Raw genomic sequence first — 115,343 nt, forward strand, 5'->3', positions numbered from 1 at the left:
CCTGCGATGACAACCCCGATTGCCCACCGTACAAATGTGTCTTTTCCGATGTAGCGTCCTGCATAACCAATTGCTAAACATAAAAGTATAACGGCAGCAGCGATAGGTATAATCACTTTTAAGTCTGCCTGTAACTCTGTTAGAGCAGTCGATGCATTTTTTAAAACGGCTGCTTGTTGTGCATAAGCAGAACTATTCATAAAGAACGCAGCCATAGCTGCAGAAATTGTGATGATTTTGTTGTTACTTTTCGATTGAACACTAATTAACTTTTGCATATTTCACTCTTATTAAAATCTAGATAATATTTTTATATAAATAAACATATTGTATTTATAATTAATGCCATTATTACGTTGTTTTAAATAGCAGTGTAACAAGTTGGGTTGCAGAACCTGCGATGACAACCCCGATTGCCCACCGTACAAATGTGTCTTTTCCGATGTAGCGTCCTGCATAACCAATTGCTAAGCACAAGAGGATAACGGCAGCAGCAACAGGGATAATCACTTTTAAATCTGTCTGTAAATCCGTTAGAGCTTTCGATGCATTTGTTAAAGTGTTTGCTTGGGCTTGTGCATGAGCTGAACTACCCATAAAAAACACAGTTAAAGCTGCAGACAATGCAGCAATTTTATTACGAGCTGTTGTGTGAAGAATATTTAATTGTTTCATGTTCTTTATCCTGATTAAGATTAAAACTCCCACAAATGACCCCTCGTTCATGAAGAAACTTAAAGAGATATTTTGGATCAGCCCAAGTTCTTAGTTTTCCTCTTTGTGTAAGTAACGTATATTTATTTGGCTTTCCGGTGATTGGATCATCGGAAATAAACGTAAAATACCATTCTCTTTCTGAAAGCATCACGACTGTAATCTCACGTGCTGCTTTTTGATTAAATGCTATATCAACGCTGTTTTGTTCTATCATTTTCATTATCTTTGCCCTCAATTAGAAGAGATTTTGTCCAATCTTACTAATTAGAGCTTTAACATTTTCTTATCTACCTTTCATTATAATATCCTATCAAAATTCTAGGGTTTCGTGAAAATATCAGTTGTCACTCTAGCGAGCCTCTCGATGAAGAAGAATTTTCAGCCGAAAAAGCATCGCTGGTGCCACTTTCTTTATGTGTAAATGCATCTTCCTCTCCTCTTGAAGAGGGAGGAAGAGAATCTACGTTAGTTGTCTGTTCTGGTTCTTCTTTTTTAAGCTTTACAGGCTCCTGCAAATCTTCATTTCCTCGTACAGCAGCTTTTACTCCAATATATGAAGTAACTTTCTGTATAGAGGTGTGGTTTGAGTTTTCTGTGTTGTAAAAATTTAGCACAGATTGCAAAGTCGCTTTTTCAAAGATGCACTTTGATGTTGTTTGTTCATAGCAGTAAGTTAAAGCGCTTTGTACAGCTGTAAGATTTCTGCAAAAACCAAATGCATCAAAAAGAGAAAACAATTTCACATTTCCAACACCAATTTGCCCTAAAATTATGTTAAAATTATGTTTGCTCTGTCTAAACTGTTCAGTTGTTGCGATTGTTTCCTTAAGCTGAGATGATTGATAGAAGAAGTTATCTTTATCATCTGTTATATAGACATTGTCCCGCGCTTCTTGTTCGGCGATAACTGAAAATGTTATGGGAGGCGTATTGGATATGTATGCAGCAGCAAAAAATGTGAAATCTGGAACAATCATTAGCAATACACCTTATTATGAAAAATTTTATTAATACAAATGCTAATTCTTTGTGGTGCGTTTTTTCGTTGTCTTTTGATTTTATAAATTTGCAGAACGAAATTGTTTAGCGTAGAATATTCCCTGTGATTACTGTTTTGTTCTCTTCTAAGAATATTTCTAATATATGCGAATATCCAACCAACAAGATAAAAGTGTGGAATAAAATAGAGCACATTACGCCAACCAATATTATTGGAATCACGAAAAAATGCGCTGCTTTTAAAAAATAATAATCTTTGATACTGTATTGAAGCTGCTTGTTTTATATAATTTTCTAGTTGCAAAAATCTTTTCAAAAAAAATTTATACGAAGTAAAAATCCGTTGTGTATGAGGGGAGGTTTTATTGTCATAATGAACCACACTATCATTATACAGAGAGGGCTTGTTCTTTGTTGCGTATTGCCATAACTTATAGAGTGACGATTTATATTTACTTTTGGCTACTGATTCATGAGAGTCAGAGAGGTGTGATGGTGTTTGAGCACTGCATTTAGTAGTTCCAGCGATTGAACTGAAAAAAGATGCAGTGGTGGTAATTGATGTACCAATAAACAGTTCTTTGTGGTCCAAAGCACATCTCCGTCAAAGTGATATATGTATCGTAATTTTAATTTCGATAATAAATAGACGAAAATTGTCTATAATTGTGTTTAAAATATGGCAAGAAAAAATTCTTTTTTGCAAGGGGAGTAATTAAGGTGAATGATCTCAAAAATATGAATTTTGATGAACTACAAGAGATGCGTACACAAATCGATATGGAATTAAAAAAACGGCAAGCAAAGGAAAAGCAAAATGCGCGACGAAAAATTCTTGAAATTGCTAATGCCCATGGAATTGATATCGCTGATCTTGTGAGCAAAGAGCGCCATTATAGAAATCCCAATAACCAATGGGAATTATGGAATGGGCGTGGACGTAGGCCTAAGTGGATTAAAGAGTGGTTGGAGAATGGGTATACACTTGATGAACTTGAAGTAACATAACACGTGTGCGATATTTACAAGATAAGGGAATACCAAGGAATGTAAATGTAAGAAGTATGCTCTTTTGGGTAATTTGATTGTATAGATATACTGAACGAATATATTAAAGTATTGAGTGATCAAATAAAATGATAGGGGGCATGAATAAATGTATTTAAATGAAAAAGGTCTTGTTGTTATAATCTGGCAAGCATAATGATGATGCCAGATTATAATATTGTAATTGCTTTTGGCATTTGAGAGAGGGGGATATTTTACTTCTTTTTATAGTTTTATTGACTCTTTACAAAAGTGGTCGAAATGAGAATAATTTATTGCATGGGGATTTTCACTTAATATGTAAAATGATAATTTTATCAATTAATAAGTTAATAAATTAGCATAGTTATATTTTTGAAATATTGTTCTGTAGAACAAGTCTGATGTTATAGATTTTGTTTGGTCTTTTTTCTGTAAGATTATATATGAGGCATTTACTTTATTTATCGTTCGTTTTGTTGAGATGAGTGAGTGTGTAGGAAATGAAAAATTTTTATGGCTGTTATGGGGTTTATAGAATTTATGACATATTTCTGAGCGTTTGTGATTAAAATTCATTTATGAGCATTTATGAATAATGAATAAAGAGCTTATTTGAAAATAAAAGGATTGAGTCATTTCTATTGCGGTTTATCTTCTTTTATGGTGTGAAATAGGGGGGGGTGATATGCAAGTTTACAATTGTGTGTGATGGTATAGAGTACGGAACACTTTGTTATATATTAGAATATTTTTTCTAAAATCGTGTGGTATTCCACAATAAGTTAAAGGGTTAGTCTGAGGAACAGAATACCTCAAACAGAATACAGTTGTGTTACCAATTTACGTGCTTTTTTTAAAAGAAAAATTTTTCAATGCAACTAAGCTTATTTTATGGTGCTTCTCGTGAATAGTATAACGTAAAAGTCCCTATGATTACATAAAATCCATTTTGTACACCACCATTTTTATTTCAATAAAAAATATAAGCCGGCGCCATTATACACTTTACTCACCTCCAATGTTACTAAAGCCCTTAGTACTTGAGAGGGTAAGGATTCTTATTGCTGTTTTATTTATACGACACTCCTGCTTGTGATGTGCAAGTGAATGATTTTGATTGCTTCAACATGAGAGAGATTTGAATTAAGGGTATTTTATGATCGTTAGATTTATCACTCAATATGAGAACAATGAATTTATTATTATAAATAAAATGTTGTGTGCTAAAAGGTCTTGTTTATTTCGTTATGACGTGAAATGGCTTCTTTTAAGGTGTGGTGATATAAGGCAACCTCTTTGAGACATTAAATGTTTTTTTTCAGTGCGTGGTGAATATTCTTAGAATGTATCTCGCTTGTCGAGTCTTATATTAAGTGAAATATGGCAGGAGGAAGTCAAGAGAAAATTACTCGACAGGAATCTGGTTTGTAAACAGATTGGATGAGATAGGAATTTTTTGTTCTTTGAAGGAGGGAGGCAAAGGTTGTAAAAAAGTGAAATAGGATGAATTTTTGCTTAAAGTGGGAAGCCGTGTAGAAGGCGTGGGGCATTTGGAGTGAGTCCGGCAGCTTCTTGGATGAAGTATTTTTTTATTTTTGGCGCTTGATTAACAATACCAAGGCCGGTATCGCGGAGCATCCGTAAAAGAAGGCTATCATTAGAAAAGAGTTTATTAAGCCAATCATTGCTTAAAGCCATACGGACAACTTCAAAACGTCTCCAGCTTTGATAGCGCTCTAAAGCAGTGAGGGAGCCAATGTCAAGACCTAGTCGTGCTGTTTCAATAATCACTTCAGCGAGGGCAGCGCTATCGCGTAATCCTAAATTGAGTCCTTGTCCTGCAATGGGGTGGATGGTATGGGCGGCATCGCCAACGAGAGCAAAACGTGGTTTAACGCATTGACGTGTTAAAGAAAGACTCAAAGGAAAAGCTTGACGTTCGCCATTCCAAGAGAGTTTGCCTAATCGATGGCCAATGCGTCTTTCGAGTTCTGTTTCAAAAATAAGGGCATTAGCTTTGAGATAATATTGCGCAGTTTTATGATCTTCATTCCACACAATGGCAGATCGGTTGCCTTTGAGAGGGAGAAGAGCAAAAGGACCGGCAGGTAAAAAATGTTGAATTGCTTGACCATTATGGGGTTTTTCATGTTCAACTGTACAGATGATTGCTGTTTGTTTATAGGGATGAGAAAAGTTTTTAAGACCTGCTTTTTGGCGTAATTTCGAATGGGCTCCGTCGGCTGCAATAAGCAATTTTGTTTGCCAAACCTCTTCATTATTTAAAGTGACGGTTTTATGTTGGTCTTCTTGATGAAAATCAATGACACGCGTGTTTGCAATAACAGGGATATTGAGATCTTTGACACGTTTTTTTAAAGTGTTGATGAGTTCTCTCTGCTCTACCATAGCAGCAAAGGGCTCACCAGGGTTAATGTCGCCTTCAAAGGTTAAAAGAGTGGGTTTGACAGGGTCACTTGTGCTTGTATCTGTGATGATCATTGAATGAATGGGTTGCGCATAGGGTTTTATAGGTTCCCAACATTGTAATTGTTTTAACATACGAATAGAAGCAGCAGCAAGGGCAATGGTTCGTATGTTAGAAGCAGGAGTATCTTCTTGTGGAGCAGCATCAACGATTTTTATTTTCAGATTAGGGGCTGTTTGCTTGAGTGCTATCGCTAAGGTTAAACCGACAGCCGCTCCCCCTGCAATGAGAAGATCACATTGTTTTGTTTTATGAGATTTAATTTTTTTATTTGGTTTTACGTCTTTATTGCGATTAGAACACACAATATTTCTTCCATTGTTTACAGTTTGCTTTCTTTTAAAAAGAATATCTTTTTAAATTGCCTAAAATATCTTAACGTTTACTTTTCTTTCTGCTTTACAAAAACGAGGTTCTTTTTTGGCGCCAATCTGATGACAGATTGGTTTTTGAGAGTTCTTCTGCTTCATCATTTATGTGATTCATTTTACAGATTTATCGGATAAGCTGTTTTGAATGTCCTCTTCAATTCTTTTTACACTTGGTTGATAAAAAAGAAAACTAAAAATAAACAAAGATGATCGTATATTTTTTAAGTTGTATGAGTGTACTTTAGTATGCCTGTCCTGAAGGGGGATATTTAGTTAGTATGATAGATAAAAAATTGTGTTCATTCGTGATGGTTAAAACAGTATTAATATTTTGCCGTTATCATGATGTAGTGTAAAAAACATCATCTGTTTAGGAAGGTGCTATAGGACCCATGTAAAACTTTACACATGAGGTGTTTTTTGGTTGATCCTGTGATAAATATTCAGGGAGATCTTTTTGTGCGCCTTATGAAGGATAGTCTCTTAAGGTGGTGATATATGAAGTGGGTTAGAAGGTAGAACGCGCTAGATAAGAAGTCGGATTATTTACAGGCTATTTTGTTTACAGATCGGCACAGAGTTTAAGCTTCACCCTTTTGTAAGAGAGAGGGAGTTATAACTCTTTAAAATATGAAAGTTTTGTATTTGGAATTGATAGATGCACCGAAGTTCTTCTCCTTATGATTCATTAGAAGTGCGAAATTCTCAAGGTTCGCGTCTTATTGAGATGTTTTTACGTCAGATAGGGGTATTTATTGGGCTTGGGCTTTTGGGCTTTATTATTTTTTGTGTGTTTGCTTTGGCGACGTGGAATGTTGCGGACCCATCTTTAACCCATGCAAGTACAAATGAGGTTACAAACCTTATGGGGTGGATGGGGGCAATTTTTTCAGATTTTATTATGCAGTTTTTTGGCTTGGCAAGTCTTGCTGTTTTGTTGCCGCCATTATTTTGGTCTTTTCTCTTGTTGGCGCAAAAGAATATCTACAATTTGACTTTGCGCTTTTTTTTATGGGTGCTATCAACAATTTGTTTTTTAATTGCTTTTGCCCTTATGTCACCTGTTGCTTCTTTTACTTATTGGCCATTGCCAATGGGATTGGGAGGGGTTTTAGGAGATAAAGCTTTAAGTGTTGCTTCTTCAGTCTTTCCTCTCTTTCTTTCTCCTCTTTACACGGTGTTTTTTAGTGTTGTTTTTATTCTTTTAGGTTTTTTCACTGCTGCTTTTGCTGGCAATGTGATATGGCGGCGTCGAACAAAGAAAAGAAAAGAAAAAAGCATTCCAAAAGACGCAATTGTTAATCCAGTTTTTGAATTGGAAGAAGATACGGAATATGCTGCAGAGGATGATCGTGAAAATCATGGTTTTTTTGCGACAACTTTTGGCGCTCTTTTACATCTTTTTTATTTTTTACAAGCGCGTTTCTTTCGTTTGTTCTGTTTCAAAAGCCGTTTTCAGAGTAAGGGGCAAGGAAAGTCATTTGATCGGATTGAGCCAACTTTTTTGGGTGAAAAAGTAAAGTGTGAGGAAAATCAAAATAAAGCCTATGTTTCTCCTGTTAAAAATCGAAAGTCTTTAACAGCTTCTTCAAATGGTGGTTTTGTTCTTCCTCTTGTAGATTATCTTTCGGTTCCACCACCGTCTGTTAGGGATGCAAAACTTTCTCCTGCTGTTTTAAGAGCAAATTCTCAGGAACTTGAAGGGGTTTTGTTAGATTTTGGAGTCAAGGGGCAAATTATTGATGCTTGTCCTGGACCGGTGGTAACTTTGTATGAATTTGAACCGGCTGCCGGCATTAAGTCTTCCCGTATTATTGGTTTGGCAGATGATATTGCACGCTCGATGCGTGCGATTTCGGCGCGTGTTGCGGTGGTTCCAGGGCGTAATGTGATTGGAATAGAATTGCCCAATACAAAGCGTGAGATGGTTTATTTACGAGAAATGTTGCAGGCGCAAGAATTTATTGAAAGCAAAGCAAAATTAGGGCTTGCTTTGGGTAAGACAATCGGGGGGGAAGCTGTTATTGCAGATTTAGCAAAAATGCCCCATCTTTTGGTTGCTGGGACAACAGGATCGGGAAAGTCTGTTGCTATCAATACAATGATTTTATCATTGCTTTATCGGATGACACCTGAACAATGTCGTCTCATTATGGTGGACCCGAAAATGCTTGAGCTTTCGGTTTATGATGGCATTCCTCATTTATTAACGCCCGTGGTGACAGATCCTAAAAAAGCCGTGATTGCTTTAAAGTGGGCTGTTCGTGAAATGGAAGAGCGCTATAGTAAAATGTCAAAACTGGGCGTTCGTAATATTGATGGGTTTAATGCACGTCTTAGGGAAGCAGCAAGTCAGGGAGAGACAATGGCGCGGACAATTCAAGTGGGCTTTGATCATGAAACTGGTGAGCCTCTTTATGAAACGGAAACGCTTGATTTTAGTCCTATGCCCTATATTGTTGTTATTATTGATGAAATGGCTGATTTGATGATGGTTGCTGGTAAAGACATTGAAGGCGCGGTTCAACGCTTGGCACAAATGGCACGTGCTGCCGGTATCCATGTAATTATGGCGACACAGCGTCCTTCCGTCGATGTTATTACTGGAACGATTAAAGCCAATTTTCCTACACGTATTTCTTTTTCGGTGAGTTCAAAAATCGATAGCCGAACAATTTTAGGTGAACAGGGGGCTGAGCAATTATTGGGACAAGGAGATATGCTTTTTATGATGGGAGGAGGACGTGTTCAACGTGTGCATGGTCCTTTTGTTGCGGATGATGAAGTGGAGCAGGTTGTTGCGCATCTCAAAGCGCAAGCACGACCTGATTATTTGGAAACAATTACGCAAGAAGTTGAAGAGGATGGTGCTGATGTTTCTTTGGCTTCTCCTTCAGAAGATGATCCCTATAGTCAAGCTGTTGCTATTGTGCTTCGTGATCGTAAGGCTTCGACCTCTTATATTCAACGCCGTTTAGGCATTGGTTATAACCGTGCTGCGACATTGATTGAGAGGATGGAAGAAGAAGGTATCATTAGTCCAGCAAATCACGCAGGGAAACGAGAAATTTTAGTGCCTGCCGAAGAAGAACGCTTTTGAAAAATCTTTATAGTTGTTTTTATAATATCTTATAAAACAAGTGTTTATCCCACTTTATCGTAGAAATTCTGCATTTTCATACACCAGCTCTCGATTTGCGATAGCTCCTTGGCACTTGAGACTCTTTATAAGGGGATTCTTTATCTTATATAATTTTTATCCACACACCAACCTTGCTTGTAACGTGCAAGAAAATGATTTCAATTGATTCGATATGAGAAAGTATGTGATGAGAGAACCTTCCTGTATTTGGCGTTATGATTTAAGTTAAAAAGATAAATTATTATAAATCAATATCTTGGTATAAAATAATGTCATTGCGAATGTAGGGGTATAAAAGCATGTAAGGCTTGATATTTAAGTGTTTTTTTTAGTGCGCTCTAAATATTGAGGGCAAGGCTTATCTGTCGAGCCTTATATAAATGAATCATATGGGGTGGGAAGCCAAGTGAAATCTGCTAAACTCCAAACTGTTTACAGACTGGTTCGGGTGAAAATTTTTATTCTTTTGGATTGGAAGGAAGTCAAAAAAGCATTTTTGCCACTTAAAAGAGTTTTCAGGTGCGTGAGCAATATGTTTAGTACTTAATCCGTTATGTATTGACTATAATTTATGTTGCTTCACAGATTAGGGGTGGGAAAGAATATATTATGCGTTTAGAAAATCAGCAGAAAAACGGGAAATTTGGATGCTTTCGGAAACTTAAACGCAGACTAATTATTTGGAAACGATACCGCAAGAAATAAAGAAGGATGTTTCTTTAGCTTTTTCTTTAGAAGATGATTCCTATAGTCAAGCTGTGGCAGTTGTACTTCGTGAACAGTAAGGCTTCGACTTCTTATATTCAACGCCGTTTAGGTATTGGTTATAATTGTGCCGCAACATTGATTGAAAGGATGGAAGGAGAAGGCATTATTAGTCCAGCAAATGATATGGGTAAGCGGAAAGTTTTGGGGACGGTCGAAGAAGAATACTTTTAAAAATCTTTTGATAGTTTTTTCAAACAATATCGTTATCTTATAAAGAAGGGTATTTATTCATCGTTGATTACTTAAGTTATAAATTATAAAGTCAATTAAGTATTGCTTGGGAGCATTTTTTTATGAAAACGTCTTTTTTGTCGCAAAGAAGAGTCTTTGGGTTGGTGGGAATTATTATCTTTTGGTGTTTAACTTTTCCTGTTTTTTCGCAAGCGTCTAATAAAGTGATAAAGGCGCAAAATGTTGTAAATCACTTTGCGGCAATCAAAACAATGACAGGTGATTTTATTCAGTTTAGTCCAAAGGGGAAAATGTCTCAGGGGACATTTTACCTAGAGCGTCCAGGGAAAATTCGTTTCATTTACAAAAAAATGCCCTTACAGATTATTGCAGATGGTCAATTTGTAGGTATTAACAATCGGGCTTTGAATACTTGGAATTTTTCACAACTTTCGCAAACGCCAATGAAGTTTCTGTTGGGTGATAAAATTGATGTATCTTCTGGGCGCTTGTTGGCATTTCGCGAAGATCCAGGGGCTGTGACGATTGTTCTGCGTGATAAAACGATTGGGGCAGGGCAAATAAGGATGGTTTTTGATTCTAAAGGCTCTGCTTTGCGCCAGTGGACAATTGTTGACCAACAAAATTTGGAAACTACTGTGCAGATTATGAATGTGCGGACGGACGTCCGCTTCGCTAATGGAATGTTTACACTTCCTTCAAAGAAATAGTGCTGTGTTATTTCATTGGGATTGAAATGGATGTTCTTTCGTATTGCAACTTGGAATATTAATTCTATTCGTTTGCGTCTTGCACAGGTTTTTCAGTATTTGGAACTCTTTTCCGCAGATGTTTTGTGTCTACAGGAAACAAAATGTCCAGATGCTTTATTTCCAGTGGAGGCTTTTGAAGCGGCGGGTTATAAGCATATCGCATTGAGTGGACAAAAATCTTATAACGGGGTGGCTATTGTTTCTCGGTTGCCTTTTAAAAAGGTAGAAAAGCGTTTCTTTTGCCAAAACCAAGATTGTCGCTATATCTCAGTTATTGTGGAAGCCCATGGGAGAAGCTTGCGGATTCATAATTTTTATGTTCCTGCTGGGGGAGATATTCCTGATGCTGATGTGAATGAAAAATTTCGGCATAAGCTTGATTTTTTAGAAGAAATGTCCTCCGTATGTGCGGATCAAGGAGATGGTCTTTCTTCTCTTTTGGTGGGCGATTTAAATATTGCTCCTTTGGCAGAGGATGTTTGGTCTCATCAGAAATTGTTGAAGGTTGTAAGCCATACTCCCATTGAAACCGAGCGTTTAAAAGCTTTATGCTGTCAAGGTGGATGGGTTGATCTGATGCGGTTACATATCCCTGTTCCTACCAAGCTTTACACATGGTGGAGTTATCGTGCACGCGATTGGGCATTTACCGATTATGGGCGGCGGCTTGATCATGTTTGGTCTTCTCCTGATTTAACACCTTTTGTTGTAGATCTTTCGATTTTTCGTGATGCACGCGGATGGGAACGTCCTTCAGATCATATTCCTGTGCAAACTGTATTTGATTTTTCACGTTAAGTTTGAAATAAGAAGTAAATAAAGTATTAATATTAAATAATGATTCTGAAAGAATGCGGGAGACTAGATGTATATCAGAAATCTCAAAAGGGGCGCTTCTCGTGGATTACTTTCTAGTATCTTTTTGTGTTTGCTTTTGTCAGGATGTATGGTTGGTCCTAATTACCAGAAAACATCTTTTCGTGTTCCAGCAGTTTGGGGAGAAAAATCTGCACAGGCGTCTGGGCAGTCAGTTGCGCTTGCCGGATGGTGGCGGCGTTTGAATGACCCCGTTCTAGATGCGTTAATGGATTATGCGATTTCTGGAAATAATAATGTTGCTGTTGCCAAAGCTCGGGTACGTGAGGCGCGTGCGGGTTTAGGACAGGTTGTAGGAACTCTTTTGCCAAATGTGTCCAATTCAATTTCAGGAACCCGTAGTCATTCTGGACAGTCTGATGCATTGTTAAACCAATATCATAGTGGTTTTGATGCAAGCTGGGAGCTTGATTTTTTTGGTGGGCATAAACGAGCGGTTGAAGCAGCGCGTTATGGTCTTGATGCGGCTGTGGAAGATATGCGCGCTACCATGGTGATATTGTTAGGAGATGTGGCAACAAATTATGTACAAATGCGTGGTTGGCAACAGAAGTTGTTGATTGTGCGACAAATTGCTGTATCACAGCGTAAAACCTATGAATTGATGCGCGCTAGATTAACAGCTGGTGATGTTTCTGAGCTTGATGTTTCAAATGCGCAAGCGCAAATGGCAAATACAGAAGCGGATATATCACAGATGGAAGCGAATTTAGCAATGAGCGTTCATCGCCTTTCTGTCTTAACTGGTCGTGTGCCTACGGCATTGAAGGATCTTTTACAAAAAAATGCTAAACATGCAAAGATTCCACAACCACGCTGGCCGATACCAGCAGGAATTCCAGCCGATATTTTGTTAACACGTCCGGATTTGCGACGGGCAGAGCGTCAATACGCGCAAGCAACAGCGCGGATTGGTCAGCGTGAAGCAGATCGCTATCCATCACTTACTTTAACAGGTAATATTTCGACAGCCGCAACGGCGATTGATCAGTTATGGAAAAATTCAACGATTGGCTGGTCTTTTGGACCTGGTCTTCGTTTACCTCTTTTTAATGGAGGTCAGGTTGAGGCTTCTATTGCTGTTGCGCGTGCACAACGTGATCAAGCTTTTATTACTTATCGGGCTGCTGTGTTGGGAGCTTTAGAAGATGTAGAAAATGCGCTGGTAAGATTAACTAAAGAACATCAACGCTTAGAAAAGCTAATCGTTGCGAATAAAGCTTCTCTTCATTCCTTAAAACTTTCACGGAGCCTTTTTGAGAATGGAAATACCAGTTTTCTTGAATTGTTAAACGCTGATCGCTCTTATTATTCTGCACAAATGGCACTTAAAGATAGCCGTGTTTCTTTGGTTACGCAATATATCACGTTGATGAAAGCATTGGGGGGGGGCTGGGATGGCGTTGTTGATGTATCACGTCCGGAAGTCGTTGATGGTGCACCTCGTTCGCGTGCAAAGGTAGGGAAATGAAAAAAAGTCTACTCAAAAATTTCATTACAAAACACAAAAAACTTTCCTTCTTTTTAACTGCCATATTCCTTCTTCTCTTGTTTTTATGGTTGCGTTCTGTTGTTTTTGGAACATCTAGCCCAACTTATATAACAGCGGTGGTGAAGCGTGGGGATATTGAGGAAAGTGTTTTAGCTTCTGGTCTTGTACGTCCTTATCGGTTGGTGGCTGTTGGTGCGCGTGCAACAGGGCGTGTGGTATCAATGCGCGTTTCTCCTGGGAGTGTTGTGAAAGAAGGCGATCTCTTGGCAGAAATTGATCCTACAGATCAAGAAAATGATTTAAAAAGAAAAAAAGCAGCATTATCTCACTATTATGCGAGTTTGGTAGAACAAGAAGCCCATCTTTCTCTTGCGCAGAAAAATTTAGCACGTCAGAAAAAAATGATCGAGTCACGTGCGGTTTCACGGGCTAATCTCGATGATGCTGCGACACAAGTAAAAATACGTGAGGCGCAAATTGCTCAACTTCAACAGCAGATTGTGCAAGCACAAATTGATGTGGATAGTGCAGAGGTCAATTTAGGTTATACACGCATCATTGCCCCTTCAGCGGGAACGGTTTTGGCAACAGTTGTGGAAGAAGGACAGAACGTGAATGCGGTTCAGTCGGCGCCAACAATTGTTATTTTGGGCGATTTGTCAAAGATGACGATCAAGGCGCAAATCTCAGAAGCTGATGTTCTTAAAATTCAGGCTGGACAACCACTTTATTTTACAGTTTTAGGGAATTCGCAGCGTCGTTATGAGGGCGTTTTAGAAAAGATAGAGCCGGCTCCTGAAGCAATTCGTGCTGATGTGAGTATTAACCCTGGTATGGTAGGGGGGTCTAGTGCTTTAATCTCATCAGCTATTTATTATAACGGAATTCTACATGTTGATAATGCGGACAATTTTTTGCGAACCTATATGACTGCTCAAGTTCATATTATCTTAGGGCGTGCTCAAAATGTCTTGTTGGTTCCAAGCGATGCTTTACGCGATGAGACAAAAGAGCATAAGGCATGGGTTTCTGTTTTGGAGGGGGGAAACAAGGTGGTTACTAAACAGGTGAGCGTTGGATTGAATAATAAGGTGATGGCAGAGATTGTTTCAGGACTTAATGAGGGTGATGTCGTTATCACTGGCTCGCCTGATGGGGTGATGCCAGAACCTTCTGACGTGCATAGTGAAGACGAGATTTAAACCATGAACACAAACCAAGCAGATGCTGTCCTTGTGTTGGAAAATATTGTACGTAAATTTCCAGCGGGCGAAACATTTGTTACTGTTTTGAAGGACATCAATCTTACCATTAAGCGCGGTGAAATGGTAGCGATTGTGGGAGCTTCTGGTTCAGGAAAATCCACATTGATGAATATTTTAGGTTGTCTTGATCGGGCAACTTCTGGTCGTTATTGGATTGCAGGGAAAGAAACAGCTTCTCTTTCAGCTGATGAATTATCGGCTTTGCGGCGCAATCATTTTGGTTTTATTTTCCAGCGTTATCATTTGTTGAATGAGTTGACAGCTCTTGGGAATGTTGAAATTCCGGCTATTTATGCAGGATGTGCTGTGGAAGCAAGGAAAAAGCGTGCACAAGATCTTTTAACGCGCTTGGGCATGGGTGATCGGGTGAATCATCGTCCAAATCAACTCTCAGGTGGTCAGCAACAACGGGTGTCTATTGCTCGAGCGTTGATGAATAATGCGGAGGTTATTCTTGCCGATGAGCCAACTGGTGCACTGGATAAACAGAGTGGACAGGAAGTGTTGCGTATTTTGGATGAGCTTCATCAAGAAGGTCGTACTATTATCATTGTAACTCACGATATGCAGGTGGCCAAAAGAGCAGAGCGTATTATCGAAATCAGTGATGGAGAAATTATTGCTGACAGTATGACAAAGGTTGCAAAGAAAAGAGCAGCGGGGGCAAAAATAAAAACGGATAGTCAATCTTTTTATGAAAAACAGAAACTAAAAGTTAAACAACAGCTTGGCTCTTTTCGGTCTTTTGTTGAGCGGTTTCGTGAGGCATTTATTATGGCTTTGTTGGCAATGAATGCACATCGAATGCGAACTTTTTTAACAATGCTTGGGGTGATTATCGGTATTGGGGCGATTATTGCTATGGTGGCTTTGGGAAATGGTACACGAGAGAAAATTTTGGAAAATTTTAAAAGCTTGGGTGCTAATACATTAACAATTTTACCTGGCAAAAGTTTTTCTGATCCACAAGCAGAGAAAATAACAACTCTTGTTGAAGCTGATGCAGAAGCCTTGTCTGGGTTACCTTATGTTTCTGGTGTAACGCCTCAGATTTCAACAAGTTCGAAAGTGCGTTTTGGTGCAGTTGAAGTCAATGCCGTCATTGTGGGGGTGGGAGAACAATTCTTTCAGACACAGGGGCTTAAAGTTTTCAAAGGACAGTTTTTTGATCAAAAAAGTGTGCATGATCGGGCGGTTGATCTCGTGATTGAGAAAGAAGCATTGTCTGTTCTTTTTCCCCATAGCCATGAGAGCCCCCTTGGCAAAGTGGTGCTTGTGGGTAATGTTCCAGCGCGCATTATTGGTGTTGTTGATTCGCAAAATAACGCAAATGGAAATACATCAAATACATTACAGCTTTATTTGCCCTATACAACAGTGCAAACGCGTTTTCTTGGCACAACAGAAGTTCGTGCGATTACCGTTAGGATTGCTGATGATGTCGATTCACATTTAGCGGAAAACATGGTGAAACGTTTTCTCATTATGCGGCATGGTGGAGAAGATTTTTTCATTAGAAATTCAGAATTCTTTCGTGAACGTATCATGGAAAGTACACATATCTTAACACTTTTAATTTCTTCAATTGCAGCTATTTCCCTGATTGTGGGTGGTATTGGGGTGATGAATATTATGCTGGTCACCGTTTCTGAGCGGATCAATGAAATTGGTGTGCGTATGGCAGTTGGTGCACGCCAAAGTGATATTTTGCAGCAGTTTCTCATTGAAGCGGTGTTGGTTTGTGTCATTGGTGGTGGTTTGGGGATCTTGCTTGGGCTTTCTATCGGTGGTTTATTTCTTCTGTTTAAAGCGCCTATCCACTTGGTTTATACGATTGATTCGATCATTTTATCCCTTACTTTTTCAACCCTCATTGGAATCTGTTTTGGTTTTTCTCCAGCGCGGCAAGCTTCACGGCTTGACCCTGTTGTCGCTCTTTCACGCGATTAAGCTTTATCAATTGTAGGGCATGTTTGTTGTGATGTTTTCCACTTGGAAGAAGCGTTTATGAAGCGAAACATGGATGGGAAAAGTTTAGCATTATTTGCTGTTCTATTTTAGAAAACGCTTTATTCGTTAAGTGAAGCGTGCTTTATATAACGTTAAAGGATGAAGTTTTACGGCACAACGTATCATGAATAAATTTCCCTTGTATTTTTATAGCTATACAAAATACAAGGCGCGATAACTTTAGGATTTTAACCTAAAAGTAAGAGGGGAAAGGGGAGTGTATATCTGTTAATAAACAAGATAAAAAAGAAGCAAGTTTAAACGAAAAGCAGCTTATATCCCAAAAATGAACGGGTATACGAGGCGAGTTGGTCTTCTATAGTTTTTCTTTTCCTTTTGTTTATTCGTTACCCTGTTTTTTCTCACAAATTGTATGGCAAAGGGAGGGGCGTTGGTATTGGTAACGTTTGGTTTTAAGATTCTTTATGGCTTTATGCGACGGAGATATAGGTTTTTACGAAGCTCCAGTTTTGTAGGGAGAACGAGATGAATACACTTATGGGCTCATGTTGCTGGGAATGTTAATTGCTGTATTCATTATTATGTGTATTGGTATAGCTGATTATTGGTTTTATGATATACTTTTATTGCGTTTAGCACCTCCTGAATATGAGCTTAAACTATTTTCAATAGATAAATATCAAAAAAAGCTCACCAAAATAATGAAGCAAATCTCTACATTCTTGTGCGTGATTACATGATATTTATCAGGGATGTGGGAAGAGCAGATTCTATTCTTTTGTTGATAAGTAAAACTTTATTCATTTGTTTTGTTTAGTACATATTCCATTATAAATATTGGTTCATTCAGTAAATCGAGTTATCTAAAGTCTTTTGGGGGAAATAATAGGCATTGACCAATTTGGCTAGACTCGATAATTGAAAGTATTTTTCATTGGGGGGAAGCATGACGCTGCAATCGCTTTTACAGACATATCGTGACGAAGCGCGTACCGAACGGGACAAAGGTACATATTTTGAGCGTTTTGCTCTTGCTTATCTGACACATGATCCTCTTCAGTTTGGGTGTTATGAAAAGGTTCAAACCTTTAAAGATTGGGCTCGTGAAAATGATTGGGATGGTCATGATACTGGCATCGATCTTGTGGCAAAGATTCGTAATGAAGAGGGTTTTGCAGCAATCCAATGTAAATTTTATGATGCATCATATCGGATTAGAAAAGCAGATATTGATAGTTTTATTTCGGCATCAGGGAAAGCTCCATTTAAGCGGCGTGTTATTATAGATAGCACTGAAAGTGCTTGGAGTGATAACGCTGAAACAATGATACGGGGGCAGGATATTCCTGTTATACGGATTAATCTTTCCGATATACAACAAAGTCCGATCCGTTGGGAAACTTTTGCAGCCCAGGGCAAAGTTGTGTTGGAGGATAAAAAGAAAATCCGTCCACATCAGCAGGATGCGTTGCGTGATGTGCGTGCTGGGCTTGCTCAAGCAGATCGGGGTAAGCTTATTATGGCTTGTGGTACTGGTAAGACATTTACCAGTCTTAAAATTGCTGAGGATTTAGCGGGTGAAGGCAAGTTTGTTCTGTTTCTTGTTCCTTCCTTGGCACTGATGTCACAGACGGTCCGTGAATGGACAACGGATGCAGAAATCGGATTGAGATCCTTTGCTGTCTGTTCAGATACACAAGTGGGAAAGCGTCGTAAAAATAGTGATGATGTTGCTGAAATTGATGTGTTTGATCTTGCTTTTCCGGCGACAACCGATGCTGCTAAACTTGCAGAACAGGCGGGTAAGAGTGTTGCAGATAGGATGACCGTTGTGTTTGCAACCTATCAATCCATTCAAGTGGTTGCGGATGCTCAGAAAAAGTATGGTTTGCCAACATTTGATCTTATTATTTGTGATGAAGCGCACCGTACAACAGGGGCAACGCTGGTTGGAGAGGATGAATCCAATTTTGTTAAGGTGCATTCTAATGATGTTATTCGTGCCAAGAAGCGCCTTTATATGACAGCGACACCACGTATTTTTGGTGATAACGCAAAAAGTCGCGCGAATGAAGCCAATGTTGTTCTTGCTTCGATGGATGATGAAAAGCTTTTTGGTAAAACACTTTTTTATCGGGGGTTTTCTTGGGCAGTACAAAATGATCTTTTAACGGATTATAAGGTTATTGTCTTAGCAATGGATGAAAAATTGGTCAGTTCCGCTGTTCAGAAGCGTCTTAGTGATGACCAGTCTTCACTTGTTCTTGATGATGCAACGAAGATTATTGGTTGTTATAAGGCGCTGACAAAACAAGATCTGAAGGCTGATGTTGGTGCGGATCCACACCCCATGCGTCGTGCTTTGGCGTTTTGCAAGACTATTGAAAGTTCTAAACTGGTGTGTGATGAATTTTCTGCGGTTGTTAGAGAATATCTTGATTATACGAAAGAGGATACGGAAAATGAGCACTTTCTGAAGTGTGAAATTGAGCATGTTGATGGCACTTTCAATGCGAAGGATCGTGGTGCATTACTTGATTGGCTGAAAGCTGATAGTGGTGAGGATGTTTGTCGTATTTTGACCAATGCACGGTGTTTGTCTGAGGGGGTGGATGTTCCGGCTCTGGATGCGATCATGTTTTTAAATCCACGTAAGAGCCAGATTGATGTTGTGCAAGCGGTTGGGCGGGTGATGCGTCGGTCTGAGGGCAAAAAGATGGGGTATGTCATTTTGCCAATTGGTATTCCCTCTGGGATTCCAGTGGAACAGGCTTTGAACAACAATGATAAATATCGGGTTGTTTGGCAAATTTTAAATGCTTTGCGTGCGCATGATGATCGTTTTGATGCGACGATTAATAAGGCATCGCTGAGCCAAGATATTAGCAATGTGATTGAGATTATTGGTGTCACACAGAGCACTGAGTTACAGGCTGTTACAGCTGTTGTAGACAATCTTCCACTACGCTCACAGCCTGCACGAGCGGGAATTGGAGCACCGGAATATGATTTAACTCGTACAAATCAGCTAAACAAGGAGTTTTCTTTCCCGGTGGATGAAATTTCTCGTGCGATTTTGGCAAAGATCGTCAAGAAATGTGGGACACGTGATTATTGGGAAGATTGGGCGAGCAACATTGCTGAAATTGCTAAGAATCATATCACGCGTTTAACAGGTATTCTGGCAGAGCCAAATACTGAGGCGCGTCAAGCCTTTGACAGGTTTGTAGCAGAACTGCGTGATGATTTAAATGATGCTGTTACAGAGGCTGATGCGATTGAGATGTTGGCACAGCATATTATCACGCGTCCTGTCTTTCAGGTGTTGTTTGAAGGGTATCAGTTCACACGTGAGAATCCTGTCTCGCGTGCTATGCAGCGTATGCTTGATGTGCTTGATGAGGCAAACCTTGATAAGGAATCTAAAGATCTTGAGAAATTTTATGCAAGTGTAAAATTACGCGCCAGTGGCATTACGGATCCAAAAGCAAAACAGAGGTTGATTGTAGAGCTTTATGATAAGTTTTTTCGTTATGCTTTTCCACGTACTGTAGAAAAACTAGGCATTGTTTATACCCCCGTTGAGGTTGTGGATTTTATTTTGCACTCTGTCAATGATGTCTTAGAGCAAGAATTTGGGCAAACACTTGGCTCATCTGGTGTGCATATCATGGATCCCTTTACAGGAACGGGGACTTTTATCACGCGGCTTTTACAATCGGGTCTGATAAAGCCAGAGGAGATGAAGCATAAATTTTGTCATGAAATTCATGCCAATGAAATTGTGCTTTTAGCCTATTATATTGCAGCCATTAATATTGAGACGACCTATCATGGTCTGATGGGGGGCGATTATGTTCCGTTTGAGGGAATTTGTTTAACCGATACATTCCAGCTTTATGAGCAAGAAAAGGACCTGATCAGTGATTTGCTGGTGGATAACAGCACACGTCGATCACGCCAGAAGGAACTGGATATTCGTGTTATTGTTGGCAATCCCCCTTATTCTTTTGGACAAAAAAGTGAAAACGACAATGCACAAAATATTGGCTATCCTAAATTGGATTGTCGTATCCGTGAAACTTATGCTGCTCAATCCAGTGCAAGCCTTATGCAAATGCTTTATGATAGTTATATTCGTGCCATTCGCTGGGCAAGTGATCGCATAAAAGACTGTGGTGTTATTGGTTTTGTAACTGGTTCTGGTTATGTTGAAAAATTAGCAATGGATGGACTCAGAAAAAAATTGAGTGAAGAATTTTCGAGCATTTATGTTCTCAATTTGCGGGGTGATATTCGCAAAAATATGATGAGCAAAGGGCGTGCTCAAGAAGGGCAAAATGTTTTCGGCAGTGGAAGCATGACAGGTATTGCTGTGACATTATTTGTTAAAAATCCAAATGTTACGGAGCATTGTAAAATTCACTATTACGATATTGGTGATAATCTCACGACAAAAGAGAAATTATCTAAACTTCAGCGGTTAGGTAGTGTTGGCGGTATCAAGCGTGAACAAGGCTGGCAGATGATTACACCAGATGAGCACGGTGATTGGCTGGATCAACGCAACAGTGATTTTGAAAAATTTTTAGCCTTAGGTGATAAGAAGGGCAGTGATAAAAAGCTTTTTGAAAATTTTTCTCTTGGTATTGCGACTAATCGTGATGCATGGGCATATAATTCAAGCCGTGAAGCTTTAGCAAAAAATATGAGCAATATGATTACTTTCTATAATAATGAAGTGGAACGTTTTAATAATGCTTATTCACATACTGATCGTAAGGTGCGTGTGAATGCTGTAAACGATTTTGTAAATTCAGATGTCAGAAAGATTAGTTGGAGTCATAATATTAAACAAGAACTGATAAGAGGAAAAGCTTTTAAATTTGAGGAAACATGTTTTATTAAAAGTCTTTATCGTCCTTTCATGCAACAATGGCTTTATTATAACCGTACTTTCAATGAAAGAGTGTACCAAATGCCGCGTATCTTTCCGATGGGGAAAGCGGTTGAAAATAGGGTCGTACAAATTACAGGGTTGGGAGCAAGGAGTGGTTTTTCTGCTCTGATGACTAAAGATTTACCGGATTTAAATATGATGGATGGTGGTAGTCAATGTTTTCCACGATATGTTTATGAAGATGCTGCATCCTTAGGAGGTAAAGAGGAAGATCAGGTTTATTTGTTTGCAAATTTTGCAGAGGAAAGCAAAGAAATTGGTTTGCAGCGGCGTGATGCACTCACAGATGAAGGGTTGGTATATTTTAAGGCAGCATATCCTGGTGAAATGATAACAAAGGATGATTTGTTTTATTATGTTTATGGGATTTTGCATTCTGAGGATTATCGTGCACGTTATGCGCATAATTTGTCTAAACAATTGCCACGTATCCCAACAGTTAAAAAAGTAGAGGATTTTTGGGCTTTTGTAACAGCGGGGCGAAATCTTGGTGATTTGCATATGAATTATGAAGAGGTTGAGCCCTATCCTGTTACCTATAAACAGGGTGATCCAAGAACTTGGATGATTTCTGATGAGAAGAGTTTCTATCGTGTTGAAGCGATGAAATTTGCTGGTAAGCGTGGCGCTATTGATAAAAGCACAGTGATTTATAATGCGCATATCACGATGCAGAATATTCCTCTTGAAGCTTATGATTATGTAGTCAATGGCAGGTCTGCTCTTGAATGGGTTATGGAGCGCCAGATTGTCAAAACGGATAAAGCGAGTGGGATTGTGAATGATGCTAATCGCTATGCTGTTGAAACGGTGGGTAATCCGGCCTATCCTCTGGAATTGTTTCAGCGGGTTATTACGGTAAGCTTGGAAACAATGAAAATTGTGCGCAGTCTTCCAAAATTGGAAGTGAGAGAAACTGAAAATGTTCAGTTATCCATTGTGACGTAAAACAGCGCTGTGTCGTAACAAACTGGCACTATCATACACTTTGCCAGCTCGTGGGTATTGCGACAGTTTTTGGCACTTGAGACAAGTCCATAAGAGGCATGTCTTTTTTGTACAGTTTTACGCCACGCAAGCTCTCTTCCCTTGTGATGTGCAAGAAAATGGTTTTGATTGATTCAACAGAGAATAGATTTAAAATGAGAGAATCTGATGATATTGAGAGATCTCATTCAAGTTGTAGCGTATAAACTTTCCTTATAAATCAATATGTTGTATGTGATAAAACATCTTAGGTAGTAGACGGATAAAATGATGACGCATGCGCTTTAGCGACAGTGATGAATAGCTTTAAGCAGAGCTTGTTCGTTGAGCCTTATGTGAGTAAACCATATAAATGGGGAAGCTGAGAGGAACTTTCCCAGAGAAGTAGGATTGTTTACAAACCGTTGCTGATGGGAATCATCGTCCTTTGAGCGGGGGTGATTGGAAGTGAACAGGGAGAACGCATTAGACAAGAAGCTGGATTGTTATTGTTTACAGATCGCTAGAGTTTAAAAATTTTCGTTCTTTTTTGGGGAGGCAGCCAAACAAAAAGTGTTTTTAGTGGGAAATGATTTCAAAAAAGATTGCGATAAAAAGTGTGGGATGTTCGTGGTGGTGTGCGTTTTGAGCTTATTCCTATCTGTGATCTAAAATGCTCTTATGAAGATGCTTTGTTGAATGAAGAGATTGTTACTAATATATTGGTTTATAATGATAGTTTAACCTTCTCTCTGTTGAATGAGAAATCTAAGTATCATAAATTTTCTTATTTTAAATCTATTAAAATTACTTCTTTTCATGTCATACGAGGTTGGTATGCTCGTGTTTAAAAAAGGCGAAAGCATGTCTCTTACCAATCATCCCAAGTGGTGTAAGAGCTATCGTAATATTGGGGGCGGTAAAATATAGGATGGGGTGGTTTGCATTTTTTATGAAGCGTAAAGAGGGTGGTATAAATAGATCTCTATAACAAGTCGGGAGATCTTATAGTTGTCTGGGCGCTCTATTTACAAGAGCTTATATATTGAGATGGCATGTACAGATCCCGTGCTGTGAGATATGTTTGGGATGTGAGAGATGTCTTGGGTGAATGTGCAATACAGTGATACGTGTATTGGGGTATTCTGTGTTATATGAGGGTAGCTCTGTCGAGCTTTTATAGAAGCAACCTCGTGTGGAAGGCTATGGAAAGAACGGTATGAAGCGGTCAGAAGATGGCAAGGTTTTTAAAAAAGTCAGAAGGATAAAGATTAGAATGCGGTTCTGATATAGACTTGGAGCGTTTTAATATATTGGAATATGAGAATGCGGATTTGATTGATCTGTTGTATTGCGCTTTCAGCATTGCTCTTTTTAACAGGATAAGCAATGAAATGGATATCAGGCATTAAATACTTAAGTTCTCGCATTGAGCGCCACATATGGTAATCATGGGTGACGATATAAAGGGTTTTATAGTGGTGTTTTTTGATCCAAGCAGCACTTTCTTTGGCGTTCCCTTGGGTGTTAATCGCTTGATGCCCAATGTCAATACAACATGAGACAAGCCGTGGGGTAATATGCCTGTTATGCATGAAACCTTTCAGATTGGTTGTGGTGTTTACGCCACTGATAAGGAGTCGTGAACCAAGCCCCTTTTGTAAGAGATGGATTCCTGTCTCTATTCGGTTTTCTCCGCCTGTAAGCACAATGATGGCATCAGCTTTGGGGAGAGGCTTTGGGGGAGAAAGTCGTTCAGTTTTTTCAGAAAAAACAATAAAACCGCCCCAGAAAATGAAAACAATGATTGCAAGAGTAAGTGTTGTCGGTGGAAAATAGCGAAATAAAAAGCACACAGACCAACGATAGTGGGGTGGTTTTGGAAGAGGACGTTCTAAATTGTTTTGCCTCAACGAGTTGGAATGGTAGGAGTGGTAAGTCATAAAATTAAAATAAACCATTTTCACATTGATCGATTTTTTTCAGTTGCGCTAAAATAGTCATGCGGTTTGTAAGAGTGGTAAGAAAAGAAACGAAAATAATAAGAAAAATGATTTTTCCGTAAGGAATGGAACTTATGGAAATATGTCCAAACAAAGCTGTTACTTGGCTAGCTTCCACTCTTCCCAAGTTATAATTCGTCCAGAGACAAAAGGCTAAAAACAGAAATATGCTTGTGAGACCACCATATAAAGCACCACGCAGCGCAGTTTTAAAAAAATGCCAGTCAAATTGGCGGGCAATGAAAAGAGTTTCAGTACCAAGGAAATATAAGACATTGATAATATGCGCATTTTCTGCCAATGCATTGCGGGTGGTAAAAATGATGGTAAGAATAAGAGAGCCTAGAACCAATGCTAAAATTGAAAAACCGATGAAAACAGTGGTGTGTGCCATGGTTGCAAAACGATGGACCCAAACACGGTGATCATCAAATTGACCTCCTGGAATTTGGGTTTTAATGGCGTGATTAATGGCTGCAAAATTGATTTTCTCATCCTCTTTCAGGGTCACAATGATAAGACGGGGAAGGGGCAGTTCATTGACATTAAAGCCTGTTCCAAGCCATGGTTCCAGTAATTTTTCTGTAGCTTTTTGGTCAACAATTTTTGCATCTTGTACACCAGAAAATGTTTTAACCAATTGTACGGCATCACGGAGTGCTTTATTGATATCAACATTGTCCATGGGGCGTATTTGTATTGTTGCTTCATAGCTAATCTGATTACTCCAATTTTGGGCGGCACGTTGGACTAAATCAACACCGATTAAGGTGAGGCTTGAAAGAAATGTCATAATAGCAATCACGGCAACCAGTGCTTTTCCAGAAATATTACCACTGGGAATAATCGCTGTTGTATTTTTTTTATTGCTTGTAAAAATGGGGAAAGACTTATTCATGAATCGTCATCCGTCCGTTATGGAGAAGCATACGCCGTGCTGCAACTTGTTCCATTAAGGCAATATCATGGGTAGCAATGATAACAGCTGTTCCAAAACGATTTAATTCAATAAACAAACGGAGTAGGCGTTTTGCCAAGGGCGGATCGACATTTCCGGTAGGTTCATCGGCAAGTAGAATTTCAGGTTGATCAATGAGCGCGCGTGCAATGGCTACCCTTTGTTTTTCTCCGCCGGAAAGAACTGGTGGTAAAACATGAATATGATCTCCAAGACCTACCCAACAGAGAAGATCTTCCACTTCACTGCGATAGGTTGCCTCTTCTTGTCCTTTAATGCGTAAAGGTAAGGAGACATTTTCATAAGTGGTCATGTGGTCGAGTAAACGAAAATCTTGAAAAACAACACCGATACGTTGTCGCAGCGCAGGGAGCTCTTGTCGTTTGAGTAACGCTGTGTCTGTTCCAAATAAATCAATATGACCGCGGGTGGGTTTGATTGCCAAAAACATAAGACGCATTAACGACGTCTTCCCTGCTCCAGAGGCGCCAGTGAGAAATTGAAATGATCCAGGAGGAATATGAAAGCTAATATCACGAAGGACCTCAGGTCCCATTCCATAGCGTAGACCGACATTTTCAAAATGAATCACTTTTTATTATTACTCCTGATTTTATATTGCATCATTTATTCTAAGAACTCTTACTTTCATTACTTTAGATTTTTGTTGTAAGCTTGGTTATTTTAGATTTCATGGTTTTCAATATTTTTTACACACCCTCGTTATAGATAAATATTTTTGCTCAAGAATATTATCACTTATACTTTCTCTTTTTAGCTTTATCTATGATTTTAGCAGGAATTTCAAAGTGATTCTAGCATAAACATCAGAACTATTTTTCCTTCTTTCTCAGAGGCTTTTTTGCATTGAGTGGGTACTGGGTGATTTTAAAAAGCTATGTTGCTCTTTTTATCTCACTTTCTTATTCCTATTCGCATTTATATTCCAATCTTAGCATCTTCCAACCGTGAAGTTTTTTCTTCTATTGTTTCTTATTTGTTATGAAGAAAGGCGTTTGTTGTTAGAGTTGTTGAGCTTCCCATGAATTGTTTTGTTTTTTTATTCTCATGGGTGGTTTTCGTAACAATGCTAGGATAATTTTAGCAGAAAAACAAAAACCACCGTATGTTGTGTTTCTTCGTGGTTTCTTTAATTTTGTCGGTTGGCAATAAGATCTTCAACAACTTGTGGTTCGGCAAGAGTTGAGATATCTCCGAGAGTATCAAAATCGTTTTCGGCGATTTTTCGTAAAATACGTCTCATAATTTTTCCTGATCGCGTTTTGGGAAGCTGTGGGGAAAATTGAATTTTATCCAATATGGCAATGGATCCTATTTCCTTTCTCACATGTTTAATAAGCTCTTCTTGTAACTCTTCATTTGGAGCCGTCCCTTCCATTAAGGTGATAAAACTATAAATTCCTTGTCCTTTAATGGGATGCGGGTAACCCACAATGGCTGCTTCTGATACAGCGGGATGAGAAACGAGGGCTGATTCAATTTCAGCAGTTCCTAACCTGTGCCCCGAGACATTGAGAATGTCATCAACCCGCCCTGTAATCCAGTAATAGCCGTCACTATCACGCCTACAACCATCGCCTGTAAAATATCTTCCTTTATAGGAGGAAAAATAAGTTTGAATAAAGCGCTCATGATCTTTATAAAGCGTGCGCATTTGTCCTGGCCATGAATCACTGATACAAAGATTGCCTTCTGCTTCACCTTCTAAAATATTGCCTTGAGCATCAACAATTTGGGGTTGAACACCAAAAAAAGGACGTGTGGCTGATCCTGCTTTGAGGGGGGTTGCACCAGGCAAGGGCGTGATCATATGCCCTCCTGTTTCTGTTTGCCACCATGTATCGAGAATCGGACAACGGTCATTTCCAACTGTATGATAAAACCATTCCCATGCTTCTGGGTTAATCGGTTCTCCTACCGTGCCTAAAAGACGCAACGATGTCCTGTTTGAGTGTTCAACAAACGAATTTCCTGCTCCCATTAAGGTGCGGATAGCTGTTGGTGCGGTATAGAGTGTATTGACTTGATGCTTGTCGACAATTTCCCAAAATCTTCCTTTATCAGGAAAGGTTGGTGTGCCTTCAAACATTAAAGTGGTCGCACCATTGCATAAAGGTCCATAAACCAAGTAAGAATGACCGGTAATCCAACCAATATCAGCTGTACACCAGTAAATTTCATCAGGGTGATAATCAAAAACGTATTGATGTGTCATTGCGGCATAAACGAGATAGCCCGCTGTAGTATGCAAAACACCTTTGGGTTTGCCGGTGGAGCCTGAAGTATAAAGAATAAAAAGCGGATCTTCAGCGTTCATTGGTTCTGGTGGGCAGTCTGTTTTGGCATGAGCTATCTCTTCGTGGTACCAAAAATCACGTCCCTCTATCCATTGAATGGGTCCACAAGTCCGCCGTATAACCATGACTTGGTCCACATGCACGTTTTGGCGCGCTGCTATCTCAATAGCATGATCAACATTGTCTTTTAAGTTGATCCGTTTGCTGCCACGCAAGCCTTGATCAGCGGTAATGATGAAGGTTGATTCGCAGTCAACAAGGCGTCCTGCTATTGCCTCAGCAGAAAAGCCAGCAAAGATAACCGAATGAACGGCACCAATGCGGGCACACGCGAGCATAGCATAGGCTGCTTCGGGAATCATGGGGAGATAAATGGTTACTTTATCGTCTTTTTTAATACCACGACTTTTCAAAAGATTAGCAAAACGACAAACATGTTCATAAAGCTCGTTATAGGTTATTTTTTTATCATGATAAGGATTATCTCCTTCCCAAATAAGCGCGATTTTTTCTCCATGGGTTTTCAGGTGGCGATCAATGCAGTTATAGGCAACATTTGTTATTCCATCTTCGTACCATTTTATTGATACATCTCCATTAAAGGAAGTGTTTTTTACTTTTGTATAAGGTTTAAACCATTCAATGCATTTTCCATGTTTTGCCCAGAAGCTTTCTGGATCATTGACGCTTTCTTGATACCATTGTTGATAGGTCTCCTCATTGATAAGCGCATTTTTTTTGATTTCTTCTGATATTGGATAAATTTTTTCAGTCATGTGTCCCTCTTTTAATTTATTGTTTGGAAAAATTTGCCTCTATACTTTCGTATGTTTATATTTTTGGCAGAGTTTTCCAAAAGCTTTTCATTGCGAGGTTAGACTAAATGACAAAGATTAGAATAGTCAATTTTTAAAATCATCTGTGTTTGTCTTTACGTTTATATTTTAAGAGAGCTTTTTTATGCTGTTTTAGGGGGTAACGTGTGACAAAGTATATCGTCATAAAGAGCTGTAAATTGTATAGAAATACAAAAAGATCGTATTGTTGTAGAGAGAGCTCTTTATGTGCCGATAAGAAATTAAATTTTAAAAACAAATTCATATAAAAGTTAAAAGGAGATGGGGATTCGTAGATTATCGGCATTATTTATAAAGTCATTTTCGAAGGGCGAATATTGCCACACTACAGATTTATTACTTCCATAAATGTAAAATACTGACACTTAGTGTTTTGCGTTATGCCATTCACTGATTGTACTAGGAAATGGTATTGGGAGCAAGGACAAATGTTTCTTCAAGATCCACTTAAGGCTAGGAACGCATTGAAAATCTAAAATTAATTCTTGCTTGTTTTTTAGGGAAAGGAAAAAATCAAGTTAACTATCTTTAAAGCAGTGTTATAAACATGCTGGGTAATTTATCGATTTGACTGTTTTTTAATTAATATAAACACAAATATATAAATAAGTTATTAGAAATAAAGAACATAATAACTGACTATAATGCCGTTATGATATTTTCTAAATGTAACAAAATTTTTTCTAAAAAAAATAAATATAGTAATAGATATAATTAATACGGCGAATAATTTCGCAATCACCTATTGTATTTGTATAAAATACAATATAAAAAATTATTATGTATAAATAATAATTTTAGTGTAATGCTTTTAATATTATATCTTTTAAATTATCAACTTTATATTTACAAAATACACCAAACAGAAATGAAACCAAAAAAATAAATAAGAAGAATAGTATCACTAATAGTCATAAGATCCATAAGATCCATTATAAGTACCTTCATAAAAGTTGCGATTGTAACATACAGCGTTGAATGCTATCTTAAATATACATATTTGTAAATATGTATCTATATAATATTAATATTTAAAAATATACATTATAAAATATTACTTATAATTTGATATAAACCAATATAGTTAAATAAAAGACTAATAAGAAAGAATATACAGCTTATTAATAATGATTTTTTAGAGAATCTTTCCAACTATAAGAAATAAAATTATAATAAAAAAGATATATTAAACCAAAAAAATGTTGCTATAAGCGATTCAATAATTTTATGAGTAAAATCTGTCATTATAAATCATAATTTCTCATTAATAGCACCATCGCTACTTTATTCAGTGTACTTGGAACTCATCCGATAAAGATTAATATAAACCAAAATATCTACATAAACTATCAGAAATAATGAACAGAATTACTGTATATAATGTTGTTTTTATAGATACTTTCCAACTGTAACCACCAATTTTTTTAAAACCAATAGCATATATAGGGATGAATACAATGAGAATGCAAAACAGTCTTATGATTTCATAAAGAATATTCATTATAACAAAATCCTGATTATAAGATGTGATTCACAATAGATATCTCCGAAAACTATTTTATCCACAGATGTAGATATTTAATTTTGGTATATTCTTTCGAATATATTTACAGAATTATTTATCTTCAGAGATATCTTTGTAGCTATTCTCTATAAATTAGAACCAACACTCACGACCTTTTTCTATAAAGCCCCAAGCAGCATCTCCTATGTATCCCAATGACAAAGCTCCCATTCCACCTGTAAATGCACCCACTGGTCCCCCAGTTATACCACCTTGAATTGCACCAACTACTCCTGCCGGAACTCCTACTTCGCTGCCACGTGCATTCATGTGAGACATAAAAGCACCAGGACTAAATGCATTTCCATGAGTAGGTCTTGAATTGTGCGAATGACCAAAAGAATGCTTTGTCGCCATATGACCGAATGTGTTGAATGAACCAAACATATTAATTATTCTTAATTATCTACAGTAAAAGTAGCATCACAATGATACATTTCAAATGGCTATCACGTATTTTTAGAGAAATGTCAAAGATAAACTTTAAAAATAACAATAAAAATACTGTATAAATAATATATAAATTATGTATATATGAATTTTTTTCTTAAAAAGATAATAATATTAATTATAAGTTTTTAAAATATAAGAAATGACACCATATTTTTTCTTAATTAAAGTTTAAATTTAGAAAAATTGCGTATATTAAAAGTTGAAGTTTTTCTCTTTGTTTAAGAAATCCACAAAGGAATAATGATAAAGAAATATCGTTATTGGGATCGGTTTCATTGCCATTGTTTTGCATGCATGTATTATGCGCATATGCACGGGATTCGTTCTTTTATTTTTCAGGCGGATATTGACTGTATTTACGCTTTGTAGAGCATAGAAAGTCTCTATGCTATCGTTGTGATCTTATAGGATTGCTATTCATGTTGTTTAGCGCGGCTCTTGGTGCTCTATTGAGCATTTGAGATGTTTATTTTGCTCAAGTGACTTACATGAAAGAGTTTTGTTACTGTATTATGCAGCCATAAGCCTCTTTTTGCCTGCTTTACGCCATTGGCATGTGGGGAAATTGTTTACGCGTGTTGGAGAAGTTAAGAGAATTCGTGGTTTTTAATGGAAATCATTGCGATAATCGTATTGAATATTCTTTTGCAATTGGTGATTTTGCGACAGTTTTTTCATTCATGCGCAACGCCCCTCTTATCATTTTGCCTTTATATAAGGATTTATTTTTTACGTTGCTATCTTGAAGCTATTGTATGTGTTGTGGATGTGCCGGTGAGAAATTTGAGAAGACCAGCTTTTTGCTTATTTTGCTAACAGGATGAAAGAGGGACTGGAATCTTTTTTGCTAGAATTGCTCTTTTATTGATATTGAAGGAAATATTTTTTCTCATTTCTGCTGTTTTTGGCTTGTTCGTAGAATTTTCAATGGGAGTTTATATGAAGGGGGAATGAATTTATATGAGAGGAAATTGCTTTACACAGGGCGTTTTCCAAATAAAGTAGAGCCAATGCGAAGGACGTTAGAGCCAAACTGTAGAGCGGTTTTGAAGTCACTGGACATACCCATGGAAAGCTTTGGAAGACCTGCTTGTTTTGCTAATTTTGCTAACAGTGCGAAATAGGGGCCGGGGTTTTCATTGACAGGGGGGATGCCCATAAGACCGATGATATCAAGTCCATAGTTGTTTTTGCATTGGTTGACAAAAGATGTCGCTTCTTGTGGTGCAACACCACTTTTTTGCGGTTCTAAGCCAATGTTAACCTGAACATAGCAAGGAAGATGCCTTTTTTGTTTTTGCATTTCTTCGGATAAAATTTTGGCTATTTTTTCACGATCAACCGTTTGAATGACATCAAAAATTTTGATAGCTTCGGCGGCTTTATTTGATTGTAAGGGACCGATGAGATGAAGTTTAATATTTTCAAATTGTTGACGTAAAGCAGGCCATTTTTGTGCTGCTTCTTGTACGCGGTTTTCTGCAAACAAAGATTGGCCTGCTTGTAAAAGGGGACGTATATCAGTGGCAGGAACAGTTTTTGAAACAGCGATAAGTTCAATTTCTTCTACAGGGCGTTGTAACTCTTGACATGTTTCAGCAATGTCTTTTTGAAGGTTTTGCCATGCTTCAATGGAAGGGGCATCGAGGGGCGTTTGTGTATTCATATTTTTGTGTTTTACCTTTTTTGTTCAAGAGTTGGTCGTTTTTTTAAAAGTTTTATAAAATACTTAGGGAAATATTTCACGAAAATGTTGACGATGAGGTTAATCCATGGTCAAGCATAATAAAACAAGTTTTTGGTTCTGTTTTATTAAAAGAGTATAATGGGAATGACGATTGAACATTATAATATAGGCGAACGCTATAATCCACGTGCGAGAGAAAAAAAATGGCAAGAAATTTGGGATGAAAAGAAAATTTTTCAGACTGTTCAAGAAGATGCTCGTGAAAAATATTATGTTTTAGAAATGTTTCCTTATCCGTCAGGCCGCATTCACATGGGGCATGTGCGCAATTATGCCATGGGGGATGTGGTGGCACGCTATAAAAGGGCAAAGGGTTTTAATGTGCTTCATCCTATGGGCTGGGATGCTTTTGGTATGCCGGCTGAAAATGCTGCTCTGCAAAGTAAAGTGCATCCTAAAACTTGGACCTATCAGAATATTGCTGTGATGCGCGGGCAATTAAAGCAATTAGGGCTCTCACTAGATTGGACGCGTGAATTTGCGACTTGTGATGTGGAATATTACCATCGTCAACAAATGTTGTTCCTTGATTTCTATCAAAAGGGGTTGGTTGCGCGTAAAGTGGCTAAGGTGAATTGGGATCCTGTTGACCACACCGTTTTGGCAAATGAGCAGGTTGTTGATGGGCGGGGATGGCGTTCTGGTGCGTTGGTGGAACAGCGTGAATTGACACAGTGGTTTTTCAAAATTAGCGACTTTAGTGAAGAGCTCTTGGCTGGGCTTGAAGAGCTGGAGCAGTGGCCTGAAAAAGTTCGCACTATGCAAAAAAATTGGATTGGAAAATCGCAAGGTTTACTGATTCGTTGGGCTTTAAAGGCAACAAGTGGTGTTGATGATGCAAGTGGTGTTGATGATGTTTGTGAGATGTTTAATGAGGTTGTTTGTTATTCAACACGTCCTGATACACTTTTTGGCGCCTCTTTTTTAGCTCTGTCTGTTGACCATCCCATTGCACAAGCTTTGGCAAAGAAAGATAAAGCGTTGAGTGCTTTTATCGAAAACTGTCGGTGTGGTGGAACGACAACGGCAGCACTTGAAACAGCTGAAAAACAAGGATTTCTTACGCCCCTTTTGGCAGTTCATCCTTTTGATTCAACAGTACATATTCCTGTTTATATCGCGAATTTTGTGCTTATGGATTATGGAACAGGGGTTGTTTTTGGTTGTCCGGCTCATGATCAGAGAGATTTCGATTTTGCGCGTAAATATGATCTTCCAATAAAACCAGTGGTTTTGCCAAAAGGAGAGCAAGCAGAAGATCTTGTCATTGCTGAAACAGCTTATACGGGTGATGGTGTGATGATCAATTCCAGCTTTTTGGATGGTTTGACACCTAAACAAGCTTTTGAAGAAGCAGCCAAAAGGCTTGAGAAACAAATGCTCAATGGGCAACCGCAAGGGAAAAAAACAGTGCAATTTCGTCTGCGTGATTGGGGGATTTCGCGGCAGCGTTATTGGGGGTGCCCCATTCCGATGATCCATTGTACATCTTGTGGAGTGATTCCTGTGCCGCGCACCGATTTACCGGTTGTGTTACCTGATGATGTTACTTTTGATCAACCTGGAAATCCTCTTGCACGGCATGGAACCTGGCAGAATGTTACTTGTCCTTCCTGTGGTCAACCTGCCAAACGTGAAACCGATACCATGGATACATTTGTTGACTCTTCTTGGTATTATGCACGCTTTACGGCCCCTTTTGCGCAGGAACCTGTCGACAAACAAGCAATCTCTGAATGGTTGCCTGTGCAACAATATATTGGTGGAATTGAGCATGCCATTTTGCATCTTCTTTATGCACGCTTTTTTATGCGTGCCATGAAATTGATCGGTCATGTGACTGTTGATGAGCCTTTTAAGGGGCTTTTTACCCAAGGTATGGTGGTTCATGAAACCTATCGGGATGATCAAGGGTGGGTTTCTCCAGCAGAAATTTCCATTGTTGAAAAGGATGGAAAACGACAGGCTTATAAATTGACTGATCAAAGTGAAGTGATGATTGGTTCGATTGAAAAAATGTCGAAATCCAAAAAGAATGTCGTTGATCCTGATGATATTATCGCATCCTATGGCGCTGATACTGTGCGTTGGTTTGTGTTGTCAGATTCTCCCCCTGATCGGGATGTCATCTGGACAGAATCTGGTGTTGAAGGAGCTCATCGCTTTGTACAGCGTGTTTGGCGTTGTGTAGCTTTGAGTGCTTCTGTTTTAAAGGATGTGGCGCCTTGTGCAGGGCATCAGGGGGCGGCTTTGGAACTCTCAAAGGCTGCACATCGTACGCTTTGCGCTGTAGAAGATGATTTGGAAAAATTTGCTTTTAATCGGGCTATTGCACGCCTTTATGAATTCTTGAATATTATGGCACCGTTGCTCAACAAAATAGCAAGTGTTGACGATGAAATGAAAGCTTCTTTACGTCAAGCCATGGATTTTTTTCTTGCCATGATTGCACCGATGATGCCTCATTTAGCAGAAGAATGTCATGCTGCTTTAGGGGGGAAAACTTTAATGTCTGCGCTTGCTTGGCCTGTTTATGACAGTGCGTTAACCGTTGCGGAATGCTATACTTTGCCAGTACAAATTAATGGTAAAAAACGCGGTGAGGTGAGCGTTGCAGCAACAGCAAATGAAACGATGATTAAAGAAGCGGTTTTGGCTTTAGATTTTGTAAAGGCACAGCTGGTTGAAAAGCCTGTGAAAAAAATCATTATTGTTCCACAAAGGATTGTAAATGTCGTTTTTTAAAAGTTTGATTCTTGTCGTTTTAGCTGGTGTATTCACACTGTTGTGTGGATGCAAAGTTGAACCGCTTTATCGTCAAGAGTTGCAGAGTGCAATGACAATGAATTCTGCTTCCTATAGGAATCCTGTTTCTGGGCAAGCTTCTTTGGGGCTTGCGCAAAAGCTTGCCTCTATTGTTGTGGAAGAGCCTTCGGATCGTTTTGGTCAAATGGTGCGCAATCATCTGCTGTTTCTTTTGTATGGAAATGGTGGTAAACCTTCTCTACCTGCTTATCGATTGGCATTGCAGATATCCGTATCTACAAGAGAATCTATGCAGATAGAGGTTGATTTCGAGAAAAAACGAAAAGGACGACCTTCTGTTGGAACTGTTATGAGCAGAGCTTCTTACACTTTGCAGGATATGAAAAATACTCTTGTTGCAAAAGGAACAGCAATGATGAATGCATCTTTTGACCGACTTCGTCAAGAATATGCAACGATGCAAGCAGAAGAAGATGCAAAAAAACGTGTTGCTGAAGAGTTGGCTGAACAGATTTTTTTGTTACTTTCAAAAGATCTTTCCAATAAAAATTCTAGATATTAAGCAATATTTTGTCCTGTTTTTTTCCAGTCGTTGAGAAATATTTGCAACCCTTTATCAGTGAGAGGGTGTTTGACCAGTGCTTTTAAGATTGCTGGTGGAACTGTTGCAACGTCAGCACCACTGAGTGCTGCTTCTTTGACATGATTAACGGTGCGGATTGAAGCGGCTAGGATTTGTGTTTCAAAGTTATAGTTATCATAAATTGTGCGAATTTCATGAAGCAGTTCACTTCCATCATTTCCGCAATCATCAAGTCTACCAATAAAAGGCGAAACAAATGTCGCGCCTGCTTTGGCTGCAAGTAAGGCTTGATTGGCAGAAAAGCAAAGTGTGAGATTTGTTTTTAGTCCTTCTTTTGTGAGGGCTTTACAGGCTTTTAATCCATCGAGTGTTAAAGGAAGCTTGATACAAATATTGTCGGCAATCTTTGCTAAAACAGCCGCTTCTTTCATGATGTTTTCAAATTCCGTTGCTGCAACTTCAGCAGAAACAGGCCCGCTAATGAGAGCACAAATTTCTTTTGTAACATCAAGAATATTGCGTCCTGATTTTAGGATAAGAGAGGGATTGGTGGTGACACCATCAACAAGGCTTAAATTCTGTAACTCTTGGATTTCTTCGATATTGGCGCTATCCACAAAAAATTTCATATCTAACCTCTTCTTTTTAGCTTTTATCCTATTTTTTGTTATGCGCTATTGTTGACTGCAAAAGCAAGAGAAAGAATTAATCTCTGTGTAAAGAACAAGAATGCTATGATGTTAACCATGTACTCGTTTTCAGTAAAGAAATATTACTTATTGTTTCTATACCTATTTTATATCGTTGCTCGTGATAAGGCATAGAGTTCATTGCGTACCAACATTTTTGCGTATTGGAATCTTTGCGTAGCGGTATTTTTATACTTATGAAAATAAGCTAGCATTATCACACACTTTGCTCATTTCCTATTTGCGATTGCTCTTGATATTTGAGAGTGCATCATAAGATACCTCCCTTTTTCAGGGGGTAGGTTTAACCTCATTTTTAATAGAAGCGAATGGATTTATTTTATCGTAAAACACCATTGAAGAAGGCATGTAAAATTTTACACATGAAGTGTTTTTTATGGTCAATACATTGATTTATTCTGTGTTACCCATTCTTCAACAGTACGCTTTTGTGCTGCTTGTATTGTTGCTTGATTCTCAATCAAGCTGAAAGATGTACGCACGTGTTTCCACGTTTTGGCACAAAGCCAAGGTGAATATTGTAACGGTTCCATTTGCAATATTATTCTCCCTGTAATTAAAATCATGGGAGACTCTCTCATCAATAAGGATTTACAAATGTTCCTCGATGGGTTTGAAATGAGAAAAATTCATCGTATTGAGGGTTTTTATTACAATAGGTAAAATGATGATTATATCTTTATAAATCAGTTTGTTGAAGATAAATTGAGATATAAGGTGGTAAAAAAATAAACGTGTGTGTTGGGAAGAAGTTACACTATGGGATAGCTTTGTTGAAGAGCGCACTTACAATATCATGTTGAATGCTTATAGTGATGAGCTTTATTTGCACAGAAGAATGGCGCTGGTTTTTTTGCTATAGAGTTTTTTGTTATAGAGGATGAGATTGGTTCTTTTATTGGCACTTTGGTGATGAAATGAATATTAAAAAGAATTTTTGTGAGAAAAGTGTTGTGATAGGGGGAGAGATTGAATCCCGCAATGAATTTTATAAGAGTGTTTAAAGATAAGGTGTAGACCTGTTGGTGCTCAAGAGGTCGTAGATTGGTTTAAAAGATGCATTCAAATGTGATAGAGGAAGAGATTGTATCCGTATTGGTTCCTCTTCCTGTTGCTCACGCTTATAGTTATAAAGTTCCATCTTCTATGGAGGTGAACGTTGGTTCCTTTGTTCGGGTTCCGGTGATGGGGCGTGAGCTTTGCGGTTTTGTTGTGGATGTCGGAGAGAAGACAGCAGATGGGCAAAGGTCTGGTTTGGTGGCGTGTGAAAAATTACGCTCTCTGCTTCATGTTTTTGATTGTCCCCCATTAAAGGCAGAAATGATCACATTTTTGCGTTTTGTCAGTCGCTATACAATGGCGCCTTTCGGTCTTGTGGCGCGATTGGTTTTGTCTGTACCGGCTGCTTTAGAGCCGGAAGCACAGATGTTGGGTTTGCGATATTGTGGTGGAAATGTAGAACGTCTCACACCAGCGCGATTACGGGTTTTGGAATTGGTGCGTAATGAGAAGATATGGACACGTTCTGGTCTTGCGCATGCGGCTGGAACTTCGGTTTCTGTTGTTGAAGGTTTAAAAGCGTTAGGGGTTTTTGAAGATGTTATAGTTCCTGCTCCTGATCTTGTGGCAATGCCTGATCCTGACTTTTGTCCCCCTCAGTTGCAGGGAGCGCAAAATGAAGCAGCAACAATGTTGCGAGAAGGTGTTTTATCTTCTCAGTTTCAAGTTTTTTTGCTTGATGGTGTTACGGGATCAGGAAAGACAGAGGTTTATTTTGAAGCGGTTGCTCAAGCCTTCAAAGGGGGCAAGCAGGTTTTAATTTTATTGCCGGAAATTGCTTTAACACAGCAGTTTTTAGATCGTTTTTATGCACGCTTTGGAGCTGCGGCAGCGGAATGGCATTCTGATTTGACGCCACGTCGTAGAGAACGTGTCTGGCGGCAAGTTGCAGAAGGGCGGGTGCGTGTCGTTGCGGGGGCTCGTTCAGCGCTTTTTCTTCCCTTTCATGAGCTTGGCTTGATTGTTGTCGATGAAGAACATGATAGCGCTTATAAACAAGAAGAGCGCATTTTTTACCATGCGCGTGATATGGCTGTTGCACGGGGTTCTTTTGAGCATTTTCCTGTTATTTTATCTTCAGCTACACCGTCGATTGAAAGCCAAGCCAATGTTTTAAAAGGGCGTTATCAAAAGGTGCATTTACCTTCCCGTTTTAAAGAAGTAGCACTTCCACAGTTGCGGGTGGTTGATATGCGCCAAGGAGGGGTGCAAAAGGGGCGCTTTATTTCCTTTGCTCTTGAAAGGGCTTTAAAACAAACGCTTGATAAGGGCGAACAAGCTCTTCTTTTTCTTAATCGTCGTGGTTATGCACCTTTAACTTTATGCCGAATTTGCGGACATCGTTTTCATTGTACTGATTGTTCAAGTTGGTTGGTCGAACATCGTGCGCAAGGGCAATTGAAATGTCATCATTGTGGATATCATGAACCACTTCCTCAAGCCTGTCCTGAATGCGGGACATTAGATCATCTCGTGGCTTGTGGACCGGGTGTGGAAAGAATTGCAGAAGAAACACAAATGCTTTTTCCTCAAGCGCGATCATTGATTCTTTCAACAGATCTCAAAGGAGGGATTGGGCAATTGCGAAGCGAATTACAAGCCATTGCAAATGGCGATGTGGACATTATTATTGGAACACAGTTGGTCGCTAAAGGACATCATTTTCCCAAGCTCTCTTTGGTTGGCGTTATTGATGCTGATCTTGGTCTTGCCAATGGCGATTTACGCGCAAGTGAACGTACCTACCAGCTGCTTTCTCAAGTTACCGGAAGAGCAGGGCGTGTGGGATTGGAAAGTTTAGGATTATTGCAAACTTATCAACCAGATCATCCGGTCATCAAAGCCTTACTTTCATGCCAGCCAGAAGATTTTTACACACGTGAGATTGCAGCGCGTCAGCATTATCATTTGCCTCCCTATGGGCGGCTTGCCTCTTTGATTGTATCTGCACAACAGCGCCAAGCAGCAGAACATTATGCGCGCGCATTGCGCCAAGCAGCGCCACGGGAGAAAAATATCTCGGTTATGGGACCAGCAGAAGCGCCTTTGGCTCTGGTTCGGGGGCGTTATCGTTTTCGGCTTTTGCTGCAAGGACAGCGCTCTTTTGATATACAAGGGTTTATACGTGCAATGCTTAGCGGTATACCCAAAATGCCCAGTTCCGTTCGGGTTCAAATTGATATTGATCCGCAAAGTTTTTTCTAAAACCAGTCTCGCATAAAGTGAAGGTCCCTTTAGCTTAAGGTGCTTTACTTTAATACTATCTATTCAGAATAAGCATCCAAGCAGCAGAATATGATACATGTGCATTGCATTAAGCAGAGCCACGGGAAAAAATATCTTTGTTATGGAACCAGCAGAAGCGTCTCTTTTATTTGAGGGCGCTATCATTTTGGCTTTTACTCCTTTTTTGTTTTAGGGACAGTATCCTTTTGATAGGCGGATTTTTTTATAATGGCTGATTATAGGGGCTGAAAATGCTTGTAAATACACCAAAAATATCCAAATTTATACGGGTTCAAATTGATATTGATCTATGCTTTTTCTAAAATCAGTGCAATATAGTGCCATTATAAAGTGAAGCTATGTAGGCTTAATGAAGGTCGTGTTTTTGATGTTGTTTGACCTTAAAAACTTATGAAGCAGCATTCATAAGATGTATTAGTGCTATACGAGTCGTATCTGCTTTTGTATGCTAGATTAGGGCGAGAGTATTGCATATATCTATTTTATTTATCTTTGACGAGAACATAGACTCATTTGGGAGCGTAAAGGTTAAAATGAGCATTTATCGTTGTCGTCCTTATTTATGGCTCTAGAATTTTCAAAAGCGCCCATAATTATAATTTTATAAATAATAACATATTGATTTATAGTGATAATATGCCGTTATTCGCTTTAGAATTTCAACTATTGTAGGATTCTCTTATTTCAAATCTGTTTATATTGATCAATCAAAACCATTCGTTTGCATGTTACAGATGGGGGAGCTTGTGTCGGGTGAAACTATATAAGAAAGGACTGAAATACCTCATCATTTCAAGTGTTAAGGGCTGTCGTAAAATTGGGAGATGGCAAAGTATGTGATGGTGCCGGCTTGTTCTTTCATAAGTGTAAAGATGAGGCTGCTCAATGGAGTTATCATTATAGCATTTATGGACGCTGTCGTGAAATGGAGATTATCCATTGCTTCACGCTTTTGTTACTTTCGTTCTCTAATGGGGGCACATTCTTCATGTAAAGCTTCATGTAAAGCAGAACGCCCAAAACGGAATATTACAGAACATCTATTGTATTACTGTATTCATATGCTTGTTTAAGCAAATGTTTCTCAGCATGCTCGGATTCATTTTACGATGTTTTTCGAGTGTAGAATGTAAAAGCTTTCATGAATGAAAAAAACGCATTAAGGCTCCCTATCTTTATTTCATAAAGGTATAAAATGGCGCCATTTATTATTTAGCTTTTAGGATTACGAAAGCTCTTGGTACTTGAGAGCGTTTATACGAGGTGTTTTTTCTTTAATCATTTCCTCTTTTGTTTGTGATGGAGCAAGGGAGTGATTTTGATAGAAAGATTTGAAATAAGAGAATCTTTCGATGTTTGGGGCTCATCTGGTATGAAAAATGATACATTATCATTATAAATCAATGCATTGTATGCTTAAAGAGTGTGTTTACAAGAAAATATACTTGGTGAATTTTTTTAAAAGGTGTGGGTATTTGAAGAAAAAAGATCAATTTTTTCTTTAGTTTTTAGGAGGATATTCATTATTTTTTCTTTCTTATCAGTTTAAAAGAATAGACTTTTTTAGTCGCAGTCGCATCTTGTTGAAGGTCTTGAGGTGATAAAGGGAGTGATTTTTAGAGAAGAAGTGTTTTGTTATAGTGGCAAGAGCATTTGAAGCAAAATCAAAGAGAGTGAAAAAATCGCTCAGAGAATGTCAAAAAGAGGCATAAAAAAACTGTGATGCCATCCTGTATATCTAAAAAAAATTCTTTTCAAAAATATTTTGAATATTTTATTAAAATTTTTAAAAAGCAGCGATTTGTGGTGTTGCGAGTCGGCTATGTCTATGCTAGAAACCAAGAGGTTTTTGTTCTAGGTTTTAAGAAGAAGATTCTTAAGATTGAGAATGTCTGTTTCATTTCATCTGATAACTATCAGAGAGTCGCTCAAGGGAAAGAGGCGGTATTTCGTGTCGGATTCATTTTCTCTCATACCGCTGCCGTTGGTAGATCAACGCTATGCGCAAGCGCTTTTTGATTGCGTTCAAGAAGCTGGAAACGTTGAAAAGGTTGAAAAGGCAGTGGAAGATCTTTTGCTTGTTTTGGAGCAAAATAAAGATTTAAAACGCTTTGTGCTTAGTCCATTCTTTTCAGTTAAAGAGCAAATTAAGGTGATGCAATCTGTTTGTGCAAACATCCAATTTGCTGATAAAAACGCAGGTCAGATTATTGGTAATTTTTTACGCGTTATTGCAACAAACCGTAGGCTTAGTGCCGTATTTGGTATTTTACATGCTTTTCAGCGTTGTGTTGCGCGCGCTCGTAGGCAGGTGACTGCGCAAATTATTTCTGCGCGCCCCTTAAGTTCTCAACAAAGACAAGAGTTGTGTGAGGCTTTGGAAGGTGTCGTTGGAGGAAAAGTTTTGCTACACAGCATTGTGGATCCAACAATTCTTGGTGGATTAATCGTTCGTGTGGGGTCGTCTCAAATTGATACGTCTCTTCTCACAAAATTGTCTTCGCTTAAGCTTTCATTGAAAAAAGAGGTCAGCTGATGGATATTAGACCATCTGAAATTTCAAAAATTCTAAAAGAGCAAATCAAAAACTTTGACCAAAAGGCTGAGGTTTCAGAAATTGGTTGGGTTCTCTCTGTAGGGGATGGTATCGCTCGCGTTTATGGTTTGGATAATGTCCAAGCAGGGGAAATGGTTGCTTTTCCAAACGGTGTGCGTGGTATGGCCCTCAATTTGGAAGTTGATAATGTTGGTGTGGTCATTTTTGGCTCAGATCGCGATATTCGTGAAGGTGATTGTGTAAAGCGGTTAGGCGCTATCGTCGATGTTCCTGTGGGGCCCGCTTTGCTGGGGCGTGTGGTTGATGCGTTGGGAAACCCTATAGATGGTAAGGGGCCCATTAAAGCAACGGAGCGTCGTCGTGTCGATGTTAAGGCTCCTGGAATTATTCCGCGTCAGTCAGTGCATGAACCGATGTCGACCGGATTGAAAGCGATTGACGCACTTATTCCTATTGGACGGGGGCAGCGTGAATTGGTGATTGGTGATCGCCAAACAGGAAAAACAGCAATTTTGCTCGATACATTTTTAAACCAAAAACCTTTTCATGAAAAAGGGGCTGGACGAGAGCAAGACAAAGTTTATTGTATTTATGTGGCTATCGGTCAAAAACGTTCGACGGTGGCACAATTTGTTAAAGTTTTAGAAGAACGTGGAGCGTTGGAATATTCTATTATTGTTGCAGCGACCGCTTCTGATCCAGCACCACTGCAATTTATTGCACCTCTTGCTGGATGTGCTATGGGTGAGTATTTCCGTGATAATGGGCAACATGCTTTGATCGGTTATGATGACTTGTCAAAACAGGCGGTGGCGTATCGTCAGATGTCTCTTTTGTTGCGTCGTCCTCCAGGTCGTGAAGCTTATCCGGGAGACGTTTTCTATCTTCATTCGCGTCTTTTAGAGCGGGCTGCGAAGTTGAATGCGGAAAATGGATCTGGGTCACTGACAGCTTTGCCGGTTATTGAAACGCAAGCAAATGATGTTTCTGCCTATATTCCTACAAATGTGATTTCGATTACTGATGGGCAAATTTTTCTAGAGACTAATTTATTTTATCAAGGAATTCGTCCTGCTGTAAATGTTGGTCTTTCTGTGTCTCGTGTTGGTTCTGCCGCACAAATTAAGGCGATGAAGCAAGTTGCTGGCTCGATTAAAGGTGAATTGGCGCAATATCGTGAAATGGCAGCTTTTGCGCAGTTTGGCTCTGATTTGGATGCGTCAACCCAGCGTCTGTTGAATCGGGGTGCGCGCTTGACAGAGTTGTTGAAGCAGCCACAATTTTCTCCACTCAAAACAGAAGAACAAGTGGTGGTTATTTTCGCGGGTGTGAATGGCTATCTTGATGCTTTGGCGGTTTCTGATGTTGCGCGGTTTGAGCAGGGACTTTTGGTGCTTTTGCGTAGTGATTATCAAGATCTCTTAAAGGCAATTGCTGAGCAAAAGCAAATAACAGACGAGCTGAAAGACAAGTTGATAACTGTTCTTAATACTTATGCGAAAAATTTCTCGTGATGAATTGATGGAATGCTTGAATGGCCTCACTAAAAGATCTTAGAGACCGTATCGCTTCGGTTAAAGCAACACAAAAGATCACCAAAGCTATGCAGATGGTTGCAGCGGCAAGGTTGCATCGTGCTCAAGAGGCAGCGCAGTCTGCGCGTCCTTATGCGAAGAAGATGGCTGATATTTTGACCAGTGTTGCTGCTGATGTAGATGGTGTTGATGCGCCTGCTCTTATGCGTGGTACGGGGCGAGATGATGTGCATCTCTTGGTGGTGTGTACTGCTGAGCGCGGTTTGTGTGGTGCTTTTAATGTGCAAATCGCTCGTCGTGCACGTGAACAGATTAAGGCATTGTTGGCATCTGGTAAAATAGTGAAAATTATCACTGTGGGCAAAAAAGGTGCGGATATTTTATCGCGTGATTACAAAGGTTTGATAATTGATCATATCGATTTGCATGCTGTAAAGCGCATTGGTTTTGCAGAGGCGGTGATGATTAGTCAACGGATTGTTGATTTATTCAATGAAGGCGCTTTCGATGTTTGTACGCTGTTTTATTCTGAATTTATTTCTGTGATTAATCAGCGTCCAACAGCTTTTGGCTTGATTCCGATGATTGCTCCAAAAGCAGCTATTGAGGCAATAGATGTTGAGGAGCAAACCGATCATAGCAAAGGTTCACAATCAATTGTTTATGAGTATGAACCTGATGCGGCTTCTCTTTTAGAGGCGCTTGTGCCACGCAATCTTTCGGTGCAAATCTTTCGGGCTTTGCTAGAAAATGTTGCTGGTGAGATGGGTGCCAAGATGACAGCTATGGACAATGCATCGCGCAATGCGGGTGAAATGATTAATAAATTGACGGTAGCTTATAATCGTCAACGTCAGGCACAGATTACGACAGAACTGATCGAAATTATTGCGGGCGCTGAAGCGCTTTAAATGGAAAAGGTAAGGATTGATGGTAAAAGCAGTAACCTCAAGCAAAGGAATAGAAAAAGGTGAAAAAAAGAAATCAGCTGCTCGTTCCGGCGTGAAAAAAGCCGCTTCGAAGTCTCAAGTGGATGTAAAGGCTTCAGCGGATGTAAAGGCTTCCTCTGCGCCTGCGCGTAGTGCAGCTAAAGAGACACCTGTAAAAAAAGATGCATCCGCAAAAAAAGAAGAGCGTGCAAAAGGCGCTGTTGGTGAGATCAAGCAGGTTATTGGTGCTGTCGTTGATGTGCAATTTGAAGGTGAATTGCCAAATATTCTTAATGCATTAGAAACAGACAATTTAGGCAATCGCTTGGTATTAGAAGTTGCGCAGCATTTGGGTGAAAATACTGTGCGTACGATTGCTATGGATACAACCGATGGGTTGGCGCGTGGCCAAAAGGTTGTGGATACAGGCATGCAAATTAGCGTTCCTGTAGGAGAAGCAACATTGGGACGTATTATGAATGTGATTGGAGAGCCGGTGGATAATGTGGGACCAATTACTGCAACCAAAACGCGTTCGATTCACCAAGAGGCACCTGCATATGTTGAGCAATCAACCATTTCAGAAATTCTCGTCACCGGTATTAAAGTTGTGGATTTGTTAGCTCCTTATTCTAAAGGAGGTAAAATTGGCTTGTTTGGTGGTGCTGGTGTTGGAAAAACTGTTCTCATTATGGAGCTTATAAACAATATTGCAAAGGCACATGGTGGCTATTCTGTATTTGCTGGTGTGGGAGAACGTACACGTGAAGGAAATGATCTTTATTATGAAATGATCGAAAGCCGCGTGAATGTGAATCCAAAAGAGAATAATGGTTCAACGGAAGGGTCAAAGTGTGCCCTTGTTTACGGGCAAATGAATGAACCACCAGGAGCGCGTGCGCGTGTGGCTCTTTCAGGATTGACAATTGCAGAAAGTTTCCGTGATGAAGGACAAGACGTTCTTTTCTTCGTGGATAATATTTTCCGTTTCACGCAAGCTGGTGCTGAAGTGTCAGCGCTTTTAGGACGTATCCCTTCTGCTGTGGGCTATCAACCAACTTTGGCAACAGATATGGGGGCTTTGCAAGAGCGTATTACCAGTACGAAAACAGGCTCTATTACCTCTGTGCAGGCTATTTATGTTCCGGCTGATGACTTGACTGATCCGGCACCTGCGGCATCTTTTACCCATTTGGATGCAACAACTGTTCTTTCGCGCTCTATTGCGGAAAAGGGAATTTATCCGGCGGTTGATCCGCTTGACTCTTTCTCGCGTATGTTAGATCCATTGATTGTAGGGGAAGAGCATTACACTGTTGCTTGTCAAGTGCAAACCATTTTACAACGTTATAGAGCGCTTCAGGATATTATTGCTATTCTTGGAATGGATGAACTTTCTGAAGATGACAAATTGCTGGTGGGACGGGCGCGTAAAATTGAACGTTTTCTTTCGCAACCTTTCCATGTTGCGGAGGCCTTTACTGGTTCGCCAGGGAAACTCGTTCCTTTAGAAGAGACAATCAAAGGCTTTAAAGGTCTTTGTGCTGGCGATTATGATGATTTGCCAGAAGCTGCTTTTTATATGGTTGGTTCGATTGATGAAGCACTTGAAAAAGGAAAGCGTCTTATGGCGGAGGCGTCTTAGTGAGAAGCTTCTTGTTCAAGAGAAAACTGTCATGGATGTTTTTCGTTAAAAAGGATAAGTCGTTGAAGAAAACAGAGAGTCCTTATATCGGGTATTGTGGAGACTTTTGTGGAAAACAATAGAGAAGAGCATTTTTTATTTGAGCTTGTATCGCCTGAAAAAATTGTGTTTTCAGAGCAGGTAGTGTCTGTTGTTCTTCCTTCAGCCTCAGGTTCTTTGACAGTTATGGCGCATCATGCGCCATTGGTGGCAAGCATTGTGTTGGGTAGTGTGCGTGTTCGCACCTCTTTGGGTGAAAAATTATTTGCTGTATGCGGGGGCGTTGCAAATATTACCTTTTCGGGCTGCTCTTTATTGGTAGAGCACGTTGTGGCTGTAGAGCATCTTTCTTTTGATGTATTGGAACAGCGGATTTTGCAGGTCCAAGCGACATTAGAAGGGGGGACAAGAGATGAGGATAATCATAAAATAGAGGCTTTTTTCCAGCAATTGTCAGCTGATGGTGCTGTGTTGATAGAAGCGTAGCAGCGTATACAGGAAAAAGGTGACATGAGCGGAAAAAAGAGTACGGTTGTGTTTGCTAAAAGGGGTGGAAAACCTTTTCCTCGTCCTGGTCGTATTTTTGCAGGACCTTTGCCAAAATGTTTTGTTTATATTTTTGCTTCTCTTATTTTGCAATGGGCTTATGGTTTAGGGGCTAATATTGTTCAGTCTAACATTGTCCATCTTACGGGTGATTTTCACGCAACTTTAACCGAGACAACATGGTTGGTAGCGGCTTATATGGCGCCAAATGTGAGTGTAGCGATTATGTTGATCAAAATCCGCTATCAATTTGGGTTGCGTGCTTTTGCTGAATTATCAATCCTTGGCTTCGTTTTGGTTTGCGTGTTGCAACTCTTTGTTACGGATTTGCGTTCTGCATTGATTATTCGCTTTTTTGCTGGGATTGCTGCTGCGCCTTTGGCTTCGCTTGCGCTGCTTTATATGATGGAGGCTTTTGCTCCAGCAAAGAAGTTTACTATTGGTCTTAGTTTGAATTATATGAATGCGGCTTTAGCGGCGCCTTTATCACGTTTGATTTCTCCTGATTTGCTGGAAAATGGTGGCTTTTCCAGTCTTTCCGCTCTGGAAATGGGGTTGGTTCTCATCAGCTTGGTCTGTATCTATACTTTGCCTCTAACGCCTGTTGTCCGCAGTAAGGTTATTCAAAAGTTAGATTGGATAAGTTATGGTTTGATTGCTCTTGGTCTTGGATTAAATGCCGTGATTATGTCTGTTGGCATATTGTATTGGTGGTATGAAGCACCATGGATTGGTTGGGGGCTTGCACTTGCTATTTTCTCGTTGGCTATTGCTATTATTATTGAGCTTAATAGAGAAAAACCGTTGATTGATTTACGTTGGATTTTCAGTAAAGAAATGGTCCAATCTGTTTTTATTTTATTGATCTTTCATGTTTTTTTGTTAGAGCGGTCAAATTTGCCCGTAGGTTTTTTTAATCTTTTTGGTTTGCTTAATCGTGAGATGGCGCCCATGTATCTTGCGGTGACATTAGGGATTCTGTTAGGGGGGGCTGTTTGTGTCTTTTTTTTACGGGCAGGGCGTGAAGATTATTTTTATTTGTTGTCTTTGGGTTGTTTGGCGTTGGGAGCTTATTTAGATAGTCATGTAAACCATTTAACGCGCCCACAAGATATGATGTTGAGCCAAGGGTTGGTGAGTTTTAGTTATGCACTTTTTTTGCCTCCTGCTCTTTTCAAAGGGTTTGTGATCGCTGGTGAGCGAGGACCGCGTTACGTTTTAAGTTTTATTGCTGTTTTTTTGCTAACGCAAGTGACAGGGGGATTGATGGGATCGGCTTTTTTTGGCAGCCTTCAGTTTTATTTTGCCCATAAGAACTTTGAGTCCTTAACACAAAATATTATTATTACTGATCCGCTTATTTCTGGTGAGATGAATACTTTATTTTCGCCTTCTTATGGTGTTTCTGTTCCCAATGGCTTGAGAAGTGAGCAGGGTACTTCTATGTTGATAGAGAAATTTAAGTTAACAGCAAATATTTTTGCTTATGATGACGTTTTTCGGCTTTATTTTTATATTTCAATGGTTGTATTCGTTATTTTTCTTGCCACAATGATTGTTAAGTCATGCTCTTTGCGTGCATTAGAAAAGTAGAGTAATGTCATAGAAGAGGGGTGCAAAAAATGATAAAAACATTACGGTCAAAAGCTACGATTGTTGCATTCCTATCGGGTATTACGGGGGTTTTGCTGATTTTGTGGGCTTGGAGACTTCCTCCTTTTGTGAGTAACATTCAAATAACGGATAATGCTTCCATTAAGGGAAATGTTACTCTGGTTAGTTCACAGATCTCTGGGGTGATCGCACGGATTTATGTGCAAGATTATCAACGCGTTGAAAAAGGAATGCTGCTTTTTGAGCTTGATGATTCTCTTTTTCGTCAGCAGCTTGCACGGGCACAGGCTGTTCTCGATTCAAAAAATGCAAAACTGGCAAGTATTGAATTGCAAGCTCAGATTTTACAGGGAGAAGTTAATGCTGCAGAAGCGGAATTAGCGCGTTCACGAGCATTCTCTAATGTTGTTTCTGATAGTAAAAAGTTAGGCTTTGGTGATGCGGCAGTTTCTGTTTCTCGCCCTCTTTCACAACTCTTGGCAGCCCTAGAAACAAAACGACAATTGCAAAAACAATTAAATCTTGAAAAACAAAGTTTACAGTCAGAAGTTGCGGGAGCAAAGGTGAGTGTTGAGTTGGCAAAACTTAATCTCGATCACACAAAGATTTTATCTCCTAGAACAGGCTATATTGGATTGGTTGGCGCTAGGGTAGGGCAATATGTTATGCCGGGTACGCAATTGGTCTCTGTTATTTCTGATGACATTTGGATTATTGCTAATTATAAGGAAACGCAACTTTCTCAGATGCGTGTGGGACAACCGGTTGTTTTTTCTGTTGATGCATTGAACAACAAAAAGTTAACAGGGCGTGTGGTTCGTTTTGCACCTGCTACAGGTTCAGAATTTTCATTGTTAAAAACGGATACGACAATTGGTAATTTTATCAAAATTGCGCAACGTATTTCAGTACGGATTGCTTTAGATCCTGGGCAGGAAGGGATTGAAAAACTCATTCCTGGGATGTCTGTGGTTACGTATGTGGATACTTCGCAGCGGGTCGATTCTGGAGGATAAATTTTGGGTTTTTTCAGTTTAATTCTTGTGTCATTTACTTATAGCAAATGGGTATTCACATTGGAAGATTTCGTTTGGTTTTTTATAATACATCTTTTAAAGCTCTTAGGCTTCTTATACTTCTATATCATGATGTCAATTAATGTTCCTTAGAATATTAAAGCGCATGCATCTTTACTCACTTCCATTTCTTTTGAACTAACTCAGTAGCGGGATGGATGCAATGTTGAAAAATTTTCTTATAATTTCTCACAACACTGTCCTTTGAAGTGTGGTGTCACCGCGTGTTTTGAGGACAGGGGTAGGGGACTGCCAGATAGAAAATTGGATAATAGACTGGCGGGATGGATGAAAACTTATCTTTTGGAGGAAAGTGTAAAGTTAGGGGGAAAGACGTAAATTTTATATTTTGTAAACTATAAAAAATGCCCGCTTTGAGTCGGGCATTAAAAGGGAAGGTTGTTGGTTGTGTTGTTAATTTTTACGGATCAGCAAGAAGCTTACTAAAACGACTCCTGCTGCTAGTGCGAGGGTTTTTTTAGGATTTTCTTTCGCTTTTTTCTTTAATTCTGTAGCATGTTCGTTGAGGTGATAAAGCGCGTGACGGCCTTTTTGTTTCCATGTGTTAAACAGCTCAGAAATGTTTTCAAAGCTATCATTTTGAGAACTCCAATGATTTACGGGGACCAGCTCTCTTTTTAATTGTGCTATACGTTTTTTAATTTTAGCATTTTTGGCGTTGGGTGAAAATAGACACATTTATTGACTCCTTCATGTGTTAAATTGTTGCGTGACAGTTGGAATTGTGTTTGGGGTTTTGCTATAACGGCTTGAAAATTGAAAGGTTGCATTGATAATGCCGCGCGTGGGTGAGATGAGAATTAAGAGTTTGGGTTTAATGAGGAATTTCTTAATGTGCTCGAGTTCATTTCATGATGGTGTTTGTTAAGGATGTGAGGTAAAAAATTTTACAAAATGGTGTAGAATTCATTCTATCATCTTTATTTCATAAAGATGTAAGTCGGTATCTTCATTTTTTTGTTTGTTTAAAGTGTTGGGATAGCTTTTAGCACTTGAAATAGTTTATAAAGAATTTTTATCTACATGTTCTCTTGCGGCTTTAGGAGAAGTGGTATTGATTGATTCAATTAAGAAGATTTAAAATGAGAAAATCTTACGATATTTGGGTTTTCTATTCAAATTTGTAAAAAATAGATTATTATAAATCAATGTGTTGGATTAATTTGGCGGTGTCTTTCATGCAATTTTTAAAAATTGCGCTTTGATAGGCGTTATCTGTTGTGTTGTAAAACACGTTTTGCGATGACGTGGATGTACGGTATCGGCATGCAACTTAAAAATACAGTATTGTCTCTGTTTGGTTTCGGTTTCTTTTTGAATCACCCAAGTGTAGAAGTATAAACTTGAACAGAAGTAGTAAAACTTATCCGGTGCGTCTATAGGATGAATCGCACCTATGAGTTGAATTGCATCAGTGGTTAGTAGGTGGAACCTTTTGAGAGTAATCTGTTAAGATTGGGGGGCGGTGTAATTTTCGTCCTTTGAAGCGCGGAGGAAGTCAATGTAAATGATGATTGATAGCGCAGGTTTTAAAAATTTGAGGACTTGATGAGTACGACCTATTTTTTATCTAAACCACTTGAGCGTCGTCGGTCTATTGGTGTTGCTGTTGGTGATGTGATCGTTGGGGGGCAGAGCCCGATAGTTGTACAGTCAATGACCAATACGGATACGGCTGATGTTGATGCAACTGTTGCTCAAGTGGCTGCTCTTTGGCAAGCTGGTTCACAATTGGTTCGGATTACTGTTGATCGTGATGAAGCGGCGGCAGCTGTACCAAAAATACGGGAGCGATTGGAGAGGTTAGGATTTTTTGTACCATTGGTTGGGGATTTTCATTATATTGGACACAAGCTTTTATCTGAGCATCCTGCGTGTGCTGAGGCGCTTGCAAAATATCGCATCAATCCTGGAAATGTTGGTTTTGGCGCAAAAAAAGATCGTCAATTTGCAGAAATTATTGAGATTGCTTGTCGGTATCATAAACCTATTCGCATTGGCGTGAATTGGGGCTCTCTTGATAATGCGTTGTTAACACGGCTTATGAATGAAAATGCACAGCAAGAAAATCCTTTATCGGTTGCTGAAGTGATGCGGGAAACTGTTGTGCAGTCTGCTCTGCAATCGGCTCTTTGGGCTGAAGAGATGGGATTGGGACGTGATAAAATTATTCTTTCTGCTAAAGTGAGTGATGTTCAAGATCTTATTGCTGTCTATACCACCTTGGCGGCACGTTGTGATTATGCTCTTCATTTGGGATTAACGGAAGCTGGGATGGGAACAAAGGGCGTTGTTGCTTCTTCGGTGGCTTTGGGTATTTTATTACAGCAAGGTATTGGCGATACGATACGAATTTCCTTAACACCAAAACCTGGTGGTGATCGGACACGAGAAGTAAAGGTGGGGCAAGAACTTTTGCAAGTGATGGGTTTTCGGCAATTTTTGCCCGTGGTTGCGGCTTGTCCTGGTTGTGGGCGCACAACCTCAACGGTCTTTCAACAATTGGCGCAAAAAATTGAAGCAGATTTATACAAAAATATGCCTATTTGGCGTGAAAAATACCCTGGCGTTGAAAGTTTGAAGGTTGCCGTGATGGGATGTATCGTCAATGGACCGGGGGAGTCAAAACATGCGGATATTGGAATCTCTTTGCCTGGAGTGGGGGAAAGTCCTGCGGCACCTGTTTTTATTGAGGGACAAAAGGTAAAAACTTTGCGGGGTGATCACATTGCTGAAGAATTTGAAGCGCTTTTGAGTGATTATATTCATACACGCTTTGGACAGGGTTGAAATAAATTCTTGGAGTGCATTTTTTCTTCATTAAAGGCTGTGTTTTTGCTTGTAAATCAATATCAGTCTTCATTGTGGTTGCATGTTGAGAACAAGATGATTATTCATAAATTGAGGCGCTTCTTCATTGGTTTCAAGCATTTCTCCTTGATAATACTGTTTTCAAACAGATCCAATAGCAAACTAAACGTGACATTATTTCCAGAAATTTTCAGGATATCAAATTGATAGGATTGGAGATCCGCATAGCGGCTATTGCCATATTTGTCATAAAATTTAAGCTTTTATCTTTATATAAAAGGATGTATTGACACCTTTCGTGGCGTTATTGGGGAATAGATGACAAATATATTAGCGTTTGGATTTTTGTTTAACGGTATAAGAATTTTAACAGGTGCCTTTATTGTATTTTATATGCTTGAAAAAGGGCTAACTCTTATTGATATCGGGATCATTAAGTCGTTTCAGGCTTTTATTATGATGGTTACAGACATTCCTCTGGGATATTTTGCCGATAGAAAAAGTTATAAAATATCGATCGTTTTGGCAGCGGCTTTTGCTGCTACATGGCTATGTCTCATGGGATTTTCTACAAGCTTTTATGGTTTTCTTTTGGCAGAATCTTTTAATGCCTTATCGCTGACATTGATTGCTGGGGCTTATAATGCTTTACTTGTTCAATATGCAAAAGCAAAAGTGACATCGACTAAAAAAGTGCTGGGAGCGAGCTCTCAATATAATTACATCGGCATGTTTATATTCAGTTTAATTGGCGCATATTTTGCTGATTATTCTAGCCAATATATATGGTATATCGCGGCGTTTTTAATGTTGATGACAACACTATTTGGTTTGTTTTTTCTTGATGACCTGAAGGGAGAGAAAAAAACAAATAAAGCGAATTCTCTCATTTATGATGCTAAAGAGATGTTGTCTATTTTTATTAAAGTTCCTTATATCTCTTTATGCTTTTATTTTTCACTGATCTTTTTCAATATATTCTCGCAGTATTGGCAGTGGATATTTAAAGATCATAATATTAATGTCACTTATTTTGATCTTGGTGTGACATTTTCACTGATATTGCTCTCTCAGCTCTTGGCTAGTTTTCTCTTTACAAAACTAAGTGAAAGAGTGAATTTTATTTTATTGCTGTTTCTTTTGGGTTCACTGATTTTTACAGTGGTTTTCTTTGAGCCGAAAAAAGAAATTGCTGTTATTTTAGTCTGTATGATTTTTTACTTAATTAAGTATACATATCTGCGTGTAGAAGTTGTTTTGCACGATAGTATTAGTGATCATTTCAGGGCTACATATGAATCTTTCTTGTCAACTGTTGGGAGATTTAGCTTATTGGTATTTTTTTACATGAGTGCGTATATGGTCGATATATTTGGCTTTTTCTCACTCGTTTATATTTTGGGTATCTATTTATTGGTTTATCTGTTGGCAATGTTTTTTTTAGAAGGAGCCCTAAAGAAATCTCAGTGAAAATAGTAACGTATTTCACGTGTGTTTCATGGGGTTTATAGTGGATCAAGGCTTTTATTTATTAAGGCGCATCATTGTTTTTGCATGTTGAATGGGAAAGCAGAATGTTATCCGTTATTCTTATTTCAAATCTATGTATGTTGAAGCAATCAAAGTCATCTGCTTGTACGTTATAAATGGGCGTGGCATCACAATCATTAAAAAAATAAAAATGCTTCTCATGAATATTGCACCAAGAGTTGCTGACAAGATTGGACGCTGATAAAGAAAATGATTGTGCTGGATTATATGCTTATTAAGGAATGGTGATGGAGCAGTTTTCCCATTTTCATTGGTTACTTGCTGGTAACACTTTATCTCATTAGAGCTCATTAAGCAGTCGGACAATTTTAGCCTGTTCAAAAAGGCTTTCCTCATGACCGATTTTATTGTTGATATATCTAACGCGTTTTATTTCTGTTTCCTTTAAAATATGAATGATCTTGTTGAGATAACGGCATCTTTCATTCTCATTTTTGAGTATTTTCTCTTTGGTTGTGGTCTCTGTATTGGTATTGTTGGGATGTACTCGCGTGGATAGTCTAGAGCAGTACAATAAACTTTACGAAGAATAGATAAATGGAAAATAAGAGGCTTTTGAACATTTTCAAAAACAAGAGCAAGCAAGAAACTTCGTATATAGCCGTGGTTATCAGAATATAGCGCTCAAATTTGATATTATATGGCATCATCACAGACTTATTGTTTTATGTGGACGCTTTGTTAATTTATTGCGCGGTGAATTATAATGAGGAGATGTCATGGGCAATGTTTCCTAATGTCATAAGCAGTTTGCGTTATGACTATAATTGGAGAGAAAACAATTTTATTTGGGCATATAATATGTCTATGAACTCTACGGATCCCATGATTGATTATGCGAAAAAATTTCTTAATTCTTCAAGCGGAAATGGCATTAGCTCAATAACACAAGTTATTGACTTTGTGTCTAGTATGGAAGCTTGTCATAATGAAAACACTAAATAAATAGCGGGTTTTTGTATAGAGCTCAATACGATATATGACATGATGAAACCAAGAAAAACTTACAAATGACATTTAATGGGTAATGGGCAAAATTCTCTCGAAGGATATTAAATGGCTATGATACTCTATTGATCGTCACGATATTTTCTTAGCCATGTTGCATGTTTTTTGTTATGTCTTCAAAAGATGGACGCATTTTCCAGCTTTGGCAACAGGCATAGGTTCACTTACAATGATGCTCTTCATCTTAATAAGAAAATTTCACTTAAAGGAGGAAATTTACACTTAGCTTGAAAAAAGTACTTATTATAAATTAAATTGCGCTATTATATTAATAATAAGGCCTTTTTTATCTTTCTGTTTCAATGATCATTCTCTGTTTAATCTTATCAATTCTCTTTTTATGCGATGAATTGAATAAACGAGATAAAGAGCGTGACGAATTAAAGTTCTACAGTGATCGTGATTATTATTAAATTGAAATTATTCCATAGTTTTGTAAAAATGTTTCTACTTTTGAAGGAGCGCGCCGACACTATCATTCACTTTGCTGTCCCCTAATGTTGCTACAGCTCTTGGCTCTTGAGACGATTCATAAGAGGTATTTTTTAATCCGTTCTTTGATGTTTTTCCCCACGCGGCTTTCTCCGTTTGTGAGGTGCAAGCAAATGATTTTGATTGATTCAACATACACAGATTGAAATGAAAAAATCCTACGGTATTCAGAGTTCTAATTCAATATGAATAACGCTGAATTATCATTATAAATAAATTATTTGTAGCTTTTTTGCGAAGAAAAGAGAGATCAGTAATAATACTGCTTTGGTCTTTCGTTCTATTGAAATTGATGACTTTATTTAGCCTATTATGCCGTAATACACTGTCATTTGAGGGGTGGTGAAGGTCGCCTGTTTGACACATTAAATATTTTAAAAATTGCATGGTGAATATTCTTAAGTCTTGTTTATCGAGTCTTTAGTTTAAGTGAATCGCATGCGTGGAAAGCTAGAGGAACTTACTCGGTTAAGAATCTAGACTGTTTACAGAGCAGATTGGGTTAAAAAACTTTGTTCTTTGAGGGTGGCATAAAAATCAAAATAGCCATTGTGTTCATTTTTTTCTGATATTTTAAATACGGGCTTCAAAAAAATGATGCTTGAACTAAACAACGAGTACTTTTGTAAAAGTGTTTTTAGAGAGTAAGCAATACACGAGTGAATTTACAGAATGTAACCATATTTGATCTTCTATAACAAGATAGCGTGGAAAGGCATAAAAATTACGATTCTCTACTGAGGGCATTTACTTAGGGCATTGTACTTCTTTTATTGTTTTTTACGGGTTTATAAAATGCCTTGTTTGATACTTATCCTGTTTATTTTTTGCCTTATCGTTAGAAGATTAAAGACATGAAGGAGAAAACGAGTTTTCTTCTTTTTGATCGTTTTTATTCGGCTTTAAAGCATCCACGGTAATATCTTTTAAAGCATGGTGATTACGCATTGTTTCACATTTTTTTTCGTTCATTCTTTAAAGGAAGGTATTTTTCATGCAAAATGAAATGCCCAGAATGCACTTGTGTTATAAATTCACGCGGTTTGTTTTAATGAAATCCCTCTCAAGATTTGTCGCACCCATTTCATGATAAGGACTATAATGGAGATTAATGGTAACGTTTCTTTGAAAAGTCTATTATGCATTCAACAAAGGTGATGTTTTACACTATGTGCAATGGAGCAGATGAAGTTTAATTTTTGCGTATTGCACTAAAGTGTGCTGCTTGTTGGAGGGGGAGTGCTTTAGCGCCAAAAGGATGTAAGAATGCTTCTGCTTTACTGATGAGTGTATCTCGCTTTTTTTGGGTTTCTTCAATGCCATAAAGATGAACAAAAGTTGCTTTTTGTGCCGTTTCATCTTTCCCAGCAGTTTTTCCTAGGGTTTGCGTGTTGGCGGTGACATCAAGAAGGTCATCGGTTAATTGAAAGGCTAAACCAAGATAGGTACCAAAATCAGTAAGCTTTTCGGTTAATTCTTTAGATGCATTGCCAATGATGGCGCCTGCTTGGCAAGCAAAGCTTATCAAGGCTGCTGTTTTCATGTGTTGTAGAGTGATGATGTCACTACTTCCTTGCGGTTTTTTTTCAGCTGCAAGATCCAGCATTTGTCCACCTAACATACCGCCAAGTCCTGCCGATTGTGCAAGAGACGTGATCAGTTTGATTCTAATGTCTGTAGATAAAGTACTGGCTTTATGGGCAATGATTTCAAAGGCAAATGTTAAGAGAGCATTGCCTGCTAGAATTGCTGTTGCTTCGTCAAATGCTATATGGACGGTGGGTTTTCCACGCCGGAGTATATCGTTATCCATAGCGGGAAGATCATCATGAATGAGCGAATAACAATGGATACATTCTAAGGCACATGCAACATCAAGAGAATGTTCTACAGGGATATCAAAAAGTGCAGCGCTTTGAATCACAAGAAAAGGACGCAGGCGTTTTCCACCGTTCAGCACGCCATAGCGCATGGCTTTGATTAAGTTTTTAGGGCGTGAAATTTCACCATTTTGGATTTGATCACTTAACAGGGTATCAAGCCGCTTTTCAACGGTGTGTCCATGTTTTGCAAGAAGGGTAGTAAATTCGTGCATTCTTGCTTCCTTTGTTTTTACAAAAATGAAATTACGAAGTTTTAAAGAGAAATGTTGTCGCTTTTTCTTGTTTTCATAAATTGGCGTCGTTTTTTATTAAAAATCAATTTCTCTTTTTATCCGGATCTCTATTGTATGTGCAAATCCCTTTTTAAGCCAAATAAAAATTGAATGAAGGTCTTATGAGAATGCTTTCATTGGCGTATAAAATTTTCAAATTTTGCGGTGTTTTTGATATTCATTTGATCATTTTGACATCATTTTTGATAAAAAGAAGGTCATTTTTGGTAAGAGGAGGAGCATTTTGACATTGCTTCTTCTTGTTTATCAGTGTATAACATCTTAAAATTTTATGGTGTTTTTAAATGAAGCATTGTCATTTTTGACATTGCTTTTTCTGTTTTAATGGATTTGGAGTGTCTTTTTATGGCTGTACCTAAACGAAAAACCTCTCCAGCGAAGAGGGGCATGCGCCGTTCGGCTGATGCTCTGAAGGCGCCGACTTATATCGAAGATAAAAATTCTGGTGAATTACGTCGTCCTCATCACATTGATTTGAAAACGGGAATGTATCGCGGGCGTTCCGTTTTAGTGGTTAAAACTTTAGCGTTTTATCTCTTTTCCAGTAGTAAACTTCTTTTGATTCATGAGTGAATGCACGTTTGTGGCGTGCATTTTCGCTTTAAGGTGGATGTTGAGGTCTCCTTGTGTCGCCCTTATCACATTGATTTGAAAACGGGAATGTATCGCGGGCGTTCCGTTTTAGTGGTTAAAACTTTAGCGTTTTATCTCTTTTCCAGTAGTAAACTTCTTTTGATTCATGAGTGAATGCACGTTTGGAGCGTGTATTTTCGCTTTTTCTTGAGAACATGTGTAAGGCTTGGCCATAGAAAAATGATTCTATTGTGGGAGATGATTTTTTTGTTTTTTTGAGAGGCTATAAAGGATTGCTTGTGTCAGTGTCTTTTATGATGATTTCGTTAAGAGCTGGGGTATTGATATAAGTTAGGTCAGGAATGGAATCATTTTGTATCGCACTTAATTTTTATTGACTGTAGAGGGAATCCTATTAAACCGTAAAATATCGTCGTTTAAGGTGGTTGACCCATGTAAGGCTTTAAGCATACCGGTGTTTTTTATGAGAATATTTAAGGCAATGGTTTGTCTATAGGCTTATATTGTGACATGTGATTCCCCATAAAAAAATAGAGATTTACATCACATTGATTTATAAAGATCATTCGTTTTTTTTGCGTCTTGAATGAAAGATCTATCGTAGGATTTTCTCATTTCAAATTTCGCTCATGTTGAATCAATGGCAATCACTTGCTTTTCGGTCATAAGTGGGGCTGGTATGTGGGTAAAAACTCTATAAGAAAGGACAAAATGTCTATAATGAATACTTTCAAATGTAAGGATTTTTGTAATATTGGGGGTTAGTGTATGCTGATACCAGGGTGTTTTCTTATAAGCAGAAAAGAGAAAACCGTTACAAGACAGAAGGTGTACACATTCAATAATCTTTAGTGCTTTTGATGATAAAGGCACATGAGACTTTTCTATGAATATCACGCTTTCTTTTTATATTTTTGAACTAAGAATTGTCCATATATTTTTTCTTATTTTTGTGAATATAAGGGATTTGTTACGAACAGCTTGTAAAAATAAGTAAACTTAGAACCAGATGTTTTATGTATGGGGTTGAGCGAGGTATTTTATCAAAGCCGGTATGACTCTCCAGTTCATCGCTGGTTTATGAATGGTTTTATGGTGTTGCTTACCTAAGTTTGTGATTTTTTTGTTATCTGTTCATCAATATCTAATCTTTAGCGGTCTGTTTAAAACAGAGGTTAAGACTTTTAAGAGTTCTATGAATCGTTTTAGATTTTGTATGTCCGATTGGAGTAAGAATATTGCGTATATCTCGTAATCTCTGAAATGAGAATATAACCTCATTTTGGAAAAATATGAAGTTGCAAGGGGCAATATCAACGCTCATTTGTATTGTTATTTTTTTAAGTTAGCTTTACAAACTTTCAAAAGTATTTGGAATGCCTGTTACAGAATGGAGATAATGGTTTATTTCATGCTTTTGTTTATCGCGTTCTTTAATGGGGAATGCTTCTCATGCAAAATAGAGCGCCCAAGACAAAATATGCTTATGTTGTACTGTCACGCGTTTTTTTTAAAAGAAATATTTGTTGCATCCATTTTATGACGGCGTTTTTGAATGTTATAATGGTTTTGTAGAAGGGTAAATGGTAAAGTTTCGGTGCAGTGTATAAACGGCACTATGATCTTTACGCTTAATGAAAAAGCAAGCCCGCATCCTTACACATCTTGCCAGATTCCAATGTTGGTATATCCTTTGGTGCTTGAGACGGTTCTACTAGCTCTTTTTGTACAGTTTTTACTCACAGATCAGCTCCGCTTGCGACCGAAAAGCAAGTGATTTTGATTGATTCAACATGAGAGAAATTTGAAATGAGAAATCTTACGATACTCAAGATTCTAATTTAATATGAATAATGCTAGATTATGATGATTAATCAATTTGTTATCTATGAAGCAAGCAAATAGGGAGAAGGAATTTGTCGAAAAGTTAGATTGTTTATAGGTTGGCGCAGGTTAAGAAACTTTGTCCTTAAGGGCAGAGAGGATGTTAAAAAAATAAAACCAGCAAAAGCTGGTTTTATCAAAATATCTCATTATGATGAAAGAGTGTGTTATGCAGCGTAGACAGCTTTACTGCTTTCATCTGTTTCTTCTCTCTCAGTTTTAAATTCGCGTTTCGGTTTGTTGGAGAGATGCATCTCTATGAGATTGATAGCTTCTGTTTCAGAAAGACTATTAATAACCGCAATTTCGCGGGCCATTCTTTCAAGAGCAGCTGTATAAAGTTGGCGCTCAGAGTAAGATTGTTCAGGCTGTAGATTAGAGCGGAAAAGATCACGGACCACTTCGGCGATACAAATAAGATCTCCTGAGTTGATTTTAGCATCATATTCTTGCGCACGACGTGACCACATGGTTCGTTTAACGCGTGCTTTTCCACGTAAAACTTTTAAGGCGCGGTCGACAGAATCACTAGCAGATAATTTACGCATTCCAACGGAAAGGGCTTTTGCAATGGGGACTTTGACATCCATCTTATCTTTCGCGAAATGAATGACAAAAAGTTTTAATTTATGTCCTGCAACTTCTTGATCTTCAATCGCTATAATTTGTCCTACTCCATGCGTAGGGTAGACGATATATTCAGAGGTTGCAAATTCTTTGGTCTTGGAAGACGTTCCATGTTGGGATGCCATAATTTTAGTTTACTCCCTTATGATCAACAAATGTATCGGAAAACAGGTTATAAACCTGAGGGTTGAGTTTTCTTTAACCAAGTATATTGTACCAATTAAGCGAGCATAAAAGCCGAGTACTTTTAAATCCAAAAAAAATACATCGCTTTACTATAAAAAGCAAAGAAAAATACTTAGAAAGATGATCATGTTAAAATAACATTAACATCAAACTTCCAAAGAATCAATCATTTCGCTTAAGGATTTTTTTATTTTTACAAGAGAAGTCTTTCAATTGTTGGAGGAGGAGGGTGTACACTGTATCATTACTCTTTGCCGCTTCCTGGATTTTCTGAAAAATACTTTTCTAATTTATTTGGAACGCCATCCATTTCTTTTGCTTGAGGAAGAGGATCTTTTTGGGTGGTTAGATTAGGCCATTTGTCTGCATAATGAAGATTAAGTTCTAACCACTTTTCTAATCCTGGTTCTGTATCAGGTAAAATCGCTTCTGCTGGGCATTCTGGCACACAAACACCACAATCGATGCATTCGTCTGGGTGGATAACAAGCATGTTTTCCCCTTCATAAAAACAATCAACAGGGCAGACTTCAACGCAATCCGTATATTTGCAGTGAATGCAGTTGTCGGTTACTACGTGGGTCAAGATCAAACTCCATTTGTTATTTTAATTCTCTTTAGAGGAAAGTGTGTGCGTGTTTTTATGATTGGTGAGTTGATCGCGTAGTATAGCTAGTTTTGCAAAAGGTGAATCAGGATTAAGGCGCTTTTCTTTTTGAAAAGGCTTATGATTTGCATGTTTGCCTTGGGATTTGTGGAACTTATGAGAGCGTTTTGTTTGTGATAGCGCTTCTTGAGGGGAATTTTCATTTGTGTGTTCCCCTTTTTTTACAGCGCTCTTCGATTTATTTTGCCACTTATTTCCTAATTTATCACGTTTTTTTTGCGCGTGGTGATGAAATTGATGTCTATAATGCCATAGTAAAATAACTTTATCTTCTTCTGTAGGGAGAGGGGTTTTGGCAAAATTCCCAACAGGTTCAGCCGCCGGTAAACGATTGGTTTTATGGGGATGTTTTTCAATACCAGAGGATAAAGTATTTGGGTATGAGGTATTTTCTTCTTCTTGTGTTGTTTCTGAATCGCTTATTGTTTTCCATTGACTGCCAACGCATTCTGCTGCGGGAACATCTTGCATTGTCTCATTGATAGGGGAAGAGGCTTGGTGTGCAAGGAGATTTTGTTCAAAAACAGTATTGCTTATGCTGTACGATTGATAACCAAGTCCTTTGAGGATTTCTTCCATATCGTTTCCATTAGCCCCAAGAATGGACATCATGGCTGGTGTAACAAAAAAACTTTTGCCATCATAGGCGCCATCGGGTTTGGGATCACTTCCTTGTTTCCAATGAAGTGCGGGGCGGATGAGATTGGCGAGACGTTCTAAAATATCAATCCGTACAGCACGTTGTCCTAAGATTCGGTAGCCGGCTAATTGATAAAATTGGCGGTTATAGGTAGGGTCAACAATCAAAGAGGTTCGACCAGCAGATAATGCTGACAAAATTTCACCCAAACCAGTTTGATCTTGTCCCGCATTTTGAAGATTCCACAGGAGAGTAATGGCTTGAACCGGAGCAGGTTTAAGCATTCCGGCAACATAGATGTGAAAAGCGCCAAAACGCACACCTAGACGCCGAAGCACGGCACGTGATTCTTGCGCAAGTTCTTTGACAATGTCTAAGACTTCGCGGCGTGGTAAAATCCCTAAAGAGTTAAAAAGTTGTAAAGCAAGATTGTTTGTCGAAACCGTTAAATTATCAGCATTACGCAAATCAAATAGAGGTTTTAAAGTCGTTTCAAAATGAAAGGTGACAAAGCGTTCTAATCGTTTCACAACGTTATCGCGAGATTCTCCTGTGAGTTGTTCATCTGCTAAAACAATCAGTTTTGGTTTGAAAAAATCTTCTGTTGCTACAAGCTGTCCTACGGGCTGACCAATCCAGCGCACAATTCCATCAGAACCGAGGGTAAAATCTCCATTTGCACAAGCACAAAAACGTGTTGCACGTTTGGAAAAAGCAAGAATCAAATTTTCATTCTCTGTTGAAATTTGCTTCTCAGCTATTTGATCGGTACTGTTTTTGTTGGCATAAAAACGAAAACCTTCAAATTTACCCCTTCCGTGTTTTTCAATGAGAATATCATCTTGAAGAATTTCATCCTGTTGAACAATCTTGCTATCCATGATCATTTTCTTTCTCAGTGCGAAATTGGTCAAAAGCTTTTTGCGACAATTTCATAATGCTTCTTTTTCTTTAACATGTTTGTTGCGTTTTCTTCAATCACTCTTGTCGTTTTTTGCTGTTTCTTTTTGCGCCTTTAAAACTTGGATGATTCTTTTTTTATTCAGTTTTCATTCAGTTTGGATGCTTTATATTTGCAAATTACACTTATTAGTTGTATTGTAAAGATGAAAGCATAAATAAATTCTTCAATTTAAAAGGAAAAAGAACCGGTTATTAATAAACAGCTTTTGTTTTACATGATCATTTTATTTTTTTTGCTGTTTTGTCATGAAAAGTGAAGAGAAAGTTTTTTCAAATATTTCATAGGCTAAAAGGCATATTGTAAAGGCATTTTGCAGGTGAAATTGTGTCTTATGACAAGAAATTTTACCATGACAGTAAAAAAAAACAATTGCGATTATAAAAATACACGTTAAAGTAGTGGATACAGAAGTTAACAACTTTTGCGTTCTTTTTAAGCAAAGAACAATGATGTCGTTGCCAAATCAATTTTGATAATTTTAATCGCAAGGGGTTATTATGGGTAATCTTTCAAATGCTGTTTATAAAAGCAGCAAAAATTATAGCGATGCAGACAAAAGCTTAGGACGTAATATGATGCGTTCTGCTATGCAAGCGCCTTATCTTGAACGACAAAAAGAGCATGATTTGGCTCTGCGGTGGAAAGACAAACGTGATGATGATGCCATGCATCAAATTGCAGCAGCTCATATGCGTTTAGTGATTGCTATTGCTAACCGCTTTAAACGTTTCAAAATGCCATTGGGGGATTTGGTACAAGAAGGGTATGTGGGACTATTGGAAGCAGCTGCACGTTTTGAACCTGATCGGGAAGTGCGTTTTTCAACGTATGCAACGTGGTGGATACGCGCTTCTATTCAAGATTATATTTTGCGAAATTGGTCAATCGTTCGAGGGGGAACTAGTTCTTCGCAAAAAGCACTTTTCTTTAATCTTCGGCGTTTGCGTGCAAAGCTGATACAAGATGATAGTGCTTTGTCAAAACAGGATATTTTTCGCACAATCGCTGAAAAGCTTGGCGTTTCCGTGCGCGATGTTGAAACGATGGATTTTCGTTTTTCCAGTTCTGATAATTCCTTGAGTGTTTCTGTTTCTGAGAACAGTGATAATCCCATTGCTAAGATGGATGTTTTGGTGGATGATAGTCCTCTTCCTGATGCTTTAATTGAGCAAGTAATTGATGGTCAACGGCGTACACAATGGCTTTACGACGCGTTACAAATTCTCAATGAACGGGAGTTGGAAATTATTCGCTTTCGTCGCTTAAATGAAGAGGGTGCAACTCTCGAAGTTTTGGGTGAAAAGTTAGGAATATCAAAAGAGCGCGTGCGTCAAATTGAAGCTCGGGCTTTGCAGAAATTGCGTTCTGCTCTTCTTACGGTTCATTCAGAAGATGCTTACGATATATAAGCAGTGAAAGGCTTTGTGGGAGGAAGAGAGAGAACGTATAAGTAAGGGGGTATATGAGAGTATGATGAAGTTGGATTTAGAGGATTGCCAGATTTGTCTAGGGATATGCCTCCTTGGGGATGTGTTTGGTGCTATTGATGAACAGAGGAAGATTGGGGGTGATATTAGTTCGAGGAAGTATGTATCAAACGGAGTCGTATGAAGGTATGATGAAATTGGTTTTTGAAATGTCCCTCTTCATTTGTGAATATGCTTTAAGGGGGAGGGAGTCATACAGATAGAAAAGAATCAAAACTGTAGCAGATGAGAAAAAAGGCTTATTCTGTAATGATTTTCACTTTTGTACCTGCGGATAAAGTTTGTGTTGGTGAGAGGGCGTTGAGGATGCGAAAGAGTTTTTCTTTATCTGGTGTGTGTTGCATTTTATTGGCTAGGTTTGCAACGTTTTCTCCTTGTTTAACGCGGACAACACGGATTTTTAAGGGCTTCAGTTTTTTTAATTGTGAAGATGAAAGAGAATGAAAGCTTTGTAGCGTTTTTTGGGCAACCTCTACAAAATTTTGAGAATTATGTGGGGCGGCTGTCAGAAAACGAAAGATGTGGTTGTTGAATGGAATGACAACTACATCAAATTGCCATTGCTCATTGGTAGCATGGGCTCGTGCTCCAAGTAAACTTTGGCTTTGGAATCCTTGACGCGTAAATTCTTGATGGGGGAGTCCCTGAATTGTGATGGGGCGGATAGATGATTGGTCTAGCCCGATAATCCAGCCGCTTTTCAAATAATCACTCGCAGATATTCCAGCAGGATGCGGAATAGCATCAAAACGAATCGCAATTTTATCTGGTCCACTGGCCCAAACAGTGTGTGCTGAATGTTCTATTGTAAAATTGTTTGGAACAGAGAAAGCTATGCGCAACTGTGGGTGAATAAATTGGTTGCCTCGTACAAAACCTGTATAAAATCCTCCTCCAAAAATCATGCCATCAATGCTTTTGAGAAAAGAATCGCGATCGGTTGTTTTACTATTCCCTTTACTTATTTTACGCGCTTTTTCTATCGCAAGCCGAATGCGTTGAGGGGTGGTTGGGTGAGAGGCTAGAAAATCTAGAGAGGCATTTTGGGTGCCGGAGATATTACGCAAAGCACTATAGGCTTCCATTGTTTGAAGAAAGCGTGGTGAAGCAAATGGATCATATCCTGCTTGTTGGAGCATTTCAAGTGCAAGGGAATCAGCTTCTAGCTCTTGATTGCGGGAAAATTGTGCGAGTTGTTGCTTGTTTTGCGTAGGGTTATGAAGTTTTTTGCCAATAGAAGAAAGAAGATGTGAAGATATGTGATTTGCCATCTTTAATTGGGCTTCTTTTTGCAGGCGTAAAATGCCATGATTGGCTCTAATATGTGCTATCTCATGGGCTAAAATGGCTGCAACTTCTGAAGAATCATTGGCTAATGCCAGCATACCACGAGTGATGTAGATCGCGCCATTGGGGAGCGCAAATGCGTTAATACTTTCTGAGTTTAAAATGGTTACAGAATAGCTTTGATGAGAACTATGGGATGCAACTGTCAGTTTACGGACAATCTTTGCTAAAAGGTGTTCAAGTTTTACATCATAATAAGCGCCGCCATACATTTGCAAAATACGTGGGTGTTGCAGAGCGCTTAATGTGACATAGATATTGTGATTGTTGGTACGTTTGATCGTTTTAGAAGAAGTGGAAGAAAGCCTATCATTTTGAGAGAGGGGCGTATGACAAGCCGAAAGGAGAAACGTTAAACTTATGAAAGTTGCTTTATACAGGCGTGAGCGAAAAAGAAACTTGCGTTGAAAAATGGAGTGCGTTGGATCATGGTGCACATTGTTTCTGCGGAGTAATTTGGCAAATTGCATTTGTATCTTTGTATCGTATGTTTCTTCAAGAGAGTCATCAGGGATAAGGATTCGTTTGGCTATATCACGCTTTTTGTTTATAAAAAATGACTCTCACTGATAAAAGGGTGCGCTATAAAGGAAATTTTGTGAAAGGCAAAGTATGGCATGACAACATTTACGATATTGTTAAATGGAGATGTTTGTATCACTGATCGCTTGCTTAATCAAATTCAAAACAGTCGGGTGATTGCTGCTGATGGTGGTATGCGTCATGCGGCAGCGCTTAATGTGTTGCCTGAGTTGTGGTTAGGCGATTTTGATTCATCGGATGAGAATTTAATACGCGAATATAGTCATGTTCCGCGTGAGATTTTTCCCTCTGATAAAGATATGACAGATAGTGCTCTAGCTTGCGAAAGAGCGCTGCAAAATGGTGCTAAAAAGCTTATTTTGTGCGGTGCTTTGGGAGGTGAAAGAAGTGATCATAGCCTTTCTCATATGACGCAAGCATTGGTGATGGCTGAAAGGGGCATTTCAGTGTTGTTGACAAGCGGTTTGGAAGAAGGCTGGCCGGTTTTGCCAAGACCTTGTTCGTATGATTTGCCTAAGGGATGTTTGTTTAGTATTATCGGTTTTTCTGATTTAAAAGGCTTAACTCTTGCAGGGGTAAAATGGCCAATTTGTGACAAAAATGTGTCATTTGGCTCTTCTTTAACACTTTCTAACCGTATTTTGGGAACCTTTTCTTGCCATTTAGGTTCTGGAAAAGCTATATTGTTAGCGTCTGTGCCTATTCCATAAAGCTCTTCCAATATATTTTGAATAAGGCAGGGGGGGGCCTAGTGATTAAGTGCCGACATAAACGATATATTATGTATTGATCTTGAGAAGGAAAGGTTTTGATATGTTAAAATCAATTTTTAAAGTGGCTGTTGTTTCAGCCATTGGTTTCAGTTCAGTCGCTTGTACCACAAACGATGAACGCGTTGCACGTTACGGCGTAGGAGGAGCAGCAATTGGTGCTTTGGCTGGAACTGCTATTGCTGGAAGTACTCCTGGAGCAGCACTTACCGGTGCAGCATTTGGTGCTTTGGCTGGAACAGTAACAGGTGCGGCTGCAAATCAAAGAAAACAACAAAGACAGGTATCACAATTGTGCACGTATCGTGGTCGTAGAGGGCATGTTTACCAAGCACCTTGTGCACAAAGAGTCCCTGTACGGCAATTGTGTGTTTACCGTGATGCAAGAGGGGTGATGTATAAAGCACCTTGTCCGCACCGCGTTCGTTAATGGCGCCGCCGCTCCTGCGGCTTGACCGCATTTTCTTAAATTTTGGAAAAACGCCTTTGCTCAATCAAGCTTGTTTATCGGTTGAGCAGGGGGCGCGTATCGCGCTGGTTGGCCGTAATGGTTGTGGAAAATCAACCCTATTAAAAATTGCCGCAGGAATATTAGAGCCTCATGGTGGCGAAATTTTTCGCCACCCGCGAGTGACGCTCCGTTATGTCTCACAAAATCCGGATTGTTCAGGATTTGAAGATATTAACGCTTATATGGAAGCGGGGCTGGACGATATATCTGATGTTCAGTGGATCAATACGCTTCGCACAAATTTAGGGTTTTCGGGGTCGGAAAAATTGGAAACGCTTTCGGGAGGCGAAAAGCGGCGTGTTTCATTGTTACAGGCCATTGCTGCAAAACCCGATATTTTATTCTTGGATGAACCAACCAATCATCTCGATTTACCAACCATTGAATGGCTGGAAGCTGTTTTATCGTCTTTGCGTTCAGCGATTGTGGTGATTTCCCATGATCGGCGATTTTTAGAAAATGTTACGCGGTCAACGGTATGGCTTGATCGTGGCACAACCAAAAGACTGGAAAAGCGTTTTTCAGAATTTGAAAGTTGGCGTGATAAGGCGTTGCAAGAAGAAGCCATTGAGCAGCATAAATTGGGGCGCCAAATTGCCCGTGAAGAACAATGGTTGCGTTATGGCGTGAGTGCACGGCGTAAGCGTAACGTACGGCGTTTAGGCGAATTAAAAAACTTAAGACAGCGTCATCAAACCTATAAAGGGCAGCCTGGAAATGCACTTTTGACAGCAGCGAAAAGTCATGAGTCTGGGCAATTGGTTCTTGAAGCAAAGAAAATTTCAAAATCCTATGGTGATCGCATTATCGTGAAAGATTTTTCTTTGCGTATTCAGCGTGGTGATCGAATCGGGTTGGTAGGACCCAATGGTATCGGAAAGACAACGCTCCTTTCTGCATTAATTGGGCAAGAAGCCGTGGATAGTGGAACGGTGAGGCATGGCTATAACCTTTCTATGGCATTGCTTGATCAGCAACGTATTTTAAATGAAGAAGAAACTTTAGCGCATTATTTAACGGGAGGAAGAGGTGATACTCTTGTGATCAATGGGCTGGAGCGGCATGTAGTTTCTTATATGAAAGACTTTTTATTTTTGCCTGAACAAGCACGCACTCCCCTTAAAGATTTTTCGGGGGGAGAAAGAGCACGCCTCATGCTTGCACGACTTCTTTCACGTCCTGCAAACTTTTTGATTCTTGATGAACCGACCAATGATTTGGATATGGAAACTTTGGATTTGTTGCAAGAATTTATTGCTGATTTTGCGGGAACAGTATTATTGGTCAGCCATGACAGAGACTTTTTAGATCGTACTGTAACGCATATGTTGGCACCTCAAGGTGATGGTCATTGGGTTTTGTATGCGGGCGGCTATAGTGATATGATGGCGCAAAACCAGCATGCTCTGAGTTTACAACGCAAAAAAACAGAATTATCGCAGCGTAAAGAACCTTCAAAATCTCATGTGGGAGAGTTTTCAAAGCAGGATTCATCAACAGATCATAGCTTGATAGTGCGGGAGAAAAAACCACGAGGTAAATTGTCTTATAAGCAGGTTTATGCATTGGAAAGATTGCCTGAAGAAATTGCTGTTTTGCAAAATGAAATCAAAAAAATTGAACAAGAGCTTTCTGATCCAGCCCTTTATCGCAGTGATAAAGAGCGTTTTGAGCGTTTATCAACAGCGTTGGAAAAAAAGAAAAATACTTGCACACAAAAAGAAGAAGAATGGTTAGAACTTGAAATTTTACGCGAAGAAATGGAAGCGTGTTCACGGTAATATCTAAAAAATTTTAAAAGATTTGTATTGCATCATCGCTTTTCTTGGATTTGTTACAAGAGTTTGTGGCTGATTTAGCGGGAACAGTGTTGTTGATGAGTTATGGCAGAAACTTTTTAGATCGCACTGTAACATGTAGCTTTTCAAGGCGATGGTCATTGGGTTTTGTATGCGGGTGCAGTGATATGATAGCGCAAAACAAGTATGCTCTGAGCTTACAAGGCAAAGAAACAAAACTATCTTTGCCGTGAGTTTTTTCAAAATTGCGTATAGGGAAGCACGCCAGTTCCATTGCATACTTTTCCAGTCCCCAATGTTGCTACAGCTCCCTTGGAACTTGAGAGCATTCATAAGAAACATTCCCTTATCTTTACCTTATATCCTAAATGCACCAACCCCGCTTCTGACGGAAAAGCAAATGATCTTCATTGATTCTAACGTGAGAAGTGTTGTGATGGGGAGAGCTTACTGTATTCGACGTTATGATTTAAGTTTAAAAATGATGATTTGTTAGGATAAATCAACGTGTTATTGTAACATTTCGAGGAGGAGAAAATGATGGCAATTAAAACAAAGCGAACAATTTCCACATTGATCGGTTTAGAAGATGCAGCTGAACTGTCTTCTTATTACCTCCGTAATGCGAATCATCTACGTCCTTTTGAACCTGTTAGATCTGATGGTTACCACAGCCTAACAGCTTGGGAAATACGAGCTAATGCATTTGCTTATGAAAGTGCACAAGGACAAGCATACCGATATGCCGTACGATTAAAAAATGAAAAAACAGTCATTGGTGTTGTGAATTTTACAAATGTGGTTCGTGGTGTTTTTCAAGCTTGTCATCTTGGTTTTTCTCTTGATGAAAAACAACAAGGCAAAGGTCTCATGTTTGAGAGTTTATTGGCTCTAATACGGCATATCTTTCATGTTTATCATCTGCATAGAGTGATGGCAAATTATATACCTGAGAACATAAAAAGCGAACGTTTATTAAAGAGCCTTCATTTTGAAAAAGAAGGCTATGCCAAAGACTATTTGATGATTTCTGGAAAATGGAGAGACCACATTCTAACCTCTCGAATCAATGATCTGTATGAGCCCGTTAATAGATTCGAATAAAGTTTTGTTAAAAGTTCTATCAAGGGGCTTTTTATCAAATGTGTAAATATGCCGAATTTCTGCCTATCCTAAAAGACGAAGATCCTTAACCACCTCTTCTTTTGTAAACAGTTCAGACTCTCATTTAGCGGATTTCAACCGCTAACCACTTTATATGTTTCTTTTCGTAGATAATGAATTGATTTATCATCATCATTCATTTTTTCAATTTGAAGGAAGAGAGTCCTCAATATCGTAAGACTTTCTCATTTCAAATCTATAGATGTTTAATCATAAAAATCACCTCTCTTGCACATCACAAACTGGATTGGCGTACAAGTGAGGGTTTGTGTGGATAAAAATGATTGGAGGACAAGGATAAAAATGCTCTGTATAAATCCTTTTAATATGAGGGCTGTTGCAATATTGTGTATTCTGTGACCGATAGTCTCGTTACAAGTTACACAAACTGCTTATTGTTGGGTGAAATTTTTATACATTCATTTTTTTTTGCATTTTGCGTTTTCTTTTCTTAAGAAAATTTCCAATGGTATCAATGATTTTAATTCATACCAAGCGCATTTTTATAAAGCTCAATGATTGCTTCTTCTTCCATTCGTTCGTGCTCTTCTTTTTTACGCAACCGTATAATGCTTCGAACAGCTTTACTATCAAAACCAGAGCCTTTAAGTTCAGTGTAAACGTCTTTAATATCATCAGAAATGGTTTTTTTCTCTTCTTCTAGTCGTTCAATACGTTCGATAAAAGAGCGTAATTGGTTTACGGATATAGCGTGTGTTTGATCGGTTACTGTATCGTTCATTGTATTTTTCTCCAAGTTATATATTTTAAGTTGTTTTTCGACGACGAATTTATGTTGAAAAAGCTTGAAAAACAAAAAGTAAATCAAGCTACACTGTTTTTTTACAAATTGACTTTAAATATTTTGTAAAATTTTTAAGATATATGCATTGATAAAAGGGCTATAAAAAGAAAAATATAAAAATATACGTTTTAGACTTGAAAAGCTTTTGAAAAAGAAGTGTGTAATTTGTTTTGAGAATTTGACATCATAGAGGAAGTTTTGTGATTTTAAAAAAACGATATTGGGTGTTTCAAAAAGGATTAAAGGTTTTTCTCTTGAGCATTTTGCTCTTGTTTCCCCTTGTTGTTTTTGCAAAAGCTGACTTTAGGGTTTGTAATACAACCCAACAGTCTGTAGGGGTTGCTCTTGGATATCGTACATTTTCAGGGTGGGTGAGCGAAGGCTGGTGGACGGTACCCGTGACGGAGTGTAAAACCTTAATTGAGGGGCCACTTGCTTCACGGTTTTATTATTTTTATGCGGAAGGGGCACAAAAAAAAGGGAACTGGGCAGGCTCTGTAACCATGTGTGTGCAAGATAGCCAATTTACCATTCAAGGGGTTCATGATTGTTTCCCTCGAGGATATCAAAAGGCTGAATTTAAAGAAATCGATACCGGAAATCAAACCAGTTGGATGGTACAGTTGACGGATGAGTCTTTGTTAAACAATTCTGTTGTCCCTTCTCTTTCAGGAAATGCTCCGCCGTGAAACGTGCACGTAAAGTGAAAATTATAGCGACTCTTGGTCCTTCTTCTTTTTCCAGTGAAATGATTGAGAAGCTTTTTAGGGCAGGAGCAGACGTTTTTCGTCTTAATATGAGCCATACTGACCGTGATATGATGGTTGATTTGGTCAAGTCTATACGAGAAGTTGAAAAAACAGTTCGGCGACCCATTGGTATTTTAGTCGATCTTCAAGGGCCAAAACTGCGTGTGGGTCGTTTTACTAAGGGTCAAGAAGATTTGCGTGTTGGGCAAAGCTTTACGTTAGATAATCGCGATGTGTCAGGTGATGCACAGCGTGTTTTTTTCCCTCATGAGGATGTATTTTCGGCAGTTAAACCAGGGGATCGGTTGTTGATTGATGACGGAAAACTGGAACTGCGTGCGCAAGTTTGTGATGGTCATTCTGTACAGTGTCGCGTGGTTGCTGGAACCCGTATTTCTGATCGAAAGGGTGTCAGTTTTCCCGATACAATTTTGCCTTTTGATTCGATGACGTCAAAAGATAAAGAGGATCTTCAGACTCTTTTACAGCAGCCTGTTGATTGGGTTGCTCTTTCTTTTATTCAACGTCCAGAAGATATTATAGCGGTACGTCGATTGACGAAAAGCAAGGTGTCTTTGATGGCTAAAATCGAAAAGCCTCAAGCCTTGGAGCATATAGAGAAAATTATTGATGTATCCGATGGTATTATGATTGCACGGGGTGATCTTGGAGTGGAAATGCCTTTGGAAAGGGTTCCTGCACTTCAGATGGAGCTCATAAAAGCTTGTCGTTTAGCAGGAAAGCCTGTTGTGGTGGCAACACAAATGCTCGAATCAATGATCTTATCTCCTGTTCCGACACGCGCAGAAGTGTCGGATGTTGCTACAGCAGTTTATGCAGGAACAGATGCGGTGATGTTGTCTGCTGAATCTGCTTCTGGTCGTTATCCTGAAGAAGCCGTGCTTATGATGGATCGAATCGCGCGGCAAATCGAACAAGATCACACTTATGCAGCTCAGGTTGGGGCACAACATCCAGCACCAGAATCAACAGGAACAGATGCGATTTCTCTTGCCGCGCGTCAGATTGCTGAAACACTTGAATTAGCAGCTATTGTTGCCTATACGGCTTCAGGAACAACGGGGGTGCGCGCCTCTCGTGAACGTCCCAATAGACCGATTATTGCTTTATCTCCCATTGTGGAAACAGCACGGCGTTTAGCTTTAGTTTGGGGGCTTCATTGTGTGGTTGCGCAAGATGCACGGAATTTAGAGGATATGGTTGATCGTGCAGCAGCCATTGCATTTCAGGAAGGTTTTTGCAAAGGGGGAGATCGCTTTCTTGTGACAGCTGGTGTTCCCCTTGGAACGCCTGGAGCGACAAATCTCTTGCGTATTGCTTCTGTCTCTCAAGATGGAACGAAAGGGATTTGAGCCGTTTACGCATGGTGTTTTTTCATGCGCCTTTGAACAGGCTTTAAACACAACGCGTGTGCGCTTTTTGTGAATGCTTCCATAGACCTATTATTCTTTTATCTCCCATTGTAAAGATAGCAAGGCGTTGCTTTAGGTTGTCAGGTTTGGGGATGGGAGCAGATGCGGTGATGTTGTCTGTTGATTTTGTTTTAGTTCTGAGGAAGCTGCTTTTACGGTAGGGCATTTAATGGGAGACTCCCTTTTATTTCATTGAGGCAGGCATAGTGGGGATTGCTTTATTGATGTTTATACGAGCGAGATGTTCATTAATAATGAGAGTTCATTCTTTTGCTTTTTGAATGAGAGCCTTGAAATTTTTCTCATTTTAAACTTTTGCAAACAGAATTGAATAAAATTAAAATTATGTGCCTAAAAAGTCATGCTTGTACGTCACAAGTGGGGGGGCTTGTGGGTAAAAACTGTACAAGAAAGGCGCCTCTCTTATGAATCGTTTTAAGAGCCAAGGGGGCTGTTGCAATATTGGGGGCCGGTTATAATGATGGTGCTGGTTTGCTCTTTCTTTTATTAAGCGTGGAGATTTTGAGGACTGGGGAGAGAGATATGGATGGATTGTTTGTTATAAGGATAAAGATGTTGGTAGAGAATGTTTTCAAGAGCTATTATTGTAGTTTATGATGTTTGAAGTTGTCGCAGATTAACATAATCTTCGGGTTTGGCTTTCTTCTTGCTCTAAAGGATGAAAATACTAAAGTTCACGCTGGTTTATAAATGATACGGTTCTTCTTAGGAGGGTTTCATCTGATGGACATTCTAGGTGCAAAGACTCCATAGTGCTTATATTATCAAATGGCGGTGCTTTACGGTATAATAGATAAGGTTATTTTTTAAATATATCTTAAATCTGCTTGATATTATCTAGGGGTAAGGACTTTTGGTATGCATTCATAGGGAACATGAATATAGTTCTTTTTCTCGAAGGATGCTTTATTTGTTTGTTGCTGTTGTCATTTATATGACTTTTTTTACAATGATGTTGGTTTTGTTATCTTGTTGCGCTGTTAAAAGGCATCTCATTTGAAGGATGGTGATATAAGGTTGCCTCCTTGATATAAGAGGTGTTTGTGCAGGGGTGAAATATTCAGAGTCGGGTTTTTTTGTTGAGTTTTAAGTTTATCCCATAAGTGGTGAGTAGCTGGAATCCTCTCTATAAAAAACTGGACCATTTACAGACTGGTGTGGGTTTAAGAGTTTTTATCCTGTGAGGTGTAGCGGACAAGTAAAATCACTGGTTTGTTACGCGCTGATGTACTTTTAGAAATCTTCCTGTTCCTGTTCTTGAAAGTTTGTGCTGTTTTGATCATCTTTGAGCAATTGGTTGGTGAGATTTTCAATGCGTTGTGTGGTGTCACGCATAATTTTCCCCATGGTGCGGTCTCTTTCGTTGTGGAGTCGTAAAAGAGCATTGTAGTCTTCTTGTAGTTTTTTATTTTCTCGTTTTATTTCTTCCATTTCATCGATAATCATTATGCCAGCCATAACCGATAAACGATGGTCGCCAATTTCACCAAAATTGTTCTTTAAATGTGTGATATATTGATCCAATTGAGCAGCAAGCGCGATAAGACGACGTTCTTGTCCTTTATCACAAGCCATGCGATAAATTTTACCATCAATGGTAACGGAAACAGTTTCCATACATTCAAACCTTTATCTATCAATGACAACACGAATTGTTTCCATTGCTTTAATAAGACGTTTGGAAACTTCTTTGTTTACGGACTCTAAGCGTTCAATTTGGGCTTCAGCTTTGTCAAGCGCTTGGGCAAGATGGCTACGGTCAGCATTCATTCGTTGAATTTCTTCTTCCCATTCGTTATTTTTATCAATAACGGCATTGCGGTTTATTATTGTGATCTCTAAAGTTCTAAGTGCTTTTTCTAGGTGCTCTAGAGCATCTTGTAGAACCGTCGTTTCTTGGTTCATTGCTTTTATCCTTTAGGTAATTGTATCCTTTATCAATGTGTTATGCAAAAACGAATCACTTTCAATTTTGTATTGTGTGCATTTTATTTTTAAGTATGTAGGATATTTTAGCAAGCAAAGCAGGGGATAGATATAAATTAAAAGCTGGATTTTTTGCGCGTATTGGCATAAATGACATGGATATACAGGACGCGTGAGGGGAATGTTGTTAATGTTATTGAAGTGGTGGCAAAAAGTTTCACGCTAATGGTTAAAAAATAGTATTCCTTGAGAATTTTAAGAGAATACGGAAAAAGCAACAGAATAACGTATTTAACGAAATGGTCGATTATTCATGACAAATACCCACCAACAGAATCAGATGGCCAATGCTATCCGTTTTCTTGCTATTGATGCGATTGAAAAAGCAAATTCTGGTCATCCGGGCTTGCCAATGGGGGCAGCCGATATTGCTACGGTCCTTTATACACAATTTCTTGCTCATGATCCTAAAAATCCTCGCTGGCCTAACCGTGATCGTTTTGTGTTATCGGCGGGGCATGGGTCTATGTTGCTTTATGCTCTCTTGTATCTTTCTGGTTATGAAGATCTCTCTCTTGAGGATCTCAAAAATTTTCGCCAGATAGGGTCTAAACTTGCTGGGCATCCAGAATATGGGCATATTGCAGGAATCGAAACAACCACTGGGCCACTTGGACAAGGGTTGGCAAATGCTGTGGGAATGGCGATTGGTGAGCGTTTGCAAAATGCCCGTTTTGGTGATCTCATCAATCATTACACTTACGCGTTGGTGGGTGATGGATGCCTTATGGAAGGGATATCTCAAGAAGCGATTTCCCTTGCTGGCCATTTGAAACTCAATAAGTTGATTGTGTTGTGGGACGATAATAATATTTCCATCGATGGAGAGATTTCACTTGCTGATAGTACTGATCAGATTGCGCGTTTTAAAGCTTCTGGTTGGGAGACCCATAAAGTCAATGGGCATGATCAAGCAGCAATTGCGCGGGCTATTGAGGCGGCACAAAATTCCGATAAACCAACTTTGATTGCTTGTAAAACAACAATTGGTTTTGGAGCGCCAAATAAAGCGGGTACCAATAAAGTTCATGGAGCTCCTTTGGGCGCACGAGAAATCACTGAAACCCGTATCGCTTTAGGGTGGGAGGCTGAGCCTTTCGTTATTCCAGCCGATATTCTCGATAGTTGGCGCTTGGCTAGTCTCAATGCTGCTAAAAAACGTCAAAAGTGGGAAGCAAAATTTGCTGATCTTCCTGTCTCAGAGCGTGTGGAGTTCGAAAGATTGATGCGAGGCGATCTCGTGGGTGGATTTGATGGCGCTATTGATACTTATAAACAAAAACTGGTTGAAGAGCGCCCCGTTGTTGCTACGCGTAAAGCCTCGGAAATGGCTCTTGAAGTGATCAATGAAGTCGTTGTTGAGACCATTGGTGGTTCGGCTGATCTAACCGGATCTAATAATACAAAAAGCAGCCAGATGAAAAGTATCTCTGCTGAAGATTTTTCAGGGCGCTATCTGCATTATGGAATTCGCGAACATGCAATGGGAGCCGTGATGAATGGTCTTGCCCTTTATGGCGGCTTTATTCCTTATGGGGGAACCTTTTTATGCTTTTCTGACTATATGCGTCCCGCTATGCGGCTCTCTTCTTTGATGGGATTGCGGGTGATTTATGTCATGACTCATGATTCCATTGGTCTTGGTGAGGATGGTCCTACCCATCAACCCGTGGAGCATTTGGCTTGCCTGCGCGCAATGCCTAATCATCTTGTGTTCCGCCCTGCTGATGCTATGGAGACAGTTGAGTGTTGGCAATTGGCTTTGAAAGCACGCAAAACGCCTTCTACCTTGGCTTTGAGTCGACAAAATCTACCGCTTTTGCGTCAAGAGTATGAAGAAGAAAATCTCTGTATGCTCGGTGCTTATGAATTCCTAACAGCTAGCGATGATGCACAAGTGACGCTGTTTGCTTCTGGTTCAGAATTGCAAATTGCGGTGGAGGCACATGCGGTGTTAGAAGAAAAAGGCATTCCAACGCGTGTGGTTTCTGTGCCTTGTTTTGAACTCTTTTCTCAACAATCTCTCTCCTATCAGCGTGCTCTCATTGGAGATGCGCCGATTAAAATTGCCATTGAAGCTGCTGTCGCCCAAGGATGGGACCGTTTTATTGGCTGTGATGGTGTGTTTATTGGTATGGAGGGCTTTGGGGCAAGTGGAACAATTGATGCCCTTTATGCGCATTTTGGTATTACTTGTGAGAATGTGGTCGCCACTGTTGAAAAAGAGCTTGGAAAGATCAAAGAGGAAAAAACAAAATGACAGCTTGTGTTGTCATGAATGGGGTGGTTTTAGGGTATCATATTCTGTGCAGTGTTCTGGATGATCTTGTGCATTATTGTGGATAAGTGAGTGAGTGATCAAGATATTGACATTGTGGGAATTAATGATTTGGGATTGGTGAAATACCCATTTATTGTGTTTTAAATGTTGTGCTTAAAAAATTGATGAGGAAACATGTGAAATGACAGTTCGTGTTGCAATTAATGGGTTTGGTCGTATTGGTCGCAATATTTTACGTGCACTTGTGGAAAGTGAACGGAAAGATATTGAAGTGGTCGCAATTAATGATTTGGGATCGGTGGAAACAAATGCCCATTTGTTGCGCTATGATTCAGTTCATGGGCGTTTCCCTGGGACCGTTAAGGTGGTAGGGGATGCCATTGATGTGGGGGGTGGTTTAATAAAGGTATGCGCAGAGCGTGATCCTGCTCAATTGCCTTGGAAAGATTTGGATATTGATATTGCTTTAGAATGTACGGGCATTTTTACTGCGCGTGATAAAGCAAGTGCTCATTTGGATGCGGGGGCAAAGCGTGTTCTTGTTTCTGCGCCTTCTGAAGGAGCAGATCTTACGGTCGTCTATGGGGTTAATCATCAATCTTTAAGCAGCGAGCATCGCGTTGTTTCAAATGCTTCTTGTACAACCAATTGTTTGGCGCCTGTTGCACAAGTCTTGCACAACACGGTGGGCATTGAAAAGGGCTTTATGACAACAATCCATTCTTATACGGGTGATCAACCTGTGTTGGATACAATGCATCGTGACCTTTATCGTGCACGTGCGGCAGCTCTTTCTATGATTCCTACCTCAACAGGAGCGGCAAAAGCTGTGGGATTGGTCTTGCCAGAATTAAAGGGATTGCTTGATGGTGTATCGATTCGTGTTCCGACCCCTAATGTTTCTGTGGTTGATTTGACATTTACCGCTAAGCGTTCCACAACAATCGAAGAAATTAATACAGCCATTGCTATTGCTGCACAATGTCCTTTGAAGGGCGTTTTGGATTATACAGAAGAAAAACTCGTGAGTTGTGATTTTAATCATAATCCTCATTCAGCTATTTTCCACAATGATCAAACAAAAGTGATTGATGGTAAGCTCTGTCGCGTTTTGGTTTGGTATGATAATGAATGGGGCTTTTCTAACCGTATGAGTGATACGGCTGTGGCTTTTGCTAAGACAATATAAGAGGACCTCAGGGTCCTCCTTTTTATAGGAAAAAGTCTCATTTTTGTACAATTTTGAGAACAACAGATAGAGGCTGTTGTTCTCATGCGCTGGAGAGAAGAAACTATTGAAAAATTGATGGTGTGTTTTGTTTTAATACTGGGTCAATACGTGCTTTTAAAAGCTGCATGAAAGAGTAAACTTTGAAAAAGTAAGATCTGAACGAGACACTCTTTGAGAAAACGTCAGAAAATTAGGAGATGTAAATTCTTTTGCCTAGAAGTAAAAGGAAGCTTTAATAGAGATCAAGTTGAGCCAATGCATTTGTTTGCCACAATGGGATATGAAGATTAAGAGCAATGGTGGGCTTTTGTACATTTGATGATGAAAGCTTTGGCTTTTCAGAAGCAGAGGGTGAGAGATGGGCTGTCGTGGATCTCTTGTAAAAGCAAAGAGGGGATAAGTGGAAAGAAAAGTGGGCAGGGTTGTTGGATGCGTTTTTATTTGAAACAATGGAAAGTGAAGAGGAAGCAGTGATGGGGTTTCGTACACTTGATGATGTTGATGTCACTGGAAAACGTGTTCTTGTGCGGGTGGATTTTAATGTGCCAATGGCGCAGGGCAAGGTCTGTGATACGACACGCTTAGAGCGACATAAAGAGACACTCGTTGAGCTACAAAAGCGGGGTGCTAAACTTATTCTGCTTTCTCATTGTGGTCGCCCCAAAGGAAAGGTAGAGCCAGAGTTTTCACTCCGTCCTGTTGTGCAAGTGCTGGAAAAGATCATTAATCAGCCTGTTTCTTTTGTTCCTGACTGTATCGGTTCGGTGGTGCAGGTTGCGGTTGAGTCATTACAAAATGGGGGTGTTTTACTGCTTGAAAATGTTCGTTTTTATGCTGGTGAAGAAAAGAATGATTGTTCTTTTGCGGAAGCTTTGGCTCATAATGGGGATCTCTATGTCAATGATGCTTTTTCAGTTTCTCATCGTGCCCATGCTTCGGTGGAGGGAATAACGCATTTGTTGCCTTCTTATGCAGGGCGCTCTTTGCAAGGTGAGATGCAGGCGTTAGAAAAAGGACTTGGCAATCCAACACACCCTGTGGTTGCCATTGTGGGAGGAGCGAAAGTTTCCAGCAAGCTTTTTGTGCTCAATCATTTGGTGGAAAAGGTTGATCATCTCGTGATTGGTGGGGGCATGGCTAACAGTTTTTTAGCAGCGCAAGGTGTGTCTGTTGGTAAGTCACTGTGTGAACATGCGCTGATGGACACGATAAAAAAAATCATCAAAAAAGCGCAAGAGTGTCAATGTACCCTTCTGCTTCCTCAGGATGCTGTCGTTGGATTTCGCTTTGAAAAAGATGCACCGCATCGTCTTTATGACATTGAAGATATTCCACAAGATGGCATGATATTGGATATTGGGACACGCTCTATTGCGCATATCAATACTGTAATAGATAAAGCTGCTACTCTTGTGTGGAATGGACCCCTTGGTGTTTTTGAAATGTCTCCTTTTGATAAGGGGACCATTGCAGTTGCACGCCATGCAGCAGAACGTAGTTTGACGGGAAAGTTGGTTTCAATTGCGGGAGGGGGCGATACAGTTTTTGCTCTTAATCATGCTGGTGTTGCCAATGATTTTACTTATCTCTCGACTGCTGGAGGGGCTTTTTTAGAATGGATGGAAGGTAAGGTTCTGCCTGGCATTCTTGCCCTTATGCAGGCTTAGAGGGCTTCTTTGAAGAAGAAGGTTAAAGAAAAACTATACGGTCGTTTAAGGGTGTTTTGATAGTGTTGCGCACTTTTGGAAGTTTAAGACAAAATGAAATTTTAAGACAAAATAAAGAGGAATTTTTTATGAATGAACGGCTTGAAGATATTGCACTTGCTTTGGTGCATGCGGGTAAAGGTATTTTGGCGGCAGATGAAAGTACGGCGACCATTGGAAAGCGATTTGAAAGCATTGGTGTTGAATCCAATGAAGATAGACGCCGTGCTTATCGTGAAATGCTTTTTAGTACAAAAGAAGCAATGGAAAGCGCCATCTCTGGGGTTATTTTATTTGATGAAACCATTCGGCAAAAAGCATCAACTGGGAAAATGTTGACGGATCTTATTCGGGATGCAGGCGCTTTGCCAGGGATTAAAGTTGATACCGGTGCAAAACCCTTGGCCGCTTTTCCACAAGAGACAATTACCGAAGGGTTGGATGGTCTTCGTGAGCGGCTAAAAGACTATTATGCTTTGGGAGCACGTTTTGCTAAATGGCGTGCGGTAATTGCTATTGATGAACACACTTTGCCAACAAGAGGCGCAATAAGACAAAACGCACAAGCTCTTGCACGCTATGCTGCTTTGTGTCAGGAGTTCAAGATTGTGCCGATTGTTGAGCCCGAAGTGTTGATGGATGGACCATCGTGTGGGCATTCCATTACACGCTGCTTTGAGGTGACAAAAGCTGTCTTACAGACCGTTTTTAAAGAATTGTTTGAAGCTCGTGTTCTTTTGGAGGGGATGATTTTAAAACCCAATATGGTGATTGATGGAAAGGATGCCCGCAACGCTTCTGTTGAAGAAGTTGCTGAAAAGACCGTCCAGGTGCTTAAACAGACTGTTCCTGCCGCTGTTCCAGGAATTGCTTTTCTTTCTGGAGGACAGTCTGATCAGGAAGCAACGGCGCATTTATCTGCCATGAATTCTTTGGGCGCATTGCCTTGGAAATTGACTTTTTCTTATGGACGGGCATTGCAAGCAGCTGCTTTAAAAGCATGGGCTGGAAAAGATGAGAATATTGCTGTTGCACAGAAGGCATTTAGTCATCGGGCTTTGATGAATCATCTTGCGGCTTTGGGACAATGGACAACAGAACGAGAAAAAGCCTGCGCTTGAAGCACAAGCCTTATACCTAAATGCGGAGAGGTTTTACATGTTTCTGCGTGATTTTGGGTGCCCTCATCATGATAAAAATGGCGGGGGCGTTTCAGGCTTGAAAGCTTTCTCAGAGAGTTTTCTCCTTGGACCTTTTAAAAGTCTCTAATGGGTACTATCAAAAGATAAGATTGCGCAAGAGGTCCGATTTCGGGAAGGGGAGATGGTGCTTTAAAGGAAATTTGTGAATGCGCAGCATCTTAGTATGGTGTCGTTCATGGGTGGGCACTTGCTTTTTGAATGAAAATCATAAAGCTAAGACTGTATTGAATAGTTTGATCTTGTGATATTTTTTCTTTTTCATGTTATCATTACTTGTCATCAGCAGAATTCATTTGATTGCAGTTTCAAAGGTGGATTAAGCGGGTAGATTAGAGAGTTGCGATGTCTGAGTGGATTTTAATATACAGCTTATGAAGTTTTTGTGCGTCAGGATAGCTTCCTCTGCAAGGTGGGTGGCTTTTTATTGACGAACGGATTGAATAACTCTTGCTAACAAAATAGATTTGCATCTCAATAAAACACCTATTTTTCGTTAAAATGAATAAATTTTTCTTGTATTTTATGATGATATAATTACAAATAGCTAATTTTACAGCATTTTGGTTTAAAATGGGGGGAGTTGTGGACAGCATATCTTCTAAGAATACAAGCACAAAAAGAAAAAATCGATACGCAGAACAGAGCTTTTCTGTAATTATGATGCGAAAATTGTGCAATATGGTGCGTAGAGTATTCGCTGTAATATTTGGAGTGTTTACTTTCATAATTTTTCTTATCCTGTTCCGCATGCGTAGACCGGTTCATGCCGTACTAAGCTTCTTTGCGGGTGCGAGCGGATTAACGTGCTTTTTCTTTTTTGTCGGATACTACTTACAACGCCGCGAAGCAACAGCAGATGAAGCCGGTATATCGTTCACATTAATCTTAGCAATTGGTGAAGGCGTTTTTTCTATTTGCTGCATGTATGCTGCATGGGGTTACGACGCTCTCTTATTCCGTTTAGCACCTCCTGAGTATGAAATTATTCTCTTTGAATAAATAGAGTGCAATTCGTTTGTGTATAAATCAAGATGAGAGGCTGTCTGCCTCTCAAATTCTTAATAATCGCTCTCCAAAATCGTAACATTAGACCTGCGTTTAATGAGAGGACTAACAAGCCTTGGTCCTTAAGCTCAAGGAAATCCTTTAAAGGTTGCGTCTAACGGCATCCTTGACCTTAAGACACCCAAACGGCTTATTTTGTTTTTCTCATGCGGCTCTGAAATCATGATATAAGGGGAAAGCTTCTCATGGTGCCTAAATGGTACCTTATCGTGTGTTAAATGGAAAAATCAGAAAAAGCATTTTTATGCAATATAATCCAATTATGATTTTTTGATTTAAACATAAAGGACTTAAAGTTTTCTACAAGCTGATACGATAAAAGGGGGAAGGTCGCCTATACTGAGCAACTAAGGCGTATTTTAGGTGCTTTTGATATAGCTATATCTCCAGATGACTTTGAATGACTTATCCTTTTAGCTCTATTCACTACAAGGTCATTTTGAGGGCTATTGGTTAATGATTGTAAAGGAAAATTAGCACGTAATATTTCGCTTTGCTGGTATAGATGCTGAATGAGTTAATTATCCAGAGGATCACTGAAGAGGGAGTGCTAAAAAATGGTGGAAAATCCTCTGTACCTCGGTGAACTCGTGGTTGAAGATATAATTGTAGAACTTGGCTTATCTGTGACTGAAACAGCTGAACGGTTTGAAAGGGTTAGGGTGTTAGTTCTGCAGACGCTTAGCTCACTATACAAAAACATTATGATTTGGTGTAAGCTTTAAAACATAAATACCTTAAAAATATATCCTCTTTGTACATGTTTCTACCATCGTTAATGTGCCTTCTTAAAGCACGACAAGGGGGGGCTATAAAGTTGAGGGCTGCAAATATAAATGATGGCGTTGGTGGTGGTGTGGGAAGATGGTGTCCAATTAAAGTACGCTATCCTTATTTTTATAGGCTATGACTGGAAGAAAGAGCTGGAGAGACAATTTGTGAGCAAAGAGAAAGTGTTTTGAGGATGCGTGTCTGCAAGAGCAAAACAGTGGTTGTGGTGATATTTACAAACAATAAATTTGATAAAATTTTACGATTTTTCCAACAGCTGGTTTATTATAAAAGCTGTTGCTTATACGCGCTCACAAAAGTTATAAGAAGCCCAAAAGCGCTAAAAGAGTCTTTGCTCTTTTTCAATAGTACGGATCTGCAAACAATGTTCAAAAAGTGTTCGTTTTTTTGAAAGAGAATAAAAGGATACTCTTGCAGATGAGAAAAGCCTATTTGTGAATTACAATTTGTCATGATTTTCGGTAAACACTATTGTTTAGGGCGGTGATAGAGGGCATGAAAAATTTTTCATATTCAGTTTTTTTAAGAGTGTGATCAGTCTTTAGGGTAGAGCTTGTATCCAGCCTATCAAGTGGGCCGCATAAGGGCTTCCTCGGTAAGGCGAGCACCATTATACTCTTTGCCAGTCGTATACTCTTTCCAGCGCCCCAATGTTGTGACAGCCCTTGGTATTTAAAGGGATAAGAGAGGCATTTTGTTCTTTTTTGTAAAGCTTCACTCCACACGCTAACTCTGCTTGTGATGTGCAAGCCAAGAGATTTTGTTTGATTCACTATGAGGGTTTGACATGAGAAAATCCTATGGTATTCATGATCTCTCATGAAAAACAATGAATTACTCTTATAAATCAACGTAACAGTGCTGTTATGAAGAGAACTCCTTGCACATCTTAATAGTTCATAAAGATTAACTGGGATCATTTTATATTTTGTACACAGATGAAGTATTTTTATAAAAATGCTCCATCTCACGCAGAAAAAAACAGCTCGTTAAGACTTTAAAAAGAAAAACACCTCAATGCTTGCCCTCTTTTTCCATGAGAGATTCAAATTGATAAGCCTGTCTGAAAAGAGTACTGTTTATGTGCCCTTAAAGATACTGCTCTTGTATCAAGATCACTTACTCAGGTGAAAATTGGAGTTTTGCGAGGTAAGCATAGACGCCATTTTTTGCCACAAGTTCTGCATGGGTTCCTTCTTCCACAAGAGCGCCTTTATCCATCACGAGAATACGATCAGCTTTTAAAATTGTTGCTAAACGATGTGCAATTACCAAGGTTGTACGATTTTGCATTAATCCTTCTAAGGCATTTTGCACCAACTTTTTACTGTTTGCATCTAAAGCAGATGTTGCTTCATCAAGCAGCAACACTTTGATTTATAATAATAGTTCACTGTTTTGTATGTTGAATGGGGATCCCGAATATTACAGGATTTTCTCATTTCAAACCTGTTCCATGTTGAATCAACAAAAACCATGTCTCTTGTACGTTACAAGTGGGGAGAGACCGCGTGAATAAAAAAATATTAAGGAAGGACTTAAAATGTTTATAATAAATCGTCTCAAGTGCCAAGGGCTGTAGCAATACCCATGAGCTGGCAAATATAATGATGGTGCCGGCTTGCAGCAACAGGGGTGCATTTCTTAGAATTGTACGTGCAATATCAATGTGTTGTTTTGTCCCCCAGAAAGCATGGTACCACGTTCTCCTATTCACGTATCAAGCTATCTGGTAAAGCTTGAATCAGTTCAAGCGCATTAGCCGCTTTAGCGGCGACAAGAATACTCTCTTCACGGGTATTTTTCAGTTCCAAAAAAAGAAGAATGGTTTGCAATTATTTTATTTCAGGTCGTTATACTCTACGAGGAAGGATTTATGCTCGTATTTCAAACTGATTTTTAAATTTAAAAAACGCAGCCACCAAGATTTATTAGTGCCTAAGATCCCATCTATTTATGTTGGATGCGTTTTTGAATTAATATTTAAAGTGCACTCTTTACAGCATAAAAAAACCAATCACTTACAATAGAGCAATCATTTTTTAAAACTTGTGCTCTTTATAATCAGGAATAGGCTTTTACATGCCAATATTACCAAAACGATTTTTGAATTTAGAAAGACGACCGCCACGGTCTACGAGTGTTTGGGAGCCACCTGTCCATGCTGGATGCGTTCTTGGGTCAATATCTAGATTAAGAGTATCGCCTTCTTTTCCCCAAGTAGAGCGCGTTTTATATTGGGTTCCATCCGTCATAACAACGGTAATTGTGTGATAGTTGGGATGAATATTCGCTTTCATGCGTAAAAACCTTTTGCGTTTACAGAATGAAACAGCACTTGCTCGATTTTTTAAGTGCGCTTCCTTTGTCTTTTTGATACATTGATTAAAGTATTTATTCCTATAGCTGAGCATGCATAAAAAAACAAGTGTTCAAGATGCATCATTGTATCAAGTGTTATAAATTCAATATAGTGAGCGAAACCTTATGAATCTCTTCAATCATTCAGAAAAATCTACAAAGTCTTCCCCTAAAAAATCTTCATTCTCTTCGCTTGCAATTTTTTTTCCTTATCTTTTGCGCTATCGTTGGTTGTTTATCTTTGCCTTTCTAGCGTTATCTGTTGCTGCTCTTGTCACATTAGCTTTGCCTGTGGCTATCCGCCAAATGTTTGATCATGGGTTTTCTACTTCAAGCCATGGACATATCAATTTTTACTTCGGAATTTTGTTTATCTTAGCCTTGCTTCTCGCATTTGCTTCTGCTGGCCGTTATTATTGTGTTATCACATTGGGAGAGCGGATTGTTGCCGATTTACGGCGTGATGTGTTTATTCATATTATGAAACTTTCTCCTGCTTTTTTTGATCGGTCGCATTCAGGAGAGATTGTTTCAAGGCTTCTAACAGATACCACACAAATAAAATTAGCTGTGGGTTCTACCGCCTCTACTGCTTTGCGTCAGTTGATTATAGTGATCGGAGCCGTCGTGATGATGGTGATTACCAATGCTAAATTGTCTTTGTTGGTTTTGGTTGCTATTCCTGTTGTGGCCATTCCCTTGGTGGTTTTTGGGCGGAAAGTTCGCTCGCGTACGCGTGCGGCGCAAGATCGTCTGGCAGATGCCAATGCTGTTGCTACAGAACAGGTCAGTGCTATTCGCACTGTGCAAGCTTTTACCGCAGAAAAACTCGTTGCAACACGTTTTTCACAATTGATAGAACGTGCTTTTCAAACAGCACGTGCTTCCGTGATCCTGCGCTCCTTTTTTACGGGTTTTGCAATTTTTTTGGTTTTTAGCAGTGTGGTTGCTGTTTTATGGATTGGGTCGCGCGATGTTTTGAATGGAACGATGACAGGTGGGACATTAGGGCAATTTGTCCTTTATGCGGTTTTTGGAGCTTCTACTTTTGCGCAATTATCGGAACTGGGGGCAGAGTTAATCCAAGCAGCAGGCGCTGCTGAGCGGCTTTCCGAATTGCTACAAGAACAACCTACTATTGTAGCTCCTAAAAATCCTTTGTCATTGGAACAACCTGTTCGAGGCGAACTTGTTTTTGATCAGGTTGATTTTACCTATCCTTCTAGACCTCAAGAGAAAATTTTACGCTCGCTTTCGTTTTCTGTGAAGGCAGGCGAAACGGTTGCTTTTGTTGGGGCTTCAGGAGCAGGAAAAAGCACCATTTTTTCTTTGATCCTTCGTTTTTATGACCCGATAAGTGGAACAATTCGGTTGGATGGCATGGAAATTAATCGCCTTTCTTTACAAGATTTACGCAGCGCAATTTCCTATGTTCCACAGGATGTCGCCATTTTTGATGGAACATTGCGTGATAATATTATTTTTGGAACTGAAAATACCCATGAAGAGGAAATCCTTGCTGCCGCTAAGGCGGCTAATGCACTTGAATTTATTCAAGCTTTACCAGATGGCTTGGATACGCAAGTAGGAGAACGTGGTACCATGCTTTCTGGGGGGCAAAAACAACGCATTGGTATTGCACGGGCAATTCTAAGAAATGCACCCCTGTTGCTACTTGATGAAGCAACATCTGCTTTAGATGCAAACAGTGAAAAGTTGGTGCAAGACGCCTTAGAAGGATTGATGCAAAATCGTACAACCTTGGTAATTGCACATCGTTTGGCAACAATTTTAAAAGCTGATCGTATTCTCGTGATGGATAAAGGCGCTCTTGTGGAAGAAGGAACCCATGCAGAACTTGTGGCAAAAAATGGCGTCTATGCTTACCTCGCAAAACTCCAATTTTCACCGGAGTAAGTGATCTTGATACAAGAGCAGTATCTTTAAGGACATAACCAGCACTCCTTTCAGACAGGCTTATCAATTTGAATCTCTCATGGAAAAAAGAGGGCAAGCATTGAGAGGTTTTTCTTTTTAAAGTCTTAACGGGCTGTCCTTTTTTCTGCGTGAGACGGAGCATTTTTATAAAAATACTTCATCTGTGTACAGAATATAAAATGACACCCAGTTAATCTCTATGAACTATTAAGATGTGCAAGGAGTTCTCTTCATAACAGCACTGTCACGTTGATTTATAAGGATAATTCATTGTTTTTTATGAGAGATTATTAATACTATAGGATTTTCTCATGTCAAATTTAGTTATATTAAATCAATCAAAACCATGTCTCTTGTATGTGGCAAGCAGAGAGAGCCCGCGTGAATAAAACACTTTAGAAAGAATAAGTCCTCTTCATGAATCGTCACAAGTTGTAGGGACTGTCACAACGGGGGCGCTGACATAAGAGTATGATGGTGCTGGGCTACTTAAAGAAGAACTGATAAATAGGCAGAGAGGCGCTTTTTATCGATGTTATAAAACAGTGCGAACAAAGCACGCAGTTTGTTTTGCTGTTTGGTTGAGTTAAGGTTTTTATTACTTTGAAAATCAATATTTCATGGATCATGCATTTTGAGGGCTTATAAGGCTTTTCTTTAAAGTACATAAATCACTAAAACAGCATTATTAAATACAAATTGTTCTATTTTACCAACAAAAATATCTATATTTTGTGTATTGTTTTTATTAAAATATAATATGTAGTGATTTTCAAATCAGATGTACACACAATGATACAATATCGAGAAATCGATAAAAGAGCTGCGTTAAATGTTGGTGAGAATAAAAGAGAGCAAGAATGGAAGAAGACATAAAATGGGCAATAGCTTTCATAATAGCTACAATTAAGGTCATTTGGAAATGAGGGAAAGAATGTGGGAGCAGAAGATTCGGCGTTATAATTTTCCGCATCATATTGATGGGGAAGTCGTGGTATTTGGGATACTCAGTGGATTTTTTGTTTGGTTTTGCAATGATAGTGTGTTGTGGAGGAAGCTTAATGCTTGCATTGGCAATTTATCAAAACAAGCATTTAACTAAACAACTTGAGCCAAAAGAGCAAGATTGCGTTGGATATCAAGATATTATTGCACAAGGGGAACAAAGACTTTTTGCAAAAACTCAAAAAGTATCGCAGGAATGGTTGAAACAATGGGATGAGGGAGTAAGGCTATGGGAAAGAGACGTACTGGGGATAAAAAATCCTAGGGAAGATATGAAATTCAGTGGAGATCGGCTTCCATTGGTAAAGGATATTTGTGTTCGAGGGGAGCACAAAGTGCGTTTATTGTACAAGCAAGCACTTGGAAAAAAACTTACTTATGAACATTACAAAAAAATATGTAGTCTCTTGGATACCTCGTATTTTAGGAAATTTTTTGTAAAAGCAGTGCGATTAATGAGAAGGAATGGAATAACTCTGCAAAAGTTTGTAGATCCTCTTACGAACAAAAAACGGAGTCAACCTACGATGTTATTACTTCATTGGTGGTTATATGTTCTTGATGATATGATTACAGCTGAATGCAAACAGCACCAAAAGGAAAACTTTACAGGGGAGGATGAAAAGAAAAAATTTACAGATACTTTGTGGGACAACATATCTATAAGTATAGAACACAAAGAGATAGAGGAAATGCTAAAGCTTTCGGAATCTTGGTCTGGTGAGTGTACTTTATTATTATATTGTAAAAAGAATGTGTTGTTGTTGTTGTGTGATATTTCCAGTGATTATAAGGCGGCAAGAGAAACTTTCATTTACTATAAGAAGCTTATTAAAACAGTGAAAAATGGCTATGTTGCCTTTGATAATGGTTGCCATTCTGTCACAGTTAGAGATGTAATCAATACTTGTAAAGAGAATGACACAAATAGAGCAAAAAATCTTTCCATTGTTGAAGGGAATCCAACATTTGAAGAAGCTTACAAATTAGGCGTTAAAGAGTGGATGAAATCATCAAATGAGACATGTGATAACCGATTGATCTTTTGGGAGAAGCTTGTTGAGGAAAAAAAGTTAAAAGAAAAATTAAAAGTTATCTTTGGGGATAAGAAGGTAAAGGCGCTGAAAGAGGCTATTGAAAAAGATAAAGAACAGCTTGCAAGTGAAGTGCAGAAAGCAATTTTGGAAAACAAAGATTTTCATTATTATAAATGTCGTCGGCATTTGATAAACTATTTGTAAAACGGTTGAATAAAGGGGTAGGGAACAGCCCTATAGATCAGTGGGTTTTCTGAAATCTCTGCTATTATGTAGTGGTGGAAAAGACGTGAAAACTCTCAAACATATGCGGCAGTTTTTATGAGAGAGGAGAGTTTTTCGATCAATGGATAGCGCACTATAAAGAGCATATATTGAGGAGGAAATGGATTGTGTTTTTGTTTTGGATGCGATAATTGCCTTTTTTAGCTTGTTTGGAGGGGGATTTGAATAACAGAAACGTCAATAAGGTAAGCTGTTGAGGATTGCTTTTGTGGGGGGTATAGCGAGTATATTTTTTATTTGTGATGATGTTTTTGTCACTATCTGATCAGTTATTTCCTATCGTTTTATGTAAAGAAAATTTAAAACTCTCTCTTCATGTGGTTTTTTAAGGTTCTAAGGGTTTTGTAAAAAACTGTAAGAGTTAAATACCTTTTTTGAGATTTTTTATAGTTTGATGCGAATGTGTTCATTTCCGGCAATGATGTGTTTTTGCGAAATATATTGTTGCCTTCTTTATCGGTGACAAAACCACCGGTTTTGCGAACCATCAGTATGCCGGTAGTTCTATCAAAAATTTGTAGGTTATCTTCCCAAAAGCCATCGGTTTTTCCTGCGGCGACATAAGCTAAAATCAAGAGCAGCAGCGTTAAGACGGCGAAGTCCAGAAACTTCCCTCATTACTTGCGCAATTCAATAAGAGATAAGGTTGCGTGATGAGGGATATCTCTATGGGGATGTTGCAAAGTTGCACTTTTAGCATTGCCTTTTAAAATGACACTACTTCTGAGGTCTAAATGCCTTTTTTGAGGGTTTTTTCTAGTTTGATGCGAATGTGTTCATTGCCAGCAATGATATTTTTTTTGCGAAATATATCGCTTCCGCCTTCTTTATCGGTGACAAAACCACCGGCTTCGCGAACCATCAATATTCCAGCAGCCATATCCCAAATTTGCAGGTTATCTTCCCAAAAGCCATCGGTTCGGCCAGAAGCAACATAAGCTAAATCAAGAGCAGCAGCGCCAAAACGGCGAAGTCCGGCAACTTCCGCCATCACATTGCGTAATTCAATAAGATAGGTTCCATGATTTGGGCGACCAAAATGAGGCATACCTGTGGCAATGACACAATCTTCTAGTCTGCGTCGAGCAGAAACGCGACAGCGTCGGTCATTGAAAAAAGCACCACACCCGCGTTCTGCGGTAAAGAGTTCATCACTTACGGGATTGTAAATGACACCAGCAACGATTTTCCCTTGACTTTCTAAGGCAATGGAAACAGCAAAAAAAGGAATGCCATGGAGAAAATTTGTGGTGCCATCTAGAGGGTCAACAATGAAACGATGTTGGGAATCTTCGCCAATGATTTCTTCAGACTCTTCCATTAGAAAACCAAATTTGGGGCGCGCTTTGCTTAATTCATTGAAAATAATTTTTTCCGCTTTGCGATCTGCTTGGCTGACATAATCTGCTGGTCCTTTCAAAGACACTTGCAAATTTTGCACTTCACCGTAATCACGCACCAACGAGCGTCCTGCTTTCATTGCAGCTTGCACCATGACATTCATGACTGCAGAATGGGCCATTTTTTATTCCTTTATTTATCTTTTTCATTTGCGCGACGCAAATAAATCAACTCATTGGTGTCTACAATGATACGTTCACCAGCATTCATAAAGGGGGGAACAAGAATACGAATCCCGTTTTCAAGAATGGCGGGTTTATAAGAGGAGGTAACCGTTTGTCCTTTGATGGCAGGATCGGCTTCCACAATCGTGACAGCAACTTGATCAGGAAGTGAGATGCCAATAGGCTTTTCTTGATAAAGTTCAACTGTGACAGTCATCCCATCTTGGAGAAACGCAGCACGTTCACCAACAAAATCTTTTTGAAGTTCAAGTTGTTCATAAGATTCTGAATCCATAAAGACCAAAGCATCCCCTTGTTGATAAAGAAATGTGAAATCTTTTTGTTCAAGGCGCACGCGTTCAACCGTTTCAGCAGCACGAAATCGTTCATTAAGTTTTGTACCATCAATTAAATTTTTCATTTCAACTTGGTTAAATGCACCACCTTTTCCTGGTTTTACAGCGTTGCATTTAACAGCAACCCATAAGCTTCCTTGATGTTCGATCACATTACCAGGGCGAATTTCATTGCCATTAATTTTCATCGTTTCTATCCAATTCTATTCTTGCAAAAAGAACTCTTTTGTTGTCGTTATGGCGCTTTTCTTTGCTGCCTTTAACAGTGAGCTCTTTTGTTATTTTCGGGCTCAAATTCCTTTGATTAGCCTTGTGGCTCTCTCATGGTCCTGTGTGCTCCATAGGTTTTCTCATGTTTTTTGCAAAGAGAAAAGCTTAAGTAAAAAAGGACCTTGATGTATTTTTGCTTTTCAGTTCTTTGCAAGACCATAAAAAGCGCTCAGACGCAAGCTTTTTAAAAAATTGCACAAAAATTTTTTAGAATTTTTGGGGGAATTTATCCCGTTGTGTCGTAAAATATCATCATTGATGGCAATGATATAAGTTCCGTAAAACCATGAGGTGTTTTTAATTGAGAATGTGTGGTGAATATTTGAGGGGGGCTTGTCCGGATAATCTTGTGAAATGAACCACATGAAATGGGAAGATAAAAGAGGAAGCTAAAAGAGTTCTGTTCTGAGAAGACGGATTGTTTACCAACTGGATAGGGAAGGGACTTCTGTCCTTTGAGGTGTGGGAGGCAAGTTAAGAACAGAGAGTGTAGCGCCCTATATCATAATGTTAAAAGTTTTCATTTTGATCAGAGAGTAATTGTAAAATGGCTCTTTGTTTTATCGAGGTTAGAACTCTAAATCTTTTGAGCAGCAGGTATTCTTCTGTGCTTGATGCGATTTCATCATGGTGGTATGGGGGCTGTTGTTTTGTTAAGATATCCGCATAGAAAAAGGAAACCAGAACATTTAGGCTATCGGAAATTTCTTTTAAATGCTCTGCGCTGACACGATTTAAGCCTTTTTCATATTTCTGGATTTGTTGGAAAGTGACACCTAAATGTTGACCTAATGTTTTTTGAGACATCTTCAACATTTTTCGTCTAAAGCGAATTTTTTTGCCAATGAATTTCCCACTGAAAATGTCGTTATAAGGATTTTTACCGATACCCTAGAAAATGCTACACGGGATATAGAAAGCTATTCAGCTGCTTCAATCACAGATAAGCCAAGTTTTGCATTTGCATCTTCGCGTAATAATTTGCTAGGGTGTGGGGCATTTTCATTATTTTTAGTATTCTTCTTTCCTTAAATCTTAAAGCTGTAACTTACACTATTTTGTATTGTCACAATCTATAATAAAATTTATCCACTCTGGCTAAAAATGAGGTTTTTTATTAAGCTGCAAATCTCTTTGCCTTTCGCAAGAGCTTTTAAGTTTTTACGTTTAAAATATAGAGAATGGTTACATGAAATAGCGGGTTCATTTGGGATGAGTATTTATATAAGAACGCGGCTCTCCGTTCACGTTATACTGAAAAAGAGACACTATAGTGCTACTATTTAATCTTATTCTATAACTCAAATTCACACCCATGTTTTGTTGTTTTTGGGGTTGATCTGTATAAATCACATTATATCCATTCTGTCGCAACAGATTGATAAATACAGGAGTAAAGTTGTCTGCTGTATTATTTTTCTTTATAAGAAGTGTGGTTGTAGCGGGTGGTAAAAACCCTTTGTTACCGCTAATAAATTTGTTAGCGACTAATTGTGCCTGACGCTTTGTAAGACTTTGATCAACATAATTTGATGAATAATTGCCTACAGATGCGCAACCTGCCACCAACACAACCGGTGACAGCAATAAATATTTTAACATCGTTAATTCCCCTTACTTATTGTTGCTCTTTTTTGCGAAGCTCCTATTCCAGAAATTAAGAGCAACTTTACCTATAGCTACTTAACAACATATCGGTATCTAATCAATCGGTTAATTAATCAATGAATAATGGTTTCAGCTGTAAAGGTTGCTTGAAGTGCTTCTTGCGGCGTATATTTTAATAAACAGCTGCTTTTGGTGATTGTGATAAAAAAGCAATTTTTTGCGTTTGCATGTTAAGATCACGTCCTCTGTCACCATTATAAAATGATGCGTTAGGTGCTGTTCCAGATTGACCAAAAAAAATTTCAAGCATTGCTTTTTGAGGGCTATTTTTTTAAAATCCGCATGAATGCTTATTTTGTTTGCTGTAAAATACTATCGTTTGAGGTGTGGTGCTGTAAGGCATCAAACTTTGCACATGTGATATTTTTATGAGAATGTGTGGTGAATATATGAGGGGGGGCTTGTCCGGATAATCTTGTGAAATGAACCACATGAAATGGGAAGCTAAAAGAGTTCTGTTCTGAGAAGACGGATTGTTTATCAACTGGATAGGGAAGGGACTTCTGTCCTTTGAGGTGTGGGAGGCAAGTTAAGAACAGAGAGTGTAGCGCCCTATATCATAATGTTAAAAGCTTTCATTTTGATTCAGAGAGTAATTGTAAAATGGCTCTTTGTTTTATCGAGGTTAGAACTCTAAATCTTTTGAGCAGCAGGTATTCCTCTGTGCTTGATGCGATTTCATCATGGTGGTATGGAGGCTGTTGTTTTGTTAAGATATCAGCATAGAAAAAGGAAACCGGAACATTTAGGATATCGGAAATTTCTTTTAAGCGCCCTGCACTGACACGATTTAAGCCGTTTTCATATTTCTGGATTTGTTGGAAAGTAACACCTAAATGTTGACCTAATGTTTTTTGAGACATCTTCAATATTTTTCGTCTAAAACGAATTTTTTTGCCAATGAAAATGTCGTTATCAAGATTTTTGGCTTGCATTTTAAAGCCCCCTCCGAGTGCGAGCGCCCTCGCGTTGGTATTCCGGGAGCTTGAAAATACTGAACTCAAATCAGCCTTTTTGCTTTTAGTGCTTAAAGCACCTGGACATAGCAAAAACTCCCGGAATTCCGGGATACCCACAAAGTGGGGTAAATTCATGTTTGAGTTTTCGGGTTTTCAAGGCCCTATTGGTCGTTGCGTATGCGACCAAAACATCTTTTAATTCATAAAGTAATTTTAGGGAATTTACAATAAAAAATAGTTTTTTTATAAGAGACGGCGTGTTTTTCATCCAAGCAAAAAGAATGAAAAAATAGAGCTTTTGGAATTTGCGTGATAGCCTAGTTCTTTTGCTTATTGGATATTGTTTGCTTAAGCTGATGACATCAGTGCGTTTTCTTTACCAATGGAAATGTCGTTATAAAGATCTTTGGTTTGCATTTCCCTCCGACGGGGTGCGAGCGCCCTCGCGTTGGTATTCCGGGAGTCTAAAAACACTGACCTCAAATCAGCATTTTGCTTTTAGGGCTTATCGCCCCTAGACAGTGCAAAATCTTCCGGAATTTCTATAAATTTTATCTTTTTGAAGCAGAGAGGAGTATTTTAAAAAACAGGAAGGAGCTTTATTGCTTCTTTGTGCGCTTTTTCTAGTTGTGTTTTGTCCATGCCTTGGAGCATCATTTCAAGATCAGGGGCTTGCATTTTTGCCTCCTTTGCAAGCATATACCATGCCGCTGCCATTATTATATCGCCTTTTGTTCCTGTGCCATCTCGATAAAGCCTAGCAAGAGAAATCTGTGCTGGTGCTATCATGTTGATAGCATTTCTTTGAAGTAAATGAAAAGCACGGGGAAAATCTGTTTCTCCTCCACGCCCCTGTATAAGCCATTGTGCTAAATGAAGTTGAGCTTTTAAGTGGTTGTTTTGAGCCGCTACCTCCATGAGTTTGCGGGCATTGCGATCATCCTTGGGTCGTGTTAACGTACCTAAGGCAAGAATTTTTGCAGCAGAAAAAGCAGCTTCAGCATCCCCAAGAGCAGCACCTTTTAAGTACAATTTTAAGGCTTGCTCGATTGCTTCATTTTCACGACTTTGGGAAGAAACACCGGGGAGAGCTTGTTTTTCCTGTGAGGCTTTATAAAGAAGCAGTTGTCCATAATAAAAATAGGCTTCCTTGACGCCTGCATTGACAGCTTTTTGAATGAACTGTTCACCAAGTTCTTGATTTTGTTTTATAAAGTGACCATCAAACAACATAAGTCCATAGCGTAGTTGTGCTTGGGGTTCCCCCTGTTTTGCGGCGCGTTCAAACCATAAAGCAGCACGCGCACCGTCAATAGGGACAGCACATCCCTCCATATAAATTCTGGCAAGAAGAGTTTGTGCAAAAGGATCATTTTTTTCAGCACGTCGGAGTGCTTCACGAAAAGCTTTTAAATAATAACCTTGGATGTAATAGTCATAGGCTTGATCATAGTCTCCAGCTTTTAAGGGCTGAAAAGGTTCTTGAGTGTTTGAAGCTTCTTGAATCGTATTGAAAGAGCCTTCAGAACTTGAGAATTCTTCAGTGTTTCCAGCTGAATTGACAGCAGAACTTGCAAGTCCAATCACGCCTAAGATAAGCAGCTTCACGCTTCTCTTGATCATGGTGTTTTCTCCTCATTACCGATCAGAATTTTCACATTTTTCTTTCATCATTACAAGCCGTATAAGAATCTCATTTCTATATTACTTTTTATTTCTCAGTTTTTCATCTTAGTTAAGGTAGGGTTGGGTAAGTTTAAAAAAATAGCATAAATGTCGACGAGAGCCAGACTGTTTAAAACAGTTTTGTTAAAAATAATAATAATGAAGGGGTGTCGTGTGTAAAAATGCTTATCTTCTATTATATTAAGGGCATCTCCTCCTAAAATGAAAAAATGCTTACAATGGGGGCTGCTTTTTAAAATACGTATGAATGCTTATGAATAGTGCGCTATCCGTGTGATGTTAGCTTGCATTCTCATCAGCGATGAGCTGTAAAAAGGCTTTCTTTTTAACCGTTGTGAGAGTTCTAAATCTTTTGAGCAGCAGATATTCCTCTGTGCTCGATGCGATTTCATCATGATGATATGGGGGCTGTTGTTTTGTTAAGATATCCGCGTAAAAAAAGGAAAGTGGAACATTCAAAATATCAGAAATTTCCATTAAACGCCCTGCGCTGACACGATTTAAGCCTTTTTCATATTTCTGGATTTGTTGGAAAGTGACGCCTAGATGTTGACCTAATGTTTTTTGAGACATCTTCAACATTTTTCGTCTCAAACGAATTTTTTTGCCAACAAAAAGATCAATATTAAGATTTTGAGATTGCATTTTTCCCCGCCGGTTGCGAGCGCCCTCGCATTAGTATTCCGGGAGTCTAAAACTGAACTCAAATCAGCACCTTGCTTTTAGTGCTAAGAAGCACCTGGACATAGCAAAATCTCCCGGAATTCCGGGATACCCACAAAGTGGGATAAATTCATGTTTGAGTTTTCGGGTTTTAGAGCCCTATTGGTCGTTGCGTATGCGACCAAAACACCTTTTAATTCATAAAGTAATTTCAGGAAATTTACAATAAAAATTAAAATAGTGTCTCTTACCGTGTCGTTTCTTAAAATGGAGGGGTGGCATGTTTTGCATTCAAGCAATAAAGCGTTCACAAAGGGGACTTTGAATAGCACACACTATCGCGTTATGTTAGCTTGCATTCTCATCAGCGATGAGCTGTAAAAAGGCTTTCTTTTTTACCGTTGTGAGAGTTCTAAATCTTTTGAGCAGCAGATATTCCTCTGTGCTCGATGCGATTTCATCATGATGATATGGGGGCTGTTGTTTTGTTAAGATATCCGCGTAAAAAAAGGAAAGTGGAACATTCAAAATATCAGAAATTTCCATTAAACGCCCTGCGCTGACACGATTTAAGCCTTTTTCATATTTCTGGATTTGTTGGAAAGTGACGCCTAAATGTTGACCTAATGTTTTTTGAGACATCTTCAACATTTTTCGTTTTAAGCGAATTTTTTTGCCAATAAAAAGGTCAATATCAAGATTCTGAGATTGCATTTTTCCCCGCCGGTTGCGAGCGCCCTCGCATGAGTATTCCGGGAGCTTGAAAGTACTGAAATCTAATCAGCTTTTTTTGCTTTTAGTGCTTAAAGCACCTGGACATAGCAAAAACTCCCGGAATTCCGGGATACCCACAAAGTGGGGTAAATTCATGTTTAGATTTTCGGGCTTTCAAGACCCTCTTGGTCGTTGCGTATGCGACCAAAACATCTTTTAATTCATAAAGTAATTTCAGGAAATTTACAATAAAAATAGTTTTTTACTTACAAAATTTGTTTTTTAATGAGAGGCTATTCGCCTCTTAAACCTCTCTGGAACGATTACCAAAATCATGATATCAGATCCGTGTTTTTTGAGAGGGTTAAAAAGCCTTAAGTTTTAAGATAAAAAGAACTTTGGACGCTTAAAAGTTAAACATTTTCAATTCGCTAATATTGACAACATAACCAATAGTAATTATCTTCAATGTTCAGGAATAGAAAGGACATACATATGAAGACTACCCTTTCTCCGCTAATTTCAGAGTTCGAAACCGTTGAACAGGAAAGCAGCTACACTGCATGGCTGCGCGATAAGGTAGCGAGAAGTCTTGCAAATCCATATCCTCCTATTCCGCATGATGAGGTTATGGCTGAAATGGAAGTTATAATCAGTCAGCTTGAAGCTGAACAGGAAAAGTGATGCTTCCGATTGTTTGGTTGTCTTCGGCGCGCGACGATTTGCGTCAGATTTTAACGTACATTGCTCGCGAAAATCCATCCGCTGCGCGCCGAATGAAAAGGTTTTTGGAAGCATCCGTATTGCCATTGGCAGAACATCCATATTTATACAGACAGAGTGAGAAGGTATTAGGATTACGAGAAATTGTAGCGCATCCAAATTACCTTATATTGTATCGAGTAGCTGCAAATCAAATCGAAATTGTAGCTGTAGTACATGCCCGACGTGAATTTCCTATTTTTCTTTAATCTAATCAGAGGCTATCTGCCTCTTAAACCTTTCTGGAACAATTACCAAAATTATGACAACAGCCCAGCGTTTATCAAAGAGACTAAAATGATTTCTTCTACGGTAGTGAATTCACACGCGGTCTCTTCATTTAAATTTGCACAATCGCTTGCTGTTTGAGGAAGGGTTGGGGGGTGATCGTTTCTCTGTGCTATAGGATGTGTGTCTGTGGAATGTGGTGGGGTGTCTTGTGGTTTTGGGCGTGCGCTTTAAAAAATAAACATAAGCATTATTCAAATTTAACGTGATGCTGTAGCAATTTTTTTTGCATCTAAATTGTAGCCGGCTTCACATAGTCGATCACAAAGATCCGGAAGTGTTTCTTTTACGTGTTCATTAAAAGGAATGTATTTAAGCCCACCAAAATCTGAAGGGAGTTCAAGGTCTTGTTTTTTTAGAATAGCGACATTTTTGCGAGAAAGTGCAGCGGTTAACATGCCCATTTCGAAAATAACGTTTTGTCGTGCACGAAATTGTTCTTTTTTTTCCTTGTCAGATCTAGCATAGCCTATATCATCGGGAGTAAATAGCACAATACCAAATCCTATAGAATCGTTACAAGCTTCTTTTTCCAAAATTTCAATGAGGGTTAAACCATTACCACCAGTATTTTTTAAGATGTATAGTTCGAGCCCAAGCCTGCGAAGAATAAGTTCAAGTTGCTCTAGAGCAATATGGTCATGGCCATGAACGATAAAGATTTTTTTATTTGAAGGATTGGAAGCAGTTTTTGAGGAAGGAATCGTTGATGTTTCTTCTAGATGCTTTGCTAAATCTTCTGTTAGCTTTTGTTTTATGTTTTCTTTGCCTTGAACTTGAAGTTTTCCTGTGCTTTTAAACCAATTAATAGTGCCTCCTTCGTAGGTTTTGATCTGATATCCTTCAGGGGATGGATGTGATAGAGGTTTAGTTTCTTTGATTTGATATCCAGCTTTGCGAATTATGTTTTTAAGATCTTCAAGTGTTCCGCTATATTGCATTTTTATGTCCCCTGCATATTTGTATCGTCAGCTATTGGTATTCAGTACCAATATTGAAAATGACCATTTTCCCCAATCATAATGCTTTGTCTTTATAAGACATTGAACGAGAAAGTTCTTATGATCCTTTTTTCTATATATTATATGAAAAAAAAGACGCTAGATTTTTCATCAATTTGATTGAATTATTAAGCAATTTTATTGAGTTTCGAGGTATCCTCTTTATCTGTTATTGTGTGTTCTATATAAGTAATATAGTGGTGAGTGTTTGGATTTTTATTAACACTTTATTTATAAATTCTCCTCCTATATTACAAGGGGGTGTTTTCACATTTTTCTTGCATTGTTTTAAGCAGTATTAAGGGGTTGTCGTTTCCCAAAATCACTTCTTCTACAGCAATGAATTCACATCCAGTTTTTAAGGCTTCATCAAAGGTTGAAAAATCGCTTCCTGCTTGGATAATGGCGGGGGTTTGCATAATTTCTGCCCACCATGTTGCTAACTGGAGATTGCGGGGGTGCGCATGGGGTTTTTTATCAGCACCGAGTTTGCCAAACAGAAGGTAATCAACACCTGTTTCCGCTGCAAGCATAGCACTATGGCGATTGCGTAAATTGCCAAAGCCTATAATTTTTTGTTCCTTTTGCTGATTTTTGAGGCTTTCAAGAGCGTTAAGATCATCTTCTATGTGCAATCCATCAGCCTTTATGCGCCCAGCAATGCGGCTGTCATCAGCGATGAGAAGGGCTGCGTTATGATGTTGAATATCTTCTGCGTAAGTTTGCGCTTGTTGTTGTAAAAAAGAGCTATCATCTTTCAACTTTTCAGAATCATAGAGGATGACGCATGCAAAAGACTTTGTTTGCAAAATTTGCTGCAAAAATGTGTGTGGGGTGTTGCGCCGAACATCGAGTGTTAAAATCAACTGAGGGAAAAGAGGTGGATCAATTGGTTTATTTTTTTGTTCTGTCATGTCAAATCCCTGTTTCTTAGAGAAAAATAATGCTTAAAATTAAAGTTTCATTCTATTATGCTTATTTGCGATGAAAGTGACCACCATTTTCACGTAATTTAAAGGATTTGTGGGTGTGTGGGAGCCTGCTTATGAGAAATGAGAGTGTTTTTAAGCATAATATGTCGCCTTTTTGCTGTGATACATGTATGGATTCTTTTCGTTCTTTTACCTTTAAAAAAATTTTGCCTTTTAAAAAATAAACGCTTAAAATGAAACTTGACTCTTAAAAATTAAAATTTCATCCTGTTGATGCTTGTTGGCAATAAGGGTAACCACCATTTTTATGGGACTTCAAGGGGTTTGTGGCGTGTGGGAGTCCACTGATGAAATACCAAGGTGTTCTTGAGCATAAAACTGAGCCTTTTCGCCGTGATACGCGTATTGACGTTTTTCGTTCTTTAGCCTTATTGACGATTTTCATCAACCATATTCCCGGAACGATCTATGAGTCTTTTACCCATAGAAATTTCGGTTTTTCTGATTGTGCAGAAGTGTTTGTTTTGCTTTCAGGGATTGCTCTTGGATTAAGCTTTCATGGACGGTTACAGCAAAAATCCTTTGCTTTTATTATCCGAAAACTGTGGTACAGAGCTTTGCAGCTCTATGGTGCATATCTTTTTACTACCTTTGTCACGTTAAGTCTTTTTTTTGCTGCCTTTTTATTATGGCGAACAGAAAAACTTTTATCAATGAACAATGTGGGACTCTTTTTTAAAGAGCCTAGTATCGCATTTTTGAGTACCTTAAGCTTTGGGCATCAATTGGGATATAATAATATTCTTCCTCTTTATATCGTTTTGATGTTTTTTGCGCCTTTTATCCTTTATTTGAGTTGTAAACAGACAAAGTGGCTGCTTTTGGGCTCCTTTACACTGTATCTTATCTGCGGATTTTATAAAATTGCTCCTCCTTCTTATCCCTTAGAGGGAAAGTGGTTTTTAAATCCTTTGTCTTGGCAATTCTTATTTGTCATAGGATTGACCAGTACTTTAGCGCTTAAACAAGGAAAAACAATCGCTTTTCAGTCTTTTTGGATTGTTTGTGCGGCAGCTTATCTCTTGTTGGCACTGTTATGGGTTCGCTTAAACTGGTGGGGTATTTTGGGGTGGCTTGGCTGGTCTTCCCCATTGTTGAACTTTAATAAAACCTTTTTAAGCTTGCCACGTTTACTCCATGTTCTTGCATTAGCCTTTTTTATTCTTTCTTTGCCCTGCATCAATAAATGGTTTTATGTCTCTCAGAAACATCCTTTAGCAATCTTAGGAAAACATAGTTTACCGGTTTTTGTAACGGGAACCATTTTTGCGATGTTTGGACAAATTATAAAAACAGTGATGACAGGAACGTTTTTTTCCGATACCCTCTTAATAATAACGGGTATTGCTCTGCAATTTGGAGTCGCCTATTATTGTGAAAGACGGCGATCTTGGCAGTGGTCCTTTTCAAGAAAACTGATCCGTTTATAAGAAAAACGGTCCTGTAGTGTTTGTTGGGTGCGTTAACCTTAGTATAAAAAGCGCGTTGCGCAAAAAAATTAAAAGAGGTAGCAGTTTAAAAAAAAAGCGTTCTACACAGCAACAAAAGAAACTTTTTAATACTCTATTCGTTGAGTGGTGTAATTTTGTGCTGATACTTGGAGTATAAAAGCGTGAGTGTACATAAACGTCCATATGATGAACCTATTATCATGATTGAGCATAATGCTTTTGAAAATGCTTTTAATCGTCTCTATGAAGAAACAATGGCGCTGATTGAAAAAACCGCAGCGTATATTGATTCAGAAGGGAAATTAGTGGCACGTTCCCTTTCGGCAGAAGTTTCTGCAATCTATGCGAAAGAGGCTATGTATTTAAGTACACGACTGATGCAAATCGCTTCTCAACTCCTTCTTCTTCGGGCAGAGCGCGAAGGGGAAATGTCATCAGAACAAATAAAAAAAGAAATTGTAAAAGTGTCACTTCATACACCAACATTGGAACTTGAAACCCCTCATTGGCATGAATTGCCAGAAATTTTCCGCCAATTTGTTTCTCATTCATTGCGTTTAGAAGCGCGCATACAGTATATGCGTGCTGGGTGGGAAACTGCAGCCTCCTGTGCCTTAGAAGATGATAATCCAGTAGGAAAACAAATCGAATTGCTCAAAACAGCCTTTGGGCGTTCTTAGAGGTATTCCCTTGCTTTGCGCGAAGGGGAAATGTCATCAGAACAAATAAAAAAGCAATTGTAAAAGTGTCACTTCATACACCAATATTGGAATTTTTCCCTTTCATTGGCATGAATTGCCAGAAATTTTCCGCCAATTTGTTTCTCATTCATTGCGTTTAGAAGCGCGCATTTTTTTCGTTTAGATATGCGGCTGTAGTTTAAGCGCTCTGGTAAATAAGGGGAGGCTGTAGTTTAAGCGATCCAGTGGGAAAACAAATCGAATTACTGAAAACAGCTTTTGGGGGTGTTTTGAGAAGAATAGCGCCTTGCTTCTTTCTTGCGATATTTAGAGCAATCTACCCATTTTTTACAACCAAAATGTCACAACTAAAACCAATCTAGAGTGCTTTTTTCTGCCTAATTTCTATTTGAGCGTAGGAAATATCTTGAGCTTATAACTGAGAGGTATTGATTTCGAATTATGGCATGGGATGGGGTATGGTTGGTCTTGTGGAAATCGGCTTTGATTGATTGCAGCTGGAACACTTTCTGTTGATATATCGTGTGATTTTGTTTTGGCTATGATAATGATCAGGCGCTAGATAGAGCTGGGGCTTGTATATCAATTTATTTATGCTCTATAACTTATGCCTATAAAGTTGCTGTAGAGCGTGTCTTAATGAGGATGATACACATTGTGTCAGTTTTTGGGCTTCTCTTGTTTTGAATGGAAGTTATTTTCTTCGCGTAAAATAAAACATCCAAAATAAAGTGCCATATAATAAATGCCTCTGGGGTTCTCTGTGCCCCCATGCAATGTCCCCTCTATGCAATGACATTGTGGTGTAATGGGCATATTCAAAAACACCTCTCAGTTCTTGTTCACATCCATTGAGCTCCCTCATCTTAACGCTTGCAACGGAGCAAGCCGGCACCATCATCATATTTGCCAGTCCCCAGTGTTGCGACAAGTTCTTGGCTCTTGAGATGGTTCATTAGAGGCATGTTTAGTCCTTTCTTGTACAGTTTCACTTCACACGGAAATCCCACGTGTGATGTGCAGACAAAAGATTTTGATTGATTCAATATAAAGAGGTTTGTAATGAGAAAATCTTACGATATTCGGGATTCTTATTCAACATACAAAATAATGAATTATCTCTATAAATCAATGTATTGATTTATTATGGTAGCGTCATGTTATAACGTAAAAAGTTTCCGCAAAGTGTATAGCATCCATTGCATAACCTCTTTACACTTAATGAATGTACAATCCAGCACTCTCTATTTGCTCGCTTGCGATGTTTAACTGTTATGGCATTGGAAATGATACAGAAAGGGAATTTTTATGCTTTATAGGGTGCTTTATAGGGTGTTTGCTTGTGATGTGTGAATGGTTTTGATTGATTTTAGTTATGCTTCATAAAGTATGTTCCATAAAGATGCTGTTCGTTGCGTTTTATAATTGTATAAATTGGGGGGCATGACCATCTTTTGACTGGTTTTGTCTTGTGCTGCTGTTTTCTTTGTGGTCTTGTCTTTATTCACATCTTTATTCACAGGGGGGAAAAGTGTATAGACTGTAGTTTATGGCAGAGACGATTCGTATTATAGGCATTGATCCCGGATTACGGCGTACAGGGTGGGGCGTTATCGATGTTGCTGGTAATCGTCTTCAGTTTATTGCAGCAGGGACGGTTTCTTCTGATGTAAAGTGTGAGCTGGCTTCCAGATTATGTCAGATCCACAAAGGTCTTTCAGAGGTTGTGCATCAATTTATGCCCCATGAAGCCGCTGTAGAACATGTGTTTGTTAACAAAGATGCTACAGCAACTTTAAAACTTGGGCAAGCACGTGCAATTGCATTGCTGGTTCCTGCGCAAGCAACTCTTCCTGTTTTTGAATATGCGCCCAACAAAGTGAAAAAATCAGTTATTGGTGTTGGACACGGTGCTAAAGAACAAATCCATATGATGGTAAAAGTTCTACTCCCACGTGCTGAATTTGATAGCAGTGATGCGGCTGATGCTCTTGCTCTTGCTCTTTGTCATAGTATGCATCGTAAGAGTATTGACCGATCTTATCAGGCAAGGATGGCGATATGAGTGGGGTGGCAACATGATTGGCAAATTAAAGGGCACCCTTGAACATATCTTTGATGATCATATCCTTCTTGATGTGCACGGTGTGGGGTATGTTGTTTTTGTGTCAAATCGGCTGCGTCCTTCTTTGCCTTCTGTTGGGGAGGCGTTAAGCCTTTTTATTGAAACGCATGTTCGGGAAGACGCAATCCGCCTTTTTGGTTTTGCTACAAGAGCTGAACAGGAGTGGTTTTGTCTTCTACAAAATGTTCCTGGAGTAGGGGCGAAGGTTGCTTTGGCAATCTTGGGTACTTTATCGCCAGATGAACTCGCACAAGCTATTGCCTTAAACGATGTTGCGATGATTAGTCGAGCGCCGGGCGTTGGTAAAAAAGTCAGTGAAAGAATTGTGGGTGAACTGAAAAGTAAAACACTCCCCTTTGAACAAGCGCTCAAGACTGTTTCGGTTCCTCAGCGTGAGATGACCAATCAACCTGCGCATGACGCGCTTTCCGCGTTGATGAAGCTAGGGTTTGAACGGGAGCAAGCATCCCGTGCTCTTGCTCTTGCGATGAACGCTCTTGAGGAGGAAACTGTTTCTTCTGCCCTGCTGATCCGCCATAGTCTCAAATTGCTTTCTTCTCCTACTTAAAATCAAGGTAACAATGCATAAAGATGAAGATAAACGCCTTCTGGGTTCCGCTCCCCTTCCTAACGATCCAGATCGTTCCTTAAGACCACAAGTTCTCGATGATTTTATTGGTCAAGAAGCGGCACGGGCTAATTTAAAAATATTTATTGAAGCAGCAAAAACGCGGCAAGAAGCGCTGGATCATGTTTTGTTTGTAGGACCTCCGGGGTTAGGAAAAACAACGCTTTCACAGATTATGGCAAAAGAATTAGGCGTTAATTTTCGCTCTACTTCAGGACCTGTCATCGCTAAAGCAGGAGATTTAGCCGCTCTCTTGACCAATCTCGAAGAACGGGATGTCTTGTTTATTGATGAAATTCATCGCTTAAATCCGGCGATTGAGGAAATTCTTTATCCAGCTATGGAAGATTATCAACTTGATTTGATTATTGGGGAGGGGCCGGCGGCACGTTCGGTGAAAATTGATCTGGCTAAATTTACTTTGGTAGCGGCAACTACACGTTTGGGGCTTTTGACCACACCGCTGAGAGACCGTTTTGGCATCCCAATTCGTCTAAATTTTTATACTATAGAAGAATTGGAATATATTGTGCAGCGTAATGCACGGCTTTTTGCCGTCAAGATCAGTGATGATGGTGCTCATGAAATTGCACGCCGAGCACGGGGCACTCCTCGTATTGCTGGGCGGCTTTTACGGCGCGTTTGTGATTTTGCTTTGGTTAAACAGGCAAAACAAATTGACCAAAAAATCGCCGATGAAGCGCTTTCGCGCCTTGAGGTCGATCATCTTGGGCTTGATCCGCTTGACCGCCGCTACTTGCTCCTGATTGCGGAAACTTTTTTAGGGGGACCGGTGGGGATTGAAACAATTGCTGCTGCTTTATCAGAACCACGCGATGCCATTGAAGATATTGTTGAACCGTATTTGCTCCAACAAGGGTTTATTCAAAGAACCGCTCGTGGGCGCATTCTAACTGAAAAGGCTTGGAGCCATTTAGGGCTTTCTGCTCCTGCCTCTACAACCTCTATACAAAGGCGTTCTCAACTTTCTGATGCTCAAGACAATTCATCACTTCAGACGTCTTTATGGGATGGGGAAGATGACTAAGATATTCTCTTTATTAAAAGAAACTATGTGAATATTTTATAGCAAGGTCATAAAATACAAGAGACGTGCTTCTTTTAGTATATTCTGACCAAAAAGGTCTTGCACGATTAAGGGGGGGCTTTTTCTTTTCACAACTTCAACACAAAAATGTGTTCAATCTTTTGATTGATAAATAATTTGCTATATTAGATGATTTTATGGGACATGAAGCCAATGACAGAAATAACTCCTTTTAAGAGCAATCATACAAATGCTTTTCATAATTTTCAGGTCCGCGTTTATGTTGCGGATACAGATTTTTCCGGAGTGGTTTATCATGCGCGTTATCTTGAGTTTTTTGAACGAGGACGTTCAGAGTTTTTACGGGATACCGGTTTTAATAATAAGATGTTAGCAGCAGGGGTTGAGGGGGAAAAACTGTTTTTTGTTGTGCGTCATATGGAAATTAATTTTTCAAGACCAGCTAAAATTGATAATCTTTTAGTTGTTAAAACACGTGTTACTCATATCCAAGGGGCACGCTTTTTTATGGAGCAATCTATTTTGCATGAGGCGACCACGTTGGTAACAGCTAAAGTTGAAATTGCTCTGATTAATGAGGAGGCAAAACCGCGACGTTTACCCAAAGAACTTTTTGCAAAAATGCTTGGTTAAAAGTGTTATTCATTGAGCGAGCAGCTTCAGGAGAGATCAGGGGATGTAAAGTAACCTACAATCTAAGACCATACATTTATCATAGCCTAAATGTTTCCCAACAAGGTCACATGATACATCAAAAGAAAGCACCTCTGCTACAATAACTACACTAAATTGAAGATGATATCCCACAAAATTAAACACGCCTCATCCATGTTATGATTCAAAATCAATGTCTCATCATCCATTTTCTGCTATAAACTCAAGATATTTTCTTTCTTTTGAAGAAAGGTTCGTTGGCATAAGAAAACAGCAGAAAAGTACAAAACAAAAAAGAAATAAAAAATGGATTAAGATTTATTTTTATAAAAATGCACATACCCAGCACAATATTGCAATAAAGTGATAATAAGCTATTAGGTCAAAAATTTTCTCAAAACACCCAAAGAGTATTTTAAGCAATTTGATTTGTTTTTTACTGGATTGTCATTTGGCATCACAAGAGCGCATGTCCCATCCATTTTCATCCATAATGCATGACTTTATCTGCGCTCCTAAACGCAGTGAATGAGTGAGAGATTAATGTATACAAAGCAGAAATGTATTCTGGATTTAAAGTTTCAAAAGTATATTATTTTATATAATAGATTGACTTAGAAAGATAAATTATCACTTCTCACGGGTACAAACCCCAATAGAGTCATAGAGTAAAATACTTTCATTTCAAATCTGTTCATGTTGAAACAATTAAAATCATTTGCTTATACATCATAAGATGAGCAATATAAATCATTGAAAAAATTGTAAAAATGTTTCTTATAGATCATTCTCAATGCAATAACGATCAAATATCGCAAGTGAGCAAAGAGAGCGAAGAAGCCGGTTTTCATGAAGTAAAGATGTGAAAAGGCTTTTTTTACGTCATAGAAGCTTGTACGTTATACCATGGTGTCAGAGAGATGATGGGCATTGAAAGGGGCGAATTCACAACACAATGAGACTATATGAGACTTACAATAGATTATATGGGACTACAATAGGGGTGCATGGGTGAGGCGCATTGTTGTGAGGCATTTTATGGTGGTTTATTGTCGTTTTTGTGCCCGAGGGTATCCCCGTATTAAATTCGATGAAAAATGAGAGAAACAATAGTCTGAGGCAAAGCGTAATCTTTCATGATTATAACATATTTATTTATAATGATAATTCATTGCGTTGTCACTTTTGGATAATTCTGAAACTTGTAAGATTTTTTCTTTTCAAGCCCTATTGCTGTGAATTAATCAAAAACATTTTCTTACATGTCACAAGCGGGGTTGGTGAGTGGATACAATACAGAAACACTTGAGAAAGGAATAAAAATGCCTCTTATGAATCTTTTCAAGTGCTAAGATTTATCGCTGCATTTTGAGCTTAAAACGTGTATGATGTTTTAGTTTTTTTTCATGAGCGTAAAGGTGGTGGTGCATAATAGATTTGATATCATGCATTTTTATATCTTTTGTTTTTATAGCATTTATGGGGAAGGCTTTATCGTTATATTTTTCATAAATGCTGTTGTGAAATGAGGGGGGGCGTGTGTTGAGGGATGTCTCTCGTCATCACTTTTTAAAGAAATTTAAGAAACAAGTCTTGTTTTAGCACATGAATTTATGTGAAACTAAGGTTTTTTACTTAAATTTAGAAACTATAAAATAATCTGTTTTATAGAATTTTAAAAAATACACCTTTTATTTAGAGGGACAAAAATTATGCCGCATGGTGAACTAACGAATCCGGAAACAATTGGAATGTTGCATTTGTTTATGCAAGCGAGTTGGATCGTGAAAGGTGTTATGATCGGGTTGCTGCTCGCTTCCATTTGGAGTTGGGCAATTATTTTTGATAAAATTTTTACGTATCGGAGATTACGGCGTGAAATAAAGCAGTTCGAACGTACATTTTGGTCAGGCAAAGCGCTAGAAGATCTTTATGCATCATGTAAAAGTCAACACACCAATAGTATATCCGCCGTTTTTATGGCGGCGATGATTGAATGGAAAAAATCTCTTGAAAAAGGGACCCATACATCGAAAAGTTTGCAGAGCAGAATTGATAAGGCTATGGATTTGACGCTGGGACGTGAAAGTGAAAAAATAGAATCAAAATTAAGTTTTCTTGCGACACTGGGATCTGCGGGGCCCTTTATCGGACTTTTTGGAACAGTTATTGGTATTATGGAGTCTTTTCTTTCTATTTCAGCTTCTCAAAATACATCACTTGCCATTGTCGCGCCAGGGATTGCAGAAGCGCTTTTAGCAACCGCTATTGGTTTGTTTGCAGCAATTCCAGCCGTTATTGCTTATAACAAGTTGACTCATGAAAGTGCGCGCATCATTGCACAAATAGAAAATTTTGCCGATGAATTTTCAACAATTGTATCGCGGCGTATTGATGAAACACGCACAGCACCTTCCTCATTATAAAAAGGAGCTTATCCCATGGGAATTTCTGTTGCTTCTTCTTCTCGAAAAAATACACGCAGGCGCTATCATTCACGAAGCCAACTGATGAGTGAGATCAATGTCACTCCTTTTGTGGATGTCATGCTGGTCTTGTTGATTATTTTTATGGTCTCTGCCCCCCTTTTAGTGAACGGTGTTCCTCTAGATTTGCCTCATAGTCAAGCGGGTCCCGTACGAGCTCAAAAAACGCCCCTTACGGTTTCACTTGACGCGCAAGGGCGCTTTGCCATTAATCAAGATTATTATGAAACGTCACAAGCACTGATTGCACACCTTAAAACTCTTCTGGAAGAAGATGCTACACAAAAAGATCAACGGGTTTTTGTGCGGGTTGCTAAAACTGTTGAATATCAGCAAGTATTAAAACTGCTGGCGGATATTCAAAAAGCGGGGTTTTCTCAAGTTGCGTTAGCAAGTCTAGCACAATAAATAATAAGTAATAAAATTTTCGCATAACCTGTTGTTTTTAAAGTGTTTAATAGAGCTCAGAGTGATTAAAAATGAAAAAATATAAGTCATAAATAAGGCATAAAGAATGAACAAAGACTCCTATCATAGCATGAAACGAGGCTTGGCTTTATCCCTTGTGGTCCATGTCATTTTTCTCAGTTGGGGAGCCGTTCAGTTTACAAGCTCTGTCTCTTTACCACAACCATTGGAAGCAATTCCCATCACTCTTGCTCCTTTAGTGGACGAGTTGTCCTCTCAACAAGGATCCGTGAAGGCTCCCATCCGTGCAATCCCTGCCGTTAAACCAACTATGCAACCACAAGAGAAAGAAGATGCACGCCATATTGGAGAGGGACAAATAGATAGTCTAGCACCTTTTCAACCAAAGGAAAAACTGCGTCCTGTTGAAACAGCATCGCTACCACCAAGCAAGAACACGTCAGAAACATTTGCACCCGAACTTACAAAACCAGAATTATTAGAAGCAAAAACAGAGGATACACCCAAGGTTGCGCCTGAGATGCCTTTGAGCGCGCCGGAGGATACTCCCAAAGTTGCACCTGAGATGCCTTTGAGCGCGCCGGAGGATACCCCCAAGGTTGCACCTGAGATGCCTTTGAGAGCACCGGAGGATACTCCCAAGGTTGCACCTGAGATGCCTTTGAGCGCGCCGCCGGAGGATACCCCCAAGGTTGCGTCTGAGATGCCTTTGAGCGCGCCGCCGGAGGATACCCCCAAGGTTGCGCCTGAGATGCCTTTGAGCGCGCCGGAGGATACCCCCAAGGTTGCACCTGAGATGCCTTTTAAGGCGCCGGAAGATGCGCTCAAGCCTGCGCACAAAAATGAAGAGATGATATCGCCAAAAGAATTGGCTCCAACGGTACAGAAGGTACCAGCAGAACAGATTGTTCATCAAGCGCCCAAAATTACACTTCCAGAAAAATCTCTTCTTCCACAGTTTAAACCAAAATTTGACGAAGAATTTCCAAGGAAGAATGCGGCTGCATTGAATCAAAAGACGCCAAAGCTTAACAAGAAAAACCAAGAAAAACAGACTATTGAAGATATTTTAGCACTGGAGGAAAATAATTTGCTCAATCGTGCGCGGTCACAAGGAGGGGGAGCAAAACGTTCTCATACACCAGAAGCTTTGGGCGCAAGAAAAAACATTGATGATACCACAAAAATGGCACAAACATTGGTCAATATTGCGGGGGCATGTATTCAACAGAAGCTTAAACTTGTGGCGCTTGGTGGCGATTTAAAAAACCGTCCGGTTGTGCGGTTGCGATTTTATTTAGATCGTGAAGGGATGGTTGTGGGCGATCCTATCATTGATCCCGTAAGCGGTCTTGAGAGTCAACAAGCTATTATGATAAGGCAGGTGTACGCCGCTGTCTTTTCATGCCAACCTTATGCAGATCTCCCACGTGATCAATATGATCTATGGGGGCAAGGTTTTGACTTTAATGTTGATCCCCTCCAAGAAATCAGATGATAAATGAGAAAAAATAAATTGGCTTAACGAAAGGACACATTCCATGATGACTATAACGAGACATAAAGTTTTTGCTTGGTTTATTGTCACTTGTGGGTTGTGGCTTTCAAGTATTTCATCGGGCTATGCGCAATTGAAAGGGACTATTTCGAGCGCTGATTTTAATCCCATTCCCATTGCAATTACAGACTTTATTTCCAATGATTCGATTGGGTTGAAAATATCTGCTGTGGTGACAGCCGATCTTGAGCGGTCGGGGCTTTTTTTACCGCTTAATAAAGAAAATTTTCTTGAAAATATTTCTAATCCTAATAAACAACCGCATTTTGCGTCTTGGCAGAAAATAAAAGCGCAAGGTTTAGTTACGGGGCAAGTCATGAGAGAAATCGATGGACGTTTGAGGGTCGATTTTCGTTTATGGGATGTTTTTGGACAAAGACAATTGAAAGGACGGCGTTTTTATACAGCGACAGAACGTTGGCGGCGTGTGGCACATATGATCGCAGATGAGATCTATAGTGAGATGACAGGAGAAAGTGGTTATTTTGATACACGAATTGTTTTTATCGATGAAACAGGCCCCCAAAATGCACGCATTAAACGCTTAGCAATGATGGATCAAGATGGCGCAAATTTGATTTATATGTCTGATGGAAGTGAATTGGTGCTTACACCACGTTTTTCCCCAAAAAGACAAGAAATGACCTATATGGCTTATGAGGACAATCAAGTACCTCATGTTTATCTTCAACAAATTGAAATGGGACAAAGAGAGTTGATCGGAACGTTTAATAACATGACAATTGCTCCGCGTTTTTCTTCTGATGGACAAAAGGTCATTATGAGTTTGTTACAAAATGATGGCAGTGCAAATCTTTACACCATGGATTTACGAACCCGTACGATGACGCGACTTACAACAACTTCTGCTATTGATACTTCTGCTTCTTATTCACCGGATGGAAAACAAATCGTCTTTTCCTCAGATCGTAGTGGAAAGCCGCAAATCTATAAAATGAATGCGGATGGGAGTGATATTCAGCGTATTTCTTCAAACGAGGGGAGTTATTCGACACCTATTTGGTCTCCACGGGGTGACTATATCGCCTTTACAAAACAATTAAGCGGACAATTTTCTATCGGTGTTATGCGCCCTGATGGACAAGGAGAACGAATTTTAACCACAGGGTTTCACAATGAAGGACCAACTTGGGCACCCAATGGTCGTGTGCTGATGTTCTTTCGCAAAAATCCCGGTATGGGACCAAAAATCTATACGATTGACATTACAGGACGCAATGAACGTCAATTACCCACCCCCAATGATGCTTCGGATCCAGCATGGTCGCCATTGCTCAATATACAGTAAAACAAAATGCTTAAAAACAGAACATAGAAGGAATATAGTCTATACAGTTTCAAGTTTACACAATCTCAATTGTCTTTAATTATTTAAAAGAAGGAATCGATTATAGTGGGCATGGGGAGTTATGTAGATTTCATCTATCATCTACGGTTGTTTATCGACAATAGAATTTCCTTGGGGGAAAATGCTTAAAAAATTCAAAAACAACATCTTGAAAAAATATAGTCGAAAATTCTGAGGTCTCTAGATTTCAACTTTTTATTCAAAGTGTCTCTCTATATTTTTTTGACTTCCTCTTTGATTTGGTTTGCGAAGAGTCCAGACTCTTGTCAAGGGTGTTTTTCTGCTGCTCTCTGATGTGTTTTATTCAAGTACGCTGTTGTTTTAGGTCAGAATATTGATTGATCGGTAATAGCAAAAGGACAGATTTTTAAGATAAATGACATTATTTTATGAAACATACGATGCCATAAAGTTAATGCTATAAAGTCAAAAATTTATCCGCAACGGATTAGAGAGATATACCGGCTTTTTGGATAATACTTTGCTAAACAATCAGCTCTGGCTTTCCATTTGCTTATTTTTATTCTGTGATGTTGTAAAAACACTGTCATTTGAGGTGTGGCGATATAAGGCATATAAACTTCCTTGAGATATTTAAGTGTTTTTTAAGTGCATGGCGAATATTTAGGGGAGTGTGTATTTTTTGAGCCTTAAGTTTCAAATGAATTCCATGAGTGATTCGTTATAGGAATACGTCAAGAAAATCCGAATTGTTTACAGACCAGATCATCTTCATTACTTGAGGGTGGGGAGGTTAATCTTAAAGAACAAAAAGATTAAATAGAGAGGGGTTATAGGGATAATCTTTGGGGCATGTAAGAAAGGCGTGAGACTACAGAGTTTTTTATGCTTTCTTTTTTGGGTTATGTTTTCTGGAATTAATGGCGGTTTTCTTGTTGCACCAATGGTTAGTCCCCGCTATTGACGCGGGGCTTTTATATGTGCGGATAAAGAGGCGAGGTGACAGATGCTTTTGAAGCCCTCATGAATGAAGAGAGGGCTTGTGCAAATGATAGGAATTATACAGATAATTTTGCCAAAATCTCATCGCTGACATCAAAATTGGCATAAACATTTTGTACATCATCATCTTCTTCTAATGTTGAAATCAGTCGTAAAACGGACAAAGCTTTTTCTTCATCTATTGGTGCAAGGGTGGTGGCTTTCCAAATCGTTTTAATCGATTCTGCTTCACCAAGTTTTGCTTCAAGTGTTTTGGAAACTTCACCAATATCTTCAAATGCGCAGGTAATATGATGTCCGGTTTCTTCTGATTGCACATCTTCAGCACCGGCTTCAATTGCTGCATCCATGATGTTATCGGCTGTCCCTGCTTCTGGCTTATAGATTATTTCACCAATCCGATTAAACATGAAACTGACCGATCCTGTTTCTCCTAGGGCTCCTCCTGATTTTGTGAAGGCGGCGCGCACATTTGAAGCGGTGCGGTTGCGGTTATCAGTTAAAGCTTCAACAATGACGGCAACGCCACCTGGTCCATAGCCCTCATAGCGTACTTCATCATAATTTTCGACATCGGTACCTGAAGCTTTTTTAATCGCGCGTTCAATATTATCTTTCGGCATCGATTGTGCTTTGGCATTTTGAACAGCCAG

The 115,343-nt window shown here is 39.0% G+C and carries 87 protein-coding genes and 2 pseudogenes (1 of these 89 running past the window's edge); 50 read left to right on the forward strand and 39 right to left on the reverse strand.

Features of this window, described 5'->3' with window-relative positions; translation table 11 throughout:
* The 5 genes from trwL (ACFIKB_RS01950) to ACFIKB_RS01970 all read right to left on the reverse strand — a co-directional run.
* Window positions 1–278 (reverse strand): VirB2 family type IV secretion system major pilin TrwL (trwL, locus tag ACFIKB_RS01950; protein WP_375652681.1); only part of this gene is annotated, 278 nt, incomplete at its 3' end.
* Between the two features lie 73 nt (window positions 279–351).
* Window positions 352–675, reverse strand: coding sequence for a VirB2 family type IV secretion system major pilin TrwL (gene trwL, locus ACFIKB_RS01955; protein WP_375644426.1), 324 nt, complete (start codon window positions 673–675; stop codon window positions 352–354).
* Window positions 638–937, reverse strand: coding sequence for a KorA family transcriptional regulator (gene korA / locus ACFIKB_RS01960; protein ID WP_375647334.1), 300 nt, complete (start codon window positions 935–937; stop codon window positions 638–640). Before korA ends, trwL (ACFIKB_RS01955) begins: the two co-directional genes overlap by 38 nt.
* 124 nt (window positions 938–1,061) lie before the next feature.
* Window positions 1,062–1,694, reverse strand: a complete 633-nt coding sequence (locus ACFIKB_RS01965; RefSeq protein ID WP_375644427.1) for a TrwN protein — start codon at window positions 1,692–1,694, stop codon at window positions 1,062–1,064.
* Complete coding sequence (locus ACFIKB_RS01970; RefSeq protein WP_375644428.1) at window positions 1,694–2,308, reverse strand: hypothetical protein; 615 nt, start codon at window positions 2,306–2,308, stop codon at window positions 1,694–1,696. The genes ACFIKB_RS01965 and ACFIKB_RS01970 overlap by 1 nt, the downstream gene beginning before the upstream one ends.
* A 128-nt stretch (window positions 2,309–2,436) precedes the next feature.
* Between ACFIKB_RS01970 and ACFIKB_RS01975 the strand changes: the two genes are divergently transcribed.
* The gene (locus ACFIKB_RS01975; protein ID WP_375635480.1) at window positions 2,437–2,724 is read left to right on the forward strand and encodes an H-NS family nucleoid-associated regulatory protein; all 288 of its coding nucleotides are present in this window, start codon (window positions 2,437–2,439) and stop codon (window positions 2,722–2,724) included.
* A 1,536-nt stretch (window positions 2,725–4,260) separates the two neighbouring features.
* Here ACFIKB_RS01975 and ACFIKB_RS01980 read toward each other — a convergent pair.
* Window positions 4,261–5,538: a ubiquinone biosynthesis hydroxylase gene (locus ACFIKB_RS01980; RefSeq protein WP_375644429.1), complete on the reverse strand. Its 1,278-nt coding sequence runs from the start codon at window positions 5,536–5,538 to the stop codon at window positions 4,261–4,263.
* 724 nt (window positions 5,539–6,262) lie between these two features.
* Here ACFIKB_RS01980 and ACFIKB_RS01985 point away from each other — a divergent pair.
* The 9 genes and pseudogenes from ACFIKB_RS01985 to ACFIKB_RS02025 all read left to right on the forward strand — a co-directional run bounded on the left by ACFIKB_RS01985 (window position 6,263) and on the right by ACFIKB_RS02025 (window position 22,839).
* Entirely contained in the window at window positions 6,263–8,704 is a 2,442-nt protein-coding gene (locus ACFIKB_RS01985) for a DNA translocase FtsK 4TM domain-containing protein (protein WP_375652682.1), read from the forward strand.
* Window positions 8,705–9,420: 716 nt separating this feature from the next.
* Window positions 9,421–9,685, forward strand: a pseudogene (locus ACFIKB_RS01990) (DNA translocase FtsK); the annotation flags it as partial.
* A 122-nt stretch (window positions 9,686–9,807) separates the two neighbouring features.
* Window positions 9,808–10,416 (forward strand): outer membrane lipoprotein carrier protein LolA, encoded by a 609-nt coding sequence (locus ACFIKB_RS01995; protein ID WP_375635483.1) that lies wholly within the window; start codon window positions 9,808–9,810, stop codon window positions 10,414–10,416.
* A 30-nt stretch (window positions 10,417–10,446) separates the two neighbouring features.
* Complete coding sequence (locus tag ACFIKB_RS02000; RefSeq protein WP_375652684.1) at window positions 10,447–11,256, forward strand: exodeoxyribonuclease III; 810 nt, start codon at window positions 10,447–10,449, stop codon at window positions 11,254–11,256.
* 67 nt (window positions 11,257–11,323) lie between these two features.
* A complete protein-coding gene (locus ACFIKB_RS02005; protein ID WP_375635485.1) occupies window positions 11,324–12,805 on the forward strand; it encodes an efflux transporter outer membrane subunit in 1,482 nt (493 codons plus the stop codon).
* A complete protein-coding gene (locus ACFIKB_RS02010; protein ID WP_375652685.1) occupies window positions 12,802–14,028 on the forward strand; it encodes an efflux RND transporter periplasmic adaptor subunit in 1,227 nt (408 codons plus the stop codon). Before ACFIKB_RS02005 ends, ACFIKB_RS02010 begins: the two co-directional genes overlap by 4 nt.
* Window positions 14,029–14,031: 3 nt before the next feature.
* The gene (locus ACFIKB_RS02015; RefSeq protein WP_375635487.1) at window positions 14,032–16,041 is read left to right on the forward strand and encodes a MacB family efflux pump subunit; all 2,010 of its coding nucleotides are present in this window, start codon (window positions 14,032–14,034) and stop codon (window positions 16,039–16,041) included.
* 967 nt (window positions 16,042–17,008) lie between these two features.
* Window positions 17,009–21,970, forward strand: a complete 4,962-nt coding sequence (locus ACFIKB_RS02020) for a DEAD/DEAH box helicase (protein WP_375652686.1) — start codon at window positions 17,009–17,011, stop codon at window positions 21,968–21,970.
* Between the two features lie 635 nt (window positions 21,971–22,605).
* Window positions 22,606–22,839 (forward strand): hypothetical protein, encoded by a 234-nt coding sequence (locus ACFIKB_RS02025; RefSeq protein ID WP_375652688.1) that lies wholly within the window; start codon window positions 22,606–22,608, stop codon window positions 22,837–22,839.
* Window positions 22,840–23,259: 420 nt separating this feature from the next.
* On the opposite strand, the gene ACFIKB_RS02030 is transcribed toward ACFIKB_RS02025, so the two are convergent.
* The 6 genes from ACFIKB_RS02030 to ACFIKB_RS02055 form a co-directional block, all read right to left on the reverse strand.
* Window positions 23,260–23,949, reverse strand: coding sequence for a YdcF family protein (locus ACFIKB_RS02030; RefSeq protein WP_375647343.1), 690 nt, complete (start codon window positions 23,947–23,949; stop codon window positions 23,260–23,262).
* Complete coding sequence (locus ACFIKB_RS02035; protein WP_375647345.1) at window positions 23,936–24,889, reverse strand: cell division protein FtsX; 954 nt, start codon at window positions 24,887–24,889, stop codon at window positions 23,936–23,938. Before ACFIKB_RS02035 ends, ACFIKB_RS02030 begins: the two co-directional genes overlap by 14 nt.
* Window positions 24,882–25,541 (reverse strand): cell division ATP-binding protein FtsE, encoded by a 660-nt coding sequence (ftsE, locus tag ACFIKB_RS02040; RefSeq protein WP_015856996.1) that lies wholly within the window; start codon window positions 25,539–25,541, stop codon window positions 24,882–24,884. The genes ACFIKB_RS02035 and ftsE overlap by 8 nt, the downstream gene beginning before the upstream one ends.
* A 558-nt stretch (window positions 25,542–26,099) precedes the next feature.
* Window positions 26,100–28,043: an acetate--CoA ligase gene (gene acs, locus ACFIKB_RS02045; RefSeq protein WP_375652690.1), complete on the reverse strand. Its 1,944-nt coding sequence runs from the start codon at window positions 28,041–28,043 to the stop codon at window positions 26,100–26,102.
* Between the two features lie 1,738 nt (window positions 28,044–29,781).
* Window positions 29,782–30,075, reverse strand: coding sequence for a hypothetical protein (locus tag ACFIKB_RS02050; RefSeq protein ID WP_375652691.1), 294 nt, complete (start codon window positions 30,073–30,075; stop codon window positions 29,782–29,784).
* Window positions 30,076–31,117: 1,042 nt separating this feature from the next.
* Window positions 31,118–31,807: a YggS family pyridoxal phosphate-dependent enzyme gene (locus ACFIKB_RS02055; protein WP_375652692.1), complete on the reverse strand. Its 690-nt coding sequence runs from the start codon at window positions 31,805–31,807 to the stop codon at window positions 31,118–31,120.
* A gap of 165 nt (window positions 31,808–31,972) precedes the next feature.
* Between ACFIKB_RS02055 and leuS the strand changes: the two genes are divergently transcribed.
* Both leuS and lptE read left to right on the forward strand, forming a co-directional pair.
* Window positions 31,973–34,633 carry a leucine--tRNA ligase gene (leuS, locus tag ACFIKB_RS02060; protein WP_375652802.1) on the forward strand — a complete coding sequence of 887 codons (2,661 nt, stop codon included), beginning with the start codon at window positions 31,973–31,975 and terminating at the stop codon, window positions 34,631–34,633.
* On the forward strand, window positions 34,620–35,216 hold the full coding sequence (gene lptE / locus ACFIKB_RS02065) for an LPS assembly lipoprotein LptE (RefSeq protein WP_375635492.1): 597 nt from the start codon (window positions 34,620–34,622) through the stop codon (window positions 35,214–35,216). The genes leuS and lptE overlap by 14 nt, the downstream gene beginning before the upstream one ends.
* Here lptE and fsa read toward each other — a convergent pair.
* Window positions 35,213–35,866 carry a fructose-6-phosphate aldolase gene (gene fsa, locus ACFIKB_RS02070; protein ID WP_375620026.1) on the reverse strand — a complete coding sequence of 218 codons (654 nt, stop codon included), beginning with the start codon at window positions 35,864–35,866 and terminating at the stop codon, window positions 35,213–35,215. The two genes, lptE and fsa, sit on opposite strands and share 4 nt — an antisense overlap.
* Before the next feature lie 461 nt (window positions 35,867–36,327).
* Complete coding sequence (locus ACFIKB_RS02075) at window positions 36,328–36,480, reverse strand: hypothetical protein (protein ID WP_375652694.1); 153 nt, start codon at window positions 36,478–36,480, stop codon at window positions 36,328–36,330.
* A 523-nt stretch (window positions 36,481–37,003) separates the two neighbouring features.
* Here ACFIKB_RS02075 and ACFIKB_RS02080 point away from each other — a divergent pair.
* From ACFIKB_RS02080 to ACFIKB_RS02115, 8 genes are all read left to right on the forward strand, one after another.
* Window positions 37,004–39,211 (forward strand): primosomal protein N', encoded by a 2,208-nt coding sequence (locus ACFIKB_RS02080; protein WP_375635495.1) that lies wholly within the window; start codon window positions 37,004–37,006, stop codon window positions 39,209–39,211.
* A gap of 1,993 nt (window positions 39,212–41,204) precedes the next feature.
* Window positions 41,205–41,789: an ATP synthase F1 subunit delta gene (gene atpH / locus ACFIKB_RS02085; RefSeq protein ID WP_375635496.1), complete on the forward strand. Its 585-nt coding sequence runs from the start codon at window positions 41,205–41,207 to the stop codon at window positions 41,787–41,789.
* Window positions 41,789–43,324, forward strand: coding sequence for a F0F1 ATP synthase subunit alpha (atpA, locus tag ACFIKB_RS02090; protein WP_026500438.1), 1,536 nt, complete (start codon window positions 41,789–41,791; stop codon window positions 43,322–43,324). The genes atpH and atpA overlap by 1 nt, the downstream gene beginning before the upstream one ends.
* 20 nt (window positions 43,325–43,344) lie before the next feature.
* On the forward strand, window positions 43,345–44,256 hold the full coding sequence (locus ACFIKB_RS02095; protein ID WP_375635497.1) for a F0F1 ATP synthase subunit gamma: 912 nt from the start codon (window positions 43,345–43,347) through the stop codon (window positions 44,254–44,256).
* Between the two features lie 19 nt (window positions 44,257–44,275).
* A complete protein-coding gene (gene atpD / locus ACFIKB_RS02100) occupies window positions 44,276–45,919 on the forward strand; it encodes a F0F1 ATP synthase subunit beta (protein ID WP_375652695.1) in 1,644 nt (547 codons plus the stop codon).
* A gap of 108 nt (window positions 45,920–46,027) precedes the next feature.
* Window positions 46,028–46,444, forward strand: a complete 417-nt coding sequence (gene atpC, locus ACFIKB_RS02105; protein WP_015856985.1) for an ATP synthase F1 subunit epsilon — start codon at window positions 46,028–46,030, stop codon at window positions 46,442–46,444.
* A gap of 24 nt (window positions 46,445–46,468) precedes the next feature.
* On the forward strand, window positions 46,469–48,097 hold the full coding sequence (locus tag ACFIKB_RS02110; RefSeq protein ID WP_375652696.1) for an MFS transporter: 1,629 nt from the start codon (window positions 46,469–46,471) through the stop codon (window positions 48,095–48,097).
* 29 nt (window positions 48,098–48,126) lie between these two features.
* The gene (locus tag ACFIKB_RS02115) at window positions 48,127–49,134 is read left to right on the forward strand and encodes an HlyD family secretion protein (RefSeq protein ID WP_375644441.1); all 1,008 of its coding nucleotides are present in this window, start codon (window positions 48,127–48,129) and stop codon (window positions 49,132–49,134) included.
* Between the two features lie 474 nt (window positions 49,135–49,608).
* Here ACFIKB_RS02115 and ACFIKB_RS02120 read toward each other — a convergent pair whose 3' ends face one another.
* Entirely contained in the window at window positions 49,609–49,893 is a 285-nt protein-coding gene (locus ACFIKB_RS02120; RefSeq protein WP_375635500.1) for a hypothetical protein, read from the reverse strand.
* Between the two features lie 870 nt (window positions 49,894–50,763).
* Here ACFIKB_RS02120 and ispG point away from each other — a divergent pair.
* The 3 genes from ispG to ACFIKB_RS02135 all read left to right on the forward strand — a co-directional run bounded on the left by ispG (window position 50,764) and on the right by ACFIKB_RS02135 (window position 54,522).
* Window positions 50,764–52,005: a flavodoxin-dependent (E)-4-hydroxy-3-methylbut-2-enyl-diphosphate synthase gene (gene ispG / locus ACFIKB_RS02125; RefSeq protein ID WP_375635501.1), complete on the forward strand. Its 1,242-nt coding sequence runs from the start codon at window positions 50,764–50,766 to the stop codon at window positions 52,003–52,005.
* 339 nt (window positions 52,006–52,344) lie between these two features.
* Window positions 52,345–53,496 carry an MFS transporter gene (locus tag ACFIKB_RS02130; RefSeq protein WP_375644442.1) on the forward strand — a complete coding sequence of 384 codons (1,152 nt, stop codon included), beginning with the start codon at window positions 52,345–52,347 and terminating at the stop codon, window positions 53,494–53,496.
* A gap of 807 nt (window positions 53,497–54,303) precedes the next feature.
* Window positions 54,304–54,522 (forward strand): hypothetical protein, encoded by a 219-nt coding sequence (locus ACFIKB_RS02135; RefSeq protein WP_375644443.1) that lies wholly within the window; start codon window positions 54,304–54,306, stop codon window positions 54,520–54,522.
* A 1,747-nt stretch (window positions 54,523–56,269) separates the two neighbouring features.
* Here the strand turns inward: ACFIKB_RS02135 and ACFIKB_RS02140 are convergent.
* The gene (locus tag ACFIKB_RS02140) at window positions 56,270–57,172 is read right to left on the reverse strand and encodes a polyprenyl synthetase family protein (protein ID WP_375652697.1); all 903 of its coding nucleotides are present in this window, start codon (window positions 57,170–57,172) and stop codon (window positions 56,270–56,272) included.
* Window positions 57,173–57,598: 426 nt separating this feature from the next.
* Here ACFIKB_RS02140 and rpmF point away from each other — a divergent pair, with 426 nt between their 5' ends.
* The gene (rpmF, locus tag ACFIKB_RS02145) at window positions 57,599–57,826 is read left to right on the forward strand and encodes a 50S ribosomal protein L32 (RefSeq protein ID WP_375644444.1); all 228 of its coding nucleotides are present in this window, start codon (window positions 57,599–57,601) and stop codon (window positions 57,824–57,826) included.
* A 2,072-nt stretch (window positions 57,827–59,898) separates the two neighbouring features.
* Here the strand turns inward: rpmF and ACFIKB_RS02150 are convergent.
* The 3 genes from ACFIKB_RS02150 to ACFIKB_RS02160 form a co-directional block, all read right to left on the reverse strand.
* Window positions 59,899–60,483: a CarD family transcriptional regulator gene (locus tag ACFIKB_RS02150; RefSeq protein ID WP_375635507.1), complete on the reverse strand. Its 585-nt coding sequence runs from the start codon at window positions 60,481–60,483 to the stop codon at window positions 59,899–59,901.
* Between the two features lie 305 nt (window positions 60,484–60,788).
* Entirely contained in the window at window positions 60,789–61,130 is a 342-nt protein-coding gene (fdxA, locus tag ACFIKB_RS02155; RefSeq protein WP_375652699.1) for a ferredoxin FdxA, read from the reverse strand.
* A 21-nt stretch (window positions 61,131–61,151) separates the two neighbouring features.
* Window positions 61,152–62,732: a hypothetical protein gene (locus ACFIKB_RS02160; protein WP_375647355.1), complete on the reverse strand. Its 1,581-nt coding sequence runs from the start codon at window positions 62,730–62,732 to the stop codon at window positions 61,152–61,154.
* Window positions 62,733–63,312: 580 nt separating this feature from the next.
* Here ACFIKB_RS02160 and ACFIKB_RS02165 point away from each other — a divergent pair.
* Complete coding sequence (locus ACFIKB_RS02165; RefSeq protein WP_015856975.1) at window positions 63,313–64,224, forward strand: RNA polymerase factor sigma-32; 912 nt, start codon at window positions 63,313–63,315, stop codon at window positions 64,222–64,224.
* A gap of 317 nt (window positions 64,225–64,541) precedes the next feature.
* On the opposite strand, the gene ACFIKB_RS02170 is transcribed toward ACFIKB_RS02165, so the two are convergent.
* Entirely contained in the window at window positions 64,542–66,119 is a 1,578-nt protein-coding gene (locus tag ACFIKB_RS02170) for a M48 family metalloprotease (RefSeq protein WP_375635510.1), read from the reverse strand.
* 147 nt (window positions 66,120–66,266) lie between these two features.
* On the opposite strand from ACFIKB_RS02170, the gene ACFIKB_RS02175 reads away from it, so the two are divergent.
* From ACFIKB_RS02175 to rimJ, 4 genes are all read left to right on the forward strand, one after another.
* Complete coding sequence (locus ACFIKB_RS02175) at window positions 66,267–66,902, forward strand: thiamine diphosphokinase (RefSeq protein ID WP_375635511.1); 636 nt, start codon at window positions 66,267–66,269, stop codon at window positions 66,900–66,902.
* Between the two features lie 103 nt (window positions 66,903–67,005).
* On the forward strand, window positions 67,006–67,392 hold the full coding sequence (locus ACFIKB_RS02180) for a hypothetical protein (RefSeq protein WP_375652700.1): 387 nt from the start codon (window positions 67,006–67,008) through the stop codon (window positions 67,390–67,392).
* Window positions 67,392–69,254 carry an ABC-F family ATP-binding cassette domain-containing protein gene (locus ACFIKB_RS02185; RefSeq protein ID WP_375652803.1) on the forward strand — a complete coding sequence of 621 codons (1,863 nt, stop codon included), beginning with the start codon at window positions 67,392–67,394 and terminating at the stop codon, window positions 69,252–69,254. Before ACFIKB_RS02180 ends, ACFIKB_RS02185 begins: the two co-directional genes overlap by 1 nt.
* A gap of 558 nt (window positions 69,255–69,812) precedes the next feature.
* Entirely contained in the window at window positions 69,813–70,376 is a 564-nt protein-coding gene (gene rimJ, locus ACFIKB_RS02190; protein WP_375652805.1) for a ribosomal protein S5-alanine N-acetyltransferase, read from the forward strand.
* Window positions 70,377–70,917: 541 nt separating this feature from the next.
* Here the strand turns inward: rimJ and ACFIKB_RS02195 are convergent.
* Window positions 70,918–71,178, reverse strand: coding sequence for a DUF2312 domain-containing protein (locus ACFIKB_RS02195; RefSeq protein WP_005774567.1), 261 nt, complete (start codon window positions 71,176–71,178; stop codon window positions 70,918–70,920).
* Window positions 71,179–71,441: 263 nt separating this feature from the next.
* Between ACFIKB_RS02195 and ACFIKB_RS02200 the strand changes: the two genes are divergently transcribed.
* Together ACFIKB_RS02200 and pyk are read left to right on the forward strand one after the other, a co-directional pair.
* Window positions 71,442–71,930, forward strand: a complete 489-nt coding sequence (locus tag ACFIKB_RS02200) for a DUF1036 domain-containing protein (RefSeq protein ID WP_375644447.1) — start codon at window positions 71,442–71,444, stop codon at window positions 71,928–71,930.
* Window positions 71,927–73,363, forward strand: coding sequence for a pyruvate kinase (pyk, locus tag ACFIKB_RS02205; RefSeq protein ID WP_375652701.1), 1,437 nt, complete (start codon window positions 71,927–71,929; stop codon window positions 73,361–73,363). Before ACFIKB_RS02200 ends, pyk begins: the two co-directional genes overlap by 4 nt.
* Before the next feature lie 1,314 nt (window positions 73,364–74,677).
* Here pyk and ACFIKB_RS02210 read toward each other — a convergent pair.
* Window positions 74,678–75,061: a cell division protein ZapA gene (locus tag ACFIKB_RS02210; RefSeq protein WP_026500755.1), complete on the reverse strand. Its 384-nt coding sequence runs from the start codon at window positions 75,059–75,061 to the stop codon at window positions 74,678–74,680.
* 12 nt (window positions 75,062–75,073) lie between these two features.
* Window positions 75,074–75,349 carry a DUF4164 domain-containing protein gene (locus tag ACFIKB_RS02215; RefSeq protein WP_005774573.1) on the reverse strand — a complete coding sequence of 92 codons (276 nt, stop codon included), beginning with the start codon at window positions 75,347–75,349 and terminating at the stop codon, window positions 75,074–75,076.
* Window positions 75,350–75,683: 334 nt separating this feature from the next.
* Between ACFIKB_RS02215 and tkt the strand changes: the two genes are divergently transcribed.
* The 5 genes from tkt (at window position 75,684) to ACFIKB_RS02240 (ending at window position 82,849) form a co-directional block, all read left to right on the forward strand.
* Window positions 75,684–77,690, forward strand: coding sequence for a transketolase (tkt, locus tag ACFIKB_RS02220; RefSeq protein WP_375635515.1), 2,007 nt, complete (start codon window positions 75,684–75,686; stop codon window positions 77,688–77,690).
* Between the two features lie 202 nt (window positions 77,691–77,892).
* On the forward strand, window positions 77,893–78,900 hold the full coding sequence (gap, locus tag ACFIKB_RS02225) for a type I glyceraldehyde-3-phosphate dehydrogenase (RefSeq protein WP_375652703.1): 1,008 nt from the start codon (window positions 77,893–77,895) through the stop codon (window positions 78,898–78,900).
* Window positions 78,901–79,415: 515 nt separating this feature from the next.
* Window positions 79,416–80,609 carry a phosphoglycerate kinase gene (locus ACFIKB_RS02230; protein ID WP_375652806.1) on the forward strand — a complete coding sequence of 398 codons (1,194 nt, stop codon included), beginning with the start codon at window positions 79,416–79,418 and terminating at the stop codon, window positions 80,607–80,609.
* A gap of 128 nt (window positions 80,610–80,737) precedes the next feature.
* On the forward strand, window positions 80,738–81,769 hold the full coding sequence (locus tag ACFIKB_RS02235) for a class I fructose-bisphosphate aldolase (protein ID WP_375647357.1): 1,032 nt from the start codon (window positions 80,738–80,740) through the stop codon (window positions 81,767–81,769).
* An 828-nt stretch (window positions 81,770–82,597) separates the two neighbouring features.
* The gene (locus ACFIKB_RS02240) at window positions 82,598–82,849 is read left to right on the forward strand and encodes a hypothetical protein (protein ID WP_375652704.1); all 252 of its coding nucleotides are present in this window, start codon (window positions 82,598–82,600) and stop codon (window positions 82,847–82,849) included.
* A 1,977-nt stretch (window positions 82,850–84,826) separates the two neighbouring features.
* On the opposite strand, the pseudogene ACFIKB_RS02245 reads toward ACFIKB_RS02240, so the two are convergent.
* From ACFIKB_RS02245 to rpmE, 3 genes and pseudogenes are all read right to left on the reverse strand, one after another.
* A pseudogene (locus ACFIKB_RS02245) lies at window positions 84,827–85,078 on the reverse strand (ABC transporter); the annotation flags it as partial.
* Window positions 85,079–85,416: 338 nt separating this feature from the next.
* The gene (locus ACFIKB_RS02250) at window positions 85,417–85,542 is read right to left on the reverse strand and encodes a hypothetical protein (protein ID WP_375635519.1); all 126 of its coding nucleotides are present in this window, start codon (window positions 85,540–85,542) and stop codon (window positions 85,417–85,419) included.
* 243 nt (window positions 85,543–85,785) lie between these two features.
* Entirely contained in the window at window positions 85,786–86,007 is a 222-nt protein-coding gene (gene rpmE, locus ACFIKB_RS02255; RefSeq protein ID WP_015856961.1) for a 50S ribosomal protein L31, read from the reverse strand.
* A gap of 187 nt (window positions 86,008–86,194) precedes the next feature.
* On the opposite strand from rpmE, the gene ACFIKB_RS02260 reads away from it, so the two are divergent.
* Both ACFIKB_RS02260 and ACFIKB_RS02265 read left to right on the forward strand, forming a co-directional pair.
* A complete protein-coding gene (locus ACFIKB_RS02260; RefSeq protein WP_273787678.1) occupies window positions 86,195–87,985 on the forward strand; it encodes an ABC transporter transmembrane domain-containing protein in 1,791 nt (596 codons plus the stop codon).
* Window positions 87,986–89,016: 1,031 nt separating this feature from the next.
* A complete protein-coding gene (locus ACFIKB_RS02265) occupies window positions 89,017–90,252 on the forward strand; it encodes a hypothetical protein (RefSeq protein ID WP_375652705.1) in 1,236 nt (411 codons plus the stop codon).
* Between the two features lie 380 nt (window positions 90,253–90,632).
* Here the strand turns inward: ACFIKB_RS02265 and ACFIKB_RS02270 are convergent, their stop codons facing one another.
* The 10 genes from ACFIKB_RS02270 to ACFIKB_RS02315 form a co-directional block, all read right to left on the reverse strand.
* The gene (locus ACFIKB_RS02270) at window positions 90,633–90,908 is read right to left on the reverse strand and encodes an inositol monophosphatase family protein (RefSeq protein ID WP_375652707.1); all 276 of its coding nucleotides are present in this window, start codon (window positions 90,906–90,908) and stop codon (window positions 90,633–90,635) included.
* A gap of 155 nt (window positions 90,909–91,063) precedes the next feature.
* Window positions 91,064–91,855: an inositol monophosphatase family protein gene (locus ACFIKB_RS02275; protein WP_273787682.1), complete on the reverse strand. Its 792-nt coding sequence runs from the start codon at window positions 91,853–91,855 to the stop codon at window positions 91,064–91,066.
* An 11-nt stretch (window positions 91,856–91,866) separates the two neighbouring features.
* Window positions 91,867–92,442: an elongation factor P gene (gene efp, locus ACFIKB_RS02280; RefSeq protein WP_273787683.1), complete on the reverse strand. Its 576-nt coding sequence runs from the start codon at window positions 92,440–92,442 to the stop codon at window positions 91,867–91,869.
* A gap of 592 nt (window positions 92,443–93,034) precedes the next feature.
* The gene (locus ACFIKB_RS02285) at window positions 93,035–93,412 is read right to left on the reverse strand and encodes a helix-turn-helix domain-containing protein (RefSeq protein WP_375652807.1); all 378 of its coding nucleotides are present in this window, start codon (window positions 93,410–93,412) and stop codon (window positions 93,035–93,037) included.
* Window positions 93,413–93,727: 315 nt separating this feature from the next.
* Window positions 93,728–94,126, reverse strand: coding sequence for a hypothetical protein (locus tag ACFIKB_RS02290; protein ID WP_375647364.1), 399 nt, complete (start codon window positions 94,124–94,126; stop codon window positions 93,728–93,730).
* A gap of 178 nt (window positions 94,127–94,304) precedes the next feature.
* Window positions 94,305–94,442: a hypothetical protein gene (locus tag ACFIKB_RS02295; protein WP_375652708.1), complete on the reverse strand. Its 138-nt coding sequence runs from the start codon at window positions 94,440–94,442 to the stop codon at window positions 94,305–94,307.
* A gap of 325 nt (window positions 94,443–94,767) precedes the next feature.
* Complete coding sequence (locus tag ACFIKB_RS02300; protein ID WP_375652710.1) at window positions 94,768–95,127, reverse strand: helix-turn-helix domain-containing protein; 360 nt, start codon at window positions 95,125–95,127, stop codon at window positions 94,768–94,770.
* Window positions 95,128–95,730: 603 nt separating this feature from the next.
* Window positions 95,731–96,774 (reverse strand): tetratricopeptide repeat protein, encoded by a 1,044-nt coding sequence (locus tag ACFIKB_RS02305; protein WP_375635525.1) that lies wholly within the window; start codon window positions 96,772–96,774, stop codon window positions 95,731–95,733.
* A gap of 342 nt (window positions 96,775–97,116) precedes the next feature.
* The gene (locus ACFIKB_RS02310) at window positions 97,117–97,482 is read right to left on the reverse strand and encodes a helix-turn-helix domain-containing protein (RefSeq protein WP_273787687.1); all 366 of its coding nucleotides are present in this window, start codon (window positions 97,480–97,482) and stop codon (window positions 97,117–97,119) included.
* A 366-nt stretch (window positions 97,483–97,848) separates the two neighbouring features.
* Window positions 97,849–98,214 (reverse strand): helix-turn-helix domain-containing protein, encoded by a 366-nt coding sequence (locus tag ACFIKB_RS02315; RefSeq protein ID WP_375652711.1) that lies wholly within the window; start codon window positions 98,212–98,214, stop codon window positions 97,849–97,851.
* A 495-nt stretch (window positions 98,215–98,709) separates the two neighbouring features.
* Here ACFIKB_RS02315 and ACFIKB_RS02320 point away from each other — a divergent pair, with 495 nt between their 5' ends.
* Window positions 98,710–98,898 (forward strand): antitoxin, encoded by a 189-nt coding sequence (locus ACFIKB_RS02320; RefSeq protein WP_375619989.1) that lies wholly within the window; start codon window positions 98,710–98,712, stop codon window positions 98,896–98,898.
* Window positions 98,898–99,185 (forward strand): type II toxin-antitoxin system RelE/ParE family toxin, encoded by a 288-nt coding sequence (locus ACFIKB_RS02325; RefSeq protein WP_375647368.1) that lies wholly within the window; start codon window positions 98,898–98,900, stop codon window positions 99,183–99,185. Before ACFIKB_RS02320 ends, ACFIKB_RS02325 begins: the two co-directional genes overlap by 1 nt.
* 279 nt (window positions 99,186–99,464) lie before the next feature.
* On the opposite strand, the gene ACFIKB_RS02330 is transcribed toward ACFIKB_RS02325, so the two are convergent.
* Window positions 99,465–100,205, reverse strand: coding sequence for a TIR domain-containing protein (locus tag ACFIKB_RS02330; protein WP_375652712.1), 741 nt, complete (start codon window positions 100,203–100,205; stop codon window positions 99,465–99,467).
* A gap of 311 nt (window positions 100,206–100,516) precedes the next feature.
* Entirely contained in the window at window positions 100,517–101,179 is a 663-nt protein-coding gene (locus ACFIKB_RS02335; protein ID WP_375652714.1) for a thiamine phosphate synthase, read from the reverse strand.
* A 365-nt stretch (window positions 101,180–101,544) separates the two neighbouring features.
* Here ACFIKB_RS02335 and ACFIKB_RS02340 point away from each other — a divergent pair, with 365 nt between their 5' ends.
* From ACFIKB_RS02340 to tolB, 10 genes are all read left to right on the forward strand, one after another.
* Window positions 101,545–102,687: an OpgC family protein gene (locus ACFIKB_RS02340; RefSeq protein ID WP_375652715.1), complete on the forward strand. Its 1,143-nt coding sequence runs from the start codon at window positions 101,545–101,547 to the stop codon at window positions 102,685–102,687.
* A 182-nt stretch (window positions 102,688–102,869) separates the two neighbouring features.
* Window positions 102,870–103,388 (forward strand): DUF1465 family protein, encoded by a 519-nt coding sequence (locus tag ACFIKB_RS02345; protein WP_015856950.1) that lies wholly within the window; start codon window positions 102,870–102,872, stop codon window positions 103,386–103,388.
* A gap of 1,570 nt (window positions 103,389–104,958) precedes the next feature.
* Window positions 104,959–105,474 carry a crossover junction endodeoxyribonuclease RuvC gene (gene ruvC, locus ACFIKB_RS02350; RefSeq protein ID WP_273787693.1) on the forward strand — a complete coding sequence of 172 codons (516 nt, stop codon included), beginning with the start codon at window positions 104,959–104,961 and terminating at the stop codon, window positions 105,472–105,474.
* A gap of 13 nt (window positions 105,475–105,487) precedes the next feature.
* The gene (ruvA, locus tag ACFIKB_RS02355) at window positions 105,488–106,102 is read left to right on the forward strand and encodes a Holliday junction branch migration protein RuvA (protein ID WP_375635532.1); all 615 of its coding nucleotides are present in this window, start codon (window positions 105,488–105,490) and stop codon (window positions 106,100–106,102) included.
* A gap of 13 nt (window positions 106,103–106,115) precedes the next feature.
* On the forward strand, window positions 106,116–107,210 hold the full coding sequence (ruvB, locus tag ACFIKB_RS02360; RefSeq protein ID WP_375613207.1) for a Holliday junction branch migration DNA helicase RuvB: 1,095 nt from the start codon (window positions 106,116–106,118) through the stop codon (window positions 107,208–107,210).
* A 213-nt stretch (window positions 107,211–107,423) separates the two neighbouring features.
* Window positions 107,424–107,864, forward strand: a complete 441-nt coding sequence (gene ybgC / locus ACFIKB_RS02365; protein ID WP_375635534.1) for a tol-pal system-associated acyl-CoA thioesterase — start codon at window positions 107,424–107,426, stop codon at window positions 107,862–107,864.
* A 1,733-nt stretch (window positions 107,865–109,597) separates the two neighbouring features.
* Window positions 109,598–110,311, forward strand: a complete 714-nt coding sequence (gene tolQ / locus ACFIKB_RS02370; RefSeq protein ID WP_375652716.1) for a protein TolQ — start codon at window positions 109,598–109,600, stop codon at window positions 110,309–110,311.
* A gap of 15 nt (window positions 110,312–110,326) precedes the next feature.
* A complete protein-coding gene (gene tolR, locus ACFIKB_RS02375) occupies window positions 110,327–110,779 on the forward strand; it encodes a protein TolR (RefSeq protein ID WP_273787696.1) in 453 nt (150 codons plus the stop codon).
* A gap of 106 nt (window positions 110,780–110,885) precedes the next feature.
* Window positions 110,886–112,298, forward strand: a complete 1,413-nt coding sequence (locus ACFIKB_RS02380; protein ID WP_375652717.1) for a cell envelope biogenesis protein TolA — start codon at window positions 110,886–110,888, stop codon at window positions 112,296–112,298.
* Between the two features lie 43 nt (window positions 112,299–112,341).
* Entirely contained in the window at window positions 112,342–113,667 is a 1,326-nt protein-coding gene (tolB, locus tag ACFIKB_RS02385) for a Tol-Pal system beta propeller repeat protein TolB (RefSeq protein WP_015856942.1), read from the forward strand.
* A 1,079-nt stretch (window positions 113,668–114,746) separates the two neighbouring features.
* On the opposite strand, the gene ACFIKB_RS02390 is transcribed toward tolB, so the two are convergent.
* Window positions 114,747–115,343, reverse strand: partial view of a YebC/PmpR family DNA-binding transcriptional regulator gene (locus tag ACFIKB_RS02390; protein WP_005774608.1) — the 3' portion only. The gene runs 150 nt beyond the window's last position; only the last 597 of its 747 coding nucleotides appear in the window; the start codon falls outside the window, past its right edge; the stop codon is at window positions 114,747–114,749.

The sequence above is a fragment of the Bartonella sp. MR110HLJHH genome, from assembly GCF_042194225.1.
Lineage (GTDB): Bacteria > Pseudomonadota > Alphaproteobacteria > Rhizobiales > Rhizobiaceae > Bartonella > Bartonella grahamii.

Bases quoted from the DNA above. Each gene is read 5' to 3' on its own strand.
- trwL (WP_375644426.1), bottom strand. From the start codon at position 675: ATGAAACAATTAAATATTCTTCACACAACAGCTCGTAATAAAATTGCT.
- korA (WP_375647334.1), bottom strand. From the start codon at position 937: ATGAAAATGATAGAACAAAACAGCGTTGATATAGCATTTAATCAAAAA.
- ACFIKB_RS01965 (WP_375644427.1), bottom strand. From the start codon at position 1,694: ATGATTGTTCCAGATTTCACATTTTTTGCTGCTGCATACATATCCAAT.
- ACFIKB_RS01985 (WP_375652682.1), top strand. From the start codon at position 6,263: ATGCACCGAAGTTCTTCTCCTTATGATTCATTAGAAGTGCGAAATTCT.
- ACFIKB_RS01995 (WP_375635483.1), top strand. From the start codon at position 9,808: ATGAAAACGTCTTTTTTGTCGCAAAGAAGAGTCTTTGGGTTGGTGGGA.
- ACFIKB_RS02000 (WP_375652684.1), top strand. From the start codon at position 10,447: ATGTTCTTTCGTATTGCAACTTGGAATATTAATTCTATTCGTTTGCGT.
- ACFIKB_RS02005 (WP_375635485.1), top strand. From the start codon at position 11,324: ATGTATATCAGAAATCTCAAAAGGGGCGCTTCTCGTGGATTACTTTCT.
- ACFIKB_RS02010 (WP_375652685.1), top strand. From the start codon at position 12,802: ATGAAAAAAAGTCTACTCAAAAATTTCATTACAAAACACAAAAAACTT.
- ACFIKB_RS02015 (WP_375635487.1), top strand. From the start codon at position 14,032: ATGAACACAAACCAAGCAGATGCTGTCCTTGTGTTGGAAAATATTGTA.
- ACFIKB_RS02020 (WP_375652686.1), top strand. From the start codon at position 17,009: ATGACGCTGCAATCGCTTTTACAGACATATCGTGACGAAGCGCGTACC.
- ACFIKB_RS02030 (WP_375647343.1), bottom strand. From the start codon at position 23,949: ATGGTTTATTTTAATTTTATGACTTACCACTCCTACCATTCCAACTCG.
- ACFIKB_RS02035 (WP_375647345.1), bottom strand. From the start codon at position 24,889: ATGAATAAGTCTTTCCCCATTTTTACAAGCAATAAAAAAAATACAACA.
- acs (WP_375652690.1), bottom strand. From the start codon at position 28,043: ATGACTGAAAAAATTTATCCAATATCAGAAGAAATCAAAAAAAATGCG.
- ACFIKB_RS02050 (WP_375652691.1), bottom strand. From the start codon at position 30,075: ATGTTTGGTTCATTCAACACATTCGGTCATATGGCGACAAAGCATTCT.
- ACFIKB_RS02055 (WP_375652692.1), bottom strand. From the start codon at position 31,807: ATGAATACACAAACGCCCCTCGATGCCCCTTCCATTGAAGCATGGCAA.
- leuS (WP_375652802.1), top strand. From the start codon at position 31,973: ATGACGATTGAACATTATAATATAGGCGAACGCTATAATCCACGTGCG.
- lptE (WP_375635492.1), top strand. From the start codon at position 34,620: ATGTCGTTTTTTAAAAGTTTGATTCTTGTCGTTTTAGCTGGTGTATTC.
- fsa (WP_375620026.1), bottom strand. From the start codon at position 35,866: ATGAAATTTTTTGTGGATAGCGCCAATATCGAAGAAATCCAAGAGTTA.
- ACFIKB_RS02075 (WP_375652694.1), bottom strand. From the start codon at position 36,480: ATGGAACCGTTACAATATTCACCTTGGCTTTGTGCCAAAACGTGGAAA.
- ACFIKB_RS02080 (WP_375635495.1), top strand. From the start codon at position 37,004: ATGCATTCAAATGTGATAGAGGAAGAGATTGTATCCGTATTGGTTCCT.
- atpA (WP_026500438.1), top strand. From the start codon at position 41,789: ATGGATATTAGACCATCTGAAATTTCAAAAATTCTAAAAGAGCAAATC.
- ACFIKB_RS02095 (WP_375635497.1), top strand. From the start codon at position 43,345: ATGGCCTCACTAAAAGATCTTAGAGACCGTATCGCTTCGGTTAAAGCA.
- atpD (WP_375652695.1), top strand. From the start codon at position 44,276: ATGGTAAAAGCAGTAACCTCAAGCAAAGGAATAGAAAAAGGTGAAAAA.
- ACFIKB_RS02110 (WP_375652696.1), top strand. From the start codon at position 46,469: ATGAGCGGAAAAAAGAGTACGGTTGTGTTTGCTAAAAGGGGTGGAAAA.
- ACFIKB_RS02115 (WP_375644441.1), top strand. From the start codon at position 48,127: ATGATAAAAACATTACGGTCAAAAGCTACGATTGTTGCATTCCTATCG.
- ACFIKB_RS02120 (WP_375635500.1), bottom strand. From the start codon at position 49,893: ATGTGTCTATTTTCACCCAACGCCAAAAATGCTAAAATTAAAAAACGT.
- ispG (WP_375635501.1), top strand. From the start codon at position 50,764: ATGAGTACGACCTATTTTTTATCTAAACCACTTGAGCGTCGTCGGTCT.
- ACFIKB_RS02130 (WP_375644442.1), top strand. From the start codon at position 52,345: ATGACAAATATATTAGCGTTTGGATTTTTGTTTAACGGTATAAGAATT.
- ACFIKB_RS02135 (WP_375644443.1), top strand. From the start codon at position 54,304: ATGTTTCCTAATGTCATAAGCAGTTTGCGTTATGACTATAATTGGAGA.
- ACFIKB_RS02140 (WP_375652697.1), bottom strand. From the start codon at position 57,172: ATGCACGAATTTACTACCCTTCTTGCAAAACATGGACACACCGTTGAA.
- rpmF (WP_375644444.1), top strand. From the start codon at position 57,599: ATGGCTGTACCTAAACGAAAAACCTCTCCAGCGAAGAGGGGCATGCGC.
- ACFIKB_RS02150 (WP_375635507.1), bottom strand. From the start codon at position 60,483: ATGGCATCCCAACATGGAACGTCTTCCAAGACCAAAGAATTTGCAACC.
- ACFIKB_RS02160 (WP_375647355.1), bottom strand. From the start codon at position 62,732: ATGGATAGCAAGATTGTTCAACAGGATGAAATTCTTCAAGATGATATT.
- ACFIKB_RS02165 (WP_015856975.1), top strand. From the start codon at position 63,313: ATGGGTAATCTTTCAAATGCTGTTTATAAAAGCAGCAAAAATTATAGC.
- ACFIKB_RS02170 (WP_375635510.1), bottom strand. From the start codon at position 66,119: ATGCAATTTGCCAAATTACTCCGCAGAAACAATGTGCACCATGATCCA.
- ACFIKB_RS02175 (WP_375635511.1), top strand. From the start codon at position 66,267: ATGACAACATTTACGATATTGTTAAATGGAGATGTTTGTATCACTGAT.
- ACFIKB_RS02180 (WP_375652700.1), top strand. From the start codon at position 67,006: ATGTTAAAATCAATTTTTAAAGTGGCTGTTGTTTCAGCCATTGGTTTC.
- ACFIKB_RS02185 (WP_375652803.1), top strand. From the start codon at position 67,392: ATGGCGCCGCCGCTCCTGCGGCTTGACCGCATTTTCTTAAATTTTGGA.
- rimJ (WP_375652805.1), top strand. From the start codon at position 69,813: ATGGCAATTAAAACAAAGCGAACAATTTCCACATTGATCGGTTTAGAA.
- ACFIKB_RS02195 (WP_005774567.1), bottom strand. From the start codon at position 71,178: ATGAACGATACAGTAACCGATCAAACACACGCTATATCCGTAAACCAA.
- ACFIKB_RS02210 (WP_026500755.1), bottom strand. From the start codon at position 75,061: ATGGAAACTGTTTCCGTTACCATTGATGGTAAAATTTATCGCATGGCT.
- ACFIKB_RS02215 (WP_005774573.1), bottom strand. From the start codon at position 75,349: ATGAACCAAGAAACGACGGTTCTACAAGATGCTCTAGAGCACCTAGAA.
- tkt (WP_375635515.1), top strand. From the start codon at position 75,684: ATGACAAATACCCACCAACAGAATCAGATGGCCAATGCTATCCGTTTT.
- gap (WP_375652703.1), top strand. From the start codon at position 77,893: ATGACAGTTCGTGTTGCAATTAATGGGTTTGGTCGTATTGGTCGCAAT.
- ACFIKB_RS02230 (WP_375652806.1), top strand. From the start codon at position 79,416: ATGGGGTTTCGTACACTTGATGATGTTGATGTCACTGGAAAACGTGTT.
- ACFIKB_RS02235 (WP_375647357.1), top strand. From the start codon at position 80,738: ATGAATGAACGGCTTGAAGATATTGCACTTGCTTTGGTGCATGCGGGT.
- ACFIKB_RS02240 (WP_375652704.1), top strand. From the start codon at position 82,598: ATGCGTAGACCGGTTCATGCCGTACTAAGCTTCTTTGCGGGTGCGAGC.
- rpmE (WP_015856961.1), bottom strand. From the start codon at position 86,007: ATGAAAGCGAATATTCATCCCAACTATCACACAATTACCGTTGTTATG.
- ACFIKB_RS02260 (WP_273787678.1), top strand. From the start codon at position 86,195: ATGAATCTCTTCAATCATTCAGAAAAATCTACAAAGTCTTCCCCTAAA.
- ACFIKB_RS02275 (WP_273787682.1), bottom strand. From the start codon at position 91,855: ATGGCCCATTCTGCAGTCATGAATGTCATGGTGCAAGCTGCAATGAAA.
- efp (WP_273787683.1), bottom strand. From the start codon at position 92,442: ATGAAAATTAATGGCAATGAAATTCGCCCTGGTAATGTGATCGAACAT.
- ACFIKB_RS02290 (WP_375647364.1), bottom strand. From the start codon at position 94,126: ATGTTAAAATATTTATTGCTGTCACCGGTTGTGTTGGTGGCAGGTTGC.
- ACFIKB_RS02295 (WP_375652708.1), bottom strand. From the start codon at position 94,442: ATGCTTGAAATTTTTTTTGGTCAATCTGGAACAGCACCTAACGCATCA.
- ACFIKB_RS02300 (WP_375652710.1), bottom strand. From the start codon at position 95,127: ATGCAAGCCAAAAATCTTGATAACGACATTTTCATTGGCAAAAAAATT.
- ACFIKB_RS02305 (WP_375635525.1), bottom strand. From the start codon at position 96,774: ATGATCAAGAGAAGCGTGAAGCTGCTTATCTTAGGCGTGATTGGACTT.
- ACFIKB_RS02310 (WP_273787687.1), bottom strand. From the start codon at position 97,482: ATGCAATCTCAAAATCTTAATATTGATCTTTTTGTTGGCAAAAAAATT.
- ACFIKB_RS02315 (WP_375652711.1), bottom strand. From the start codon at position 98,214: ATGCAATCTCAGAATCTTGATATTGACCTTTTTATTGGCAAAAAAATT.
- ACFIKB_RS02320 (WP_375619989.1), top strand. From the start codon at position 98,710: ATGAAGACTACCCTTTCTCCGCTAATTTCAGAGTTCGAAACCGTTGAA.
- ACFIKB_RS02325 (WP_375647368.1), top strand. From the start codon at position 98,898: ATGCTTCCGATTGTTTGGTTGTCTTCGGCGCGCGACGATTTGCGTCAG.
- ACFIKB_RS02330 (WP_375652712.1), bottom strand. From the start codon at position 100,205: ATGCAATATAGCGGAACACTTGAAGATCTTAAAAACATAATTCGCAAA.
- ACFIKB_RS02335 (WP_375652714.1), bottom strand. From the start codon at position 101,179: ATGACAGAACAAAAAAATAAACCAATTGATCCACCTCTTTTCCCTCAG.
- ACFIKB_RS02340 (WP_375652715.1), top strand. From the start codon at position 101,545: ATGAAATACCAAGGTGTTCTTGAGCATAAAACTGAGCCTTTTCGCCGT.
- ruvC (WP_273787693.1), top strand. From the start codon at position 104,959: ATGGCAGAGACGATTCGTATTATAGGCATTGATCCCGGATTACGGCGT.
- ruvA (WP_375635532.1), top strand. From the start codon at position 105,488: ATGATTGGCAAATTAAAGGGCACCCTTGAACATATCTTTGATGATCAT.
- ruvB (WP_375613207.1), top strand. From the start codon at position 106,116: ATGCATAAAGATGAAGATAAACGCCTTCTGGGTTCCGCTCCCCTTCCT.
- ybgC (WP_375635534.1), top strand. From the start codon at position 107,424: ATGACAGAAATAACTCCTTTTAAGAGCAATCATACAAATGCTTTTCAT.
- tolQ (WP_375652716.1), top strand. From the start codon at position 109,598: ATGCCGCATGGTGAACTAACGAATCCGGAAACAATTGGAATGTTGCAT.
- tolR (WP_273787696.1), top strand. From the start codon at position 110,327: ATGGGAATTTCTGTTGCTTCTTCTTCTCGAAAAAATACACGCAGGCGC.
- ACFIKB_RS02380 (WP_375652717.1), top strand. From the start codon at position 110,886: ATGAACAAAGACTCCTATCATAGCATGAAACGAGGCTTGGCTTTATCC.
- tolB (WP_015856942.1), top strand. From the start codon at position 112,342: ATGATGACTATAACGAGACATAAAGTTTTTGCTTGGTTTATTGTCACT.